General features: G+C 49.3%; 104 protein-coding genes and 3 tRNA genes (1 of these 107 running past the window's edge). 85 read left to right on the forward strand and 22 right to left on the reverse strand.

What is annotated here, in order from left to right; all coding sequences use genetic code 11:
- The first annotated feature begins 100 nt into the window (after positions 1–100).
- The 6 genes from DWX68_RS11285 (at position 101) to DWX68_RS11310 (ending at position 1,973) form a co-directional block, all read left to right on the forward strand.
- A tRNA-Asn gene (locus tag DWX68_RS11285) sits at positions 101–173 on the forward strand.
- Between the two features lie 16 nt (positions 174–189).
- Positions 190–261 (forward strand) — tRNA-Glu (locus tag DWX68_RS11290).
- A gap of 5 nt (positions 262–266) precedes the next feature.
- Positions 267–337: transfer RNA gene (locus DWX68_RS11295), tRNA-Cys, on the forward strand.
- Positions 338–526: 189 nt separating this feature from the next.
- Positions 527–913 (forward strand): thioesterase family protein, encoded by a 387-nt coding sequence (locus DWX68_RS11300; RefSeq protein WP_022358901.1) that lies wholly within the window; start codon positions 527–529, stop codon positions 911–913.
- Positions 914–1,000: 87 nt separating this feature from the next.
- The gene (locus tag DWX68_RS11305) at positions 1,001–1,678 is read left to right on the forward strand and encodes a hypothetical protein (protein WP_118629528.1); all 678 of its coding nucleotides are present in this window, start codon (positions 1,001–1,003) and stop codon (positions 1,676–1,678) included.
- Between the two features lie 91 nt (positions 1,679–1,769).
- Positions 1,770–1,973, forward strand: coding sequence for a hypothetical protein (locus tag DWX68_RS11310; protein ID WP_118629530.1), 204 nt, complete (start codon positions 1,770–1,772; stop codon positions 1,971–1,973).
- On the opposite strand, the gene DWX68_RS11315 is transcribed toward DWX68_RS11310, so the two are convergent.
- A complete protein-coding gene (locus tag DWX68_RS11315; protein WP_118472505.1) occupies positions 1,950–3,314 on the reverse strand; it encodes an MATE family efflux transporter in 1,365 nt (454 codons plus the stop codon). The two genes, DWX68_RS11310 and DWX68_RS11315, sit on opposite strands and share 24 nt — an antisense overlap.
- Positions 3,315–3,642: 328 nt before the next feature.
- Between DWX68_RS11315 and DWX68_RS15135 the strand changes: the two genes are divergently transcribed.
- The 21 genes from DWX68_RS15135 to DWX68_RS11420 all read left to right on the forward strand — a co-directional run bounded on the left by DWX68_RS15135 (position 3,643) and on the right by DWX68_RS11420 (position 24,348).
- Positions 3,643–5,697 carry a GNAT family N-acetyltransferase gene (locus DWX68_RS15135; RefSeq protein ID WP_118629532.1) on the forward strand — a complete coding sequence of 685 codons (2,055 nt, stop codon included), beginning with the start codon at positions 3,643–3,645 and terminating at the stop codon, positions 5,695–5,697.
- 102 nt (positions 5,698–5,799) lie between these two features.
- Positions 5,800–6,522: an NAD-dependent protein deacylase gene (locus DWX68_RS11325; protein WP_117796749.1), complete on the forward strand. Its 723-nt coding sequence runs from the start codon at positions 5,800–5,802 to the stop codon at positions 6,520–6,522.
- A 23-nt stretch (positions 6,523–6,545) separates the two neighbouring features.
- Complete coding sequence (locus DWX68_RS11330; protein ID WP_022358896.1) at positions 6,546–6,740, forward strand: DUF951 domain-containing protein; 195 nt, start codon at positions 6,546–6,548, stop codon at positions 6,738–6,740.
- A gap of 240 nt (positions 6,741–6,980) precedes the next feature.
- On the forward strand, positions 6,981–7,268 hold the full coding sequence (gene rpsF, locus DWX68_RS11335; RefSeq protein ID WP_107001800.1) for a 30S ribosomal protein S6: 288 nt from the start codon (positions 6,981–6,983) through the stop codon (positions 7,266–7,268).
- Between the two features lie 25 nt (positions 7,269–7,293).
- Positions 7,294–7,755: a single-stranded DNA-binding protein gene (locus DWX68_RS11340; protein WP_022358894.1), complete on the forward strand. Its 462-nt coding sequence runs from the start codon at positions 7,294–7,296 to the stop codon at positions 7,753–7,755.
- Between the two features lie 77 nt (positions 7,756–7,832).
- Positions 7,833–8,099, forward strand: coding sequence for a 30S ribosomal protein S18 (gene rpsR / locus DWX68_RS11345; RefSeq protein WP_022358893.1), 267 nt, complete (start codon positions 7,833–7,835; stop codon positions 8,097–8,099).
- Positions 8,100–8,389: 290 nt separating this feature from the next.
- A complete protein-coding gene (locus DWX68_RS11350) occupies positions 8,390–9,247 on the forward strand; it encodes an amino acid ABC transporter substrate-binding protein (RefSeq protein ID WP_118293963.1) in 858 nt (285 codons plus the stop codon).
- A 199-nt stretch (positions 9,248–9,446) separates the two neighbouring features.
- Positions 9,447–10,097, forward strand: coding sequence for an amino acid ABC transporter permease (locus DWX68_RS11355; protein ID WP_333489850.1), 651 nt, complete (start codon positions 9,447–9,449; stop codon positions 10,095–10,097).
- A 20-nt stretch (positions 10,098–10,117) separates the two neighbouring features.
- On the forward strand, positions 10,118–10,882 hold the full coding sequence (locus DWX68_RS11360; protein ID WP_022358890.1) for an amino acid ABC transporter ATP-binding protein: 765 nt from the start codon (positions 10,118–10,120) through the stop codon (positions 10,880–10,882).
- A gap of 507 nt (positions 10,883–11,389) precedes the next feature.
- Complete coding sequence (locus DWX68_RS11365) at positions 11,390–11,656, forward strand: TM1266 family iron-only hydrogenase system putative regulator (RefSeq protein ID WP_022358889.1); 267 nt, start codon at positions 11,390–11,392, stop codon at positions 11,654–11,656.
- A 90-nt stretch (positions 11,657–11,746) separates the two neighbouring features.
- The gene (gene hydE / locus DWX68_RS11370) at positions 11,747–12,802 is read left to right on the forward strand and encodes a [FeFe] hydrogenase H-cluster radical SAM maturase HydE (protein WP_243027750.1); all 1,056 of its coding nucleotides are present in this window, start codon (positions 11,747–11,749) and stop codon (positions 12,800–12,802) included.
- Positions 12,803–12,967: 165 nt separating this feature from the next.
- The gene (hydG, locus tag DWX68_RS11375) at positions 12,968–14,395 is read left to right on the forward strand and encodes a [FeFe] hydrogenase H-cluster radical SAM maturase HydG (protein WP_118629536.1); all 1,428 of its coding nucleotides are present in this window, start codon (positions 12,968–12,970) and stop codon (positions 14,393–14,395) included.
- A 19-nt stretch (positions 14,396–14,414) separates the two neighbouring features.
- Positions 14,415–15,614: a [FeFe] hydrogenase H-cluster maturation GTPase HydF gene (gene hydF, locus DWX68_RS11380; RefSeq protein ID WP_118629538.1), complete on the forward strand. Its 1,200-nt coding sequence runs from the start codon at positions 14,415–14,417 to the stop codon at positions 15,612–15,614.
- A gap of 477 nt (positions 15,615–16,091) precedes the next feature.
- Complete coding sequence (gene bioB / locus DWX68_RS11385; protein WP_118629540.1) at positions 16,092–17,045, forward strand: biotin synthase BioB; 954 nt, start codon at positions 16,092–16,094, stop codon at positions 17,043–17,045.
- Between the two features lie 18 nt (positions 17,046–17,063).
- Positions 17,064–17,639 carry a biotin transporter BioY gene (locus tag DWX68_RS11390; RefSeq protein WP_118629542.1) on the forward strand — a complete coding sequence of 192 codons (576 nt, stop codon included), beginning with the start codon at positions 17,064–17,066 and terminating at the stop codon, positions 17,637–17,639.
- A 319-nt stretch (positions 17,640–17,958) separates the two neighbouring features.
- A complete protein-coding gene (locus DWX68_RS11395) occupies positions 17,959–18,573 on the forward strand; it encodes a cytidylate kinase-like family protein (RefSeq protein ID WP_107001807.1) in 615 nt (204 codons plus the stop codon).
- 469 nt (positions 18,574–19,042) lie between these two features.
- Positions 19,043–21,091 carry a DHH family phosphoesterase gene (locus DWX68_RS11400; RefSeq protein ID WP_118469339.1) on the forward strand — a complete coding sequence of 683 codons (2,049 nt, stop codon included), beginning with the start codon at positions 19,043–19,045 and terminating at the stop codon, positions 21,089–21,091.
- Between the two features lie 2 nt (positions 21,092–21,093).
- Positions 21,094–21,540 carry a 50S ribosomal protein L9 gene (gene rplI / locus DWX68_RS11405; protein ID WP_022358874.1) on the forward strand — a complete coding sequence of 149 codons (447 nt, stop codon included), beginning with the start codon at positions 21,094–21,096 and terminating at the stop codon, positions 21,538–21,540.
- A 16-nt stretch (positions 21,541–21,556) separates the two neighbouring features.
- Entirely contained in the window at positions 21,557–22,888 is a 1,332-nt protein-coding gene (gene dnaB, locus DWX68_RS11410; RefSeq protein WP_118629544.1) for a replicative DNA helicase, read from the forward strand.
- Between the two features lie 38 nt (positions 22,889–22,926).
- Positions 22,927–23,418, forward strand: a complete 492-nt coding sequence (locus DWX68_RS11415) for a GNAT family N-acetyltransferase (RefSeq protein WP_118629546.1) — start codon at positions 22,927–22,929, stop codon at positions 23,416–23,418.
- A gap of 207 nt (positions 23,419–23,625) precedes the next feature.
- On the forward strand, positions 23,626–24,348 hold the full coding sequence (locus DWX68_RS11420) for a helix-turn-helix domain-containing protein (RefSeq protein WP_107001810.1): 723 nt from the start codon (positions 23,626–23,628) through the stop codon (positions 24,346–24,348).
- Between the two features lie 83 nt (positions 24,349–24,431).
- Here the strand turns inward: DWX68_RS11420 and DWX68_RS11425 are convergent, their stop codons facing one another.
- Both DWX68_RS11425 and DWX68_RS11430 read right to left on the reverse strand, forming a co-directional pair.
- Positions 24,432–24,602, reverse strand: a complete 171-nt coding sequence (locus DWX68_RS11425) for a 4Fe-4S binding protein (protein WP_107001811.1) — start codon at positions 24,600–24,602, stop codon at positions 24,432–24,434.
- 139 nt (positions 24,603–24,741) lie between these two features.
- Positions 24,742–25,491 (reverse strand): adaptor protein MecA, encoded by a 750-nt coding sequence (locus tag DWX68_RS11430; protein ID WP_118629548.1) that lies wholly within the window; start codon positions 25,489–25,491, stop codon positions 24,742–24,744.
- A gap of 323 nt (positions 25,492–25,814) precedes the next feature.
- Here DWX68_RS11430 and DWX68_RS11435 point away from each other — a divergent pair, with 323 nt between their 5' ends.
- From DWX68_RS11435 to DWX68_RS11450, 4 genes are all read left to right on the forward strand, one after another.
- Positions 25,815–27,236, forward strand: coding sequence for a serine/threonine-protein kinase (locus DWX68_RS11435; RefSeq protein WP_118629550.1), 1,422 nt, complete (start codon positions 25,815–25,817; stop codon positions 27,234–27,236).
- Positions 27,237–27,401: 165 nt separating this feature from the next.
- Positions 27,402–27,926, forward strand: a complete 525-nt coding sequence (locus tag DWX68_RS11440) for a hypothetical protein (protein ID WP_107001814.1) — start codon at positions 27,402–27,404, stop codon at positions 27,924–27,926.
- A 91-nt stretch (positions 27,927–28,017) separates the two neighbouring features.
- Complete coding sequence (locus DWX68_RS11445; RefSeq protein ID WP_022358865.1) at positions 28,018–28,272, forward strand: hypothetical protein; 255 nt, start codon at positions 28,018–28,020, stop codon at positions 28,270–28,272.
- A 261-nt stretch (positions 28,273–28,533) separates the two neighbouring features.
- Entirely contained in the window at positions 28,534–30,219 is a 1,686-nt protein-coding gene (locus DWX68_RS11450; RefSeq protein WP_118629552.1) for a glycosyl hydrolase family 18 protein, read from the forward strand.
- A gap of 322 nt (positions 30,220–30,541) precedes the next feature.
- Here DWX68_RS11450 and DWX68_RS11455 read toward each other — a convergent pair whose 3' ends face one another.
- A complete protein-coding gene (locus tag DWX68_RS11455; RefSeq protein WP_182432183.1) occupies positions 30,542–31,426 on the reverse strand; it encodes a gamma-glutamyl-gamma-aminobutyrate hydrolase family protein in 885 nt (294 codons plus the stop codon).
- Between the two features lie 411 nt (positions 31,427–31,837).
- On the opposite strand from DWX68_RS11455, the gene DWX68_RS11460 reads away from it, so the two are divergent.
- On the forward strand, positions 31,838–33,799 hold the full coding sequence (locus DWX68_RS11460) for an aconitate hydratase (protein WP_118629556.1): 1,962 nt from the start codon (positions 31,838–31,840) through the stop codon (positions 33,797–33,799).
- 230 nt (positions 33,800–34,029) lie between these two features.
- Here DWX68_RS11460 and DWX68_RS11465 read toward each other — a convergent pair whose 3' ends face one another.
- Complete coding sequence (locus tag DWX68_RS11465; RefSeq protein WP_118629558.1) at positions 34,030–35,175, reverse strand: Fic family protein; 1,146 nt, start codon at positions 35,173–35,175, stop codon at positions 34,030–34,032.
- Positions 35,176–35,662: 487 nt separating this feature from the next.
- The gene (locus DWX68_RS11470; protein WP_182432184.1) at positions 35,663–37,195 is read right to left on the reverse strand and encodes a helix-turn-helix domain-containing protein; all 1,533 of its coding nucleotides are present in this window, start codon (positions 37,193–37,195) and stop codon (positions 35,663–35,665) included.
- Between the two features lie 225 nt (positions 37,196–37,420).
- On the opposite strand from DWX68_RS11470, the gene DWX68_RS11475 reads away from it, so the two are divergent.
- From DWX68_RS11475 to trmL, 16 genes are all read left to right on the forward strand, one after another.
- Positions 37,421–38,608 (forward strand): amidohydrolase family protein, encoded by a 1,188-nt coding sequence (locus tag DWX68_RS11475; protein WP_118629562.1) that lies wholly within the window; start codon positions 37,421–37,423, stop codon positions 38,606–38,608.
- 39 nt (positions 38,609–38,647) lie between these two features.
- A complete protein-coding gene (locus tag DWX68_RS11480; RefSeq protein WP_182432185.1) occupies positions 38,648–40,057 on the forward strand; it encodes a sodium:solute symporter family protein in 1,410 nt (469 codons plus the stop codon).
- A 484-nt stretch (positions 40,058–40,541) separates the two neighbouring features.
- Complete coding sequence (locus tag DWX68_RS14735) at positions 40,542–40,703, forward strand: hypothetical protein (RefSeq protein WP_182432186.1); 162 nt, start codon at positions 40,542–40,544, stop codon at positions 40,701–40,703.
- 410 nt (positions 40,704–41,113) lie between these two features.
- On the forward strand, positions 41,114–42,283 hold the full coding sequence (locus tag DWX68_RS11485) for an alanine dehydrogenase (protein WP_107001824.1): 1,170 nt from the start codon (positions 41,114–41,116) through the stop codon (positions 42,281–42,283).
- A gap of 152 nt (positions 42,284–42,435) precedes the next feature.
- Positions 42,436–43,803, forward strand: a complete 1,368-nt coding sequence (locus tag DWX68_RS11490) for a sodium/glutamate symporter (RefSeq protein ID WP_022358860.1) — start codon at positions 42,436–42,438, stop codon at positions 43,801–43,803.
- 149 nt (positions 43,804–43,952) lie between these two features.
- Entirely contained in the window at positions 43,953–45,407 is a 1,455-nt protein-coding gene (locus DWX68_RS11495; protein ID WP_118293786.1) for a sigma 54-interacting transcriptional regulator, read from the forward strand.
- Between the two features lie 110 nt (positions 45,408–45,517).
- Positions 45,518–46,390, forward strand: a complete 873-nt coding sequence (locus DWX68_RS11500) for a YitT family protein (RefSeq protein WP_107001826.1) — start codon at positions 45,518–45,520, stop codon at positions 46,388–46,390.
- Positions 46,391–46,477: 87 nt separating this feature from the next.
- On the forward strand, positions 46,478–47,215 hold the full coding sequence (locus DWX68_RS11505) for an N-acetylmuramoyl-L-alanine amidase (protein ID WP_333489847.1): 738 nt from the start codon (positions 46,478–46,480) through the stop codon (positions 47,213–47,215).
- A gap of 204 nt (positions 47,216–47,419) precedes the next feature.
- Complete coding sequence (locus DWX68_RS11510) at positions 47,420–48,472, forward strand: L-threonylcarbamoyladenylate synthase (protein WP_181357271.1); 1,053 nt, start codon at positions 47,420–47,422, stop codon at positions 48,470–48,472.
- 4 nt (positions 48,473–48,476) lie between these two features.
- Complete coding sequence (locus tag DWX68_RS11515) at positions 48,477–50,282, forward strand: B12-binding domain-containing radical SAM protein (RefSeq protein WP_118629566.1); 1,806 nt, start codon at positions 48,477–48,479, stop codon at positions 50,280–50,282.
- A 188-nt stretch (positions 50,283–50,470) separates the two neighbouring features.
- Positions 50,471–51,196, forward strand: a complete 726-nt coding sequence (locus tag DWX68_RS11520; RefSeq protein ID WP_118570144.1) for a 3'-5' exonuclease — start codon at positions 50,471–50,473, stop codon at positions 51,194–51,196.
- 148 nt (positions 51,197–51,344) lie between these two features.
- On the forward strand, positions 51,345–52,841 hold the full coding sequence (locus DWX68_RS11525; protein WP_243027733.1) for a VanW family protein: 1,497 nt from the start codon (positions 51,345–51,347) through the stop codon (positions 52,839–52,841).
- 115 nt (positions 52,842–52,956) lie between these two features.
- On the forward strand, positions 52,957–53,574 hold the full coding sequence (locus DWX68_RS11530; RefSeq protein ID WP_243015256.1) for an AIR synthase-related protein: 618 nt from the start codon (positions 52,957–52,959) through the stop codon (positions 53,572–53,574).
- Positions 53,575–53,588: 14 nt separating this feature from the next.
- On the forward strand, positions 53,589–54,071 hold the full coding sequence (locus DWX68_RS11535) for an Lrp/AsnC family transcriptional regulator (RefSeq protein ID WP_022358850.1): 483 nt from the start codon (positions 53,589–53,591) through the stop codon (positions 54,069–54,071).
- Positions 54,068–55,243: an aminotransferase class I/II-fold pyridoxal phosphate-dependent enzyme gene (locus DWX68_RS11540; protein ID WP_118472526.1), complete on the forward strand. Its 1,176-nt coding sequence runs from the start codon at positions 54,068–54,070 to the stop codon at positions 55,241–55,243. The genes DWX68_RS11535 and DWX68_RS11540 overlap by 4 nt, the downstream gene beginning before the upstream one ends.
- Entirely contained in the window at positions 55,237–55,731 is a 495-nt protein-coding gene (gene trmL / locus DWX68_RS11545) for a tRNA (uridine(34)/cytosine(34)/5-carboxymethylaminomethyluridine(34)-2'-O)-methyltransferase TrmL (protein ID WP_118629568.1), read from the forward strand. Before DWX68_RS11540 ends, trmL begins: the two co-directional genes overlap by 7 nt.
- A 51-nt stretch (positions 55,732–55,782) precedes the next feature.
- Here trmL and DWX68_RS11550 read toward each other — a convergent pair whose 3' ends face one another.
- On the reverse strand, positions 55,783–56,214 hold the full coding sequence (locus DWX68_RS11550; RefSeq protein WP_118469322.1) for a NifB/NifX family molybdenum-iron cluster-binding protein: 432 nt from the start codon (positions 56,212–56,214) through the stop codon (positions 55,783–55,785).
- A 111-nt stretch (positions 56,215–56,325) separates the two neighbouring features.
- Here DWX68_RS11550 and DWX68_RS14740 point away from each other — a divergent pair, with 111 nt between their 5' ends.
- Positions 56,326–56,466, forward strand: a complete 141-nt coding sequence (locus tag DWX68_RS14740) for a hypothetical protein (protein ID WP_182426675.1) — start codon at positions 56,326–56,328, stop codon at positions 56,464–56,466.
- An 82-nt stretch (positions 56,467–56,548) separates the two neighbouring features.
- Here DWX68_RS14740 and DWX68_RS11560 read toward each other — a convergent pair whose 3' ends face one another.
- Genes DWX68_RS11560 through DWX68_RS11575 form a run of 4 tightly spaced genes read right to left on the reverse strand, consistent with a single transcriptional unit; the run spans position 56,549 to position 60,963 of the window.
- The gene (locus tag DWX68_RS11560) at positions 56,549–58,477 is read right to left on the reverse strand and encodes an extracellular solute-binding protein (RefSeq protein ID WP_118629570.1); all 1,929 of its coding nucleotides are present in this window, start codon (positions 58,475–58,477) and stop codon (positions 56,549–56,551) included.
- A complete protein-coding gene (locus DWX68_RS11565) occupies positions 58,477–59,298 on the reverse strand; it encodes an ABC transporter permease (protein ID WP_022358845.1) in 822 nt (273 codons plus the stop codon). The genes DWX68_RS11560 and DWX68_RS11565 overlap by 1 nt, the downstream gene beginning before the upstream one ends.
- Positions 59,299–59,316: 18 nt before the next feature.
- Positions 59,317–60,393, reverse strand: coding sequence for a spermidine/putrescine ABC transporter ATP-binding protein (gene potA / locus DWX68_RS11570; protein WP_107001835.1), 1,077 nt, complete (start codon positions 60,391–60,393; stop codon positions 59,317–59,319).
- 36 nt (positions 60,394–60,429) lie between these two features.
- Positions 60,430–60,963 carry a helix-turn-helix domain-containing protein gene (locus tag DWX68_RS11575; protein ID WP_107001836.1) on the reverse strand — a complete coding sequence of 178 codons (534 nt, stop codon included), beginning with the start codon at positions 60,961–60,963 and terminating at the stop codon, positions 60,430–60,432.
- A 397-nt stretch (positions 60,964–61,360) separates the two neighbouring features.
- On the opposite strand from DWX68_RS11575, the gene DWX68_RS11580 reads away from it, so the two are divergent.
- The 11 genes from DWX68_RS11580 (at position 61,361) to DWX68_RS11630 (ending at position 72,382) form a co-directional block, all read left to right on the forward strand.
- A complete protein-coding gene (locus tag DWX68_RS11580) occupies positions 61,361–62,437 on the forward strand; it encodes a lactonase family protein (RefSeq protein ID WP_107001837.1) in 1,077 nt (358 codons plus the stop codon).
- 25 nt (positions 62,438–62,462) lie between these two features.
- Positions 62,463–63,566, forward strand: coding sequence for a chorismate synthase (gene aroC, locus DWX68_RS11585; RefSeq protein ID WP_118629572.1), 1,104 nt, complete (start codon positions 62,463–62,465; stop codon positions 63,564–63,566).
- Positions 63,567–63,657: 91 nt separating this feature from the next.
- Positions 63,658–64,248 carry a TIGR01440 family protein gene (locus DWX68_RS11590; RefSeq protein ID WP_022358840.1) on the forward strand — a complete coding sequence of 197 codons (591 nt, stop codon included), beginning with the start codon at positions 63,658–63,660 and terminating at the stop codon, positions 64,246–64,248.
- Between the two features lie 30 nt (positions 64,249–64,278).
- Positions 64,279–65,799, forward strand: coding sequence for a 23S rRNA (uracil(1939)-C(5))-methyltransferase RlmD (gene rlmD, locus DWX68_RS11595; RefSeq protein WP_117796758.1), 1,521 nt, complete (start codon positions 64,279–64,281; stop codon positions 65,797–65,799).
- 396 nt (positions 65,800–66,195) lie between these two features.
- Entirely contained in the window at positions 66,196–67,065 is an 870-nt protein-coding gene (locus tag DWX68_RS11600) for an NYN domain-containing protein (protein WP_118629574.1), read from the forward strand.
- Between the two features lie 156 nt (positions 67,066–67,221).
- Complete coding sequence (gene nth / locus DWX68_RS11605; RefSeq protein ID WP_118492805.1) at positions 67,222–67,860, forward strand: endonuclease III; 639 nt, start codon at positions 67,222–67,224, stop codon at positions 67,858–67,860.
- A gap of 61 nt (positions 67,861–67,921) precedes the next feature.
- The gene (locus DWX68_RS11610) at positions 67,922–68,767 is read left to right on the forward strand and encodes a CPBP family intramembrane glutamic endopeptidase (RefSeq protein WP_182432187.1); all 846 of its coding nucleotides are present in this window, start codon (positions 67,922–67,924) and stop codon (positions 68,765–68,767) included.
- Positions 68,768–68,842: 75 nt separating this feature from the next.
- A complete protein-coding gene (locus DWX68_RS11615; RefSeq protein ID WP_118629578.1) occupies positions 68,843–69,898 on the forward strand; it encodes an aminotransferase class I/II-fold pyridoxal phosphate-dependent enzyme in 1,056 nt (351 codons plus the stop codon).
- 2 nt (positions 69,899–69,900) lie between these two features.
- Positions 69,901–70,644, forward strand: coding sequence for a YkgJ family cysteine cluster protein (locus DWX68_RS11620; protein ID WP_118629580.1), 744 nt, complete (start codon positions 69,901–69,903; stop codon positions 70,642–70,644).
- Positions 70,645–70,739: 95 nt separating this feature from the next.
- Positions 70,740–71,555, forward strand: coding sequence for a histidinol-phosphatase (locus DWX68_RS11625; RefSeq protein ID WP_118629582.1), 816 nt, complete (start codon positions 70,740–70,742; stop codon positions 71,553–71,555).
- 236 nt (positions 71,556–71,791) lie between these two features.
- Positions 71,792–72,382 carry a 50S ribosomal protein L25 gene (locus DWX68_RS11630; protein WP_118492815.1) on the forward strand — a complete coding sequence of 197 codons (591 nt, stop codon included), beginning with the start codon at positions 71,792–71,794 and terminating at the stop codon, positions 72,380–72,382.
- Positions 72,383–72,554: 172 nt separating this feature from the next.
- On the opposite strand, the gene DWX68_RS11635 is transcribed toward DWX68_RS11630, so the two are convergent.
- The 5 genes from DWX68_RS11635 to DWX68_RS11660 form a co-directional block, all read right to left on the reverse strand.
- Complete coding sequence (locus tag DWX68_RS11635; RefSeq protein WP_118629584.1) at positions 72,555–73,601, reverse strand: TRAP transporter substrate-binding protein; 1,047 nt, start codon at positions 73,599–73,601, stop codon at positions 72,555–72,557.
- Positions 73,602–73,733: 132 nt separating this feature from the next.
- A complete protein-coding gene (locus tag DWX68_RS11640) occupies positions 73,734–75,023 on the reverse strand; it encodes a TRAP transporter large permease (RefSeq protein WP_118629586.1) in 1,290 nt (429 codons plus the stop codon).
- Positions 75,023–75,643 carry a TRAP transporter small permease gene (locus DWX68_RS11645; RefSeq protein ID WP_117796717.1) on the reverse strand — a complete coding sequence of 207 codons (621 nt, stop codon included), beginning with the start codon at positions 75,641–75,643 and terminating at the stop codon, positions 75,023–75,025. Before DWX68_RS11645 ends, DWX68_RS11640 begins: the two co-directional genes overlap by 1 nt.
- Before the next feature lie 335 nt (positions 75,644–75,978).
- On the reverse strand, positions 75,979–76,743 hold the full coding sequence (gene aroD, locus DWX68_RS11655) for a type I 3-dehydroquinate dehydratase (protein WP_347475195.1): 765 nt from the start codon (positions 76,741–76,743) through the stop codon (positions 75,979–75,981).
- A gap of 31 nt (positions 76,744–76,774) precedes the next feature.
- Positions 76,775–77,989 (reverse strand): MFS transporter, encoded by a 1,215-nt coding sequence (locus tag DWX68_RS11660; RefSeq protein WP_118629590.1) that lies wholly within the window; start codon positions 77,987–77,989, stop codon positions 76,775–76,777.
- Between the two features lie 458 nt (positions 77,990–78,447).
- Here DWX68_RS11660 and DWX68_RS11665 point away from each other — a divergent pair, with 458 nt between their 5' ends.
- From DWX68_RS11665 to aroE, 5 genes are all read left to right on the forward strand, one after another.
- Entirely contained in the window at positions 78,448–79,404 is a 957-nt protein-coding gene (locus DWX68_RS11665) for a LysR family transcriptional regulator (protein WP_118523634.1), read from the forward strand.
- Positions 79,405–79,476: 72 nt separating this feature from the next.
- Positions 79,477–81,498 carry an FAD-dependent oxidoreductase gene (locus DWX68_RS11670; protein ID WP_118629592.1) on the forward strand — a complete coding sequence of 674 codons (2,022 nt, stop codon included), beginning with the start codon at positions 79,477–79,479 and terminating at the stop codon, positions 81,496–81,498.
- Between the two features lie 98 nt (positions 81,499–81,596).
- Positions 81,597–82,484 carry a shikimate dehydrogenase gene (locus DWX68_RS11675; RefSeq protein WP_022358823.1) on the forward strand — a complete coding sequence of 296 codons (888 nt, stop codon included), beginning with the start codon at positions 81,597–81,599 and terminating at the stop codon, positions 82,482–82,484.
- 155 nt (positions 82,485–82,639) lie between these two features.
- Complete coding sequence (locus DWX68_RS11680) at positions 82,640–83,428, forward strand: shikimate kinase (protein WP_347475193.1); 789 nt, start codon at positions 82,640–82,642, stop codon at positions 83,426–83,428.
- Positions 83,429–83,475: 47 nt separating this feature from the next.
- Complete coding sequence (aroE, locus tag DWX68_RS11685) at positions 83,476–84,345, forward strand: shikimate dehydrogenase (RefSeq protein ID WP_107001852.1); 870 nt, start codon at positions 83,476–83,478, stop codon at positions 84,343–84,345.
- 69 nt (positions 84,346–84,414) lie between these two features.
- Here aroE and DWX68_RS11690 read toward each other — a convergent pair whose 3' ends face one another.
- Entirely contained in the window at positions 84,415–86,334 is a 1,920-nt protein-coding gene (locus tag DWX68_RS11690) for an ATP-binding protein (RefSeq protein ID WP_107001853.1), read from the reverse strand.
- Between the two features lie 260 nt (positions 86,335–86,594).
- On the opposite strand from DWX68_RS11690, the gene clpB reads away from it, so the two are divergent.
- From clpB to glyA, 4 genes are all read left to right on the forward strand, one after another.
- Positions 86,595–89,186, forward strand: coding sequence for an ATP-dependent chaperone ClpB (gene clpB, locus DWX68_RS11695; RefSeq protein ID WP_107001854.1), 2,592 nt, complete (start codon positions 86,595–86,597; stop codon positions 89,184–89,186).
- 210 nt (positions 89,187–89,396) lie between these two features.
- The gene (gene rpiB / locus DWX68_RS11700) at positions 89,397–89,840 is read left to right on the forward strand and encodes a ribose 5-phosphate isomerase B (RefSeq protein ID WP_022358818.1); all 444 of its coding nucleotides are present in this window, start codon (positions 89,397–89,399) and stop codon (positions 89,838–89,840) included.
- 129 nt (positions 89,841–89,969) lie between these two features.
- A complete protein-coding gene (locus DWX68_RS11705; protein WP_118629594.1) occupies positions 89,970–91,118 on the forward strand; it encodes an FprA family A-type flavoprotein in 1,149 nt (382 codons plus the stop codon).
- A 150-nt stretch (positions 91,119–91,268) separates the two neighbouring features.
- On the forward strand, positions 91,269–92,516 hold the full coding sequence (gene glyA, locus DWX68_RS11710) for a serine hydroxymethyltransferase (protein ID WP_022358816.1): 1,248 nt from the start codon (positions 91,269–91,271) through the stop codon (positions 92,514–92,516).
- Positions 92,517–92,672: 156 nt separating this feature from the next.
- On the opposite strand, the gene DWX68_RS11715 is transcribed toward glyA, so the two are convergent.
- The gene (locus tag DWX68_RS11715; RefSeq protein WP_182431310.1) at positions 92,673–93,659 is read right to left on the reverse strand and encodes an ornithine cyclodeaminase family protein; all 987 of its coding nucleotides are present in this window, start codon (positions 93,657–93,659) and stop codon (positions 92,673–92,675) included.
- Between the two features lie 277 nt (positions 93,660–93,936).
- Between DWX68_RS11715 and DWX68_RS11720 the strand changes: the two genes are divergently transcribed.
- Positions 93,937–94,296 carry a DUF1622 domain-containing protein gene (locus DWX68_RS11720; RefSeq protein ID WP_118472544.1) on the forward strand — a complete coding sequence of 120 codons (360 nt, stop codon included), beginning with the start codon at positions 93,937–93,939 and terminating at the stop codon, positions 94,294–94,296.
- A 64-nt stretch (positions 94,297–94,360) separates the two neighbouring features.
- Here the strand turns inward: DWX68_RS11720 and DWX68_RS11725 are convergent, their stop codons facing one another.
- Complete coding sequence (locus DWX68_RS11725; protein ID WP_118629596.1) at positions 94,361–95,470, reverse strand: helix-turn-helix transcriptional regulator; 1,110 nt, start codon at positions 95,468–95,470, stop codon at positions 94,361–94,363.
- A gap of 365 nt (positions 95,471–95,835) precedes the next feature.
- On the opposite strand from DWX68_RS11725, the gene DWX68_RS11730 reads away from it, so the two are divergent.
- From DWX68_RS11730 to DWX68_RS11760, 7 genes are all read left to right on the forward strand, one after another.
- On the forward strand, positions 95,836–96,876 hold the full coding sequence (locus DWX68_RS11730; RefSeq protein ID WP_207663959.1) for a proline racemase family protein: 1,041 nt from the start codon (positions 95,836–95,838) through the stop codon (positions 96,874–96,876).
- Between the two features lie 103 nt (positions 96,877–96,979).
- Positions 96,980–98,044, forward strand: coding sequence for a TRAP transporter substrate-binding protein (locus DWX68_RS11735; RefSeq protein ID WP_022358811.1), 1,065 nt, complete (start codon positions 96,980–96,982; stop codon positions 98,042–98,044).
- A 75-nt stretch (positions 98,045–98,119) separates the two neighbouring features.
- Positions 98,120–98,638, forward strand: a complete 519-nt coding sequence (locus DWX68_RS11740; protein WP_118469284.1) for a TRAP transporter small permease — start codon at positions 98,120–98,122, stop codon at positions 98,636–98,638.
- 9 nt (positions 98,639–98,647) lie between these two features.
- On the forward strand, positions 98,648–99,934 hold the full coding sequence (locus tag DWX68_RS11745; protein ID WP_118629598.1) for a TRAP transporter large permease: 1,287 nt from the start codon (positions 98,648–98,650) through the stop codon (positions 99,932–99,934).
- A 110-nt stretch (positions 99,935–100,044) separates the two neighbouring features.
- On the forward strand, positions 100,045–100,587 hold the full coding sequence (locus DWX68_RS11750) for an L-serine ammonia-lyase, iron-sulfur-dependent, subunit alpha (protein ID WP_118469280.1): 543 nt from the start codon (positions 100,045–100,047) through the stop codon (positions 100,585–100,587).
- A gap of 226 nt (positions 100,588–100,813) precedes the next feature.
- Positions 100,814–101,491: a DUF3990 domain-containing protein gene (locus DWX68_RS11755; RefSeq protein ID WP_107001858.1), complete on the forward strand. Its 678-nt coding sequence runs from the start codon at positions 100,814–100,816 to the stop codon at positions 101,489–101,491.
- Positions 101,472–102,104, forward strand: a complete 633-nt coding sequence (locus tag DWX68_RS11760) for a helix-turn-helix domain-containing protein (protein ID WP_022358806.1) — start codon at positions 101,472–101,474, stop codon at positions 102,102–102,104. The genes DWX68_RS11755 and DWX68_RS11760 overlap by 20 nt, the downstream gene beginning before the upstream one ends.
- 29 nt (positions 102,105–102,133) lie before the next feature.
- Here the strand turns inward: DWX68_RS11760 and DWX68_RS11765 are convergent, their stop codons facing one another.
- The 3 genes from DWX68_RS11765 to DWX68_RS11775 all read right to left on the reverse strand — a co-directional run bounded on the left by DWX68_RS11765 (position 102,134) and on the right by DWX68_RS11775 (position 106,788).
- Positions 102,134–103,552: a HAMP domain-containing sensor histidine kinase gene (locus tag DWX68_RS11765; protein ID WP_118522499.1), complete on the reverse strand. Its 1,419-nt coding sequence runs from the start codon at positions 103,550–103,552 to the stop codon at positions 102,134–102,136.
- Between the two features lie 52 nt (positions 103,553–103,604).
- A complete protein-coding gene (locus DWX68_RS11770) occupies positions 103,605–104,318 on the reverse strand; it encodes a response regulator transcription factor (RefSeq protein ID WP_107001860.1) in 714 nt (237 codons plus the stop codon).
- A 64-nt stretch (positions 104,319–104,382) separates the two neighbouring features.
- Complete coding sequence (locus tag DWX68_RS11775; protein ID WP_118629600.1) at positions 104,383–106,788, reverse strand: endonuclease MutS2; 2,406 nt, start codon at positions 106,786–106,788, stop codon at positions 104,383–104,385.
- A 279-nt stretch (positions 106,789–107,067) separates the two neighbouring features.
- Here DWX68_RS11775 and DWX68_RS11780 point away from each other — a divergent pair, with 279 nt between their 5' ends.
- The 8 genes from DWX68_RS11780 to larB form a co-directional block, all read left to right on the forward strand.
- Entirely contained in the window at positions 107,068–108,342 is a 1,275-nt protein-coding gene (locus DWX68_RS11780; protein ID WP_243027735.1) for a S1C family serine protease, read from the forward strand.
- A gap of 23 nt (positions 108,343–108,365) precedes the next feature.
- Positions 108,366–109,316, forward strand: a complete 951-nt coding sequence (locus tag DWX68_RS11785) for an HD domain-containing protein (RefSeq protein ID WP_118570131.1) — start codon at positions 108,366–108,368, stop codon at positions 109,314–109,316.
- Between the two features lie 392 nt (positions 109,317–109,708).
- Positions 109,709–111,373, forward strand: a complete 1,665-nt coding sequence (locus DWX68_RS11790) for an ABC transporter substrate-binding protein (RefSeq protein ID WP_118629604.1) — start codon at positions 109,709–109,711, stop codon at positions 111,371–111,373.
- Positions 111,366–112,352, forward strand: a complete 987-nt coding sequence (locus tag DWX68_RS11795) for an ABC transporter permease (RefSeq protein WP_347475194.1) — start codon at positions 111,366–111,368, stop codon at positions 112,350–112,352. Before DWX68_RS11790 ends, DWX68_RS11795 begins: the two co-directional genes overlap by 8 nt.
- On the forward strand, positions 112,349–113,158 hold the full coding sequence (locus DWX68_RS11800; protein WP_118629606.1) for an ABC transporter permease: 810 nt from the start codon (positions 112,349–112,351) through the stop codon (positions 113,156–113,158). The genes DWX68_RS11795 and DWX68_RS11800 overlap by 4 nt, the downstream gene beginning before the upstream one ends.
- A 144-nt stretch (positions 113,159–113,302) precedes the next feature.
- Positions 113,303–114,088: an ABC transporter ATP-binding protein gene (locus DWX68_RS11805; protein ID WP_118523659.1), complete on the forward strand. Its 786-nt coding sequence runs from the start codon at positions 113,303–113,305 to the stop codon at positions 114,086–114,088.
- Position 114,089: 1 nt separating this feature from the next.
- The gene (locus tag DWX68_RS11810; RefSeq protein WP_118629608.1) at positions 114,090–114,719 is read left to right on the forward strand and encodes an ATP-binding cassette domain-containing protein; all 630 of its coding nucleotides are present in this window, start codon (positions 114,090–114,092) and stop codon (positions 114,717–114,719) included.
- A gap of 79 nt (positions 114,720–114,798) precedes the next feature.
- A protein-coding gene (gene larB / locus DWX68_RS11815; protein WP_117796697.1) for a nickel pincer cofactor biosynthesis protein LarB crosses the window boundary here: on the forward strand, positions 114,799–115,343 show its 5' portion. It continues 229 nt past the right edge of the window; the window shows 545 of its 774 coding nt (coding positions 1–545); the start codon lies at positions 114,799–114,801; its stop codon lies off the right edge, out of view.

The raw sequence follows: 115,343 nt of genomic DNA on the forward strand, positions 1-115,343 counted from the left end.
TTATGGTTAAGGATAGGTAAGAGGAAGTTATTTCCTGAAGGATGAAAGATAGAAAGTAGAAGAAATTCAGTGTGCAGTTTTGAAGGTATATACCTTTTATTCCTCGATAGCTCAGTCGGTAGAGCACGCGGCTGTTAACCGCGCTGTCGTAGGTTCGAGTCCTACTCGGGGAGTTTTAATTTAATATCTGGCCCCATGGTCAAGCGGTTAAGACATCGCCCTTTCACGGCGGTAACACGAGTTCGAATCTCGTTGGGGTCATTTATGGCGACATAGCCAAGTGGTAAGGCGTGGGTCTGCAACACCCTGATCACCAGTTCAAATCTGGTTGTCGCCTCTGAGGAATCATCGAAAGATGGTTCCTTTTTTTGTTTTACAAGAATTTTCGGAATTTTAACTGTTTGATTAGCTGTGAAGTAAGATGGCGCTATCCGATTTTCACATCTTCTGCTATAATAGAATCATTCACGAAACGGCATTTTAAATAGCCGCGACAAAATCATTTTATAATATGGAGGAAGCGAAAATGGCAGAAAAATTACAGGAATACAGCCTGACCTGGGAAGTAACGGATGAGATGACGGCAAAGCGAATCGGAAGCGCAGGTTCCCAAATTTTGTCTACTCCGAATATGGTGGCCCTGATGGAGGCGGCAGCGCTGGAACTGGCGAAATCGTATCTGGAGGAAGGACAGACGACGGTCGGAGCGGAGATTCACTGCCGCCATCTGGCGCCGACGCCGGTGGGAATGAAGGTAACAGCGACTGCAAAACTCCGCAGCATTGAGCGCCGGAAAATGTGGTTTGATATTGAAGTAAACGATGAGAAGGGCAAATGCGGCGAAGGGTCCCATCTGCGGATCATGGTAAATTCAAAGGCGATGAGCGACAAGGCTGCGAGCAAGGCGGAATAAGGAGTATCAGGTTTAAGTATCATGCACGGAGATAAAGAAAAGTGACTGGCCACGTGTGTGTGCAGCAACATAGAAAGAGAGGCAGCGGTGCGGACAGAAACGATAGGTTGGATCATTGGCATTTTGATTGCGGCAGCGCTTGTCTGGTGGATTTACCGCAAAATAAAGAGGAAAATGCGGCAGCTGGCGAGTACGCCGGAGGTACAGGTGCTTCGGTATGTGGCAAAGCATTTATCGGAAGGTGATTTGACGCAGCCAGACGCATCCAAACCGCGTTCGCTGGCGGGAATGGACCGGCTGTGCCTGCCGCAGATTGCAAAAGATTTCCCGGAGTTTAACTGGAGCGAGTGGAAGGCTCAGATCGAGACAGAATTGAGAAAAAAACTGGAAAAAGAGTATCAGAAGGTACATATCCACCGGACGGTCATCAGCCGCTATCAGAAGGAAAAAGGACTCTGCCGGATTTTGTGTGAGTCGGCGGTCGAGTATGAGAAAATGACTGAATATGAGAAAATGACTGAATATGAGAAAACGCCTGAGATGCAGTCAGAACTGCATTCGAATCTGATTCAGACAGTTTATGAGACGGAACTGGTGTATGTCTATGAGGATGCGAAAACAGCAGGGGCAGCGGTTTCGCTTATCTGTCCAAACTGCGGTGCACCGATTCAGAAGCTGGGGTTGAAAAAGTGTGAATATTGTGGTTCCGTGCTGGAAGTCCAGAATAAGAAGGCGTGGAGACTGCTGGAGATGCGGGAAAAGTAAGCGGGTGATCTCACGGTAGAATCCGGTGATGGGGAGAGAATGCTCCCAGATAAATTGCAGAAGAGTTTTATATGGGGGCAGGAGCTTCCTGATGGCTGCCGCGAAAGCGGACAACCATGCAGGTAGTTTCCTGCCATTTGTCTGTGCCCGGAACGGAGGGAGCTTCCAGCGAAATGCCGACACCAACCGTTCCAAGCCAGACCGCTGTTTCCGTCAGAGGCTTGTTGAACTGGCGGATGGAAGTTTTAAGATCCAGATGGGAATGCAGCATTTATTCAGTTTCAACTGGATGTAAATTCATAACCAGCTTTTCCGGATGCCGTCTAATCCACCGCAATGCAATCAGGCAGATGGCAACGGAGATGAGAGATCCGATCGGCGCTGCGAGTCCCATCGGATACAGTGTTTCCGGGAAATAGCGGCATGCGAGCCATGCGAGCGGGATGCGCGCTACCACGATCGAGATGCAGTTGTGCAGGAACGACAGCCCGGACAGTCCGCAGGCGCAGAAGAAACCGCTGCAGCAGAAATGGATACCGGCGATCATGCAGTCCAGCACATAGCTCTTCATATACTGGGTTCCGAGCCGGACAACCTCTGCCTCATCAGTAAAGAGGGAGACGGCGGCACCGGCAGCAAACTGCATGGCGATTGCGATGATCAGCCCGAAAGAAAATGTGATGCAGATCGCGTAGCGCAGCGTCTGACGGGCACGCTCAGGTTTTCCAGCACCCAGGTTTTGAGCGGAGAGGGCGGAAACCGTGGAGAGAAGCGAGGATGGAACCAGAAACAGGATTCCGATCAGCTTTTCAACGATTCCGACCGCCGCCGCATCATTTAATCCGCGCTGGTTGGCAAACATGGTAATAACCAGAAAAGAAACCTGTATAAAGCCGTCCTGAACTGCAACTGGGATTCCGACCTGCAGGATGGAGGCTATGGTAGTCTTATGTGGATGGAGGTCACGGAGACGAAAACCCGGAAACATCCGTTTTTTAATGATTACGACCAGGGCGATCAGGACACTGCACATCTGTGACAGGGTCGTGCCGAGCGCCGCGCCGGACGGACCGAGCGAAAACACGCCCATTAAAAGGTAATCAAGCGCAATATTGATAATACAGGCGATTGCAACGAAATACATCGGACTTTTGGAGTCTCCCATGCCGCGGAAAATAGAGCTGATGATATTGTAGGCGGTGATGAACGGGATGCCGGCAAAGCAGATCATCAGATATGCCGCGGTGCCGTTTACTGCTTCCTCCGGGACAGACAGCAGCCTGATAATGCCGTGAACCGCCGTCAGCAGAAGTCCGGTCAGAAGAATGGACAGACCTGCAAATAAGGAAATCGTGTTACCGATGCCGCGTGCCGCAAGCTTCCGGTCACCCGCGCCGACCGCGCGTCCGATGAGAACCGTTGCGCCCATCGCCAGACCAACGATCATAACCGTCAGCATATGCATGACCTGACTGCCGACCGAGACCGCCGTCGTCCCATCCACACCGCCAAACTGCCCGATAATAAACAGATCCGCCATGCCGTAGAGTGTCTGCAAAAAATAAGATAACAAGTATGGTAGGGAAAAATAGATAACTGTTTTCAGCACACTGCCGGAGGTGAGATTCTTTTCCATGAATAAATCCTCGTCTTTCTGGTAAAAATAGATGACTCCGCCGTCGGCCGTCAGAAAGAAAACGCCGTAGAAATCATCTTCTGAGTATAGTTTATCAGAAATAACTATAATGTCTACAATAATTATAGAGTCAAGGGAAGAAAATCCTTGTTTTTAAGTAGGAAATTTGTGGTATAATATGAGCACTTAGCGAGGTGTTTTCGAGCTTAGTGCGAGTCATACCTAAATACTTAATGAAGCAGAGCCAAAGGCGATAGCTGAATTTAGTATTTATGGTATAATATGAGAAGGCAAATAAAACCCACTTTGATTTTACACAGGAGGTTTCATGAGTTTAGAGTTTAAAAAAATTGAAGTTAACAGTATCCAGGAGATGCTTCCGTTTTACGCGATGCGCCACAATATGACGTGCGACAGCGTATTTCTGGAGAGCTATGTCTGGAAAGATTATTATAATGTCCGCTATGCAATCTGGGAAAATAAGGCGCTTTTATGGCTGATGGAGAATGAAGGACGTTGCTTTTCCGCGATGCCGCTGTGCCGGGAGGAAGACCTGCCGGGGGCGTTTGCGGCGATTGAGGAGTATTTTAATGAAGAACTGGGATATCCGCTGGTTATCAATCTGGCGGATGAGTATGCAGTGAAATATTTAAATCTGCCGGAGGACAAATATCTGGTGGAAGAGCAGGTCGATTCGAGGGATTATCTCTACAACGGCGATGCGATGCGTTCCCTGGCGGGAAAGAAACTGCATAAGAAGAAAAACCGCGTCAACGCATTTAAGCGCGAATATGAGGGGCGCTATGAGTACCGCCGTCTGTGTTGTTCGGACAGCCACGATGTCTGGGTTTTTCTGGACCGCTGGAGACAGCAGAAGGGCGAGGAGGTCGAGGAACATCTCGATTATGAGGTAAAGGGCATTCACGATATTCTGAAAAATTGTTCAGAATTCAGCATCCACATGGGCGGCGTGTATATCGACGGTCAGATGGAGGCATTTACGATCGGAAGCTACAATCCGGTGGAACATATGACGGTTATCCATATTGAGAAGGCAAACCCGGAGATCAACGGTCTGTACCAGTTTATCAACCAACAGTTCCTGATAGAGGAATTTCCTGAGGCTGAGTGGGTCAACCGCGAGGACGATATGGGATTAGAGGGACTCCGGAAGGCGAAAATGACGTATTATCCGGCGGATTATGCACGCAAATATCTGGTAGAACAGCTGTTAAACGGCAGCAAGGGCTATCACTGGGCGGAGCAGATCGCCAATACGACGGCGGGAAGTGTGCTGACGTATCTGGACGCGGAGGATAAGGACGAGACGAAGCGTCTCTGGCATATGTGTTTCCCGGAAGATTCGGAGAGTTTTATCGAGTATTATTATAAGGAAAAGACGAAGGATAACGAGATTCTGGTGAAAAAGGATAATGGACTTCTGATTTCGATGGTGCAGTACAATCCGTATTCGGTGAAGCTGCGTGGACGCCTCTGGAAGCTCGATTATCTGGTCGGGGTGGCGACCGAGGAGAGCCGCCGCCGCGAGGGACATTTCCGGGATGTGTTTGTGAAAATGCTTCACGACGAGGAGGCAGCCGGAAAGCCGATCACGTATCTGGTCCCGGTCAACCCGGCTGTGTATGCGCCGATGGGATTTACCTTCATCGGAAATGTGGCATTCTATGAGCTGACCGAGGAGGCGAAACAGACGCTGACGCGCACGGTGTGCCAGGATACGCCGGAGGACTGCGGGCGGGCTGCTGTCTATATGGAACAGTGGCTGGGCGCACGGTATGAGATGTATACGCGCCGGGATGCGGCGTATGTGAGCCGTCTCATCAAGGAGCTGGCTTCTGAAAATGGCACGTTGGAATTCCTGGAACAGGACGGCAGGCTGGTTGGCCTGGATGCCTACTGGGGCTGGGAAGTCCGTGAACACCGGCTTTTGTATGCGGAGGACGCATACACGGTCAAGATGGGCGAGAAGCCGTGGAATATGGCGCGCCTGACGAATATCGGGGCGCTGCTGGCGGCATTTGGCTTAAAACAGGCAGAGCAGCAGGGAGAAGAAAAACGTATGCTCACACTGGGCATCCGTATGAATGATCCGATTCTGGAAATGAACAACGGTGAGTTTGTCTGGACGATTGGGGAGACAGGTTCCAGCCTGAAGGCGCGGAAACCGGAGCCGGATACCTGCGGCTGCACGGAAAATGTTTCCATATGGCTGGAGACGAAGCCGGAAGAGCTGGTGAGCTGGCTGTTTGGCTGCCGGAAAGCGGAAGAAATCTGGGGCGGACAGCTTGAAAATAAGGGGCTGGCAGAGATTCTGGCACAGGTGGATACGGTGAACGGCGTGTATCTGGATGAGATCGTGTAGAGTGCGTGCTGTAATTGTATAGGATAGAGAATGTGTTGATTTTATGTAAACTAATAGCAACCGCTTTTATGTTTTCAGAAAAAGGAGAGGAGAGTGCGTCAGATGGGAGAGACAGACACATTAAAAAAATGGATTAATGAGTCAAATTATATTGTATTTTTTGGCGGGGCGGGTGTTTCGACCGAGAGCAATATCCCGGATTTTAGAAGCACGGACGGGCTGTACCATCAGGAGTATGACTATCCGCCGGAAACGATTTTAAGCCACAGCTTTTATATGAGAAAGCCAGAGGAATTTTACCGGTTTTACCGCAATAAGATGCTGTTCCCGAATGCAAAGCCGAACCGGGCGCATCTGGCGCTGGCGAAGCTGGAGCAGGAAGGAAAGCTGAAAGCGGTTATTACCCAGAATATCGACGGGCTGCACCAGGCAGCAGGCAGCAAAGAGGTGCTGGAGCTGCACGGATCGGTGCTCCGCAACCATTGTACGCGCTGCGGCAGGTTTTACGGATTGGATGATATTTTGAAGATGAAGGGCGTGCCGAAGTGCGGCTGCGGCGGCGTGATCAAGCCGGATGTCGTGCTGTATGAGGAAGGACTGGACAATGAGGTAATTGAGCGGTCAATTGCCCATATCCGCAAGGCAGATATGCTGATCATCGGCGGCACCTCGCTGGTGGTGTACCCGGCAGCGGGGCTGATTGATTATTATCATGGAAATAAACTGGTTCTGATCAATAAATCAGCGACCTCGCGCGATGGTCAGGCGGATCTGGTTATCAGCGACAGCATCGGGAAGGTGCTGGGGGACGCGGTCGGAGTATAAGGTAGTAACAGGGGAGAGAGGAAATGGTATACGAGGTTGGAGATATTGTAAAACTCAAAAAGCCGCACCCGTGCGGCAGCCATGAGTGGGAGATCCTGCGGGTCGGCGCGGATTTCCGTTTGAAATGTGCCGGCTGCGGGCATCAGGTGATGATGGCACGACCATTGGTAGAAAAGAGTACCAGAGGACTGAAAAAAGCGGGAGAGAAGTCCGAATAAGAGCGGCGGGTGGGCGTACAGATGCAGGCAGCTTCATGATCTGGCAGTCAGTAAAAGAATGCAGTAAGAAGGGGCAGAAAGCCCGGAAAAAACGAGAAAATTTACATAGAAAATCTCGAAAAAGTGCTTGCCAAGCCGTTCCTTTTTTGGTATCATAGATATTCGGTAATATATAACACAAAAATCCTTACTCCCTGCTGGAGTCAGGGGGTCAGTGACCACAAGGAGGTAAGAAAGAGCATGAACAAATATGAATTAGCAGTTGTTCTTAGCGCAAAACTCGAGGACGAAGAGAGAGCCGCAGCGATGGAGAAAGTAACAGGTTACATCACACGTTTCGGCGGTACAGTAACTGACATTGATGAATGGGGCAAGAAGAGACTTGCTTACGAGATTCAGAAAATGAAAGAAGGATTCTACTACTTCGTACATTTCGAGTCTGATTCCGTATGCCCGAATGAGGTGGAGAACCACATCCGCATCATGGAGCCGGTTATCAGATACTTATGCGTAAGACAGGATGCGTAAGAGTAGATAAAGAAAGAGTGATCGTATGAATAAAGTAATTCTGATGGGCAGATTAACGAGAGATCCGGAAGTGAGATACTCTCAGGGCGAGAGAGCTATGGCAATCGCCAGATACACGCTGGCAGTAGACCGCAGAGGCCGCAGAGGCGGAAACGGAGACGACAGCGCACAGACAGCGGATTTCATTCCGTGTGTTGCATTTGACAGAGCAGGCGAATTCGCTGAGAAGTATTTTCATCAGGGAACCAAGCTCGTAGTAACCGGAAGAATTCAGACTGGCAGCTATACCAATCGTGACGGCCAGAAAGTATATACGACAGAAGTGATTGTAGAGGATCAGGAATTTGCAGAGAGCAAGAATGCGGCATCTGGCAACAGCGACGGCGGTTACCGTCCGGCAGAGCGCCCGGCTCCGTCCAGCGCAATCGGCGATGGATTCATGAATATTCCTGATGGAGTAGAAGACGAAGGCCTTCCGTTCAACTAGGTTCGGGAATCGGTCCCCCGGCGGACGGAGTGCGCGAGAGCGCCATCAGGCTGATGTGTGTGAAGGAGGAAAGACCAATGGCATTCAATAAAGGCGATAAAACAGACGCTTCCAAGATCAGAAGAGGCGGTATGCGTAGAAGAAAAAAAGTTTGTGTATTCTGCGGCGAGAAGAACGGCGAAATCGATTACAAAGATACAAATAAATTAAAGAGATACGTATCTGAGAGAGGAAAAATCCTTCCGAGACGTATCACTGGCAACTGTGCTAAACATCAGAGAGCGCTGACTGTAGCTATCAAGAGAGCAAGACATCTGTCCCTGATGCCGTATGTTTGCGAGTAATCCTTGTAAAATAAGAGTTTTTTAAGGGTAAAGGAAGATTTTTACTCAAAGTTCACTCAATTATTGAGGATAAAAATGATTGGGATTCCATGTGAGAGATCATATGGGATCCCTTTTTGTATAATAGGAAATTCCATGGAATTCCCTATTACACAAAAAAACAGATTTCGAAAATAAGTGCTTTACAAAAACACTTTAGTATGCTAATATGGTAGCATATTAAAAAGCGAGACGGAAACCGGCAAAGGGAGAACGGCTTCCACTGTCTGAAAATGAGGAGGACACTAATTATGAAAAAGAGATTTGTGAGCGCAGCGCTGGCTGCAGTAATGGCACTTTCCATGACCGCATGTGGCAGCAGCAACAGCGCAGCAGAGACAACCGCAGCAGACACAGAGGCGGCTGAGAGCCAGGCAGAGGAAACCACCGCAGAAGAGGCGAAGACAACCGACGGCGGCACTCTGATTGTTGGTTTTGATCAGGATTTCCCGCCGATGGGATTTGTAGGCGATGACGGCGAGTACACCGGATTTGACCTGGAGCTGGCACAGGAAGTTGCAAAACGTCTGGGTCTGGAATATAAGGCACAGCCGATTGCCTGGGATTCTAAAGATATGGAGCTTGAGTCCGGCAATATCGACTGCATCTGGAATGGATTTACGATGACGGGTCGTGAGGATGATTACACCTGGACTGAGCCGTACATGGCAAACCAGCAGGTATTTGTCGTAGCCAATGATTCGGATATCAACAGCCAGGCGGATCTGGCAGGCAAGATCGTAGAGGTTCAGGCAGATTCTTCCGCAGAGGCAGCTTTAAAAGAGGCACCGGAACTGACCGCTACTTTCAAGGAGCTTCTGACAACCGCTGATTACAACACCGCATTCATGGATCTGGAGCAGGGCGCCGTTGATGCCATTGCGATGGACGTAATCGTAGCTGGCTATCAGATTCAGCAGAGAAACGCTGATTTCAAGATTCTGGACGATTCCCTTTCTGAGGAAGAATACGGCGTAGGCTTCAAGAAGGGCAACACCGAGTTAAGAGATAAAGTTCAGAGCACTCTGGAAGAGATGGCAGAGGATGGAACCTTACAGGAAGTTTCTGAGAAATGGTTTAGCAAGGACGTAACTACCGTCGGCAAATAGTAATTAATCGTTGATTGTAAAAACGAAACATTATTAAATAATAGGAATAGGGACGGCTGTGAACGATTTCATGGCAGTCCCCATTCGCGGTTTATGTGTTTAACTGTGAAGTCACAGCACATTCCGTTACCGGGCACGTATGCGTGAACAGTAACGAATCTACATTTTAGAAAGCAGGTATGGAATAATTATGGGTAAGATGACACTCCAGCAGATGATTACACAGCTTGCGGGTGGTATGGCAGTCAGCACACAGATTTTTGTGATCACACTGCTATTTTCACTTCCGTTAGGACTCGTGATCGCGTTCGGGCGTATGTCGAAGAACAAGCTGATCCAGACGATTGTAAAAGTATATATTTCGATTATGCGAGGCACGCCGCTGATGCTACAGCTCATGGTGGTGTATTTTGGACCGTATTATCTGTTCCGCATCAAAGTCGGCAGCAGTTACCGTCTGTGGGCTACCTTCATCGGTTTTGTCATTAACTATGCGGCATATTTTGCCGAGATTTACCGCAGCGGCATCCAGTCGATGCCGGTCGGACAGTATGAGGCAGCGGAGATTCTGGGTTATGGAAAGGCACAGACCTTCTTCAAGATCATCCTGCCGCAGGTAATCAAGCGGATTCTTCCGTCGGTGACGAATGAGGTCATCACGCTGGTAAAAGATACGTCTCTGGCGTTTACGTTGAGCGTGGCGGAGATGTTCTCAATCGCCAAGGCGCTGGCGGCATCCCAGACGAATATGATGCCGTTTGTGGCAGCAGCCGTCTTTTACTATATTTTCAATCTGGTTGTGGCAGTTGCAATGGAATGGATTGAGAAAAAGCTGGATTATTACCGATAGAAGCGGGAGGAATGTGGAAAATGAACTTGTTAGAATTAAATCATGTGGAAAAATCATTCGGCGATCTGTCGGTTTTAAAGGATATTTCACTGAGTGTGAGCGAGGGCGAGATCGTGTCCATCATCGGACCGTCCGGTTCGGGTAAATCGACGCTTCTGCGCTGCGCGACGATGCTGGAGACGATGGACCACGGCGAGATCGTATATTTAGGAAAGAGAGCAGCCTGGACGGGCGCGGATGGCAAGGTCAGCTATGCGGACAAGAAGGACATGAAGGAGATCCGCAGCCAGTACGGTCTGGTATTCCAGAATTTTAACCTGTTTCCGCACTATTCTGTGCTGAAAAATATCACAGACGCGCCGATCCATGTGCAGAAGCGCGACAAGGAGACGGTTTATAAAGAGGCGCGCGAGCTTCTGAAAAAAATGGGTCTGGAGGATAAGGAGGACTATTATCCGTACCAGCTCTCCGGCGGTCAGTGCCAGCGTGTGGCGATCGCCCGTGCATTGGCACTGAATCCGAAGATTCTGTTTTTCGACGAGCCGACCTCCGCACTGGATCCGGAGCTGACGGGAGAAGTATTGAAGGTTATTAAGTCGTTAGCGGATCTGCACATCGCGATGGTGATTGTTACCCATGAGATGGCGTTTGCGAAAGATATCTCCCACCGCGTGATCTTCATGGCAGACGGACTCATCGTCGAGGAGGGCGCGCCGGAGAAGGTGTTTGCTTCGGATAATGAGAGAACGAAGAGCTTTTTGGGACGGTATGGGAAGATTCTGTAAGAAATAATTAGGAAAATGGAAGATGGGCGTTGCTGGTTTTGGAGTGGAAAATCGGCGACGCCCGTTTTTTATGGGGAAGCATTTTATGGGGAAGCATATAAGTCTTATTTGCAATTTTACAGTAAATGTGATACGCTTTTATCAAGTATTCCGATTTGCGAGGCAGTAGATACCTTTCAAAAAGGAATGGAACAGAAATAATCGAGTGTTCCGGTGATGCTGGAAGTGGTGAAAAGCGATGCTGACGTTTGAGACGGGTCTTGAAGGAAAGGGGAGCGGTTCATGGAGATTCGTATACCCTTTTTGAGATGGATGGAGTCCGCGTCTGCGCGGGCTCTTTTTGATCCATTTGCTCTATAGAAAGGGCGGGGCTGGAAAAAGTGGTGCTTGTGGATGGAAGATTTTGCAGGACAGGATCGCAGCATGGTTTTTAGCGGAGATATTTGAAATGGTATCTGTTGTAGAGAAAAATTTGGACAGATAAACAGGAAGATATGAGGGAAAAACATGGAGACAGAATCAAGAGTTGCCGTGATCGGTATTGTGGTCGATCAGACGGGAGATACGGAAGAGTTGAATAAGGTGCTGCATCAGTACGGGCAGTATATCGTAGGGCGGATGGGGATTCCTTACCACAAACGGAACGTGAATATTATCAGCGTCGTGATTGACGCGCCGGGTGATGTGATCAGTGCGCTGTCCGGGAAGCTGGGGATGCTGCGGGGGATTTCTTCGAAGGCGCTGTATTCGAAGGCGCCGGAAGCACAGGAATGAAAACGAGGTGACGGAATGGCAGATTTTACACGCGCGGGGCTTCGACCGTCTGACTGGTGGCGGGAGGCGGTCCGTCCAGGCGCTGAACAGATAGAAACGATTACAGAATTAAAGAGATTGATTGACCGTCTGGAAGCGGGGGAGTCCCTGACGGAGGATGAGTGGGTCAGTCTGATCGAGGGACGTTCACCGGAGCTGGCGGACTACCTCTTTGAAAAAGCGCGCTGCATCCGGGAAAGAGAGTACGGAAAAGCGGTGTATGTGCGGGGACTCATTGAGTGCAGCAATTATTGCAAAAACGACTGTCTTTATTGCGGCATCCGAAGGAGCAACCGAAATGCAAGCCGGTACCGCCTGAGTCGGGAGGAGATTCTTTCCTGCTGTGAGAATGGTTATCAGCTGGGATTCCGCACCTTTGTTTTGCAGGGCGGTGAGGATCCGGCGATGACGGACGACTGGGTGATGGAGATGGTGCAGGCGATCCGGGCAGGATTTCCAGATTGTGCGATTACTTTGTCGCTCGGAGAAAAGAAGTATGATACGTTGAAACACTGGAAAGAGGCAGGGGCGGACCGGTATCTGCTGCGCCATGAGACGGCGGACGCGTGCCATTACGCGAGCCTGCATCCGGCAGAGATGTCATTTGAACACCGGATGCAGTGCCTGCGTGATTTAAAGGCTCTTGGTTATCAGACCGGATGCGGTTTTATGGTCGGTTCGCCGCACCAGACGGCGCGCTGTCTGGCGAGAGATATGCGTTTTATCGAAGAACTGGATCCGGAAATGGTGGGAATCGGTCCGTTTATTCCGCAGCACGACACTCCGTTTGGCGGGGAGGCGGCAGGAACGTTGGAAGAGACACTGTTTCTTTTAGGGCTGCTTCGCCTGCTGAAGCCGAAAGTGCTGCTTCCGGCGACGACAGCGCTCGGAACGATTCATCCGATGGGACGCGAACTGGGGATTCTGGCAGGCGGAAACGTCGTGATGCCGAACCTGTCTCCGGTCGGGGTGCGCGCCAAATATATGCTCTATGACAATAAAATCTGCACGGGAGACGAGGCGGCGGAGTGCATCAACTGCATGAAGAGGCGCATGGAAAGCATCGGGTACGAGGTAGTCATCGACCGGGGAGATTATAAGGGGTAAAAGCCTGCGATTTGGTTTGTTGGCATCGAAAGGTGCTTACAGATAAATAAACTGACGGGGAAGGACGCGATGGACGGCTGATCATGCTGGCATTTTTGAAATTGATAATTCCGGAGGAAAACATGACGGCTATCATCCTGACCTGTAAGAAAAGGAGAAGAAACTATGAGTTACAATTACAACCCATCATCCCAAAAGGCAGAGGAATTTATCAACCATGAGGAAATTTTAGAGACTCTTTCCTATGCCGAGAAGAACAAAAACAACGTGGAACTGATTGACCAGATTCTGGCGAAGGCGCGGCTTCGAAAAGGGCTGAGCCACCGCGAGGCGGCAGTGCTTCTTGACTGCGAGATCCCGGAAAAGGTGGAGGAGATCTTTGAGCTGGCGCGCCAGATCAAGCAGGATTTCTACGGAAACCGGATCGTCATGTTTGCGCCGCTGTATCTGTCGAATTACTGCGTGAATGGCTGCGTGTACTGTCCATACCACATGAAAAACAAGCACATTGCCAGAAAGAAGCTGACGCAGGAGGAAATCCGGCAGGAGGTAATTGCGCTTCAGGATATGGGACATAAACGTCTGGCGCTGGAGACGGGCGAGGATCCGGTTAACAATCCGATTGAATATGTGCTGGACAGTATCAGGACAATTTACAGTATCAAGCATAAAAACGGGGCGATCCGCCGGGTCAATGTCAATATTGCGGCGACGACGGTGGAGAATTACCGGAAGCTGAAAGAGGCGGGAATCGGAACGTACATCCTGTTCCAGGAGACGTACCATAAGGAGAGCTATGAGCGCCTGCACCCGACGGGACCAAAGCACAATTACTGTTATCACACGGAGGCGATGGACCGCGCGATGGAGGGCGGTATCGACGATGTAGGAATCGGCGTTTTATTTGGTCTGGAGTTGTACCGGTATGAATTTGCAGGACTTTTGATGCACGCGGAACATCTGGAGGCAGTTTTTGGTGTTGGTCCGCACACCATCAGTGTGCCGCGCATCCGCCGGGCGGACGATATCGACCCATCGACCTTTGACAACGGCATCAGCGACGATATTTTTGAGAAGATCGTAGCCTGCATCCGGGTGGCAGTTCCGTACACGGGCATGATTATCTCAACAAGAGAGAGCAAAGCCTGTCGGGAGCGGGTGCTGCGGCTGGGCGTATCGCAGATCAGCGGCGGTTCCCGCACCAGTGTCGGCGGATATGCAGAGGAAGAGCCGGAGGAGGAAAATTCGGCGCAGTTCGATGTGAGCGACAACCGGACACTCGACCAGGTGGTCCGCTGGCTGATGGAATTAGGCTATATCCCAAGCTTCTGTACGGCGTGCTACCGGGAAGGACGGACGGGCGACCGCTTTATGAGCCTGTGCAAGAGCGGGCAGATTCAGAACTGTTGTCATCCGAATGCGCTGATGACGCTCAAGGAGTATCTGGAAGATTATGCGGCGCCGGGGACGAAAGAGATTGGAGAGAAGCTGATTCAGGCGGAGATCGGTTCGATTCCGAAAGAAAAAGTGCAGGAGATCGTGAGGAAAAATCTGGTTGAAATTGAAAAGGGGCAGCGGGATTTCAGGTTTTAGCTAAATCAGGAGGATCAAAATGGGAATGAATGAGACGCCGTCCGGCGAGCGGGTACATATCGCGTTTTTTGGACGGAGAAATGCGGGAAAATCGAGTCTGGTCAATGCGGTGACCGGGCAGGAGCTGGCGATCGTGTCGGACATCCGGGGAACGACGACCGATCCGGTCTATAAATCGATGGAGCTTTTGCCGCTCGGTCCGGTGGTTATCATCGACACGCCTGGAATCGACGATGAGGGCGAGCTGGGCTTAAAGAGAGTTGGCAAGACTCGTCAAGTCTTAAATAAGGCGGATCTGGCAGTCCTGGTGGTGGATGCGGTGGAAGGAATCAGCAGCTGGGAAGAAGAGATGATCCGGCTGTTTGAGAAGAAGGAAATCCCGTATCTGGTGGTTTACAATAAGATGGATTTGCTGACGGGAAAATCGGAACAGGAACCGGTTGTGGAACATAGCGCCTATGTGAGTGCTCGGACGAGAGAAGGAATCCAGCAGTTAAAAGAGCAAATGGCACGTCTTACGTCACAGGAGACGGATGAAAAACGGCTGGCTGCGGATCTAGTAAAACCGTTTGATACGGTAATTCTGGTTGTTCCGATTGACAAGGCGGCGCCGAAGGGGCGGCTGATTCTGCCGCAGCAGCAGGTCATCCGGGATCTGCTGGACATCGGTGCGATGCCGTTTGTCTGCCGGGAAAGTGAACTTTCGGAGACGTTTGCAAAATTGAAAGAAGCTCCGGCATTGGTAATCACGGACAGCCAGGTATTTCCGCTGGTAGACCGGCTGACGCCGCCGCAGGTGCGTCTGACTTCCTTTTCCATTTTGTTTGCGCGGTATAAGGGGGATCTGAAACAGGCAGCGGAGGGCGCCAAAGCGCTGGAAATGATACAGGACGGAGATCCGATTCTTATTTCTGAGTGCTGTACGCATCATCGCCAGTGCGGTGACATCGGCACGGAGAAGCTGCCGGACTGGATCCGCCAGTACACGGGAAAAGCGCCGGAGTTTCATTTTACATCGGGGACGGAATTTCCAGAGGATGTGTCCGGTTATAAGCTGATCGTTCATTGCGGCGGCTGTATGCTGAATGCGCGGGAGATGAAGAGCCGTCTTCGCAGCGCTGCCGATCAGGAGATCCCGATGACCAATTATGGGATTTTGATTGCCTATATGAAGGGAATTTTGAAACGGAGCATGGGGGCACTGGAGCCGGTCAGGTAGGAAATTTTTAATGGATTTTTGCGCGTGACGGTGAAGATACCGAACAGTTACGAAACTTAGAAATAAAGGCTGACAAAGCTGCTGGACGATGGGAATGCCTGTCGGATGGCAGCTTTGTTTTATAGGAAATTCCTTGGAATTCCCTATTATGCAAAAAGGAACTAACGTGCCAATGATGCGCACTCGTGCGAAGATGTAGGTTGTCGCAAGCGACCGCGCGAGATGCCCGAATGTGCCAAGGCACATTTTTTTTGCTGCCATGAGTCTGGAAAATGGCTGGAGAATATCTGGAAGGATGCGCGATTTTTGGATTTAGCAGATGCTGGAATGTAAACTATATTAATCTGGTATGTTGACATTTAAAAATCAACGGTTTATAATAGCGAAAGTTAGCTAAATGAGAAAAATAGGATGTTTTTTAAGTTGGACCGAAGGATAACCAAAAAAGTGTTTTGATTTTGATAAGGAGTAGAAGATATGAGTTTACAACTGGCAGAAGATATTATAAAAGGACGCCGTCTGAAACGGGGCGAGGATTTAAGCTTTTTATTGAGTGAGGATCTGGATGAGCTCTGTGCGGGAGCTGATAAAATCCGAAAGGAGCTCTGCGGCAACCATGTGGATCTGTGTTCTATCATTAATGGACGAAGCGGACGCTGCGGCGAGGACTGCAAGTTTTGCGCGCAGTCAGCCTGTCATCATGCGAAGGTGGAAGAATATCCATTTCTGGAGCCAGAGGAGATTCTGGAGGACTGCAAGCGTCATGAGGCGAAGAAGGTACATCGTTACTCCATCGTGACGGCGGGACGTGCGCTGACGGGAGCGGAGATGGAGAAGGCGCTTCAGGCATACCGTGCTATGAAGAAGGAATGTAAGGTAGAGCTCTGCGCCTCCCACGGACTTCTGTCACAGGAAGATTTCAACCGTTTGAAAGAGGCGGGCGTGGGACGGTATCATGCTAATATTGAGACTTCCCGGAGAAATTTCCCGAATATCTGTACCACACATACATTTGAGGACAAGCTGGAGGTCATCCGGCGTGCGCAGGCGGCAGGACTTTCCGTTTGTTCCGGCGGTATCATCGGCATGGGAGAAACCTGGGAAGACCGGATCGACATGGCAATCACGCTGAGTGAGCTTGGAATCAAGTCAATTCCGCTCAATATCCTGCGTCCGATTCCGGGCACGCCGCTGGAACATCAGGCAGTGCTTTCGGAGGATGAGATCCTGCGGACGATTGCTATTTTCCGCTATATCAATCCGACTGCGATGGTCCGTCTGGCAGCAGGACGAAATTCAATGGAACATTCCGGCGAACGGGCATTCCGCTCCGGCGCGAATGCAGCCATCACCGGAGATATGCTGACAACCTCCGGAAACCGCATCAGCGAGGATCAGGAGATGCTGGCAGCGATGGGTTTCACATTATAAAAAAGGAGCATTCATATCATGAGTAAAATACTTTCTGCAGAAGCGGAGCACAGACCTTACTTTACAACCAAACGGATGGCGCTGATTGGCGTGATGACGGCGGTAACCTGTATTTTGGGACCGCTCTCGATTCCGCTTCCATTCAGCCCGGTTCCGATTTCCTTTACAAACCTTGCTATTTATCTGGCGGCATATGTGCTGGGAATGAAAGCTTGCACGATCAGTTACCTGATTTATATGCTGCTTGGCATGGTGGGCGTTCCGGTATTTTCCGGATTTACGGCAGGAGTCGGTAAACTGGCAGGACCGACCGGCGGCTATCTCGTCGGATTTATCCTGATGGCGCTGATTGTTGGATTTTTCGTAGATCATTTTCCGGGCAAAGTAGCCCTGCATATCGTAGGCATGGTATTGGGACTGGCAATTTGCTATATTTTCGGAACGGTATGGCTGGCAGGTCAGCTTAACATGACCTTTGTAGCCGGACTGGGTGTGGGCGTTATCCCGTATCTGCCGGGCGATGCAGTCAAAATCATTTTCACAGCTTTGATCGGACCGAAGCTGCGCCGGGAAATTTACCGGTTAGGAGACTAAAAAGTGTTTGGCTGTAAAAACGACAGTTTAGATAAAATGATAATTTAAAATGAAGACCAGATGGGTGAAAGTGGAATACATAAAACGCTTTCACCCATCTTTTTTGTGAATGAAACGAAGAAGTTAGTTGGAATTTCATAGAAAGTAAGAAGAAAAGAGAAAAATAAAAGCAAGAGAAAACAGAAATAATTACATATATGGAATAAAATACAGAAAAATAAGAAGGGCGTGCGACTAAACTTGAACAATTTTGAGGCATATGTTATACTAAAGACAGAAAAAGAGGGAGTCCACGGAGGAACAGGGAGGAGGCAGTTGTATGGAAAAAAAGATTATCACTATCAGTCGTGAATATGGAAGCGGAGGTCGTCAGATTGGTCTGACAGCGGCAAAAAAACTGGGAATGGAATTTTATGATAAGGAATTGATCGATGCTGCTGCGAAGGAGATCGGTTTTCCGGCGGAAATTATTGCGGATCGTGAGCAGCGCCTGACAAATAGTCTGCTTTATAATTTCGCGATGGGAACTTTGTATGGACTTTCCTATCCGAAGGAGCCGAAGCTCAGTGAACTGCCATTGACAGAGCAGATCTATGTGGCGCAGAAGAAGGCGATCGAGGAGGCGGCAAAGCGCGGAAGCTGCGTATTCATCGGCAGATGTGCCGATTATATTCTGAAAAGCCGTCCGGATGTACTGCGTGTCTTTGTTTATGCGGATCGTGATATCCGGCTTCGCCGCGCGATTGATGAGTACGGGGATCTGGAAGAGCATATTGATGAATTTATGCACCAGACCGACAAACGCCGCCGGATCTACTATGAAAACTATACGAATCAGCGCTGGGGCGACAGAGAAAACTATGATCTGATGCTGAACAGTGGAGATTTGGGAATTGAGAAGTGCGTGGAGTTGATTTGCCAGGCGGTGAAGTAAAAGAAGAGTGGCATTTATAGTTTCATGCAGTCGATATGAGGATATCTAAGATAACAGATGCAAAGAAGATGATTGAAATTTTTTGTAGTTATGTTATCTATATATAAAGGATCTCACCGATAGCGGTTGGACCCTTAAATGATAAGTTAAAAATAACCGCTCAAGTTTGCAGGACCGGGGCGGTTATTTTTGTGTCTTATTACTAGCTCGACCAACTTTATAGCCGAGACTAAAGCATATAAAGCATTTCGTAAAAGATATACGAGCGCAGGTTACTGGGCACGTATGCGTGCACAATAACTAGCACGGCGGCTCTGGTTTGTCAATGGGGGATTGTCTGGACGAATCCCCCTCACTATGCTATAATAAGGGGCATCAAGTCATTTTGGTTGCTTTATCGTTACTGCTCATGGCAGGTATTTTGAAAACCGGCACATGGACAGCAACATTGTATGCACGGGAGAATGAGATGAAAGAAAATATGAAAATACGAGGTCAGCTGCGGACGTATCTGCAGTGGCCGATCATACTGTCGGTATTCCTGTTGGCGGCGAACCTGGCAGTTGGGATTGTGAGCCCGGCTGCCGGTCTTGTGATGTCCGGATTTACGGTTATATATGTGCTGGTGGCACTCTGGCTGTTCATATACCGGAGAAAACGTCTGATGGGCGGACTGGTGGAGTTTTCGGCGGAGTATGCGTGGGTGCAGAAACAGCTCCTCTATGAGATGGCGGTGCCGTATGCCATCGCGGACACAGAGGGACATTTCCTCTGGTTGAACCACTCCTTTTCGGAGATCGTCGGGGAAGATAAAAACTGCCGTAAGAATATCGCGGCGGTCTTTCCGGAACTGACGCGGGAATTTTTGGATGAGATGGACGAAAAAACGAGCGTTCATTCTTCGTTTGACGGCAGATTTTACCGGATCGATATCCAGCAGGTGGCGCTGAGCGAGACGGAAGGTATGAAGCTTGGCGCGGTGGACGAGGACAGCGGTGAGATGCTTTTAGTGCTGTATCTCTGCGATGAGACGGAGATTCTGCGCTGCAAGCAGCAGATCAACAACCAGCGTCTGGTGGCGGGACTTATTTATCTCGACAACTACGACGAGGCGCTGGAGAGTGTCGAGGAGGTACGCCGTTCCCTGCTGGTTGCCCTGATTGACCGGAAAATTACGAAGTATTTTATGGCGATGGAAGGTATCGTCAAGAAGCTGGAAAATGACAAGTATCTGTTTGTGATCAAGCAGCAGTACACGAAAGAGATTCAGGAGAGCCGCTTTTCGATCCTGGAGGATGTCAAGACGGTTAATATCGGAAATGATATGGCTGTCACGCTGAGTATCGGTATGGGTATGAACGGCGACAGCTACATCCGCAACTATGAGTATGCGAGAACGGCGATTGATATGGCGCTGGGACGCGGCGGCGATCAGGCGGTCGTCAAGGATGGCACGAAGATCCGCTATTACGGCGGCAAATCGCAGCAGCTGGAAAAAACGACCCGTGTCAAGGCGCGTGTCAAAGCGCATGCGATGCGCGAGCTGATGGATACGAAGGATAAGATGCTGATCATGGGACACAAGATCGGCGATACGGATTCCTTTGGTGCGGCGATTGGTATCTGGCGGATTGCGACCTCTTTTAATAAAAAGGCGCGGATCGTCATCAATGGGGTCAATTCTTCCGTGAAACCGATGATGGCGCGGTTTGAAAACAGCTCTGATTACCCGGAGGATCTGTTCTTAACCGGCGAGGAAGCGGCAGAGTGGGCGGATTCCAACACGATGTTAGTTGTGGTTGATGTCAACCGCCCGAGTATCACGGAGGCACCGGAACTGCTCAAGCAGATCAAAACGATCGTGGTGCTCGACCATCACCGCCAGAGCAGCGAGATCATCGACAATGCGGTGTTATCTTATGTCGAGCCGTATGCGTCTTCGGCGTGTGAGATGGTAGCCGAGGTATTGCAGTATATCGGCGACGACGGCATCAAGATCAAGCCGGCGGAGGCGGATGCGATGTACGCCGGTATCGTGATTGACACAAACAATTTCATGAACCAGGCAGGTGTCCGCACCTTTGAGGCGGCGGCGTTCCTGCGTAGAAACGGCGCGGATGTCGTGCGTGTGAGAAAGCTGTTCCGCGACCGGCTGGAGGACTACCGGGCGAGAGCTGAGGCGATCCAGAAAGCAGAGATTTATCACGGCGCATTTGCGATTTCCGTGTGTCCGTCCGAAGGACTTGAAAGTCCTACCGTGGTTGGCGCACAGGCGGCAAATGAGCTGCTGGATATTGTAGGCATCAAGGCGTCATTTATCCTGACGCAGATGGGCGACACGATCTATTTCAGCGCGCGTTCGATCGATGAGATCAACGTGCAGATTATCATGGAGCGCTTGGGCGGCGGCGGACACCGCACGATTGCGGGCGCACAGCTTAAGGGTGCGACGATCGATGAAGCCAGAGAGAAATTAAAAGATCTCATTACGGATATGATGGAGAAAGGAGAAATATAACGATGGAAGTTGTATTATTAGAGGATGTAAAGGCACTTGGCAAAAAAGGTCAGATTGTAAAGGTAAGCGACGGCTATGGACGCAACTTTATTCTGACAAAGAAACTGGGAATCGAGGCAACACCGAAGAACTTAAATGATCTGAAGCTGCAGAAGGCAAATGAGGCGAAGATCGCGGCAGAGCACCTGGCAGCAGCGAAGGATCTGGCAAAACATCTGGAGGATAAGTCCATCACCCTGTCCATCAAGGCAGGCGAGGGCGGAAAAGCATTCGGCTCTGTTTCTTCCAAGGAGATTGCAAAGGCGATCAAAGATCAGTTAAATCTGGATATTGACAAGAAGAAACTGGTTCTGCCGGAGCCGATTAAGACCTTTGGCACACACGAAGTTCCGATCAAGCTTCACAAAGAAGTAACCGGAAAACTGGCAGTAAAGGTTGTAGAAGCTTAATATGGAGGACTGAATCATGGATGAAGCCCTGATAAAGCGGGTTCTCCCGCACAGTGTAGAGGCGGAACAGTCAGTCATCGGATCCATGCTTATGGATCGGGAAGCAATTATCGCGGCGTCTGAGATTATCACAGGCGCCGATTTTTACCAGCACCAGTACGGCGTCATGTTTGAGTCGATGGTCGAGCTTTTCAATGAAGGAAAGCCGGTCGATCTGGTGACGCTTCAAAATCGGCTGCGCGAAAAAGATGTTCCGCCGGAGGTCAGCAGCCTGGACTTTGTCCGGGATATCATGACATCTGTGCCGACCTCGGTCAATGTCAAATCGTATGCCAATATCGTGCGGGAAAAGGCAGTCCTGCGCCGTTTGATAAAAGTGAATGAGGAGATTGAAAACCTCTGTTACGGCGGAAGGGACAAGCTGGAGGATATTCTGGCGCACACGGAGAAATCGGTGTTTGACCTGCTTCAGAGCCGCGGAGGCGGAGAGTTTGTGCCGATCCGCCAGGTGGCGTTGAATGTTCTGGAAAAGATTGAGGCGGCGTCGAAGAGCAACAGCACCGTCACGGGTATTCCGACCGGATTTATCGATCTGGATTACCGGACGTCGGGATTCCAGCCGTCCGATTTTATTTTGATTGCGGCGCGTCCTTCGATGGGTAAGACGGCGTTTGTTCTGAATGTCGTCGAGCATGTGGCGGTCAAAAAAGGGCTTCCGTGCATGGTATTCAGCCTGGAAATGTCGAAGGAACAGCTGGTCAACCGTATGCTGTCGATGGAGTCGAATGTCGATTCCCAGAAGCTGCGTACCGGTACGCTGACGGATTCCGACTGGGATGCCGTCGTGGAAGGCATCGGTACGATCGGAAGTTCCAAGCTGATCATCGATGATACGCCAGGTATCTCGATCTCGGAGCTGCGCTCGAAATGCCGCAAGGTGAAGCTGGAGTACGGTTTAAGCCTTGTCATTATCGACTATTTACAGCTGATGAGCGGCAGAGGAAAGAGCGGAGAGAACCGCCAGCAGGAGATCTCGGAGATTTCCCGTTCACTAAAGGCGCTGGCGCGAGAGCTGAATGCGCCGGTTATCTCCCTGTCGCAGCTTTCCCGTGCCTGCGAGACACGTCCGGACCACCGCCCGATGCTTTCGGATCTGCGTGAGTCTGGTGCGATTGAGCAGGATGCCGATGTGGTTATGTTTTTGTACCGTGATGATTATTACAACAAGGATACGGATACGCCGAATATCGCGGAGGTAATCATTGCCAAACAGCGTAATGGCCCGATAGGAACGGTGCAGCTGATGTGGAGACCGGAGCTGACGAAGTTTGCGAATTTGGCGAAATAGGGTCGCTGGGGGACGGGACTGGAGAAAAGGAATGGAAGATGCTTGAATTAATACAGAAATCAGATGTGGCGGATTTAGATACAGTTCGCCATTTTTATCGCGCGCTAGCGGGAACGGAGTTCTGCGCGTGGACGGATGCCTATCCGGGGGAGCCGGAGCTGCAGTCGGATGTTTCAAGAAATTCGCTGTTCTGCATCCGGGATGATGCGTCAGGAGAGATCGCGGGGATGGTTTCGATCGATGATGATCCGGAGGTGGAATCGATTCCGTGCTGGTCGGAAGAGCTGCAGCCGTCGGCAGAAATTTCCAGACTGGGTGTGGCGGAGAAGTACCAGAACCGAGGCATCGCACGCGAGCTTCTGGCAGGCGCGATGGAGGAACTTAGAAGACGCGGCTGCAAGAGTGCCCATATGCTGGTGGCGAAGGATAATGTGAAAGCGCTGCGGTCATACGCGAAGCTGGCCTTTGAGAAGGTCGGTGAGTATGTGCTGCAGGGGCATGATTACTGGTGCTTTGAGAAGAAGCTGTAGAATGGAGAGGGGAAATTTAATCCCCTCTTTTTATTTATGTCATTCATTCGCCTTCTACCGTCAGCGAGCTGGCATTTAGCTACGATATGGTAATCGTTCCGATCGATGGTGAAGGAGTTCCGGAACTTGTTTTTTATGTAAATGCTATTCATATTTAGTTTGAACCCCGCATATAGTAGTAGTAAGGTACCGGGGAGGACAAGCAGAATGAATAAGAACAAGCATTACCTGATTTCGGATGCTTCCAGACAGGTGCAGGTGGAGGCTCACGTGCTCCGGTACTGGGAGGACGAGCTGGGGCTTCCGATTCCGAGAAATGAACTGGGGCATCGGTACTATACGGAGTTTCATATCCAGCTGTTCCGTCAGATCAAGCAGTTGAAGGAACAGGGGTACCAGTTGAAAGCCATACGGGGAATCCTCGGAAAAGTGGAAGAAAATCAGAAAACAGAACCGGAAGCGCTTTTGGAAGCGCAGGCACAGGCGGTTTTCCGGGAAACGGGAACAGGAGAGCGTAACATGAGCAGGCAGGAAAATATGGAAATGAAAAAAAATACAGAGGTAGAAAACAAGGAAACAGAACTGCCGCAGGCAGAGGTTTCCCAGCCTCTGGCGGGGGAGAAAATGCGCCAGTTTCAGGAGATCATGAACCAGGTCATCGGGCGCGCGATCGAGGAAAACAGTGAAAAACTGAGCCAGGATGTTAGCTATCTGGTGCATGATAAATTGATGAAGGAGCTGGAATACCTGATGCGGGTCTCTGATGAGCGGGAGGAAGAGCGCTTCAAGCGCCTCGACGAGGTCATCCGCGCGTATCAGCGGGAAAACCAGGGGCGAGCGGAAGCAGCAGCGGCTGCGCCAGGGCGGTTTCCATTTTTCCGGTCCCGTGTAAAGAAAAAGAAATTTGGACGGAATGGGAATAAGATGTGATAAGTTCTGCAAAAGGGCATAAAAAAACCTGTCGGAAACGACAGGCTTTTTTATGTAGATATTTCGTTTTTGTTTGTGTTTAATTAGCCCTGCTCGATAGCGCCGGTCGGACATACGCCTGCACATGTACCGCAGTCGATGCAGCTGTTAGCGTCGATATCGTATTTGCCATCTCCCTGAGAGATTGCTCCAACTGGACATTCGCCAGCACAGGAACCACAACTTACACAAGAATCAGTAATTACAAATGCCATGATAAAATCCTCCTTTTATATTTATGCGTTTGGCTATATTCTATACTAAAAATGCGAAATATTCAAGGAGAAATTGATGGTTTTCATGTTCTAAAATAAAAGCAATGGAAAAAACCGATTTTTCTGGAAGTCAGTATTCCTACAGGGTCGAGAGCGTTGAGAGCGCGTGCTCCCGGACGATCGTCTCATAATGCTCCTCATAGTATGCCTCAAATGCATTCGGGGCAGCGGCAGTCTTTAATGGTTCGCTGTACTCGGACAGGAGATTGCACAGGCGGTTGAATGCGTCGGTGCTGTCGGCTGTCTGGCGGACAACAAGGTAGTAACGACCATCGGACGGGTGTTTATAAAGCGTGTTCGGTGTTTCGCAGACTGGAGCTGCGATGCGCGCTGCCCGGCAGACCTCGTCGAGGGAGCCGAAAGTAAAAATACGCGCTGCCGGCAGTTTGGAACCTGGCTCTGCCTTTTCAGTGGAAGGCGCGTCCGAACCGGTCAGCGGGCTTGCGGCGGTATTTTTGCCATTGTCAGTAAATAGGCTTAAAAGCCCGTCCGCGCCCTCTAAAAGCTCGTTGGCAAGCGCTGTCAGAGGCTCGTCCTCGTTTCCCGGGGAAAAGCGTGAAAAGCGGGTGTCCAGCTCTTCCGGGTCCTCGATCTTGGTAATGATCAGCATGATGCTCTCACTGGAGAGCGGAATTGCTTCCACCATCAGAGGAATATCGTCCGCCTCGAAGCCGACTTCATTCGATGCCTTCTGGATCATTTCATGGAACAGTTTTTTCGCCTTTTCCGTGCCATAGGCGAGTTCGCCCAGATTTAAGTTGCGGGCGCTCAGATCGCTGCTTGTCAGGGTGCAGCGGATCTGGTTTTCGTTGATGCGTTCTATTTTCATGGATTTTCACTTCCTTGTCTTTTGGGTGGTTAAGATACCGAATGCTTCGTGCTTCGCACTTCCGCAATTTTGCAAGACATTCGTAAGCCGCTCATTTTTCTGCGGAAAAAGGCTGCTTACTCATGTTTTGGACTTTGGAACCTTGGTATTCATCATACTATATAATATAATCACTTGGCAATTTGAATATGAAAAAAAAGCATAAAATCTTTCTAAAAACGGTTGCGGGAACCGAGGGGATCGTATACAATGAATCTTGAGAGGTGGTATAGACCGAAAGGAGGCGCGGTACGGAAGCAGCCGTTCTATTTGGAAAATACCAGCTGGAACGTGTGATCGGACGCGGTCGGAGCGGAACTGTTTTTTTAGCCAGGCATCTGGGGCTTGATGAAGAGAGAGCGATTAAGCGTGTCAGGCGGACAGAGAGCGGTTTCATTCAGGAAGCAGCGCTTTTGAAGCGGCTGCGCCATCCGGGAATCCCGATCATCTACGATCTGGAAATTGACGAAAATTATTATTATCTCATCGAGGAATATCTGTGCGGTGAGTCGTTGTATGCCCGAATTGAGAGAACGGGCAGTCTGCAAACGGGAGAGCTTATCCGTCTGGGAATTGAGCTTTGCCGGATCATGAATTATCTGCATTCATTCAAACCAAATCCAATCTTATATTTAGATCTCCACCCCGGGAATCTTCTAATCTGCCGGGAACAATTAAAATTGATTGATTTTGATCAGGCGGCACTGGCGTCTTTGAGCCAGGAACGATCTGTTTGCTATGGAACAAAAGGCTTTGCAGCCCCCGAACAGTACGAGGGAGGGACTCTGGATGAGAGGACCGACATCTATGCCATTGGCGCCCTCCTGTACTATATGGGGACAGGGCATGCCCCAGAGGGGGAGATAAAAGCAGGACAGGGAAGCTGTCGGGGAGATCTGTACATTCTTATGGGGCGATGTCTCAGAACAGAGAAAAAAGAGCGCTGCCAGAGTGTCCGGGAAGTGTTAGAGGCATTGGAAAAACTGGAGGCGCGCATATTTGCAGAACGTCATATACCACTTCTCAGGATTGCCGCAGCAGGCAGCCGGAGCGGAATCGGGGTTACACATACCGCACTTGGCGCGGTCCGATATCTGCGGCAGAAAGGAGTTTCCTGCCTTTACAGGGAGCAGAATGACACGGGGGCAGTCCGCAGGCTGGCATCCTGGTATGGGCTGGCGCCGGATGAACATGGAATTTATTACATGGACGGTCTGGCGTTGAAACCCAGATACAGCGATGTGGTGCAGCTGGAACAGCCAGTGTTTGAAGTGATTTTAGATGACTGCGGAACCGAGCTCCAGACGGTTCTGGAGGGGGAGTATGATTTGATTCTTTTCGTCTGTGGATTGCAGCCGTGGGAGAAAGAAGATTCTCTGCGGGTGATCCGGTTTCTGGGAGCAGAAGAGGGACTCCAGATTTTATTAAATCACAGAAAATGCGGGCGGGATTATCTTCCGGAGGAGGTCCGGCATCTTAGGTATCTGCGGCTTCCGTTTTTAACCCCGCCGTTCGATGCAGGCGGAAGGCGGGGGCAGGAAAATGAGGCAGCGGAGGAGACAGAATTTTTTGAAAGGATTTTCTGGGAGGCAGCTCTCAAAAAAGGACGGGGGACTAGACAGGCAGCAAAAGAAGGGGGACTCTGGCGGAACATCCGGCGAAGGTGGGAGCGCTTTATGGGTGGATTCCCGTGGCAGTGGAAATAGGAGGAAATACAGATTAGAATCGGAAAACGGGGCGAAGGCTCAAAAGTGGGGCGAAAATTCAGGCAAAAACCAGTGCCAGACACAAAGCAGGCCGGGACAGAACGCTTGGAATGTATCGGGATAGCCGGGAGCGGACCATCGGTTGGGGTGACACACTTTTCGCTTATGACGGCAGCATATCTGTCCGGGGTTCTGTGCCGGCGAACGGCGGTTCTGGAACAAAATGAGAGCGGCTCATTTGCACAGCTTGAAAAGATATTCCGGACGGGAAAAAGAAGGGAAAAACCGGTTATAGACGGGGCAGGACAGCCGTTTGAAATTAGGGGAATTTTTTTCTATCAAAAGGCTGAACGTGCAGAATGGTACGATTGTTCGGAAAGGGGGATGGAGGCGATGGTGATCGACTTCGGAGCCTTGACACAGAAGAATCAGGATGCCTTTTTTCGATGCAGCCGCTGTTTTCTGGTCGGTTCGGTCAGCGGATGGCAGCTGGCAGATTTTGCGGCATTGGCAGCAGAAAAGCAAAAATGGAAAAAATGGTGTGAGTATTTCGTCTCATTTGGAGAAGAGGAAGCTGTAAAAATGGCAGAGCAATATCTGGATATCCGGATCCGGCGAATCCCACTGCAGAAGAACGCATTGATGGTTACGGGAGAGTCCATGACTTTTTTTGGAAAATTCCTACGATAAGCGAGGCAGACCTGGGGTTATAAATTACCGATTATCTCCGAAAGGTCAAAAGTTAGAAGGGGCTGTTTTCGCGGAATGGAGAAGGTGTGGAATGGTAGTGAGAAAAAGTAAAAAAGAAGAGGCAGAGAGGAGGCGTAGGGAACAGCAGAGAATATTTGTCGAGGGATTACAGCGATATAAAAGCAAAGGAATCCAGATTTTAATTGATGGGAGGGAGTGCAGGCCAGAAGAATACAGGAAGCTGTGTGAGTTCCGGGAGGACGGCTCGTTTTATATGGCTGATTACGTCGGAGCGGAGACAGGAGTGCTGACAGAGATACATTTTGACCGGGTTTACAACCGGTGATAAGAGAGGTGCCGTTTTGTCCGTATCTGGACAGTCCGCCGGATTTTTCTTTCGGAGAAAATGGTGAGAACTGTTTAGATGGTGCTATTACAGTTACTGGGCACGTATGCGTAAACAGTAACCTATTACAGGGAAAATGAAAGAGGAGTTAAGAAAAAAGTCAACATTCCATGGAGCTGGTGTGATATAATAAGGGCACTTAGCGAGGTATTTTCGAGCTTAGTGCTTATGGTATTACCTTAACATACACCGGAGGAAAACATGGAAAGAGGAAGATCAAGGAAAGCACGTTCGGGCTGTCTGGGACGGATTTTCGGGTTTGTGCTGTTTTTAATCGTGGCAGCCGTTGGTGTGATTGCAGCGATCAAATATATGCCAAGCCGGGAGAGGGCGGATTTGGATGCTCTGTACGCGGCGGGCGGCAGCGACCGGGTGGCGCTGTATCTGAACTATGAACGTCAGGAGGAGAGCGGGGTCTACGTGGACGGGCAGACATATCTGCCGGCTGCGTGGGTAGATGCGAACTTAAATGAACGTTTTTACTGGGATGCCAATGAGGAAATACTGGTGTACGCCCTGCCGGAGGAGATCGTGAAAAGCGACGAGACGACAGTGGATGAGGACGGAAAAAAGATCCTTTACCGGGATGGCGATGCAGTTTATCTTTCACTGGCTCTGATTCAGAAATACACCGATGTGCGTCTGCAGGCGTATGATGGTGAGGCACAGAAGCGGGTTTTCGTGGAAAATAACTGGGATCCGATCACGGTGGCAGATGCGGCGTGGAGCGCCAAGATCCGCTTAAGAGGCGGCTTGAAAAGCCCGATTGTGACTGAGATAAAGCGCGGCGGGACAGTGACGGTGCTGGAACAGTATGACAACTGGGCGAGAGTCATGACACCGGACGGTCATATTGGATATATGCACAAGTGGAAGATGAAAAATCTGCATGAGGAGACGTTAAAGAGTGATTTTACTGCTCCGGTCTACCAGAATATTTCACTGGATCAGAAGATTGTGATGGTCTGGCATCAGGTAACGATCGCGGCGGCAAACCAGGCGATGGATTCTCTGATTGCAAAGACGAAAGGTGTCAATGTCATCGCGCCGACGTGGTTTACGCTTAGTAGCAACAGCGGCGCGTATGAATCTCTGGCAGATAAGTCCTATGTGGATCGGGCGCATGAAAAAGGTCTGCAGGTCTGGGCGGTACTCGACAATTTCAGCCGCGAATGCAGCAAGAACGTGCAGGCGGAGGTGCTTCTTTCCAGGACGTCTGTGCGCGAAAAACTGATTGAAAATATGATGACAGAGGCGGACCGTTATGGATTTGACGGTATCAATCTGGATTTTGAGAGTTTGAAGACGGCGGCGGGCGTCCATTACATTGAGTTTATCCGCGAGCTGTCGGTTTCCTGCCGAAAGAAAGGGCTGGTGCTGTCGGTCGATAACTATGTTCCGGCGGTATATAACCGTTTCTACAACCAGAAAGAGCAGGGCAACGTCGCAGATTATGTGATTATCATGGGTTATGATGAGCACTATGCAGGCGGCGAAGCCGGTTCTGTTTCTTCGATCGGATATGTCGAAAACGGCATCAAAGATATGCTTTCCCTGGTTCCGAAGGAAAAGGTAATCAACGCAGTCCCGTTCTACACAAGGCTCTGGACGGGAAGCGGCGACAATGCGTCCTCCCGTGCGATGGGAATCTCCGAGGCGACAAAATGGGTGTCGGAGAGCGGCATGGATCTGACCTGGGATGATTCGGCTGGTCAGTATTACGGCAGGCTGGACAGCCAGAACGGCGAACAGCAGCTCTGGATGGAGGAGACAAAGTCTCTGGGACTCAAGATGGATTTAATCAAGAAATACGACCTGGCAGGCGTAGCCGGATGGCGGCTGGGGCTGGAAACCAGCGACGTCTGGGATGTGATTGGCTGGGAGTAGAGACAATTTAATTAAGATTCAATGATTCAAAGTAGGGTGGAAGTCTCATGCGGGAGCGTGGGGCTTCTGCTTTTTTATGTAATAGGAAATTCCTTGGAATCCCCTATTACACAAAAAGGCACTAACGTGCCAATGATGCGCACTCGCGCGAAGATGTAGTTTGTCGCAAGCGACCGCGCTCGGCGCGAGAATGTGCCAAGGCACATTCTTCTTTATAAAAAAAGAGCGTCTTGGACAAAAAACCTCCGGGCGGAAAGATTGATTCATCCGCCTGGAGGTTATTAAAACATCAAAAATATTGTTTTGTCTGGGAGAAATGTGATTATTCTGCCTCTTTTGCCTGATCGATCAGGTTGGTGTAGAAAGCAAGAAAACTGTCATCACCTTCAGCGATCATAGCTTCCGGATGGAACTGTAAGCCCATCACGTAGTCTTTATCTTCTCTGACGATTGCTTCGATGATTCCATCTGGAGCAGTAGCAACGACTTTCAGGTTGTCACCTAACTGATCGACTGCCTGATGATGCCAGGAGTTTACAGTGTAGGTGCCTTCTCCGCCAAATGCGGCAGCAACGATGTTATCTTTGTCTACGGTAATCTCATGTTTTGCGAATACCTTACGGTCCGGATCGCGATGTTCGATATCGGACGGATTCTGAGTCGGAAGATCCTGATATAAGGTACCGCCGCTTAATACGTTTAAGAACTGCATGCCACGGCAGGTGCAGAGCATCGGGATATCCTCATCGAGAGCTGCCTTGATTAAAAGAGAATCAGAAGTATCTCTGACTTCGTTTACAGTCTCTAATTTTTCGTTTGGCTCTTCGCCGTAGTAGCTCGGATCAATATCTTCGCCGCCGGTCATAACCAGAGCATCGATTTCTGCCAGAGCATTTTTCGCGTCATCCTCGGTTTTGATCTGAGGAAGATAAATTGCTTCGCCGCCAGCTTTGGTAACGGCATCTATATATAACTGTGCATCTTCGTCGATTTCGTCTGCATTCCATGAAACGCCGACTTTGACTTTCTCTTCTTCGTCATTCGCCGCTTCTTCGGCAGTCTCTGCTTCGCCTTCTGTCTCGGTTACTTCGGCTTCATCCGCTGTTGTATCGGCTGCCGGTTCAGACTTTGTTCCACAAGCTGTTAAAGAAAAAGCCAGGGATAAAGAAAGAAGCACTGCACTGGTCATCATTTTAATTTTTCTCATTCGAATTTCCTCCCTAATACAAATTGTCCTCCCAAACATGGCTGGATTCTAACATAAAACAGTCGGAAAAATACAAAAAGATACATAAAATTACAAAATAAAATAAAATAATTTTTAATGTTACCTAAAAGATATAATATAATTTTGTAGATATACGAAAAATGAGCGAAAATAAGGAGGCGTAAATGGAAGCGAAGAATTGAGTAGGGAGGAGTACGGGGAAAAGCCCTGATAACAGAAAGTTATACCTTCATTCCCTTTCTTAATTGGATTTTCCCCGCAGGCAGGCGTTACAATAAGGACGGAAAAAACAGACGGGCAGCCGGATCAAGGCTGCGGGGCTGATAGAGATGGCGGAGTGCAGGAAAGACTCCGAGAGAATATGACAAACCAAATGGAGGAAATCAAAACATGGGGAAATCACTTACCAGAAAGATTATTGAGTCACATTTCGTATCGGGCGATATGACGCCGGGCAAAGAAATTTTTATCAAGGTGGATCAGACATTGACACACGATATCAATGCCGTTATGACTTATCTGGCATTCGAGGCGATCGGGCTGGACCGTGTCCGCACGGAGTGCAGCGTCAGCTATCTCGATCACAATTTATTATATGTAGATAATAAGACGCCGGACGACCACATTTATTTGCAGTCCGCAGCAAAGAAATTCGGCGTGTATGTGTCCAGACCGGGCAACGGCATCTGCCATACCGTTCATGTATCCCGTTTCGGTGCGCCAGGCAAGGTATCGATGGGCGGAGACAGTCACACACCGCATGGCGGCGCGATCGGTATGCTGTGTATCGGTGTCGGCGGCATGGATGTAGCAACGGCGATGACGGGTGTTCCGATGCGTCTGACGATGCCGAGAGTCGTCCGTGTCAACCTGACCGGTAAATTAAGGCCGGGCTGCAACTCGAAGGAAGTTATCCTGGAAATGCTTCGCCGCGTGACCATCAAGGGCGGTCTGGGAAATGTATATGAGTACGTGGGACCGGCAGTTGCCGAGATGGAGATTCCGGCACGTGCGACCATCGCAAACATGGGTGCGGAAATGGGCGCGACCACGTCCATTTTCCCGGCAGATGCACAGGTAAAGAGATTCCTGGCTGCACAGGGACGCCCGGAAGCATATACAGAGCTTCTTCCGGATGAGGACGCCGAGTACGACGAGACGATCGATATCAATTTAAGCGAGTTAGAGCCGTTGATCGCATGTCCGCACCAGCCGGACAATGTTATGCCGCTGCATCAGGCGGAAAAGAAGAGAGTACAGCAGGTATTTATCGGAAGCTGTACCAATGCAAGCTATGCCGATATTGCAAAAGCAGCACTTGTATTTAAGGGACATCATGTGAATGAGGATGTAAGCTGTACCTGTGCGGTTTCTTCCAAGCAGGTGTACCGTCAGCTGATGCGCGATGGATATGTGGAGATGCTTCTGGATGCAGGTGTCCGTCTTCTGGAGATTGCCTGTGGTCCGTGCTGCGCAATCGGTCAGACTCCGGCGACCGACGGTGTGGCAGTCCGCACCTCCAACCGTAATTTCAAGGGACGTGCCGGGAATCCGACTGCCAAGATCTATCTGGTAAGCCCGGAGAGTGCTGCAGCGACAGCGATTATGGGAACCTTCGCAACAGCAGAAGATATTATGGGTGAAAATGTGAAGATCCTGGATTCAATTCACGAGCCGGATCAGTACGATATTGATGATTCGATGATTCTTCCGCCGCTGTCTCTGGAGGAAGCTGCGAAGGTGGAGATTGTCCGCGGACCGAACATCAAGTTTCTTCCGGTTCCGGAACCGCCGCAGGAGACACTGGATGCTCCTATCAGCTTAAAAGCTCGTGATAATGTATCCACCGATGATATTACACCGGCAAGTGCTGAGTTCAGCAGTATGCGTTCCAATATTCCGTTGATGTCCCAGTATTGCTATCATCGATATGATCCGGAATTTGCAGCTCGCGCAAAAGAAATGGGACAGAGCGTTATCATCGGCGGTGAAAACTATGGACAGGGTTCCTCCCGTGAGCATGCGGCTATTAATCCCATGTATCTGGGTGTAAAAGCGGTCATTGCCAAGAGTATTGCCCGTATCCATAAAGGAAATCTGGTAAATCATGGCGTAATTCCGATGCTGTTTGAGGATGGAGCTGATTATGAACGTCTGGAGCAGACGGATGAACTTCATATCGATAACCTGCGGGAGCAGATTGCAGCACACCGTGTGCAGATTACTGATAAGACAAAAGGATTTTCCTTCTGGGTTAAATTAGAACTGACAGATAAGGAAATCGAAGTTGTCTTAAATGGCGGACAGCTGAGAACACTGAAAAAACAGCTGGAAGCAGAGAAAGAAGCGTAGTCATTTATTAATTATGCCTCCATTATATTTTTTATATACAATAACTACTTATTCACCAACTTATTTATTTTGGGAAAAGGCGCCTGTGCGGATGTGCAGGCGCTTTTTCGTGCGACTTGACGGAAGAAAGACATTTGTAGTAATCTTGTGGTAGAATAAGAGTGAAAATTGTGAAAGAAATTGAGAAAAAGACATTGTTTGGAGCGCTTTTTGCGGTGATAGTCAAGGCGTTAAGTGTCCTTACGGAGAATATCGAGGTATTCGGTATAAGAATATATCTTAGCCTTTCCAGATTTGTCTGTTTGCTTCAAGATTCCATCATTGACCAAAATGGAGACTACCTTTGACACAGTATTATAGGACATTTCAAGAGCTGTAGAGGTTTTCTGAATATCAATAATAGGATTTGATTCCAAATAGGCAAACACTTTAAGAACGCTGGTACGCTGTCTCTTTGTGAGAGCATCAAATAATTTTGTGCTTTTATCGTGTAATGCAGTAAGATAATCAATTGTATGAATCGCATCTTCTGCAGAATCTGCAAAAGCCTGAAGGAAAAAAGAAATCCATTGCTCATAATCACCAGTACGTCGCACCTGAGTCATACGGTCATAGTACTCAATACGGTTCATCTTGAGGTAATAAGAAATATAGAGTGCGGGAGTAGACAGAATGCCTTTTTCCATTAGGAAGAGCGTAATGAGAAGTCGTCCAACACGTCCATTACCATCAAGGAAAGGGTGAGTGGTTTCAAATTGATAGTGGATTAATGCGGCTTGAATCAAAGGGTCAAGAGTATCATCACTATTGATATATTTTTCAAGGTCGGACATGGCTGTTAGCATATCTTCAGGATTTGGCGGAATATATCGAGCGTTTTTGAGAGTACTTCCCTGACCGCCAATCCAGTTTTGTGAATACCGGAATTCGCCAGGATTCTTTTCCTGTCCTCGCGCGCTTTCCAGAAGAACTGCATGAGTTTCTTTAATTAGACGATTGCACAGAGGTAGTGTTTTCAGCCGCTCAAGCGCAAACTCAGTCGCACGGATATAGTTAACAACATCGGAAACATCTCGATTGGTGTTGTCTTCAATCAGAGGATTCAAGATATCCTCAAGGGTGCACTGTGTACCTTCAATCTGTGAGGAAAGAAGGGCTTCTTTACGGACATACATGGAAACAAAAAGTCCCATGTTTGGTATACGGGAGGAAAGCCCTTCAAGTGTTGCTATTTTCTTGTTTGCATCAATAAGTTTCGTGAGAAGCTCACCAGATACCTCAATAGGAGGATTTGGTGGAAGCGGAGCTGGCCGAAAGGATTCATACGCCATTTCGCCTGACAGATTACTCACGAGTGTTCCTGCTCGGTTTGTCATAATTGTTTTTTTCCTCCGAAAAATGGAAATTGAAATTTTTGAGGCTATTTTAGCATAGAAATTTCAAGAAATCAACTTATTGTGAAAATAAAGAACGGAAGAAATTTCAGAAAAACGGCTTTTTGTGAAATTACTCAAGCAAAATTACCTTGGAAATTTCAAGTTTAGAATTTTATATTTTGATTTTGCCTTGACCCGGACGGATTGCCGCTGGAGCTGCACGAATAATTATGGGAGAGAAAAGAGCATATAAAGTCAGAAAGCCCGGTGGAGACCGGAAGAAGCTGAAGCCGGAGCAGGAAGGTCTGAAAGTCGGGATACGGCTTATGGTGGAAGTGTATAGTTTATGACGGAAATAAAATGAACTCCTGGAGTGCAAAAAAAGCCCTCGCTGTGTGTGATACACAGTGGGGGCGTTGGTCAGATTCTTTGCATGGTATTTCATTCTTTAAGAAACGCTGCATGGTAAAGAAAAAGTGATTCAAAGTTAATGGGGGCAGAACCCATTAACACCAAGAATGAGGCAGCTAAGCCATATTTTATACAAATCCTCGCCTTCGGTAAGCTTTAACCCCGTAATTTCAATAATTTTTTGGATTCTGTAATTCATAGTGTTCCTGTGAATGTGAAGATGATTTGCTGCAGTTATTACATTGCGGAAGAAGAGGTAGGTTTGTAATGTATCTAAATAATCGGTTCCGAATTCTTGATCATAGGCCTGTAATCTGAGTATTTCTGGAAGGCAGAAATAGTTCGGCTGACTATATTTTTTCAAAGTGGAAACCAGGTAAGGCATATTGTATTCCTGAAATCGATAGATATTCTGCCTTGGATTCTGTTTCATTCCAATTCGTAGAATCTCTAGGGATTGTTCTACAGATGCACTAAATTCAATGATATTTGAAAAATGGTGACTGCAACCAGCGGCCAGATGATAAGTTTGAAAGAAGTTATCCAAGTTATTGGCAACTGATTCCAGATCTTTGGTTTCAAGAAGCAGATATAAGATATTGCCGATACAGACTGCTTTATAGGTTGGATAAATCATACCAAGATGATTTTTGTAAGCAGTGATGGAACGTTCTTGATTGTCCGATTGGTACGCATCCCGGAAGCCAATAGCCATGGTATAGAAGTGTTCTCCCGGAATCCAGCCAAATCCTTTTGCCCGTAAATTAAATTCTTCCTGATTGCCGATGCGTCCGGAAATAAGTTCAAATAGAAGATTTTCACGATAACTGAGTGCAAAGCCTATTTTATTTCGCTCTAATTCTAACGATAGGACGTTTGCCAAAATATCTAGTATTTGACAATCGCCGTCTTCAAAGGGACGTTTCTGTGGAATCACTACGATCCAGCCAAAATATCGGTGCTCAATAACAATTTTTACAATCAGACGTTCTTTCTTCTTCTGGTAATTAGAATGTTCAATAAAGGCATGTTCGGTTTGTTCGATACTGGGCAGAAGTGTTTTATAGTCGTATTTTTCGAATAGATCGGAGGTTACAAAATTGTGTTTGATGATGCATTGAATTAGTTCGTCATCAACTTTCTTTAGTTCTTTCAGATCAGACCAGTGAAGAACACGGGTGGATGTATCCGATAAAAATAAGGGGTTTTTGAGAAGTTCTGCACCTGTAGATAGGATGGTATTCACATCTTTACGGTTTATCAGGCATTGGCTGAGTTTGTAATGAGCTTCTTCAATTCGTCGCTCTACTTTTAGTATATGCTGCAGCTGGAATGTAAGCTCAGTTTGAACGGTAGGTTCAGCCAGCATAACATAGTTTTCGATCCAATCAGGGATTTCTGTGTCATCTGTGCCGTTCGGCAAAATGATCCAAAGTATATTTTGGTTGTCTTTGGGGATTTGAAGGCAATCATCAGAATGAATAATATATGCGGTAGCTTCTGTAAATGTTTCTCTTACAGGGAGGTTGTTTTGAACGTGAAAAATTGGGGAATCTGGATAGAGGATGCTTTCTTTTTTTAAAGCGTGATAAGCAGAAAGCTTTTGCATGAATGATAGGAATGATAGCATAAGGGACTCCTTTCTACTTGTGCATTCTGCACAAGATGTTTTTTTGATATTGTATCAGATATACGAAGTAATCAGTTTATATTTTTTTTATAATCTGTTCATCAAAATAATTATTCTTAATCCTCATTTTATTACATTATTTTGATTTTAGCTACGGATATTTATATTCAACATTGATTGAAAAATCAGGAAGGAGTTGGAAGTATGAAAGAATTCTATTTGGTTAATGGTAAAATTCTGGATGTAAGAACAGGAAAATTTATCAAGGCAGATTTAAAAATTACTGGTAAGCAAATTGCATCAGTTCAGGAAAAGGCGCCGACTGAAGCAAAGAAGGTGGACTGCAGTGGAAAATATCTGATTCCAGGTATTATGGATGCTCATGTGCATCTTGTATGGGAAGGAACAGCCAAGGACCCCATGTATGAGACTGTACGGGACGGAAACTATTTAAATTTTGCCAAAGGTGTTTCTTCGGCGGAAAAATCCTTAAAGAACGGGGTAACGACTGTACGCGATTTGGGCTGTAATGATGATTGCTCGATTCCTCTGGCAAGAGCTGTGAATATTGGACTGATTAAAGGAAGTCATATTGTTCCGGCGGGAAGTGCAATTCAAGGTTCCTATGGACATTGTCCGATGATTGGCTATATTGCGAATACAAAGGAGCAGTTGATTGATAAAATTAAACGTTTGAAAGGTTATAATATCGAGATGAGCATTCCACCACTTCATTGGATTAAGATCATGGCGAGTGGAGGCGCAGCTGGATTGGAAGATGTAGGTCCATGTATGTATTCACCGGATGAGTTGAAGGCGATTACATATGAAGCACACCGTCTAAATATGAAGGTCGCAGCACATGCGCTTTCACGAGATGCTATTTCAAAATGTATTGATGCCGGAATTGATACAATTGAGCACGGAGGTGCATTAGATGAAGAACTTCTTCATAAGATGAAAGAAAATGGGCAGGTGTGGGTTCCGACTCTGCAGGTATATAAAGAACTGGCTCGAGGAAAAGGAATGATCGCAGATGTTATCGTAGAGAAGGCATCAGCTGTTGAGGAAAATCAAAAAAAGGCTTTTTCAGCAGCCATGAAAATCGGTACGAAGATTGTTGCGGGAAGTGATGCAGGTTCTCCGAATTTCGGCCCGCACCCATCCATATTTAAAGAATTAGTTGCAATGCAGGAAAATGGAATGTCAGCTGCTCAGGTGATTCGCTGTGCAACTTTGGCTGCTGCGGAGGAACTTGGGGTGAAAGACAGAGGTGTTTTAGAAGAAGGAAAAATTGCAGACATTGTAGTTCTGGATGCCAATCCATTGGTAGATTTACATGCGTTTACAGAACATTTATCGGCGGTATATAAAGAAGGTCTTTTAGTATAGAATATGGAAAATGATATTGACATTAAAGGAGGATACATTATGCATGAATTAATTGCTCAGCCTAAAATGCTTCTGGTTGTTATTGTTTATTTACTTGCTCTGGTTGGAACGGGAGTTTATTTCGCAAAGAAAGCAGCTGTAAAAAAAGAAGGAAAAGAAGATTTTTTCTTAGCAGGAAGAGGCCTTGGAAAGATTGTAGCAGTTGGTACGATTTTGGCTACATATACAGGTGGTGGTACAGTAACCGGTGGTGGAAATAGCCTAGCTTTTAATTATGGATTGTGGAGTGGTTTGTTTTTTACGATTTGTCCGGTTATCAGTATGAGTGTTTTATGTTATCTGACCCCTAAAATCCGGGAAAGCAACTGCTACACGGTATCACAGCTTCTTGAAACGAAATATGGTTCTAAAGCTAGAACAATATCAGCGGTTATCATAGCACTTGCGATGGTTTCTATCGTTTCTTATCAGTATCGAGGTCTTGGATTTATTTTAAATGCTACAACTGGTATTCCAACTACTTATTGTACAATAATCTGTTGTGCACTTGTTATTGTACTAGCCCTTTCTGGTGGATTGAAGACAGTTGCTACGACAGATGCAATGTCCGCATTTTTGATGGTAGGTGGCCTTGCAATTGGCTTGCCTGTTTTAATTAGTACAGTAGGTGGCTGGGATTGGGTTATTTCTTCTGCACAGGCCAACGATCCGGAAAGCCTTACGTTCTTCGGCGGTCAGACGCTTCTTAAATGGGTTGGCGGATATCTTCCGCTGATTCTTCTGACTTGTTCCGATCAGAACTATTATCAGAGAATTGTTGCAGCGAAGGATGTAAAAACAGCTCGTGTTGGTCTGATGGGCACTATGCTTGCTTGTTTTGTTATCATGCCGGTTGTTGCATGCTATGCATTCATTTCCCGTCAGTATTTTGGAACCAGTATTGCAGCAGGACAGGCATTGATCGGTGCAGCAACGCTTCTTCCTACGATTATAGGTGGTATTGTACTTTCTGCAGCAGCAGCATTTACTATTACCACAGGTGATTCATACCTATTGTCTGCAGCAGCTAACTTCTGTATTGATTTATATAGCAAAATCAATCCGAATGCAACTGAAAAAGAAGAACTTAAAGTCAGCCGTGCGTTTATTTTGATTGCGGGTATTGTCGCTTATGTTATTCTGACTTTCTTCCCATCGATTCTGGCAATTCAGTACTGGTCCTATACAATATATGGAGCGGGAATTACACCAGCAGTTGTTGGAGCGCTTATATGGAAAAAAGCTACAAAAGCTGGAGGTATTTCATCCATGATTGTTGGATGTGGATTAAGTATTATCTGGGAGGCAACCGGTTCTCCATTTGGATTACAGACAATTTTTGTCGCATTCCCGATTGCATTGATTATATTAATTGCGGTATCCTTAGCTACACAGCCAAAAAGTGAATGAAGTTAATGGGGTCAGACCCCATTAAGCGTTCAAGATTTCTTGGGAGAAATACTTCAAAGACAACATCAAGGTATAAGAAAAGCAGGTGAGGGGATCTTAAATGGTTTGCTCATCTGCTTCCTTTTTTGCGGATGCAATGACCGAATCCGGCAAATCCATCTTTTGAACGGATGGACAATTTAGAACCATATACCTTGCATCATGGGTTCGGATATGTTACATTTATCATATCAAGCATATATTTTTCTTTGTAAACATTTCAAGTATATCTTACATTCCAATCTAATTATGAATCTGAGAAAATCATATGCTTATCCAATTAAGAAACAATTGAAAAGCAGGAGATTTTCGATGGATTTTGCTCTGACTGTGAGGTGACGGGAGTGTTACAAAGCAGAAGAAATTCTCCTGACAGAAAGGAGGATTTATAAAAAAAGGAACTTACGCAAGAGCAAGGCGGGATCACAAGGACACGTTATTTCGGATGATATTCAGTACGAGGGAAAGTCTGCGGAGTTTGTACAATGCAGTGAACCATTCGAATTATGCAGATCCGGCGGAACTGGAGCGCGTGGCGGTTCATCTGCGCGAGGGAAAGACGCTGACGGAGTCGCGAAAGCTGGCAGCGGCGGAAGTTGGGCAGTAGGACTCAAACTGGGTGAAAAAAATAAAAAGTTTATCAGCGAAAGCGCAGAAACCAAAATGAGCACCCTGGAAATGAAAGACTCAAAAATCGGCATATGACTTAAAAATAAAATTTGAATGACCCATTTATGAGCACATAAAAGCTCATAAATGGGTCATTTTTTTACATTATGAAAAAATGAGACAAGAACGAGTCATTCCTGGAAGGTTATCAAAAAAATAAATAAAAATTTTAATTCGACAAAAACCTTGTATTTACAAGGAAAACCTCGAATTTTTTGGAAAATAAAAAAGAAAAATATTAAATAAAATCGAAAAACGTAAAAGTTGGCACGGAACTTGCTGTATATATGAGTATCAAGCAAAAGTATCAAGCAAAAAGAAAAATATATTACATGGAGGGAACACATTATGAAAGTTGGCGTATTGAAGGACATCAAAGTAGGCGAGTACCGTGTCATCGCAACCCCGGCAGAGGTAAGCATGCTGGTAGGTGACGGCAATGAGGTTTACGTTCAGAAGGGCGCGGGCGAAGGTTCTGGATTCCCGGATGAGGCATATGTGAAAGAGGGCGCGAAGCTGGTTGATACAAAGGAAGAAATTTATGCAACCTGCGATTTCGTCGCAAAGGTAAAAGAGTTTGAACCGTGCGAGTACAAGCTGCTCCGTGAAAACCAGATCGTATTTACCTGCATCCATCCGGCAGCACATCCGGAGGAGGTACAGGCACTTCTCGACAGCAAGTGTATTGCATTTACCGCAGAAGATTCCCACCGTTACGGTTCACCGAACTGCGAGGCAGCTGGTAAGGCGGGCGCACTTTTTGGTCTGGAATCCCTGCTCTCCATCAACGGCGGCAAGGGCAAATTCGTCAACGGTCTCGGCGGTGCTCCGGGCGTTAAGGCGCTGGTCATTGGAGGCGGCGTGGTAGGACGCGCAGCAATCTCTGTTCTTCATGCGCTGGGCGCGTGGGTAACGGTTATGGATATTAATATCGGAACCCTGCGTGATATCGGAAAACAGTTCAATGAGGAAGTCAATACCCAGATTTCCAACCGTTATAATCTGAAAAAGATTTTACCGGAGATCGATGTCGTGTATAATTGTGTTAGATGGCCGAAGGATGCCAAAGAATACATGATCGACCGCGAGATGGTCCGCTCGATGGAGAAAGGTTCCGTTATCGTAGATATCAGCAACGATTATGGTGCAATCGAGACGTTCCATGAGACCACCCATGAAAATCCGCGCTACATCGAAGAGGGCGTCGTACATTATTGCGTAAGCAACATTCCGGGTGCAATTTCCCAGTCTACCTCGATCGCATACGCAGCATCCGTACTGCCGCACTTCAGAAGCATCATCAACAATGGCGTGGCGCAGGCATGTGCAAAGGATGGTTTCCTGCGCCGCAGCTTAACCACCTACAAGGGATACTTAACCCATGAGGAGACAAGTGCCATCCAGGGCAGACCGTGGGTTCGTCCGGAAGACATCTTAGAGATCGCAGATCAGAAACTGGATCTGGCTCCGTCGGCAACCAAGAGCCATTCGGATAACTTTATCAAATTAGAAAAGTGATTTTCAGATAAAGGATACCGGCAGAACGCTTTTCGTGAAACGTATGGGGATACGGATGAAAAGCGCTCTGCCATTTGAGGGGAGAATAGAAGCGCTTCCGGATGGGAAATAGCTGGAGGCGCATTTGATACAGAAGAATAGGAGGGGTATCTGTGAGTGTTACAGACATTTTAGTGGACTTTGCGATCGCATCGTTTTTTATCGCGGTTGGTCAGCTTTTACGTGCAAAAGTGCCGTTGGTACAGAAATTTTTCATTCCGCCAAGCATGATTGCCGGATTTATCGCGCTGGCACTCGGGGCGCAGGGACTGGGAATCCTGCCGTTTTCTGAAAATATTGGTTCTTATGCAAGTGTTCTGATTATCCTGATTTTCGCAGGTGTCGGAATTAATGGATTTTCTTTCAATAAGAAAGATTTTAAAGCGGAAATTGACCGGATTGGTTCTTATTTTTCCTATAAAGTGCTGGCACAGGCGATTCAGTTCTCACTGGCACCGTTGTTTAGTATTTTAGTAATTTCGAAATTATTCCCGAACATTAACTATGGCTTCGGTCTGCTGCTGGCAGCTGGTTTCTCCGGCGGACACGGAACGGCAGCGGCTGTTGGTACCGCGTTTGAGAGACTGGGTGATCTGGATGCAATGGATATCGCGATGACCTGTGCAACTGTTGGTATTTTATCGGGTATCTTTGGCGGTCTGTTCTTCATCAAGCTGGGAACGAAAAAGGGCTGGACCAAATATATGAAAGGCTTCAATCAGATCTCCGATGATCTGCGCTGTGGTCTGGTGCCCAAAAATGAGCGCAAGTCGATGGGCGAGGAAACTATTTCATCCAACGTCCTGGATCCGCTGGCATGGCATCTGGCAGTGATGCTGATCGCATCCGGTATCGGTGTGGGACTCAGTAAGGGAATCTATGCAGCGATCGGTCTGGATCTGCCGAATTACCTGATGGCATTTTTGACCGCGATCGTGATGTTCCTCGTTTTCCGAAAAGTCGGCGTCGGTGATTATATTGATGAAAATGTAGTGGGACGTATCTCCGGTACTGCGACGGATTATCTGGTGTTTTTCGGAATCGCTTCCATCAAACTGGCAGTTATCGTTAAATATGCAGCTCCGCTGGCACTTCTTCTGCTCTGCGGTATTGTAATCGTAGTGGCAACTCTGATGTTCTTTGGTCCGGCGATGAACCGCGGCAGCTGGTTTGAGCGCGCGATCTTCGTATTTGGCTATTCAACGGGCGTTTTTGCGATCGGCTTCATCCTTCTTCGAATCGTTGATCCGGAAAACCGCTCCAAGACGCTGAACGATACTGCATTTGCAGCGCCGTTTACAACTCCGGCAGAGATGTTTGCGTGGTCGATGGGACCGATGATGCTCTTAAATGGCAGCCATTGGAAGTTTATCGGCATCTATTTGGTAATCATGGCAGCATGCATCATCGCAAATATCGTATTTAAATGGTGGTGGCTGAAACTTCCGTTGGATCGCCCAGGTGTGGAGGAGATCGGATAAACTTGTCTTTGCCTGTTTCCTCTGATACACTTGGAACAGGTGTAAACATAACACCGTTGTCAGGCCGGATGAACGCAGATTCAAGTCGAACGTCCGTGAGACTTGGCGCGTGATTCCGGTCAGCGGTGTTTCAGACAGGGGAGAAATGCATGGAGTTTTTAAGACAGTTATTTCATGGAAAAGGATATATTGACGGAATCACGATCATCAACCTGGATGGCGAGATTCTGTTTTCAGCAAAGTTAAATAGTAAATTTTCAAACCGGAAAGAGAGAGAAGCTTACCAGGCGCTGGTGGGACAAAATTTTTTCGATGTATTTGAAAACCTGAACGCTAAGAACAGCAGCATGATCCGGGCGATGGAGGTCGGACTGCCGGTTTACGTGGAAAATCAACTGCTTCAGACCAAGGGGCAGGAGGGCATCCATATCAGCTCTCTTTCGATTCCGATCAAGAGCGGGCGCGCCGTGGTGGGCGCGATCGATCTGTCGATGGAGGAGATGACAGACGGCGAGGAAGAGCCGGAGAGTGTGGAACTGACTTCGGAACAGATCCCGGTCGGCGGCGCTGGAAAGCTGAAAAAACACAGCGGCGCATCTTTTACGATGGAAGATATCATCGCGGTGGATGAAAAAATGAAAAATGCCAGAGACTATATACCGGTGGTGGCGGCGTGCGATCTGCCGGTTATGATCTATGGGGAAACGGGAACCGGAAAAGAGGTGTTTGCACAGTCGATCCACAATGCCAGTGAACGGAGGGATAAACCGTTTATCGCGCAGAACTGTGCGGCGTTGCCGGATACCTTGCTCGAAAGTATCTTATTTGGAACGTCCAAGGGCGCGTTTACCGGGGCAATGGAAAATAAGGGACTCTTTGAGCTGGCGGACGGCGGAACACTGTTTCTCGACGAGATCAATTCGATGCCTCTGTTTTTGCAGTCAAAGCTTCTGCGGGTTCTGCAGGATGGCAGTTTCCGCAGCCTGGGCGGCAGTGAGACGAAACGCACGAATGTGAAGATCATTGCGGCGACCAATGTGGAACCGCTTGAGGCGATCGAGAAAGGACAGCTTCGGCGCGATATTTATTATCGTCTGAGCATGATGTCGATCCGGATTCCGCCGCTGCGGGAACGGAAGGCGGATATTGGACATTTTGTCAAGTTTTATGTAAACAAACACAATGGCACGTTCCACAAGCAGGTTCAGTATGTGTCAAAGGATCTGCTAAAAAAACTGGAAGAATATGACTGGCCGGGCAATGTCCGGGAGCTGGAACACGTGATCGTTTACGGCATGAGCATGGTGGACGAGACGAGCGCCCTGCTCCAGTATAAAGACATCAAGGGAAAGCTTCTGCTGGAAAAGCAGGCGGACAGGAAAAAGACGCCGGAAAGCCTGGAAGAAGTTCCAAAACTCTGCTCGTCGCTTCGTGAGGCGGTGGCTGCCTATGAGGAAAAACTGATTTGGCAGGCGTTGGAGGCGGCGCACGGAAATATATCTGAGGCAGCGCGGATTCTGGATGTGCCGAGGCAGACGCTGCAGAGAAAGGCGAGCCAGCTGCGGGGCGAAAAGGCGAAGGAAAAACAGGAAAAAGAAATCTGAGCGATGGAGGATAGATACGGAAAATTGAGGACGATGCGGGAAGCAGAACCAGCAGAATCAGCCCGGAAAGGATGGAACGCTCAGACAGAATAACAGGAGGAAATGCAGAAATGGAGAAATACATTGGAAAATATTCTGTAAAAGATTTTTTATATCTGATTCTGGGCGCATTTATCTACAGTATCGGCACGCACAGCTTTATTGAGACGGCGAATATTGCGCCGGGCGGTGCGGTCGGCGTGGCACTGATGTTAAACCATGTGACGAACCTGCCGGTCGGACGGCTGACACTGATGGTCAATGTGCCGCTTTTAATATTGGCGTGGTTTCATTTGAGCCGTGCCTTTGCGCTGCGGACGGCGTTTGCGTGCGGAATCTGTTCGGTGGTGCTTGACTACGTGATCGCCCCGGTCTTTCCGGTTTATATGGGCGACCAGCTTATGGGAAGTCTCTACGGCGGCATTCTGGTCGGCGTCGGCATGGCGTTCATCTTTCTGTCCGGTTCGACGACGGGCGGCAGCGATGTGGTCGGCTACCTGCTCCAGAAGAAATATCCGCATGTCTCGATCGGGCGCGCCCTGATGATGATCGATGGAATCATCCTCTCCACCTCGATCTTCGTCTTTGGAAATGTCGATGCGGCTCTGTTCGGACTGATTTCCCTGTACGCGCAGACGAAGGTCATCGACATGATCATCTACGGAAATGATGCCGGAAGCGAGGCGTCGATCGTGACGAAATACCCGCAGAAAATCGCAGAACGTGTCATTAAGGAAATTGACCGTACGGTAACGCTGCTTCCGGGCAAGGGCGGCTACAGCGGCGAGGACACGACGGTGGTTTTATGTACCGTCCGCAAAACGGAGTTCAATCGTTTAAAACGCATTATTGCGGAGACGGATGAGAATGCGTTTGTGATTGTGAAGGAAACCTCGGGCATTTTTGGACTTGGGTTTAAGGATGTAGCGGAGGCACAGCAGTAGGAGCCGGGATTGGAATTAGAAAATAGCGGGATATGCCGCGAACAAGGCGAATATAGATATTATAAGAATGCATCAGGAGCTGTGCACTTGAACGAATGGTTTGAAACACACCCGTTTCTAAAACAAATGCGAAGGCGGCTGTCAGTGGAATTGGCAGTCTGCCTTCTTTTATTTTGCGGCGTCTTTCTGGCGGCACGGTATGCGGGGCTGGCGTCAGCGGGGGCGGACGCCGTGCTTGGGAAGAAAAAGCCGGTGGTGTTCCTGGACGCCGGACATGGGGATTTTGATCCGGGAAAGGTGAGTGTGGACGGAAGCCTGGAAAAGGACATCAATCTGGCGATCGCGAAGCGCCTGAAATGGTATCTGGAGCAGTCGGATGTGGAGGTCGTGATGAGCCGGGAGGATGACCGGGGACTTTACGATACGTCAGCCGGAAGCCGGAAAATGTCCGACATGAAAAACCGCTGCGCCCGCGTCGAGGAATCCGGCGCGGATCTGGTCGTCAGCATCCACCAGAACAGCTACCACCAGGAGGATGTATCCGGTGCGCAGGTATTTTATTACCGGAAGTCAGAGAAGGGGAAACGGCTGGCGGAAATACTGCAGAAGCGCTTCGACTATGCACTGGGAGACCAGAACCGCAGAAAAGCCAAACCGAATGACAGCTATTATCTCCTGCTCCACGTCAAATGTCCGATTGTCATCGTCGAGTGCGGATTTTTGTCTAACTGGAAAGAGGCGGCACTGCTGAAAACAGAAGAATACCAGGACCGCGTGGCGTATACGCTGCATATGGGGATTATGGAGTATCTGAATGGGCGCTGAAACCTTGAACTGGCGAGGAATCTTGTGTATACTAGGAGTACTTAGCGAGGTATTTTCGAGCTTAGTACGAGTCATGCCGCGCATACTAGGAGTACTTAGCGAGGTATTTTCGAGCTTAGTACGGAAGATAGATTTATTCATTGTGAGATAGTAGAAAGAAGAGTCAATATGCAAAACGAAACGAAAAAAGAACTTCATACCCAGATGTGGAAGATAGAAAATCCAAAGGACTTTACGGCGCATGACCGGGAGGTGCTTGAGAAGGCGGCAGCGATCATCCGCGCGGGCGGTCTGGTGGCATTTCCGACGGAAACGGTGTACGGCCTGGGGGCGAATGCGCTGGATGAGGCGGCAGCGAAGAAGATTTATGCGGCGAAGGGACGCCCGTCTGACAACCCGCTGATCGCGCATGTGTCCTGTCTGGAGGAGATCGCGCCACTGGTATCGAATATGCCGGAAAATGGCAAAAAGCTTGCAAAGGCATACTGGCCGGGACCGATGACGATGGTATTTCCTAAGAGCGCGATCGTGCCGTATGGAACGACCGGCGGGCTTGACACGGTGGCAATCCGGATGCCGTCTGATCCGATCGCGGCAGAGTTAATCCGTCTGTCCGGCGTGCCGATCGCGGCTCCGAGTGCGAATACATCGGGACGCCCAAGCCCGACGCGCGCTGATCACGTGCTTCAGGATATGGACGGAAAGATCGATGCGATCATCGACGGCGGTCCGGTTGGAATTGGTCTGGAATCGACGATCGTGGATGTTACGGAGGAAATGCCGATGGTTTTAAGACCGGGTGCGATCACCGTGGAGATGCTGCGTGAAACGGTCGGGGAAGTCGGCATTGATCCGGCGATTTTAGGACCGGTCAGCGCGGATGTGCGCCCGAAAGCACCGGGAATGAAATACCGCCATTATGCACCGAAAGCCGATCTGACACTGGTCGAGGGCGAGACGGAGGCAGTTGTGGAGACGATCAACCGCCTGGCAGGCGAAAAGCTGGCAGAAGGGCGCAAGGTTGGAATTATCTGTACGGACGAGACGAAAGACCGTTACCCGGCGGGGATGCTGGAAAGCATCGGTGCGCGGGCGCGTCAGGAGACTGTTGCACACAACCTGTATGCAGTTCTGCGGGATTTCGACGATCGCGGCGCGGAATATATCTTTTCGGAAGGATTTTCGGAAGACAATTTAGGACGGGCGATTATGAACCGGCTCAATAAGGCGGCTGGCTATCATATTTTGAAGGTGTGAGACGATGCGGTACTTATTGGCGGCGATTAATGCCAAATATATACATTCAAATCTGGGAATTTACAGCCTGAGACGGTATGCGATGGAGCGGCTGGGGCTGGGACAGAAGGATGAGCAGGGTGCGGCTGTTGGAATGGAAATGGTTTCGGAGGCAGCAAAAGGCGCGAATCGAACGAAAACCGTGTCGGAAATCCAGATCGATCTCGGCGAGTACACCATCAACCACCAGATGGATCAGATTCTGCAGGATATTTACCGGAGAAAACCGGATGTGGTGGGATTTTCCTGTTATATCTGGAATATCGTTTACGTGAAGGAACTGATCCACGATTTGAAAAAGGTTCTTCCGCAGGTCCGCATCTGGATGGGAGGTCCGGAGGCTTCGTATGACGCGGTTCACCTGATGGATGAGCTGCCGGAGGTCGAGCTGATCATGCAGGGCGAAGGCGAGGAGACATTTACGCGGCTGGTGGAGGCGTGTGAGCGCGGGACGGAAGTTTGTTTTTCAGAGATCCCCGGCATTGTCCTACGCTGTTCGGACGACACCGTCGAGGTTCATCGCCCGGCGCCGCTCATGAATCTGGACGACATTCCATTTTCCTACGGAGATTTAAGCGGGCTGGAACACCGCATTATCTACTATGAGAGCAGCCGTGGATGTCCATTTTCCTGTAGTTACTGTCTGTCTTCGATTGACAAAAAAGTGCGGTTCCGCAGCCTTTCGCTGGTAACCAGGGAGCTGCAGTTTTTCCTTGACCGGAAGGTGCCGCAGGTAAAGTTCGTAGACCGGACGTTTAACTGCAAAAAGAGCCATTCGATGGCGATCTGGCAGTATTTGCTGGATCACGATAATGGAATTACCAACTTCCATTTTGAAATTTCATCGGACCTTCTGGATGATGACGAGCTGGCGCTGATGAAACAGATGCGTCCGGGGCTGATTCAGTTGGAAATCGGTGTGCAGACGACGAACCTGGTGGTTGTGAAGGAGATCCGGAGGACGATGGATCTGGACAAGGTGGCGCGCCGTGTGGCGCAGGTCAACACCTTTGGCAACATCCATCAGCATCTCGACCTGATTGCGGGGCTTCCGTATGAGGATATCGAGAGCTTTCATCGTTCCTTCAATGATGTATACAAAATGGAGCCGGAACAGCTTCAGCTTGGCTTTCTGAAGGTGCTGAAAGGTTCCTATATGGAAGAAATGAAGCAGAAATACGGTCTGCTCAGCCAGAGCAAGCCGCCGTATGAGGTGCTTAGAACCAACTGGCTTTCCTATGAAGAGGTGATCCGTCTCAAGGGTGTGGAAGAGATGGTCGAGGTCTATTACAACAGCGGGCAGTTCCGCCGCACGATGAAATGCCTGTCGCAGGAATGGGGCGATGCGTTTGATTTGTATGACCGCCTGGCGGCATTTTATGAGGAAGAGGGACTGAATGGAGTGAGCCATAACCGGCTGGCACGGTATGAGATTTTGTATCTGTTTATTCAGAAATGGGGGAACAAAGAAATTTCCTATCAGGATCTTCTCATTTATGACCTCTACCTCCGTGAAAACGTCAAGAGCCGTCCATCCTTTGCCCCGGATCCGTCGGAGTGGAAGAAGGAGACGAAACAGTTTTTCATGCGCGAGGCGAAGGAACGCCGTTATTTGAAGGGCTACGAGGCATACGATTCCAGGCAGATGGCGAAAATGGCGCATTTAGAGCGGATGGAAGACGGAAGCTTTGTGCTGTTTGATTACAAAAACCGGGATGCTCTGTTTGGCAATGCGGCGGCATTTTCCATTTCCCAGGATGAAATACAGTGAGAAATGGGATTTTCCCGAGAAAGACAGGAAAAAGAAATTGCGGATGGCGGCAGTCTCAACATCTGCGAACGAGAAGAAATGTAGGACAGCCATATTTTAAATTAGATGGATAGTAAACTGTTCAGTAGGTCTGTGCATTTACTGCGCGTGACTGTGAAGGTACTGAACAGTTACGATGGATAAATAAAATGGAAAAAACAAACAATTCTTATATAGCGATTGACCTGGAGACAACAGGGTTAAATCCCAAAACCGAGCGGATCATCGAGATTGGCGCGGCGCGGGTGGAAGATGGAATCGTGGTGCAGACGTATTCGACGTTTGTCAACCCGGAGCGGGAACTGGATGCGCGCATCCGGGAGCTGACGGGAATCTGTGATGATGATTTGAAGGATGCACCGGTGCTGGACGCGGTTTTGCCGGATCTTCTGGCATTCTGCGGGGAGCTGCCGCTTCTGGGGCATCATGTTATCTTTGATTTCAGCTTTCTCAAGCGGGCGGCGGTCAACCGGAAGTATACATTTGAGCACGCGGGGCTTGATACCTTGAAAATCTGCCGCCATTTCATGCCGGAGGAGGAAAAGAAGAATCTGGCAGCTGCGTGCCGGTATTTTGCGGTGGATCCGGGCGAGAGCCATCGGGCGCTTTCGGATGCGCTGGCGGCGCACCATCTGTATCAGGAGCTTAAAAACAGGTATTTTCTGGAAGTGCCGGAGGTGTTTGCACCGCAGCCTTTGATTTACAAGGTAAAACGCGAACAGCCCGCGTCAAAAAAGCAAAAAGAAGTCTTGCGGGAATTACTAAAATATCATAGAATAAATTTATCTGCGCAGATTGATTCGCTTTCGAAAAATGAGATTTCGAGACTTACGGATCAGATTATCGCGCAGCATGGCAGAATGCAGAAGAGGTGAGAGATATGTTTAAATTTTCAAATCAGAAAACACGCCAGATCGTATCAGCGGTTGTTATTATAATCGTAGTAGTAGCGATGGTAGCGGGAACCATTTTGGCAGGTCTTATGATGTAAAGGTTCGGTAGATGATGAAAAAAAGAAATTGGATGGCAGGCGTATGCGGTGCGGCAGTGATGGGACTGCTTATAGCCGGTACGGGCACCGCGTCAGCGGGGACGATTCCCACGGGCTTTCAGGTCGGTGGGTTTGATCTTTCCGGGATGACACGGGAAGAGGCGGATCAGACGATTGAGAAATCGATCGGGGAGATGGAAAATCAGACCATTTCGATCCGGGTAGAAGGTCATGAGGTTCAGACGACGGCGGCGGAGCTGGGATTTTCCTGGGTCAACCAGAACGAGATTGATGAGGAAGTGGAGAAACTTTCCGGCGGAAATCTTCTGCGCCGGTATCTGAATCAGAAGGAATTAGAGCAGTCCGGCGTGGATCTGCAGATTGAGACAGCGGTCGATGAAGCGAAGGTTGCCGAGTTTGTGCAGACCCGGTGCGCGGAATTTACGACAGCGCCGCAGGACGCTGTGATCACGCATGAAAATGGAGTCTTTCAGGTCAGCCAGTCTTCGGCGGGACAGGAAGTGGACATAGATGCGACGACAAAAGCACTGAATGAGGCGCTCGCGGGCGGTCTTTCGGAACCGGTTTCGGTGGATGCAACAGTCAAAAATGCAGAGCCGACCCGCACGACAGAGGCATTATCTACGATTCAGGATGCACTTGGAACATTCAGTACCGGATTCAACCCGGGAAATGTGTCGCGTTCCAAGAATCTGCGGAACGGTGCGGCGAAGATCAACGGCACGGTTCTGATGCCGGGAGAAGAATTTTCGGCTTATACATGGCTGACCCCATTTACGGTGGAAAATGGCTATGCATCGGCAGGTTCCTATGCGAACGGTCAGGTAGTCGATACGGTCGGCGGTGGCGCCTGCCAGATCTGCACGACGCTCTACAATGCAGCGCTTCTGGCGGAGATGGATATCACCCAGCGCCAGAATCATTCGATGATTGTTACTTACGTTCCGGCATCGCAGGATTCGGCGATCGCGGGTACTTATAAGGATCTGAAATTTAAAAATCCATACGATACCCCGATCTATATGGAAGGGGCAGTGAACGGCGGGACTATTTCATTTACGATATATGGAAAAGAGACACGGCCGGCAAACCGGACGATCAAATACGTTTCGGAGACACTGTCGAAGAAGGATCCGGGCGAGCCGATCACAAAGGTGGACGCATCTTTGAAGCCGGGTGCGAGGGTGAAGGAACAGTCGGCGCACTATGGGCTGCAGTCACGGCTCTGGAAATACGTCTACGTGGACGGCGTGGAGACGGAGAAAACCTTGCTGCAGACGGATACCTATATGGCATCGAAGGCAATCTACCGTGTAGGTCCGGCCGTTGCAGCTGCGGCACCGGCGGTTCCGGCTGGACCGCAGCCTGAGACACCGCAGCCTGAGACGCCACAGCCGGAAAATCCAGTTCCGGCACCGACGGAAGCACCGGCAGCACAGGAGCCGACCCCGGCACAGCCGCAGGGACCAGCCGGTCCGGCGCAGGAAGCAGCGCCGCCGATGGAGTGATAGCTTATATCGGAGCATATATAGTGATGGTATGAGAGCAGAGATTTGTGGTAACATGGCGTGGTAAACGCAGAAAATTACTGTACTTGAATGTGAAGCTGGGAAAGGAATCAGAATGAACATAAAAGATGAAATTTTCGAGGCATACGGGGAGATGAAAGCCGAGCAGGATCTTCTGGCGGTCGGTTACACTGCGCTTCTTGGTACCTCGATGGCGGCAAAAAGCGGCGAGGCGGCGCTTTTGAACCGATTTTCTGCACGGTATGTGAGAGAATGCCAGAATCTCTATGAGAAATGGAATCCGTCTCCGCTTCTGGAGGCATTTGCTGCACATAAAGAGCGGAAAGTGCTGACCCGTCTCGGCGCATCTGCGTGGTATCCGGCGGGCGGGGGCGGCGTCATGGCAGCGCTGTGGCATTTTTTTGATGGATTCGGACTCGGATTTGAGATGGATCTTAGGAAACTTCCGATCCGCCAGGAGACGGTGGAGGTCTGCGAGGTATTTGACCTCAATCCATACCGTTTACAGTCCCAGGGCTGCATTCTGCTGACGGCGTCTAGCGGTCCGAAACTGCTAAAGAATCTGGAGAGAGAGGGCATTCCGGCGGCGCTCATCGGTCGGACGCGCACAGCGATCGGACGCGAGATTTACAGCGGCGAAGTACATAGCTTTCTTGACCGGCCAAAACCGGATGAGATAGATAAAATGAAAGACTTACCAAAATCCCATTAACAGGAGGTAGTAAAGTGAGAGAGAGAATTTTAGCGGTCATTGAAAAAAACAGCCGCATCAGCGTCAAAGAGCTGGCGGATTTACTCGGGGAAAATGAAGCTGCGGTCGCGGCGGAGATCGCCGAAATGGAAAATGAACATATCATCTGCGGTTACCATACCCTGATTAACTGGGATAATACAGATGAGGAGAAGGTCATTGCACTGATCGAAGTAAAGGTAACGCCGCAGCGCGAGATGGGCTTTGACAAGATTGCCGAGAGAATCTATCAGTACAGCGAGGTGACCTCGGTATACCTGATGTCCGGCGGCTATGATTTTACCGTTATGATCGAGGCGAAAACCATGCGTGCAGTTGCACAGTTTGTGGCAGAAAAGCTTTCCACGATCGATTCTGTGCTGAGTACCGCGACCCATTTTATTCTTAAAAAATACAAAGACCATGGTACCGTTCTCTGCGACGGTCCTCAGGATGAAAGGATGTTGATTGTTCCGTGAGAAACCCATTATCAGATACGATTGTAAATATTCCGCCGTCCGGAATCCGGAAGTTTTTTGACGTTGTCAGCGAGATGAAGGGCGCGATCTCCCTGGGCGTGGGCGAACCGGATTTTGATACACCGTGGCATATCCGCGAGGAGGGCATTTATTCGCTGGAAAAAGGACGTACCTTCTATACGTCGAACTCTGGCTTAAAGGAACTGCGCCAGGAGATCTGCCATTATCTGAAACGTCGTCAGCGTCTTGAGTATGATCCGAATACAGAAGTGATGGTAACGGTCGGCGGCAGCGAGGCGATTGATATCGCCCTGCGCGCGATGCTCAATCCGGGCGATGAGGTTCTGATTCCGCAGCCGAGTTACGTTTCCTATGTGCCGTGTACGGTGCTGGCGGGCGGTACGCCGGTCATTATCGAGCTGGAGGAGAAGGATGAGTTCCGTCTGACGCCGGAGAAGCTGCTGGAGAAAATCACACCGAAAACAAAGGTGCTGATTCTTCCATTCCCGAACAATCCAACGGGCGCGATCATGAACCGCACCGATCTGGAGGCGATCGCGAAGGTGATTGAGGAGAAGGATCTGTTTGTGCTGAGTGATGAAATTTATTCCGAGCTGACCTACAGTGGCAAGCACGTTTCCATCGCGGAGATTTCCGGGATGCGTGACCGCACGGTGTTGATCAACGGATTTTCCAAGGCATATGCGATGACCGGGTGGCGTCTCGGCTATGCGGCGGCTCCAGCGCTTATCTTAAAACAGATGCTGAAAATCCATCAGTTTGCGATTATGTGTGCGCCGACCACCAGCCAGTATGCAGCGGTTGACGCCCTGCGGAATGGCGATGAGGACATTGCCCGCATGAAGAAAGCCTACGATGAGCGCCGCCGCTATCTTTTGAGAGAGTTCCGGGGGCTCGGCATGGACTGTTTCGAGCCGTATGGAGCATTTTATATGTTCCCGTGCATCAAACGGTTTGGCATGACCTCGGATGAATTCGCAAACCGCCTGTTACAGGAAGAGAAGCTGGCGCTTGTGCCGGGCACCGCGTTTGGAAACTGCGGCGAGGGCTATCTGCGTGTTTCCTATGCGTATTCGCTGGAGGATCTGCAGAAGGCGATCGAGCGCATCAAGCGGTTTGTGGCACGGCTGGATGGAGAGAAGAAATGTTAAATATTGTACTCTATGAACCGGAGATGCCGATGAATACAGGAAATATAGGACGAAGCTGCGTGGCAACGAACACGCGGCTTCATCTGATCGAGCCTCTCGGTTTTAAATTGAATGATAAAATGGTAAAAAGAGCGGGTCTTGATTACTGGCCGCATCTGGACGTGACAGTTTACAGCGATTTTAAAGATTTTCTGGAGAAGAATCCGGGCGCGCGCCCGTATATGGCGACCACGAAGACGACGCAGGTGTATACGGACGTTCACTACGATCCGGACTGCTATATCATGTTCGGACCGGAAAGCCGCGGCATCCCGGAAGAACTCCTGATCGAAGACCCGGAGCGCTGCGTCCGCATCCCGATGTGGGGTGAGACGCGCTCTCTGAATCTGTCAAACTCGGTGGCGATCATTCTGTATGAGGCGCTGCGGCAGAATGGGTTTGAGAAGATGAATACGGAGGGGCATCTGCATCGCCTCCAGTGGAAATAAGGTGGATTCTCTCCCACACGTGCGTCATCAACGTCTCAGATGAAACAGGAATTAGTGGCACCAAGTCCCACAGGCACTGATATTTCCGTCGCATTCGGCGTCGGAGTCAGTGCCATTTTTATTGTTGTCCGGCAGGTGGACGCCGCAGGATGGTCCGTTATTTCCGCTCCGGTCAAAGTGAAGCATTCCGTTTAAGAAGTCTTCGACGCGGTCTTTAGGAGCGCCTTTGGCGCCGCCGAGAACCTGGATGCTGGTTTCGCGCAGGGCGATCATCATCGGGATCGGAAGGGCGTCGCAGAGGAGGACGGCAGTATTTTCTTTTTTCAGAAACTCGACCAGCGCGCCGGGATCGTTTGCATAGGTCTGTTTCACGGTTTTGGTGGAAATAATCTCATCGTCAACTACATCAAAAATTAAAAATTCTTTCACCTGAGCCAGGTGGGAGCAGATTTCTCCGTTTTCATAAGGGACTGCAATTTTCATGAGTGACCTCCTTTTTTAGAGATAGTATAGCGCTTAGAATTGAAAAATCAATATAAATGTATATGCTATTTATGAAAAAATATATAATAGACATATATGGAGGTGGCTTGTATGGATGGAGTAAATATTGAGAAGAATGAAAAGAAGGATGCGTTACTGATAGCAATCGAAGAAGGAAGAACGATTGTAAAAGATCCAAATGCACCGAGATATTCCAGTATGGAAGACTTAAAAGCGGCATTGGAAGTATAATATCTTTGATAGAAAAAGAGAGCCAGCAGAATGCACTTCTGTTGACTCTTTTTTACAATTATGATTTGAAGCAGCAAGCCCCTTAATCCGACTTAACTTCTTTCCACAAACTATTATAAAGCTCGTCCGCTTCATCCCCAAGATACCGGTAAACCTCGCAGTTTTTCAGCTGCTTTGCATCTGGGAAGACGGCTTTGTTGTTCTGGATTTCTTCGTCCAGCATTTCCTTGGCTGCCTTGTTTGGCGTCGCGTAGGTAATGTACTCAAAGTTTTTGACTGCGACATCCGGGCGGCAGAGAAAATTGATCCATTTTTCTGCGTTTTCCTTATTTTTCGCATTTTTCGGAACTACCCAGGAATCGAGCCAGACGTTGGTTCCCTCTTCCGGGATTACATATTCCAGGGAGAATGGGAGGTTCTGTGCGGCTACCTCATCCTGGATGTACATGATCTCGCCGGAGTAGATGACGCCGATGGCTGCCTCGCCGCCGATCATCTTGTCACGCACCTGATCGATGACGTAAGCCTGTATGAGCGGTTTCTGGTCAATCAGATCCTGCTTTGCCTGCTGGAGTTCGGTTTCGTCGGTCGAGTTGGCAGAGAAGCCGTCTTTTTTGAGCGCTACCATGAAGGCATCGCGGACGCTGTCCTGCATCAGGATCTCGCCTTTATAAGCCGGATTCCAGAGATCGGACCATTTGGCCGGAACTGGAAGTCCTTTTTCTTCGATGAGCTTCGTATTATAAAGAATACCGACGGTTCCCCAGGTGTATGGCACGGAATATTTGTTTTCCGGGTCGAACTGCTTGGACATTTCCATGTACTGCGGGTCAATGTTTTTGACATTTGGAATATTGTCAAAGTTGAGTTCGGCAAGCAGGTCATTTTCCTTCATTTTCTGAATCATGTAGTCGGATGGGCAGACTACATCGTAGTTGACGCCGCCGGCTTCGATGACCGGATACATTTCTTCCAGTGTCTCAAATACGTCGTAGGTAACCTTGATTCCGGTTTCCTGTTCAAATTCCTCAATCAGGTCTGGATCAATATATTCGCCTGCATTGTAGACGTACAGTTCGTTTGAATGAGTTGTGGTGTAGCGGCTGTAGGTGCTGACACCAACGACAAGCAGAATCAGCGTGCAGGCAAGTCCCAGAACGCCGTTCTTGATCTGGTTGTTGCGTTTGCGGCGCTTGATGGTCTCTGTGTCAATCACAGTCGCATTGCCGGTGGATTTTTTCTCCGGGGCAAAGTTGGTAATTACCAGGAGCACCAGGACTGCCACGAAAATCAGCGTGGACAGGGCGTACATCGTCGGCTGGATGCCTCGGCGCACCTGGCTGTAGATCAGGGTGGATAAGGTATCCATACCGGCACCTCTTGTAAAGTGCGTAATGATAAAATCATCGAGGGACATCGTAAATGCCATCAAAAAGCCGGAGAGGATACCTGGGACGATGTCTGGAAATACGACCTTGAAGAAGGCATATAGTGGGCTGGCACCGAGATCCAGAGCGGCTTCGTAGGTGTACCGGTTCGTCTGCTTGAGTTTCGGCATGACACTTAATATCACATATGGAATGTTAAATGTGATATGCGCGATCAGCACGGTTTTAAATCCGAGAGAGATACCGAACGCGATAAATGCCAGCATCAGGGAGATACCGGTTACGATATCGGAGTTCAGCATCGGGATGTTGTTGATTCCCATGACGATGGTGCGCGGAATCCGTTTCATGCTGTTGATGCCGATGGCGGCGATCGTGCCGATGACGGTCGCGATCAGAGCCGACGCAAACGCGATGAGCAGCGTATTGTTTAAGGCATTCATGATGGCGGAATCCTGGAACATCTGCGTATACCAGCGGGTGGTAAAACCGCCCCAGACGGTTCTCGATTTTGTGTTGTTAAAGGACAAAACGATCATGGTCACGATCGGGATGTATAAAAAGAGCAGGATGAGCGCCAGGTAAAAGTCCTGGAAAAACTGTTTTAAGCGGTTATGTTTCATCAGAACGCATTGCCCTCCCCTTCTTTATCGTATTTGGCGATGAGCGCCATACTCAGTAAAATGAAAATCATCAGAACCAGCGAGAGACCGGAACCTAAGTGCCAGTTGCTTCCCTTGGTGAACTCCTGCTCGATGACATTTCCGATGAGCAGGATCTTGCTGCCGCCTAAGAGACTGGAAATAACGAAGGTCGTCAGCGCCGGGACAAATACCATGGTAATGCCGCTGATGATGCCCGGGATGCTGAGCGGAATCCAGATGTGAATGAGTGTCTGGAAATTGTTTGCCCCCAGGTCTTTGGCGGCGTTGATGGTATTATCGTCGATTTTTGCCAGCACATTATAAATTGGTAGAATCATGAAAGGCAGGAAGTTGTATACCATACCCAGAATGATCGCCCACGGTGTATTGATGATGGCGATATTTGGCAGATGGAGAAAGGAAAGAATGCCATTGATGACGCCATTTTTCTCCAGAAGCGTCTGCCACGCGAGGGTGCGGAGCAGGAAATTCATCCACATCGGAAGGATGAAGACGAATACCATGAAGCTGCCTGCCCCAATGCCGCGGCGGCGCAGCACCAAAGCCAGCGGATAGGACAAAAGCAGGCAGATGGCGGTCGCAGCCAGAGACAGACCCAGGGATAAGAGCAGCGCCTTCATATGCTCCGGTGTCGTGATGGAACAGACATTTGCCAGTGTAAATGCCCCGCTTTTGGTTGTCAGACCGTAGTATACGATCAGCAGGAGCGGGATGATGGTAAAACCGATCATCCAGAGAATATAAGGACCGGCGAAGAGCCGTTTCACGTTTGATTTCATGCTAAGTCCGACTCCTTTCTATTCATTGACGCCCACAGCTTCCTCGTCCTCTGACGCCGGCTTGTTCATGATCTGGATGTCAAACGGGTCTACATGGATGCCGACCTTCTCGCCGACCGGGAACATATCCGTGCTGTGAACCAGCCATTCATAGCCGTCCGGTGTGGTGACTTCCATCTCATAGTGGACGCCCTTGAAAATCAGGTGGGTGACAATGCCCTGCAGCGTGCCTTCCTCCGGTTTTACGAGGTCGATGTCCTCCGGGCGGATGACAACGTCTACCGGTTGGTTTGTTCCGAATCCCTTATCGACGCAGGCAAATTTCGCACCGAAGATTTCAACCAGCTCGTCGTGGATCATCAGACCGTCCACAATGTTGCTCTCGCCGATGAAGTCGGCAACGAATGCGTTTTCCGGCTCGTTGTAGATCTGTTCCGGGGAACCCATCTGCTGGATATAACCCTGGTTCATGACAACGATGGTATCGGACATCGTCAATGCCTCTTCCTGATCGTGGGTAACATAGATAAAAGTGATGCCTAACTCATTTTTCAGACGGATCAGCTCATACTGCATGTCCTGTCGCAGTTTTAAATCTAGGGCACCGAGCGGCTCATCGAGAAGCAGGACCTTTGGCTCGTTGACAATCGCACGCGCAATGGCGATACGCTGCTGCTGACCGCCGCTCAAAGAGTCAATGCTGCGATGCTCAAAGCCGTTTAGGTTTACAAGCTTTAAAGCGTACTTAATTTTGTCATCAATATATGCTTTTGATTTATTCTTAATTTTTAGCCCAAATGCGATATTATCTGCGATGCTCATATGCGGAAACAGTGCGTATTTCTGGAATACGGTGTTTAGCTGGCGCTTGTTTGGCGGAAGTTTGGTGATGTCTTCGCCGCCGAAAATTACTTTTCCTGTATTTGGGGATTCAAATCCGCCGATGATGCGGAGCGTGGTCGTCTTGCCGCAGCCGCTGGGACCTAAGAGCGTTACAAAGGAATTTTCCTTTACTGAAAGGCTCAAGTCATCCAGGACCAGGGTGTCGTCAAAGCGTTTCGAGATATGCTGTAAATCGATTAATGGCTGGCTCATGCGTTTCCTCCGTAAATAGTAAAATAATGTGTAGTATTAGAAACTTGGCGGCGAGCTGACCCAGAGGATCGTCGCGCCGGAGCGGCTTTCAAGGTAATGCGTCTTGTCGCTCGTATAGTAAAAAGATTCGCCCTTTTTGGCTTTGTACGTCCGGTTCCCCAGATGAATCAGGATGCTGCCGGAAAGAACGTAGCCAAATTCCTCACCCTCATGCGGGCTGTCCGGATAGGTGGAGCCGCCGACACCGAGTGTCAGGCGGATCGGTTCCATCGTGTTCTTCTGGGCGTTCGGGATGATCCACTGAATCTCATTTTTCAGTTCCGGATCTTCCTTGATAAAATAGTCGTTTTTTTCAAATACAATCTGCTCTTCCGGAGCCTCGTTGAAAAACTCCCCTATGGTTGTGCCGAGACACTGGAGAATATCCATCAAAGTAGCGATGGACGGGGAGGTCAGATCGCGCTCTACCTGGGAGATAAATCCCTTCGAAAGCTCTGCGCGGTCAGCCAGCTCTTCCTGCGTCAGACCCTTTAAAATTCGCAGTTCCTTTAATTTTCCTCCTATACTCAACAGAGGGAACCTCCTTTCCTGGTTTCATAGGAAATTGCGTCCTATGAAACAAAAAACGCTCCACGAGGATGCGCTAGGGCACATTCTTTTTTATAAAAACCGGGTGGGAAAACCATCCGTCCGGCGTTTTTTAGAAACATGCAAAAGTAAGATGAAAGTTTAGAAATTCTAAAATGAATGTAAAATTAATCTTTTTGTTTAGAAATAATAAACTTGCTTCCGAGTATCTATTATACAGAATGTGGGGAAGGTGTCAAGGAAAAAAACGGGAAAATCCGGGGGTTCTCAAATTGTGTGAAAAAAGAGTGCAAAAATGGCGGTATGATGATAAAATAGGGGCAGATAATTTGATAGAAACCGTTATAACGGTTCTGGGGGATCAAAGGAGGAACATTTCATGCAGGATAAGTATATGGCATATGTGGGTTCTTACTCATACAACGGTCAGGCAAAGGGAATTACCGTGTATGATGTGGATGTAAAAAAGGGAAAATTTATCTACCGGTGCGAGGTGGAAGTGGACAACTCTTCCTATTTAACTGTTTCACATGACGGGCGGATGCTCTATTCCATCGCGGATGAGGGCGTTGTGGCGTTCCGGATTCTGGAAAACGGCGCACTCAGCCGTGTGAACAGCGCAAATATCAAGGCGATGCGCGGCTGCCATATTGCGACCGATGCGGAGGACAAGTTTATCTTCGTATCCGGCTATCATGACGGCAAGGAGACGGTGGTCCGCCTGAAACCGGACGGTTCTATCGGGGAAGTGACCGACGGCGTTTACCACAAGGGACTTGGAAGCGTGGCAGAGCGCACGTTCCGCCCGCATGTGAGCTGTGCGGAGCGCACGCCGGATGGCAGATTCCTGCTGGTAGCCGATCTGGGAATTGACCAGGTCAAGATTTACAGGTTTGATGGCGAGAAGGGAACCCTTTCATTGGTGGACGCGATCCGCTGTGATTTGGAATCTGGTCCGAGACATTTCATGTTCAGCAAGGATGGAAAATTCTTGTATTTGATGTATGAAATCAAAAATGTGATTGATGTATACACGTATGAAACGGGCGATCGTGTGCCGAAGATCGAGAAGATCCAGACGATCCCATCGACCGCACCGGAGCGCACCAGCCAGCTGACTGCAGCGTGCACGATCCGGATGTCCGAGGACGAGACACATCTGTTCTGCAGCAATGCGGGCGATAATTCAGTCAGTGTCTACGAGCGCGATGCACAGACGGGGCTTTTGAAGCTGCTCTGCTGTCTTCCGATCAGTGGAGATTACCCGAAGGATATCGCGATTTTTCCGGATGGAAACCATCTGGCGTCGATCAACCACGGCAGTAACAGCATTTCTTTCTTCCAGGTGGAATATAAGGAGAAACTGCTGGTGATGAGCGGACGCAGTATTTCGGTGAATGAGCCAAACTGCTGTGTGATTACAAAGGTACCTACGAGAGGAAAGAAAGCAGACTAAATGGCAGAAGGAGTTAATAGCGAGAATGGCAGGATCAACATACGGAAAAATACTGACAATGACAACGTGGGGCGAATCCCACGGCGCAGGCGTGGGCGTGGTCGTAGATGGCTGTCCGGCGGGGCTTGCGCTTTGTGAGGAAGACGTTCAACGTTATCTGGACCGCCGCAAACCGGGGCAGAGCCGTTTTACGACGAAGCGCAGCGAGAGCGATACGGTGGAGATCCTGTCAGGCGTTTTTGAAGGGCGGACGACGGGCACGCCGATCTCGATGTTGGTGCGGAACCAGGATCAGCATTCGAAGGATTACAGTGAGATCGCCAGTTATTACCGTCCCGGACATGCGGATTATACCTTCGATGAAAAATACGGTTTCCGGGATTATCGGGGCGGCGGACGTTCTTCGGGACGCGAGACGATCGGACGCGTGGCAGCAGGCGCTATCGCGGCAAAGCTGCTGGAATCCTTGAACATTCAGGTAAAAGCATACACGAAAGCGATCGGACCGGTGGAAGTGGCGCCGGATCGGTTTGATCTGGCGGAATGTGAAAAGAATAAGCTGTATATGCCGGATGCTGCCGCAGCCGCAGAGGCAGAGCAGTATCTGGAAAGGAAGATGGCGGAGAAAGATTCTGCTGGCGGTATCGTGGAATGCGTGATTGCCGGTCTTCCGGCAGGGCTTGGTGAACCGGTTTTTGATAAATTTAATGCGAACCTGGCAAAGGCAATCTGCTCGATCGGTGCTGTTAAAGGCTTCGAGATCGGAGAGGGTTTCCATGCGGCGCAGATGGCAGGAAGCGAGAACAACGACGCATTTGTCATGGATCCGGATGGAAGCATCGGCAAGGCGACGAACCATGCAGGTGGCATTTTAGGCGGTATGACGGATGGAAGCGAAGTTGTGTTCCGTGCGGCATTTAAACCGACCCCGTCAATTGCCGCAGAGCAGAGAACCGTCAATAAGAGCGGCGAGGAGATCGGTATCAGCATCAAGGGACGCCATGATCCGATCATTGTGCCGAGAGCGGTTGTCGTGGTTGAGACGATGGCGGCATTTGCGGCGGCGGATATGCTGCTGGGCGGCATGACGGCGAGGCTGGATCGGATTCAGGAGTTTTACCGGAAGTAAGGGAATGTAAATAAAAATTTTGGAAAAGCTGCGGCGGGCTCAGCCTGTTTGGTCCGCGGCTTTTTCTGGCATTAAATCAGGAGGCAGCAGGATGAGTGCAACAGGAATTTCAAAAGAAATAGAGACAGCAGGACAGTTAGAGGAGCTGCGCCAGGAGGTACGGATTGCCGCAGAGGAACTTCTCAGTGCGGCAAATATGAAGCCGGGACAGATTTTGGTGGTCGGATGCTCGTCCAGCGAGATTGCATCGCATAAGATCGGTTCCTATTCCAGTGCCGAGATCGGAAAAGCGGTGTTTGAGGAGCTGTATGCAGTTACCAAGTCGCAAGGGCTTTATCTGGCGGCACAGTGCTGTGAACATCTGAACCGGGCGCTGATTGTGGAAGAAGAAGCGGCGGAAAAATATGGTCTGGAGATGGTAAACGTCGTGCCGCAGCTAAAAGCAGGCGGTTCCTTTGCAACGGCAGCCTATGCGGGATTTGAACATCCGACAGCCGTAGAGCGGATTCAGGCACACGCGGGCATCGATATCGGAGACACTTTCATCGGTATGCACCTGCGCCCGGTTGCAGTTCCGGTGCGGACCTCGATCCGTGCGATCGGCGGCGCCCATGTGACGTGTGCGAGAACGAGGCTGAAATATATTGGCGGAGAGCGGGCGCATTATCTGGATGCGAAATAAAGAAAATGAGGAGTACAAAAAAACGTGGAAATCAGGAAAAATGATGAATTTGAACTGACAATCGAAGATATGAGCGAAGATGGAGCCGGGATCGGAAAGCAGGACGGTTATATCTGGTTTGTAAAAGATGCCGTGATCGGGGATCGGATCCGGGCGCGGGCGATGAAAATGAAGAAAAATTACGGCTTTGCCCGTCTGATGGAGGTGCTGGAAGCATCCAAAGACCGTGTGATGCCGGAATGCCCGGTCGCAAGACAGTGCGGCGGCTGCCAGCTTCAGATGATGAGTTATGAGGCGCAGCTTCATTTTAAGGAGCGCAAGGTCTACAATAACCTGCGCCGGATCGGCGGGATGGAGAACCTGCGGCTGCCGGAGCGGGCGGATGAAGTGAGTGTGCCTGAGAATGTATCTGAAAGAAATACATCCGAAAGGATGGAGACAACCGATGCGGGGGTGAAAGCAGAGAACGTGTCGGGGAAAAGTGCCGGGGAAGGTGTGGATAAAACTATCACCATGGAGCCGATCCTGGGGATGGAGCACCCGTGGCGCTACCGCAACAAGGCACAGTTTCCGTTTGGACGCGATAAGGATGGAAGAATCATTGCCGGATTTTACGCGGGACGCACCCACCATATTGTGGAAGCGGAGGATTGCCTGCTGGGTGTCGAAGAAAATGCGGTAATTCTGGATATTATCAAGAAAATCATGGAAGAATACCAGATTGCGCCATATGACGAGGAAACGCATAAGGGTCTGATTCGCCATGCATTGATTCGGAAGGGATTTTCAAACGGCGAGCTGATGGTCTGTCTCGTCATCAATGGAAAGAAGCTGCCGCACGCGGATATTTTTGTGGAACGCTTAAAAGAAGTCCCTGGCATGACCAGTATTTCCTACAACATCAATCAGGAAAAAACAAACGTGATTCTTGGTGCGGAGCTTGTAAACTTATACGGACCGGGCTATATCACAGATAAAATCGGAAATGTATCGTACCAGATTTCGCCGCTTTCTTTCTATCAGGTCAATCCGGTGCAGACGGAAAAACTCTATGGAACGGCGCTGGAATACGCGGGGCTGACCGGTGGGGAGACTGTATGGGATCTGTACTGCGGAATCGGAACCATTTCCCTGTTTCTGGCGCAGAAAGCGAAGAAAGTGTACGGTGTAGAGATCGTCCCTCCGGCGATCGAGGATGCCCGCCGGAACGCGGCATTAAATGGCATGGAAAATGTCGAGTTTTTCGTCGGAAAAGCTGAAGAGGTACTTCCAAGGGAGTATGAAAAAAATCAGGTCTATGCCGATGTCATCGTCGTCGATCCGCCGCGCAAAGGCTGTGACAGCGTCTGCCTCGACACGATCGTCCGGATGCAGCCAAAGCGGGTAGTCTATGTCAGCTGCGATTCCGCCACATTGGCGCGCGATGTGAAGTATCTGGATGAAAGAGGATACGCGGTGGAGCGCGTGAGATGCTGTGATATGTTCGGGATGAGCGGGCATGTGGAGACGGTAGCTTTATTAACTAAAAAGATAGCGACAAGAGAAGTGTAAAATTCAGGGTATCCTGCGTGCGTATATCGCACAGGGCGAGGTGCTTCCGGTCGCGACGCATTCCTTTGGTTCCATCGGTATTTTTGCCATCCCGGAGATTGGCTTTAACCAGCCGAAGGGAATGCTTTATAAGACGGAGAATCCATTTGCCTGAACAATAAAAAGAATATTTGCTGATTTCTCATGAACGTGATACACTTATAGATAAGCTGTATCGGCTGTCGATCACGACCGTTTCGGCGGTGTGAAAATGAGAAATTCCGGCACCGGAGGCTTTCAGAGTCACGATCATGCGACCGTGCGAAAGTTCCGATGCCTTTTTATTTCAAAGGAAAGTGCGCCCTGATGAAAGCGGCAGAGAATATTTTGAGCGGTATTTGAGAAAGGAAACAGGAGATGGATGACAAAAAAATAGCCGTACTGATCGATGCGGAAAATGTGTCCGGCAAGTATATCAAGCTGATTTTAGATGAGGTCAGCAATTATGGAAGTGCGACATACAAGCGCCTTTACGGCGATTTTCAGACGCCGAGCGTGCGGGCGTGGATGAAGAACCTGCGCGACTATGCGATCACGCCGGTTTTCCAGTACAATTATACGCAGGGGAAAAATGCCTCCGATTCGGCGCTGATCATCGATGCGATGGATATTTTATATTCGGGCAATGTGGATGGCTTCTGTATCGTCACCTCGGACAGTGATTTTACGAAGCTGGTGCTGCGCCTGCGTGAGTCAGGCATGACGGTGATCGGCATGGGAGAGCGCAAGACGCCGAATGCATTTGTCTCGGCGTGTGAGACATTTAAATTCCTGGATATTTTATTAAACGATGAAAATCCGTCGCAGAATCCGTCCCTGCCGCAGACGCGCAAGGAGAGTGATGTGGATGGTTCCAGAAAAGAAGCAGAGAAAGAAAGCGATCCGAATGCAGTCAGCAATATTCCGAACATGCAGGAGATGGAGAAAGAGATCATCTCAATCATCAACACGCATGCGGACGACGATGGCTGGGTGGATTTATCGGAGCTGGGAGACAATCTTCCAAAGCGTGTGCCGGGATTTGACCCGCGAAATTATAAATGCACGAAGTTAAAGCAGTTTATCGAGCGGTTTGATTCCGTTGAGGTTCGGTCAGCGCGCAATCCGCACAATAAGATTCTGTCGATCATCTATGTGCGCGTGAAGCAGAAAGAAGAAAAGCCGGTACTTTCCAAGGTACGGCGCGGCGGAAAACGGAAGAAGGATGCGGACGCGAAAGAAGAGTAAGCATATACGGTTCGTATGAGAATAAAAAGTTGCAGAAGCGGCGGTGATTCGTATGAGGCTGGAAGAATGCAGCAGTGGTTGTAGTGTTGTGTCAGGTGTTACAAAGACAGACTGTAAATTGAAAAGTGAAGGATAGCAGATAGGAGAGACAGGAATATGACAAAGGAAGAGCTTGCATTAGAGGTAATTGACCGCCTGAAAAAAGAATATCCGGATGCGGGTTGTACGCTGGACTACAATCAGGCGTGGAAGCTGCTGGTCAGTGTCCGTCTGGCGGCGCAGTGTACCGATGCGCGTGTCAATGTGGTAGTTAAGGGATTGTTTGAGAAATATCCAAATGTGGCGGCATTGGCGGATGCCCCGGTGGAAGACATCGAGGCGATTGTGAAGCCGTGCGGTCTGGGACACAGCAAGGCGCGGGACATCAGCGCCTGTATGAAGATGCTGCGCGACGAGTACGGCGGGCATGTGCCGGATGATTTTAACGCTCTGTTAAAGCTTCCGGGAGTCGGCAGAAAGAGCGCCAACCTCATTATGGGGGATGTGTTTGGAAAACCGGCGATTGTCACGGATACGCACTGCATCCGCCTGGTAAACCGGATAGGGCTGGTGGAAGGAATCAAGGACCCGAAGCGCGTGGAAATGGCACTCTGGAAGCTGATTCCACCGGAGGAAGGCAGCGATTTCTGCCACCGCCTGGTGTATCACGGGCGTGAAGTCTGTACGGCGCGGACGAAGCCGTACTGTGACAAGTGCTGTCTGCAGGATATCTGCGCGAAGGCAGACGTGGAGTAGAAAGTCTGAAAAAGTCATGGAAACAGATGCAGATAGGAAAAGGATGACAGGAGGCAGAAAAATGGACGAAGAACGGCAGGAGACAGCGGATTGGCGTATCGTCTGGCAGATGTTTTTTCCGTGCGTCATCAGCGATTTAATCGGCGGATGTGTGGAGGTGCTGGGACATCTGGAGGGAAATGTGGGAAGAACCGTGTCGTCGTTTCTTACATTTGCCGTGATTTATCCATTTTACTGGCGGAGGATCCAGAAAAAGAAAGAAAACAGGCGCATAGCAGAGGCAGACGGGATGAAAGAGCAGGTCTCTCCACAGATAAAGACGACAAAGGAAGAGAAATGTGGATATTTCTGGGAAAAAGTGCCGGATGTGTGGAAAATCCTGCTGGGGGCAGCTGCGTTCAGTGCTGTGTTTAACATGATTTTCTGGGCATTAGAAAAAAAGGAGATTTTCCTGGGAGTGCTGCATATTGCAGTGCAAAAGGTTCGGATGACTGGGCAGGCAGCTGAAGCGGTGTCTCTGTGTTTGAAAATGCCTCAGGGGGATATGCTTGCGGCAGCTCTGGGAAAAGGTGCGTCGGAGGGCACCGCCGCTTTATTTTCCGGCGCCCTGTGGCAGCAGTTCTTTCTCATGGGCATTGCCGCCCCACTTTCCGAAGAACTGCTGTTTCGCGGCATTATATTTGAGCGCCTGCGTATGGCGCTCCCATTTTTCTGGGCGGCACTTGGGTCGGCGGCATTTTTCGGGTTGGTGCATGGAAACTGGGCGCAGGGGATTTATGCGGCGCTCATGGGACTTATACTGGCGTGGTTGTATGAAAAAAAGAACCGTCTGTGGGAACCTGTGTTATTTCACAGTGCAGCAAATTTGACGGCGATGCTGATGCGGGGGCTTCTCTGGCACTGGTGAGGACATAAAAATACAAACAATTTCGAGAACGCAGGATTGTGTTTGCTCGAAGAAAGAACAGGAGGAGATACTACGATGCTTTCATTTGCAAGCGATTATACAGAGGGCGCCTGCGAGGAGATACTTCAGAAGCTGGCGGAGACGAACCGGGAGAGTCTGCCGGGATATGGCATGGACCGCTACTGCCAGAGTGCCGCCAGAAAAATACAGGAGGCGACCGGATGCCCGGAGGCGGAGGTTTATTTTCTGGTGGGCGGTACCCAGACGAATGCGGCCGTGATCAGTAGCATGCTTGCACCGTATGAGGGCGTAGTGGCAGCGCAGACAGGGCACGTGAGTATTCATGAAGCCGGGGCGATCGAGTACACCGGGCATAAGGTGTTGCAGCTTCCGGAAAAAGATGGGAAGATTGATCCGGCGGATCTGCAGGAATATCTGCAAAATTTCGAGGCGGACGCAAACCATGATCATATGGTATTTCCGGGAATGGTGTATCTTTCCCATCCGACGGAATACGGAACCTTATACAGCCGGAAGGAGCTGCAGGCGATCTCGGAGATCTGCCGTTCGTATGAAATCCCGCTCTATCTGGACGGGGCGCGTCTTGGATATGGTCTGGCGGGAGAGAAAAATGACCTGAGTCTTTCGGAGATTGCGCATCTGTGTGATGTATTTTATATCGGCGGCACGAAGGTGGGCGCATTCTGCGGAGAGGCAGTTGTATTTGGTGAGAAGAAGAATGTTCCGGCGCATTTTATTACCCGGATCAAGCAGCAGGGCGCGCTGCTGGCAAAGGGACGCCTGCTGGGAATCCAGTTTGATGTGCTGTTTACAGACGGGCTGTACGAGCGCCTGGGACGCCATGCGGTAGAGATGGCGGCAGCTTTAAAGAAAGGGTTAAAACAGCGCGGTTATACGTTTTTCCGTGAGTCCCCGACCAACCAGCAGTTTGTGATCTTGGAAAATGACCGGATGGAGCAGATTGAAAAAGAGGTTTCCGTGAGCTTCTGGGAGCGGTATGACGAGGATCACACCGTTGTCCGTTTTGCGACGAGCTGGGCGACCAGAGAGGCGGATCTGGGACATTTGTGGGAGATTTTAGATCGGATTGAGGCAGAAAGAGAGAAGTAGAGATGGAACGTAATGTAACGATGGCGGAGATTTCAGATGGAAAGCTGTACATCCGGGACGATATGGTAAAAGCCGGATGCGATGATTGCCGGGGCTGTTCGGCGTGCTGCCACGGAATGGGTAATTCGATCGTGCTGGATCCATATGATGTGTACCGTCTGACCACCTTGCGCGGGGACACGCTGGAACATCTGCTGGAGGAGAAAAAGGTGGAGTGGAACGTCGTGGACGGACAGATTCTGCCGAATCTGGCTCTCCGGAGCGGGGCGGATGAAGCCTGTGGGTTTCTCGATGAAGCAGGGCGCTGCCGGATCCATGCATACCGGCCGGGTATCTGCCGCCTGTTTCCACTGGGGCGCTTTTATGAAAATGGAAGTTTCCAGTATTTTCTCCAGATTCATGAGTGCAAAAAGGAAAACCGGACGAAAGTCAAAGTGAAAAAATGGATTGATACGCCAGATTTAAAGCGGTATGAGGCGTATATCAGCCGGTGGCATTATTTCTTAAAAGATATAAGAATGGCGGAAACGGAGGCGGCGCAGAAACTTTTGGCAGAACCATGCATCGGAACGTCGGAGGAACAGGAGATACAGAAGAAAAACCGTGCCGCTGCGGCAGCCGGGCGCGAAAAACGGCGCAATCTGTTGATTATGAAACTGTTCTATCTGCTTCCGTATGATGGAGAGAAGGACTTTTACGAGCAGTTTGAAAAGCGGATGCAGATGGCGGAGCGGAGTTTGCGATAAATCCTTTGTTGAAGACAAATCCGCAAGGATGTTTGCCCCCAGCTGTGAAGAGGCAGAAACGTTTTGACAGAGTGAAATAAGAAAGGAGATTACCGATGCTTCATACGGATTTTCACACCCACACCACGTTCTGCGACGGAAAGAGTACGCCGCGGGAGATGGTGGAGGCGGCATACCGGATGGGAATGACCGATTTGGGCGTTTCAGGACATGCTGATTTTTCGATGTTTGAGCCGGGATTCGGGATGGACGACGAGAAGCTTCGCCAGTATACCGAAGAACTTCAAGAACTCCGGGAGGAATACCGGGGAAAGATGAATCTCTATATCGGGATTGAGCTGGATGGACTGGGACCGGTGCAGAAAGCAGAGTACGCGATCGGCTCGACCCATGCGCTCATCAAGGATGGCGAGTATGTTTGTGTGGATGATACGGAAGAGAAACTGGTAAAAGCAGTCGAGACGCTGTGGCATGGTGACTGGTACGCGTTTGCACGGGAGTATTTCGAGGCAGAGGCGCAGATTTATGACCGGACAAAATGCGATTTCATCGGACATTTTGACCTGTTGACAAAATTTAACGAGGGATATAAACATTTTGACGAGACGAAAGACGCCTATCTGGAACCGGCGATCACGGCGATGCACAAACTGGCGGCTCTGGGAATTCCGTTTGAGATCAACACAGGCGCCATGTCCCGCGGCTATCGGAGTGCGCCGTACCCGTCCGCAGCTCTGTTAAAAGAGCTGTGTGCCTGCGGCGGACGTATCCTCATCAACTCCGACAGCCACAGTACCGACACGATCGGATATGGGTTTAAGCAGGCGCAGGAGCTGGCGGTGGCGTGTGGATTTAAAAGTGTGTGTGCCCTGAAACCGGGTGGCGGATTTAGGGAGATACTTCTTGTATAAAAAAGACAGAAAGAAAAATATACAAATTCTAAATTTCAAGCATAAAAAATGCTGAAAATAAAGCCGAAATGATTTTATTTTTGGTGAATCGTTTTCAGAGAACCCTGCTATAATATGAGCCGTAACAAGGAGATAGATACTTAACAAAACCCCATGGCTGAGGGCTGCTAAGCACAATGTGTTTTCCACACAGGGTGTGCGGAAGGCGCAGATCAGATTTTTGGAGGAAAAGACAAATGACTACTTTAAAAGCTGAAAAAAGAAGCATGGATGTTAAGGCAAAGAGACTCAGAAGAGAAGGCTATGTAACAGGCAACGTATTTGGCAAGAAGATTCAGGGCTCCATTCCTGTTAAGATGGAAAAGAAAGACGTGGATCGTCTGCTGAAGACCGAGACCAAGGGCGGACAGATTATGCTGGATGTAGAAGGTGAAGTCTACGATGTCCTGATCAAGGAAGTTGACTATGATGCAATGGCAAATCAGGTTGTAGAGATAGATTTCCAGGCGCTGGTAAGCAATGAGAAGGTTCATTCCGTTGCTGAGATTATCTTCGAGAACCACGACAAGGTAGAAACTGGCGTTCTGCAGGAGGTACTGAAAGAAGTATCGTACCGCGCATTACCGGCTGCACTGGTTGAGAAAGTCAAAGTTGATGTTGGTGAGATGGAGATTGGTGATACGATTCGTGTCAAAGACCTTTCGATCGCAAAAGATAAAGACGTTGATATTCTGACCGATCTGGAGGCAGTAGTTGCTACCGTCACAGCGGTTCACAACAATGTACCGGAGACTGATGAAGAGGCTGACGCAGAAGAAGCTAAATAATTGAAGCGCAGTGCCAGGATGAAGTGAAACGGGATGCTGTCCGCAAGGCAGATAAAAAGTTTCGCGGAATGATTGAAACATGAGAAAAGGCGGATGTACTGACCAGATGGCCGATATATCCGCTTTTGAATTTTGTATGAACTTTTTTTGCAGACGGTAAAAGAAGATGAGATTATGGCTCCATATATGCGTCATAAATTTCCGGATCAATATTCTCGCGGATACTCTCATATACGCTTCCAGCCGCCTCCCGGATGGCATCGCGCGTTTCATCCGAGAGAGTTAAAATCGCGGTGCCGCTCGCTTCGATCGTAGCGATACGGTTGGAGATGCGCGCGTCGGACTGTTCTCTGGCATACTCGGTCGCGGTTTTGGCTGCCTGCGTCATGATTTCCTGTTCTTCCGGAGTCAGGTTCTGGAAGAAATCGTCATTGACAATCAGGGAGATCAGATGCGGCAGGTGGTTCGTCTCGACCACATAATCCTGCTGTTCGTAGAGACGGTTGGAGACGATGACCTCATACGGGTTCTCCTGCGCGTCGATCGTGTGCTGTTGGAGACCGATATACACCTCGCTGAAGGTCATCGGCGTCGGATTGGCGCCGATTGCTTTCCAGAATGCGAGATGATAGCTGTTTTCCATGGTACGGATTTTCTGCCCTTTGAAATCTGCCAGGGAGTAAACTGGTTTATTTGTGCTCATGATGCGGAATCCTTGATCTGCCATGCCGAGCAGGTGGTAACCGCCGTCGGTGTACACCTGGCTGATGAGATTGTAAAAATCCGGATCATCCAGCTTTTTGCGGCAGTCATCCAGCGAATCAAAGACGCATGGAAGGTCAAAAACGGCGAGATCCTTCATGAAAGAAACCTGAGGGGCGGTGTTCTGCACGACAAACGGGATATCGCCGTCCGCGCACGTTTCGAGCAGGTCGCGGTCACCGCCGAGTGTGGAGTTGGCGTAAACCTGAATCCGCATTGCGCCGTTGCTTAAGTCATGTACTTCCTCCGCAAATTTTTCGGCAAACAGCTGCGTTACCGTGTCCTCTGGGCTGGCGGTCGCCAGTGGCCAGGAATAGCGCTGTTCTTCCTTGCTGGAGGCGCAGCTGCTCAGCGCAAGCGAGGCGCCGAATAAAAGAACCGACGAAGAAATGAGCGCCGTAGCGAATCGGGAAGAAGTCCGGCATCGGCGGGACACTAGGTTTGAAATATAAATCATAATGGGAGATCCTTTCAAATTTAAAAACATCCATTTCATATGTGAAATATTCCATTCACAGCCTGAAAGCGTGAAGCAAGTCGTTATATGAAATCTTTCAGAACTTCAACATTTCCAAGCGTCCATTCAGCATTATAACAATCCCAGCGACAAAGCCGGTATAAACGTAATCAGCAGCAGCGCCACCAGGAACAATCCAATCATCGGCATCGCTTTTTTTGCGATCGCCATGATCGGGACGTCGGTCAGGGAGCTGGCGACAAAGAGGTTGACGCCGATCGGCGGGGGTACGAAGCCGATTGCCAGATTGACAACCATGATCACACCGAACTGGACCGGATCCATGTTGATCGCTGTCACGATCGGGAGCAGGATCGGGGTCAGAATCAGGATCGCCGGGGTTGTATCCATGACCATTCCCACGATAAGCAGGAACAGGTTGATGACAAGCAGGATCATGATCGGGCTGTTGAAATGTTCCAGGATAAAGCTGCTGACCGCCTGCGGCACCTGCATCAGGGTCAGGACTCTGGAAAATGCCGTGGAAGCTGCCAGAATAAAGAGGATCGGTGTGAATGTGCGGATCGCTTCCACAAAAATCGGCGGGATATCCCGGAATTTCATGGTCCGGTAGAGGAACAGGCTGACAAACAAGGCATAGAAAACGGAGATAACTGCTGCTTCCGTGGGGGAGGCGATGCCGCTGTAGATACAGCCAAGGATGATGACCGGGCTTAAGAGAGCGAAAAAGCTTTCGCGCAGCACCCGGAACAGTCCTTTTTCGTGCAGCAGATGGATTTCAGCGTGGATTTTTTCTCTATCTTCACCGTAACGTCGGCAGTGATAGATGGCATACAGCATCAGGAGCAGACCAATCATCAGACCCGGAATGACGCCGGCTAAGAACAGACTGCTGACAGAGGCACCGGACGCCATGCCGTACATGATAAACGGGATACTCGGCGGAATGATAACGCCCAGACCGCCTGCGACTGCCACGATCGCGGTAGAGAAAGTCCGGTCATAGCCGAGGGCGCTTAAAATCGGGATCGTCATGCTTCCGACGGCTGCGACGGTTGCCGGGGCAGAGCCGGAGATAGCGCCGTAGAAGAGGCAGGTCACGATGACCGCGCATGGCATACCGGCGGTAAAATTGCCAAGAAAGAAGGCGAATACGTCAAACAGCTTCTTGGAAATACCGCCCTTTGCCATGATGATGCCGGATAAGACGAACATCGGCACGGCGAGCAGGGGAAAAGAATCCAGTCCGCCGAACATGGCGCGGATCAGATACTTAGCGCCGACCGTGAAGGACGGGTCAAAAACGGAAGGGAGAACCGAGGCGATACCGAGCGTGATCGATACCGGGATTGCGATGACAAGCAGCACGACAAAGATAACAAATAAGAGAGCAGCAGGCATCAGTGTTCCTCCTTTCCAGATGGTGTATTTGCCTCGATGAGAGATTCGATTTCATTGGATTCCTTTTCCGGCATATCTGCATTTGCATGGATAAAGGATTCCGGTGTATTGCGCTCCGGGTGGGCCGGATCGTAGACATCTTCGCCGCGGGCAACCTTAAATTCGATGATCCAGCGCTGCAGAATGCGGAATGTTACCAGAAGAAAGGAAACAAACGGCGCTGCCTGAATATAGTACATCGGAATCCCGCAGGCTGGGGATAACTGTCCGCTGTGAATGGCGGACATCATGTAAGAGTATGCAAATGGGATCATATAAAGGAAAAAAATCAGCTCAAAGGTGTGGTTGACAACCTTAAAAAGAGCCTTACCTCTGCGTGGAAAGGCAGCGACGAACTGTTCGATCTTGATAGACAGGCACTTTTTGCTGCAATAGCTGACGCTTAAAAAACCGCTCCAGATAAAGAGAAAACGGGTAACCTCCTCGGACCAGGACAGAGACTGCCCAAGCGCGTAGCGGGAAAATATCTGGATTCCCATAATGAGTGTCATCGCAGCCAGCATGACAACCAGCAGAAATTCTTCCAGGTTTTCATCCAGCCAGTGAAGTGTTTTTTTCATGAATAATCCCCTTGTAAATACGGATAATAGGTTGCTGTTTATGCAGGCACGTTTGAAAACGGATGTGCCGCTTGATAACAATAATAGACCTGCGATGGAGGTAGCAGGTCTTGAGTGTCTCGCGGAAAATCCCTCCGTACCCGCAGGTACAGGGATTTCCGGGAGTAAAAAAATAGGTGGCTAAAAGTATAATATAGGCACTTTTGGAACCGAAAGTGCCGTAAGATAGCGTGGTGGCAGCTGGAATTTGCCGTATTTAAATGCGAAGCCACGGCAAATTCAGTTACTGGGCACGTTAGCGTGAACAGTAACCGAATAACTGGATAAGCCAGATATTACATCGCACTGTGAAGCAGTCCCAGTACAGTCTCCAGATCCTTTACGCCCATCTGACCCGGTGCGGATGCTTTCTTGGCAGCGCCGAAGGTCATGGAAGAACCAAATACCTCGCCGCAGAGACGGCTGATAACGCCGGTGCCAGCCATCGACATGGTAATGATTGGACGGTCCGCATAGAGGGAAGTCATTTCCTCAGTGGCAGAGAGAAGTGTTAAAACATCTTTCTTGTTCTGCGGCATAACTGCGATCTTCGGGATATCTGCATTCATATCCTGCATCTTACGCAGGCGGTAGATGATGTCGGATTTCTCCGGCGTCTTGTGGAAGTCATGGTTGGAAGCGATGACTTTCACGCCAGCCGCATGTGCGCCGTCGATGATCTTGGTTACAATCGCGTCGCCGGTAAAGATCTCTACGTCAATGAAATCAACATAGCCGGTCTGAGCTACCTTGATGTTCAGCTTTGCGTAATCTTCCGGCTCGATGGATTTCTCGCCGCCCTCTTTGGAGGTACGGAAGGTCATCAGAATCGGAGTCTCGCCGAGAACAGCACGCAGTTCCTTTAAGACGTCTTCTACCTTCTCAAAATCAAAGACATCTTCGAACCAGTCTACACGCCATTCTACCACATCAACCGGAATAGAATCAAACGTTTTGGCCTCGTCGATGATTTCCTGTTTGGTAACGCCTACGATCGGAACGATGATCTTCGGTGTGCCGGAGCCGATTTCGATATTTCTAACTTTGATAGTATTCATAATCAGAGAATCCTTTCATTTTATCAATAAATATTTATTCGTCGCTTTCTGCCAGAGACATCATTTTCGCGTAGCGGGCATTGACAAAGAGTCCCAAGAGAACGCCGATGGCAGTCAGTACGATATTCATTATCATAACATGGGATGGTGCCATTTTGGAAGCGGCAGTCAAAATTGTGTAATTACATAAGGAAGAAGCAATCATAACCAGTGCGGTTACGGTTCCCTTGATCTTCGGGAACAGCATGTTGCAGACGGAGGTTACAATCTGTAACAGACCGCCCGCGCCTGCCCAGCCGATGATGAAAGCGCCTGCAATCATAAGGGTCTGGCTGTGACCGATGAGTACGGCAACCAAAGTAACGAGGCAGATAACCGGGTAAACGAGGATGAAACGTACATCCTTGATTTTACGGGTCAGCAGGGAGGTGACAACGAGCGCCATCAGGGTACCTGCGGAATAGTAGGTCTGCATGATGGACGGGTTCGCCCAGCCTGCATTTTCTTTTGCGAAGTTCTGCGCGCAGTTTAACCATAACTGGAAGGTACCGGTGCAGGTGAAACCAATCACGATCATGGCGATGGACTCAAACGAAAAATTTGTGTGTTTTAAGCTGGCGATGAGTCCCTCGGATTTGCCCTCTGCCTTCTGCTCAGAATCTGGCAGCGGGAACAGGAAAATAAGTACAAATAAAACAGCGTAAATAATACCGCATCCGATAAATAACGGATTGTAAGATACCATGCCGGTGGCGGTGGTTGTCACAGCAACACCGAGTACGAACGGCAGAAGCATCTGCGCGATCGCAATGAAAAATTTGATTCCCATGGTAGCGACACCCGGAGCGCTGCTGATAATCTCGGCAACCGCCGGATAGATACCGGTATCAAGGAACGAATTGGAGATACCTCCGATGATTGCACATACATAAGCGATTTGATAGCCGCCGTTTTGTCCGGCGCTGAAAGCGAAAGCAAGTCCAATCAGGTAAACCGCGTAGGAGGCGCTGCCGATCGCGGTTGAGATGCGGCGTCCCAGTTTGTCGGAAAGTGGTCCGGCAAATGGAAGTGCAATCAGACGTCCGAGTCCTAAAGCAGCGGAAATCGCGGTGATCGCCATTGCCTCAACGCCCCAGGCTGCGGCAAGCGCTTCCTTGATGACTGCCTGTCCGAGAATCGAACAGCCGACGCCATGGATAAAGTAGTTTAAGTACATGATAAGTGCACTTGGCAGATATTTCTTGTTCATGATTTTCTCCTTAATTCAAGATCCGCCTGTCGTGCTGCCGTTTCGGAAACCGGGCGGATGATGGCTGATGTTCTGTCACAAACACAAAGGAGATGCCGATATAAAAAGTTCTGTTTTAGTGTTAGAAAAATAACACGTTTGATGCCTTTATTCTAATAATTATTATAGCCGAAGTCTAATACTTTTATAGCAAAAAAACAATGCATTTTAAGCATTAATGTGTTATAAATATGATTATGGGTTACTGTTCACGGGTAGGCACTTTTGGAACCGAAAGTGCCGTAAGAAAACGTGGTGGCAGCAGGAATTTGCCGTATTTAAATGCGAAGCCACGGCAAATTCCGTTACTGGGCACGTATGCGTGAACAGTAACGATTATGGAAGTTTGGTGTGATGCATTTACGGCTGATATTGCGAAGAGTTAATACGAAGATACATAAAGACGGGGGACGTTAGGAATGACATTGAATCAGATTTTATATTTTCAGAAGATAGCGAATCTGGAAAATTATCATCAGGCGGCGGAAGAATTATATATATCACAGCCATCCCTGAGCCGGTCGATGGCGTCACTGGAAAATGAGCTGGGCGTGACGCTCTTTGAAAAAGAAGGACGCGGGGTGACCCTGACGAAGGCGGGGAAGATGTTTTTGGAGTACGCGGACCGGATTCTCACAGACTGCCACATAGCGGTCGGGAAAATGCGGGAAATTTCGATGGATGGGGGAAAGATCGACATCGGTTACGTGTTTCCGCTGGCAGGTCACTATATCCCGCACCGGGTCAAGCTCTTTTTAGAACAGCCGGAAAATCAAAAGGTTGTGTTTAATTTCTGGCAGAATCACACACCGGCGATTGCAAAAAAGGTAAAAACGGGTGAATTAGATGTAGGCTTTGGCGGCTGTCTGGAAAAGGATGACATGGAATTTTTCCCGGTGGCGAACCAGAAGCTTGTCATCATCACGCCGAAGGATCACCCGCTGGCAGAGCGGGAGAGTATTCCATTTGCGGAGCTGAACCGGTATCCGGTAATTGGATACGATAAGGACTCCTGGATGGGGACGCGCACCCGCGCGCTCTATGCGAAATACAACATTCAGCCGGACATCATTGTGGAGTGTCCGGACGAATATTCGATCGTCGCACTGGTGCGGGAGAGTTTTGGTATCGCACTGATGCCGCGCACGGACATTCTGGAGCTTTCTCAGGGAGTCTGCATTCACCCGATTGAAAATCTGGACATTTATCACCAGATTTTTATGTTCTGGATGAAAGAACGCTACCGGCTTCCGGCGGTGGAACGCTTTATTGAATATATGAAACAGCAGGCGCGTCAGGACGGTCTGCAGGCGGAACGGGAAACCGATAGCAAAAACGTATTGAAAATTTACTTGAAAGATATTGTTAATTTTTAAGCAAAACGGTTAAGATAAAAGTGTCACAAACACAGGGATGCCTCTCATGCAATGGAGAAGGAGAATTTCATCATGAAGAGCAAATACCCCAAAATTTTTGAACCGATTACCATTAAGCGCATGACGATCAAAAACCGTGTTGCCATGACGCCGATGGGTACTAACTATGGCGAGACGAGCGGTGAGATGAGCAACCGCCATATGAATTATTATTCCCTGCGTGCCAAGGGAGGAACTGGTCTGATTATTCTGGAGAATGCCAATATCGAATATCCGGTTGGTTCCAATGGCACAAGCCAGATCCGCATCGATCACGACAGCTTTATGCCGCGTTACTATCAGTTAGTCGAGAATCTTCACAAGAATGGCGCGATGGTAGCGATTCAGGTTAACCATGCGGGCGCTTCTGCATCCTCTGCCAGAACAGGTATGGAGACGGTGTCTTCCTCCAATATCCCGACCAAGGCAGGCGGCGAGATTCCGCGTCCGATGACAAGGGAAGAGATCCTGACGACCGTAAAAAAATACGGCGAGGCGGCGAAACGTGTACAGGCGATCGGATTTGATGCGATTGAGATCCACTGTGGTCATTCTTATCTGATGAGTCAGTTTATTTCCCCGTATTACAACAAAAGAACCGATGAATTCGGCGGCTCCGTCGAGAATCGTCTCCGTTTCCCGAAGATGGTTCTGGAAGAGGTGCGGAAAAATGTAGGTCCGTGGTTCCCGATCATCGTCCGTATCTCTGCGGAAGAGCGCGTGCCGGGCGGCAACACGCTGGAAGACACACTGGAATACCTCGAATATCTGGATGAGTACGTAGATATGTACGATGTATCCTGCGGTCTGAACCCGTCCTTACAGTATCAGATTGACTCGAACTTTCTGCCGGATGGCTGGCGTTCCTACATGGCAAGAGCCGTGAAGGATAAATTTGGTAAACCGGTTATCAATGCGGGCAACTACCGCGATCCGGAGGTCGTTGAGAAAGTATTGGAGAGCGGCGATGTCGATATTGTCGGCATGGGACGCGGACTCATTGCAGAGCCGAACTGGGTCAGCAAGGTGCAGAACGGCGAGGAGGAGATTCTCCGTAAATGTATCTCCTGTAACGTCGGCTGTGCGGGAAACCGAATCGGCGTCAACCGTCCGATCCGCTGTACCGTCAACCCGGCTGTTCCGGAGGGCGATATCTACAAGAAGCTGAAAGTCAATAAAAACTGCAACGTAGTTGTAGTCGGCGGCGGTACAGCCGGTCTGGAAGCAGCCTGCACGGCAGCCGAGGTTGGATGCAACGTATTCTTATTAGAAAAGAGTGGTAAATTAGGCGGACTTTCCACCTTCATTTCCGACCTGCCAAGCAAGAACCGTATGAAAGACTTCCCGAAATATCTGGAAGCACGTGCGAAGAGACTGAAAAATCTGTATGTATTTCTGAACTGCGAGGCAACCGTGGACAAGATCAAACAGTTCAAGCCGGATATCATTGTCAACGCAACCGGTTCCGTTCCAGTCGTTCCGCCGATCAAGGGACTCAAGGAAAACATCGCAGCCGGTCATGTCGATACCATTTTCGAGATGATTCAGAAAGTAAAAGCCGGAGAATACCCGGATGATTTCTGCAAGGGCAAAAAAGTGGTTGTAGTCGGCGGCGGCTCCGTTGGCCTGGATGTTGTGGAGTATTTCGCACCGCGCGGCGCGGAGTGTACCATCGTGGATATGCTCCCGCAGATTGGTATGCTGGCAGATCCGATCACAAAATGTTCCATGCGTGAGACACACGACAAATATGGTGTGAAAGAGTATGTGAATACTGCGCTGCAGGAAGTCAAAGAAAACGCATTTACCGTGAAGCTGCCGGATGGCACGATCGAGGATCTGAACTTTGACCTCGGTTTCAACTGTCTGGGAATGCGCGCCAACAATCCGATTCTGGCACAGCTTGAAGAGGCATTTGACAACACAGATACATTCATTTACCCGATCGGAGATTCCGTCCGCGCCCGCCGTATCATGGAGGGAACGATGGAAGGACGTGCGATTCTGAACGTGCTGGAAGCGAGAGGATTTTTAGAGCTGGCACCGTTGGAGTAAGAAATTGAATATTGCATTTGAAAGATTCTGACTGTTCGCTGAACGAATGATATCGTTTTATTTGATTATAAAAATAGAGAAGAAAAGAGGAAATTATCATGCCAAACATTACAGGACATACCGAATTAGTAGGATTAATGGCTTACCCGATCCGTCATACACAGTCTCCGACCACCCACAACCTTGCCTATGACAAGAATGGCGACGATGTTATCCAGCTTGCGTTCGAGGTAGACAACGATACCCTGGAAGCAGCGGTTGAGAGTATCCGTGCGCTGAAGATGCTGGGTTCCAACATCTCCATGCCGAACAAGACCGTCGTTCACAAATATCTGGATGAGGTAGACGAGGCTGCAAAGCTGTGCGGCGCGATCAACACTGTAGTCAACACCCGTGACAAAGACGGCAATGTAACCGGATACCTGAAGGGTTACAACACTGACGGTATGGGTTACTGGCAGGGAATCAAGGAAGAAGGCATTGATTTCAAGGGAATGAAGATGGTTCTCATCGGTACCGGCGGTGCAGCGACCGCTATCGCAGTACGCGGCGCACTGGACGGCATTGCAGAGCTGCATATCTTCAATATTAAAGATAAGTTCTATGCACGCGGAGAGGAGATCGTTGACATCATCAACAAGAACTCTAACTGCAAGGCCGAGATGCATGACCTGGGCGATCTGGCACTCTTAAAAGAGAAAATGCACGAAGCAGACATTTTCTGTGATGCAACCGGCGTTGGTATGCACCCGCTGGAGGATCTGTCCAATATCCCGGATCCGTCCTATTTCCGCAAGGATCTGATCGTAACTGATACGGTATATGCACCGCGTGAGACCGTGATGATGAAGCAGGCCAAAGAAGCTGGCTGCACCCGTGTATACAACGGTATGAGCATGATGCTGTTCCAGGCGCTGATCGCGATTGAACTGTATACAGGAAAATCAACACCGGTGGATTACATGAAGGAGAAGCTGGGAATCTAATAAAAATATAGCTCGAACAGCAACACCTATCCCCCACAGTTATACCTGCTATTCCGCATTAGCACTTGCGTTCATATCCTGATTCGGGTATAATAATAAAACACACTTTCAATGTAAAGTGCAAAAGTGATCTGAATGAATACAAGTGGAGAAGGATGAGACAGATGGATGAATTAAAGAAGCTGCGAAATGATCTGGACATGTGCGACGAGATTCTGATCGACGCCCTGCGGATGCGTTGCCAGATTATCCAGGAGATTACAAATTATAAACAGAAAAACGGACTTCCGATTTACCAGGCAGAGGAAGAAGAGCGCAAGAAGAGCAAGATGCTTGCGAAGCTGGATGATTATGAATACAAAAAATCAATCATGGCAGTTTACGACAGCGTCCTCTACCGGAGCAAACGGATTCAGTCCCATGAGCTGTTTGGGTTCAATATTTTCCTGATCGGATTTATGGGAGTCGGAAAGAGCACCGTTTCGAATGCACTGCAGAATACCTTTGCGATGGATGTATTGGAAATGGATGAAATGATCGCGAAAAAGAACAACATGAGCATTTCCGAGATCTTCGATCTGCACGGCGAGGCATATTTCCGCAACGAGGAGACAAACCTGCTCAAGGAGGTAGGAAACGAGAAGAACAAGATTGTATCCTGCGGCGGCGGCGTAGCGATGCGCGAGATCAATGTACAGGAGATGCGAAAGAGCGGCAAGATTATACTTCTGACCGCGAAGCCGGAGACGATTCTGGAGCGTGTCAAAGAGAACCATGACCGTCCTCTTCTGGAAAATAATAAGACAGTGGAATATGTTTCCGAGCTGATGGAGAAGCGCAGACCGGCGTATGAAGCGGCAGCGGATATTGTGATCGCGACCGATGGAAAATCAGCGAATGAGATCTGCGAGGAGATCATTGCACAGGTGAAGAAGTTTAAATAATGTGACTGCTCAGAAAGTTCTGACAGAGAAAACGAAAGGGGAAAAAGATGTCGAATCATATCACAGGACACACAGGTTTACTTTGTTTACTGGGAAGCCCGGTCGCACACAGTGTTTCGCCGGAGATGCACAACGAGGCGTGCAGCCAGTTGGGTCTGGATTATACATATCTGGCGTTTGATGTGCCGGAAGAGAAGATGCCGCAGGCGGTTGAGGGACTGCGGACGATGGGCGCGCGCGGCTGGAATATCACGATGCCGGGCAAAAATATCATGTGCAAGCTGGCAGACAAGGTTTCACCGGCTTCCGAGATTTCCGGCGCCTGCAATACGATTGTCAACGACGACGGTGTTCTGACTGCTTATACGACCGATGGCGTCGGATTTATGCGTGCAGTTGCAGAAAATGGTGTAGACATCATTGGCAAGAAAATGACGCTTTTAGGCGCTGGCGGCGCCGCAACCGCGATTCTTGTACAGGCAGCTTTAGACGGCGTGGCAGAAATTAACGTATTTAACGTCAAGGACGCGTTCTATCCGAGAGCCGAGGAGATTGTAAAGAAACTGAACGAGCGCACAGGATGCAAGGTAACCCTGCATGATTACTCCGATCCGGAGATCCTGCGCCAGTCCATCGCAGACAGCGCGATTCTGGTAAATGGTACTTCCGTCGGCATGGCTCCGAAGACGGACAATACGATCATTACTGATACAACGATGTTCCATAAAGACCTGTTCGTATTCGATGTCATCTACAACCCGCAGGAGACAAGACTTCTCCGGGAGGCAAAAGAAGCAGGCTGTAAGACAGGCAACGGCATGTACATGCTGCTCTATCAGGGAGCTGCCTCCTTTAAACTCTGGACCGGAGAAGATATGCCGGTGGAGATTATTAAAGAGAAATATTTTACAAAATAGGATTTGAAGAACGGCGCACCGCATTCTCGTTATTTAGTGATGAGAATGCGGTGTGCCGTTTTTCATCATTTATAAACCTTTATGCCCACAAATCTGCTCCTCCAGCACACTCATCAGCACCTTCATATCAATCGGCTTCGCCACATGATCATTCATTCCGGATTCCAGCGCCCGCTCTTTATCCTCTGTAAATGCATTCGCTGTCATCGCAACGATCGGAATGCCAGCCTTCTTCTTATCCGAAAACCGCCGGATCGCCCGCGTTGCCTTGTAGCCGTCCATGATCGGCATCTGGATATCCATCAGAATCAAATCATAATAATCTTCCGGCGCTTTTTGCAGCATTTCCAGGCAGGCAACCCCGTCATTTGCCCGTTCGACCAAAAGCCCCTCGCGGGTCAAAAGTTCGATGGAAATTTCGGCGTTCAGATCATTATCCTCCGCAAGAAGAATCCGGCAGCCGGATAGAGTCTGGGCAGCTGTTTCATCGAATGCGGTAGGCTCTGTTTCCTCCCGCGAGGAAATCCGGCATGGGATCCGGACGGTAAACGTTGAACCTTCTCCGAGCTTGCTCTTTACCTCGATCGTTCCATGCATCAGATCCACCAGATTTTTCACGATTCCCATGCCAAGCCCGGTGCCTTCAATGCCGCTGACGGTGGAAGAACGCTCCCGTGAAAATGATTCAAAAATATGCGACTGGAATTCCTCGGAAATGCCGATGCCGGTATCGGTGATTGCGATTTCTGTGATACACCAGCCGTCCGTTTCACCAGGCTCCTGGCGGAGGGCACAGGAGATCGTCCCGCCCTTGGCGGTATATTTGATCGCATTGCTCAAAATATTCAATACAATTTCGGACATATACGTCGTGTCAATGTAGATATATGGGTACGAAATGTCCTTAGTCACATGAAAATGCTGCTGTTTTTCTTCCAGGGCAGTCTGAACCATGACGATACAGGAATCAAAACTTTTCTCAGTCTGGATGGAGGTTTCTTCAATGTGTATCTGGTTATTCTCAATCTGTGAAAACTGAAGAATATTGTTGATGATAGAGAGCATCTTTTCACCGGAAATATGGATCTTGTCCATATATTCACCGATTTTTTCCGGTTCCTGCAGATGGTTTCTGGCAAGTTCTGCGTAACCGAGGATCGCATTCATCGGTGTCCGGATATCATGCGACATATTGAACAGGAAGGTCGATTTCGCCTTGTTGGCTGCCTCTGCTGCTTTTGCGGTCTGTTCCAGAAGCTGCTGCTGGGTGAGTTCTCTGGACTTCTGTTTTTTTGTATAAAAATAGGAAATAACAATTAGCAGAAGTGCTATCATGCTCGCGGCAGCGGCGATTCCAAAGGAGGAACGGTTGATCGCCTCAATCGATCGGTAAGTGTCTTCCATATCAATCTCGATACAGAGGGCACCGAGAATGTCATTGGTTCCGTCGGAGGCAATGACCGGATAGCAGGCGGTAAAAATATGCCCCCATGTGGTATCAATGATCTTTTGTGAGTGGATCGTTTTGCCGGAGAGGGCAGCTTCCAGATATGGAGCCATTTCCTCTTCCAGGTAGGTGCCCGGATAAGCAAAATCAGGTGCTTCCAGATCCAGGCCATCGATCAGGTAGATGGGTTTTCCGCCCGGTCCACGCTTGGCGGTGTATAAGTAGCGCGTCGAATTGAGGCTGCGAAGCTCATTTAAATAAGACTGCAGGCTTCGATACTGCGCAGAGTTCATATCGGATTTTGTGTTGATCTGTTCAAAATCTGCCCGCGTCAGCCGGCTCGATATCGCCCGGTGAACCGCGTCCGAACAGGAAATATTCCGTTCTACGGCGGCGCTCAGGGTGATGCGGCTGTTGCTTTTCAGCAGTGCAACGGTGTATAAGGAAATGAAAAATACTGCCAGAAGAAGCAAAAAGGTAAAGTTAAAGGCATGATAAGAAAAGCTTCTTGATGGGATATTTTCGTTGGATGGATGATTCATAAGTTAGATTCAACTTTCATGTAAATGCAGGGTTTATAGTTAAAAAACAGATCGAGTTGTTGATAATAAATGTAACATAAAACAGGTAAATCAGCAAGAAAGATATGCTTACATGAAAATTTAAAAAAAAATTTTTCACAAATTCTTCATAAAAAAATTAGCACTCTACTCTTGACAGTGCTAACAACAAGTGTTATATTACTGCTAGAACAAAAGAAGACCAAAAGGTTTTCACAGATTGTTCGAAAGGAGGCAGGTTTATGAATATCAGTAAATTTACCCAGAAGTCTCTGGAAGCCGTTCAAAATACGGAAAAGCTGGCGTATGAATATGGAAACCAGCAGATTGATCAGGAACATTTGCTGTACAGTCTTTTGACTGTGGAAGACAGCTTGATTTTTAAATTAATAACAAAGATGGGAATCTCGGGCGACCAGTTCCGTGATGAGGTGCAGCAGGCGATTGGAAAGCTGCCGAAGGTATCCGGCGGTCAGGTGTATTTCTCCAACGATGCCAACAAGGTGCTGGTGAACGCGGAGGACGAAGCCAAGGCGATGGGGGACGAGTATGTTTCCGTCGAGCACTTATTTCTGGCGATGTTAAAACAGCCGAATAAGGCGGTCAAGGAACTGTTCCGTCTCTACGGCATTACGAAAGAGAGCTTTTTGCAGGCGCTTTCGACAGTGCGCGGCAACCAGCGTGTTGTCAGCGATAATCCGGAGGCAACGTATGACACTTTAAATAAATACGGTTACGATCTGGTGGAACGTGCGAGAGATCAGAAGCTCGATCCGGTCATCGGCCGTGACGGTGAGATCCGTAATGTGGTTATGATTCTCTCCAGAAAGACGAAAAACAACCCAGTTCTGATTGGTGAACCTGGCGTCGGTAAGACAGCCGTTGTCGAAGGACTGGCACAGCGTATCGTGCGCGGCGATGTCCCGGAGGGCTTGAAGGACAAGAAATTGTTTGCTCTGGATATGGGAGCTCTGATGGCGGGCGCGAAGTACCGCGGCGAGTTCGAAGAGAGACTGAAAGCGGTGCTTGACGAGGTCAAGAAGAGCGAGGGACAGATTATTCTGTTTATCGATGAGCTGCATACGATCGTCGGCGCGGGCAAATCCGAGGGCGCGATGGACGCCGGGAATATGCTGAAGCCTATGCTGGCGAGAGGTGAACTGCACTGTATCGGTGCGACGACCCTGGATGAGTACCGTAAATACATCGAAAAAGACGCAGCTCTGGAACGTCGTTTCCAGCCGGTTCACGTTGATGAGCCGACCGTGGAAGATACGATTTCCATTCTGCGTGGTCTGAAAGAGAGATATGAGGTTTACCACGGGGTCAAGATTACCGACTCTGCGCTTGTATCGGCGGCAATTCTCTCGGATCGTTATATCACGGATCGTTTCCTTCCGGATAAGGCGATCGATCTGGTTGATGAAGCGTGCGCGATGATCAAGACAGAGATGGATTCAATGCCGGCGGAGCTGGATGAACTGTCGAGACGTATCATGCAGCTGCAGATTGAAGAGGCTGCGCTTAAGAAAGAGACTGACCGCTTAAGTCAGGATCGCCTGGCAGAACTGCAGAAAGAACTGGCAGAGCTCAAGAGCAGCTTTTCGACCCAGAAAGCCCAGTGGGAGAATGAAAAATCTTCCGTTGATAAGCTGTCCAAACTGCGTGAAGAGATTGAGCATGTAAATGGCGAGATTCAGGCAGCGCAGCAGGCATATGACCTAAACAAAGCGGCTGAACTCCAGTACGGCAAGCTGCCGGAACTGCAGAAACAGTTGGCGGAAGAGGAAGAGAAAGTGAAAAATCAGGATCTCAGTCTGGTACATGAGAGTGTCACCGAGGATGAGATTGCCCGGATTATTTCGAAGTGGACCGGTATTCCGGTTGCCAAACTGACCGAGAGCGAGCGTAGCAAGACCCTGCATATGGACGAACTGCTGCATAAACGTGTCATCGGACAGGATGAGGGCGTTACCAAGGTAACGGAGGCGATTATCCGTTCCAAAGCGGGCATCAAGGATCCGACGAAACCAATCGGTTCGTTCCTGTTCCTAGGTCCGACCGGTGTCGGCAAGACAGAGCTTGCAAAAGCGCTGGCGGAGGCATTGTTTGATGATGAGAACAACATGGTTCGTATCGATATGAGTGAATACATGGAGAAACATTCCGTTTCCCGTCTGATCGGAGCGCCGCCAGGATATGTCGGATATGACGAGGGCGGTCAGCTGACCGAGGCAGTACGGCGCAAACCGTATTCTGTTGTCCTCTTCGATGAGGTTGAGAAAGCGCACCCGGATGTATTTAACGTCCTGCTGCAGGTTCTGGATGATGGACGTATCACGGATTCGACCGGCAAAACTGTCGATTTCAAGAATACGATCCTGATTATGACCTCCAACATCGGTTCCCAGTATCTGCTGGACGGCATCGATGAAAAGGGACAGATCAAGCCGGAGGCGGAAAGCTCCGTTATGCATGACTTGAGAGCTCACTTCCGTCCTGAGTTCCTGAACCGTCTGGATGAGATTATTCTCTTTAAGCCGCTGACGAAAGGCAACATCGGAGGCATCATTGAGCTTCTGATTGCAGATGTCAACAAACGTCTGGCGGATAAGGAGTTAAAGATTGCCCTGACGGACGAGGCAAAGGATTTCATCATTGAAAATGGCTACGATCCGGTTTACGGTGCAAGACCGCTGAAACGGTACCTGCAGAAGAACGTTGAGACACTGGCAGCGAAGCTGATTCTGGCGGACGGCGTCCGTGCGGGCGATACGATAGAGATCGGGCTTTCGGATGGCAAGCTGACGGCTTCGGCTGTCCATAGCGCGTAAGCGGAAAACGTCTTACGGCGGATTTATAACTATTATATAGAAGAAACAATAGGGCGCGGAGAAGTGCGAAAGAGCTTCCTCTGCGCTCTTTTTATGTATTTCTGAGATTTTCACAGTCTTGACATTGCCCGGCAACTTTACTAAAATGATTCCATAATGACCGGACTATATCATTTGTTCCGGAAGTCAGTCAGATGAGGAGAAGATGAGATGAAAATTGCGATTGGAAATGACCATTCGGCGGTAGAACTGAAGAACATTATTGTGGATTTCCTGAAAGAAAAAGGAATCGAAGTGTTAAATCTGGGTACAGACAGCAGCGAGAGCTGTGATTATCCAGTTTACGGAGAGAAGGTAGGTCGTGCAGTTGTTTCCGGCGAAGCCGATCTGGGTATCGCAATCTGCGGTACCGGTCTTGGTATTTCACTGGCAGCTAACAAGGTAAAAGGCGTGCGCGCCTGCGTATGCAGCGAGCCGTACACAGCGGTGATGTCCCGCCGCCACAACGATGCCAATGTACTCTGCTTCGGCGCCCGCGTGGTGGGAAGTGAGCTTGCGAAGATGATCGTTGACGAGTGGATCAACGCAGAATTTGAGGGCGGACGCCATCAGAGACGCGTGGATATGATTATGGCGATTGAGGAGAAAGACTGATTCAGAGTCAGAGGTAACGGATGAAATCATAAGGCAGGCTGACAGCAGGATGCGGGATGCCTGTGAGAACAAAAAGAGGCAGCTGTAAAGAGATGGAGCAGCTGCGAAAAGAACAGGAGGAAGCAGGAAATGATCACAGAAGATATTCGCTACATCGGTGTAAACGACCATGACATTGACTTGTTTGAGGGGCAGCATCAGGTGCCAAATGGTATTTCATATAACTCATACGTGATTATGGATGAAAAGATCGCGATCATGGATACGGTAGACAAGCGCAAACAGACGGAATTTCTGGGAAATCTGGAAACCGCACTGGCTGGAAGAACCCCGGATTATCTGGTAATCAGCCACATGGAGCCGGATCATGCATCAAGTATCCAGGCAGTCGTAGAACGGTACCCGGAAATCACACTGGTAGGCAATGCGAAGACATTTCCGATGCTGAAACTGTACTTTGATCTTGATACCAGCCGTGCGCTGACGGTCAAGGAGGGCGATACCCTGAAACTGGGGCGCCATGAGCTGACGTTCATCATGGCACCGATGGTACACTGGCCGGAAGTTATGGTAAGCTATGATTCCTTCGACAAGGTGCTGTTCAGCGCCGACGGTTTCGGCAAGTTCGGTGCGCTTGATGTGGATGAGGACTGGGACTGCGAGGCGAGACGGTATTATTTCAATATTGTAGGAAAATATGGAATGCAGGTGCAGGCACTTCTTAAGAAAGCAGCCGGTCTTGAGATCCAGATTATCTGCCCGCTGCATGGACCGGTTCTGAAAGAAACGATCGGTCATGTGCTTGAAAAATACCAGATTTGGAGCAGCTACGGCGTTGAGTCTGAGGGTGTATTTATCGCATATGCGTCCCTGCATGGCAACACCGAGGATGCGGCGAAGAAATGCAAGGAAATTCTTGAGAAAAAAGGATGCCCGAAGGTGGCAATCGCGGATCTGGCGCGCGGTGATATGGCGGAGGCGCTGGAAGATGCATTCCGGTATGGAAAAATTGTATTGGCAGCACCGTCCTATGACGCGGGTGTGATGCCGGTTATGGCAGATTTCCTGCACCACTTACAGAGCAAGAATTACCAGAAACGCACCGTTGCCCTGATTGAAAACGGTTCCTGGGCGCCGAGTGCAGCGCGCACGATGAAGGGAATGCTGGATGCGATGAAGGAGATCACGGTGGTTGAACCGGTCGTTACGGTTCGCGGGGCGCTCAAGGAGAGCGATATTCCGTCGCTGGAGCAGATGGCGGAAGCGCTGCTGGCATAAGAAGCGTCTGGTGACAGTATTTAATGAGACCTGAAAAAGGCTTTTTTAAATAAAAAATCCGGAGAGACAAAAGTGTGGTTTTATATTTATATATGAAAAATCCACTTGATGATTTTGTATGGATGACAGAAAAGAATAGGAGAAACAGACATGGTAGATGAGGTAATGAAGTTCATTACAGAGGCAGACCCGGAAGTGGGAGAAGCCATTGAAGCAGAGGCAGCCCGTCAGAGAAGAAACCTGGAGCTGATCGCGTCGGAGAATATTGTATCGGAGCCGGTTATGATGGCGATGGGATCGGTATTAACCAACAAATATGCGGAGGGATATCCGGGAAAACGTTACTACGGCGGATGCCAGTGTGTCGATGTTGTAGAGTCCATCGCGATCGAGAGAGCGAAAAAACTGTTTGGCTGTGATTATGCAAACGTACAGCCGCATTCCGGCGCGCAGGCAAACATGGCGGTATTTATCGCAATGCTGAAACCGGGTGATACTGTTATGGGCATGAACCTGGATCACGGCGGACATCTGACACACGGAAGCCCTGTCAATTTCTCCGGTTTATATTTCAACATTGTGCCGTATGGTGTCGATGACAATGGCGTGATTGATTACGAAGAGGTAGAGCGCATTGCACTGGAAGCAAAACCGAAGCTGATCATTGCAGGTGCAAGTGCCTATGCAAGAGAGATTGATTTCAAACGTTTCCGTGAAATTGCAGACAAAGTAGGCGCATACCTGATGGTCGATATGGCTCATATCGCTGGTCTGGTAGCAGCCGGTCTTCACCAGAGCCCGATTCCGTATGCAGATGTTGTTACGACAACCACACATAAGACACTGCGCGGACCGAGAGGCGGTCTGATTCTGGCAAATAAGGAAGCAGCTGAGAAGTTCAACTTCAACAAGGCGATCTTCCCGGGAACCCAGGGCGGTCCGTTAGAGCACATCATCGCTGGCAAGGCAGTCTGCTTCGGCGAGGCGCTGAAGCCAGAATTTAAAGAGTATCAGCTTCAGGTAAAGAAGAATGCAGCAGCGCTGGCAGCCGCACTTCAGAAGCAGGGATTCAAGATTCTGACCGGCGGAACCGATAACCACCTGATGTTAGTTGATCTGCGCGGCATGGATATTTCCGGTAAAGAGCTGCAGAACCGCTGCGATGAAGTATACATTACCCTGAATAAAAATACCGTTCCAAACGACCCGAGAAGCCCGTTTGTTACTTCTGGCGTCCGCATCGGTACTCCGGCTGTTACCACCCGTGGACTTAAAGAAGAAGACATGGAAGTCATCGCAGAGTGCATCTGGCTGGCAGCTACCGACTTCGAGAACAAGGCAGATTACATCCGTGCGGAAGTGACGAAACTGTGTGAGAAGTATCCGTTATATAAATAAGTAGAGAAGAATATGGAGCGAAAAATTTGCCAGTCTATAGATTCAGAAAAATGCTGGAAAATTAATGCACATATAACAATAAGAAAAAGGCTGTATTGCCTGCCGCATGGAAGCGCGCGGTAGGTGATACAGCCTTTTCTATTCCAACCATTTTTCCTAGAAATTAAGTTTTTGTCCAATTCCTTTTTCCAATGCTTTTTCATAGATAAGCTGTGCCGTCCGCACATCAAAGAGTCCCATGCCGACTGATTTAAAGCAGCGGGTCTCGTTCTGCTCATGCGGATGTCCCTGCTTGGTATCTTCGATCAGATCCTCGATAAAGTGGACGCGCTTCTGTGTCAGAACGCCCTTTTCCAGCGGAATTTTCAGATCGCCGCTCTCCTCGCAGGCATACGGAAGCTCGGTGTACGCGTTCTTGACGAGTTTCCACACCGCATCCGGCAGTTCGCGCCGTTCCGGACGCCAGGAGCCGATGGCAACAAAGCATTTGCCGCGAAGCAGCTCTTCATCATCCGGGTAGACCGGATCGACCGCCTGGGTGGCGGAGATCAGGACGCGGCTGTGCTCAGCCAGTTCACGGGTATCCGCGCAGGTATGAATCTGGATGTCGTTTTTTCCAAACGATGCCAGACGCGCCGATAAGCGCTCGATAAAGCCGGAAAGATCCTTAGCGTATGCGTCATACAGATAAATATCTGTGATCGGGCGCACCTCGCAGGCATAGAGAAGCTGGTGTAGTCCCTGCATACCGCAGCCAACCAAACCAACTGAGGCAGCATCCTCTGGAGCCAGATAGCGCAGTGCGACACCGCCGACCGCACCGGTCCGCATTGCGGTCAGGACACTTCCGTTCATAATCGCCTTCGGCAGACCGGTCTTTGCGTTATTTAAAATCATAAGTCCGTTCAGATACGGAATTCCCAGAGAGGAATTGTCCGGAAATTCGGATAACATCTTTGTACCGATGACGGAATCCAGAAAACACGGCATATAGAGCATCATATTTTTATCACGCTGTGCGATAAAACGATCCGGCATCTTATAATTGCCGCTTTTGTGAATCGCATACGCATCTTCGATCGCGTCCATGACATCCTCTAAGGTGACGGACTGCCACATTTCTTGTTCGCTGAGAAATAACATATCAAAACCTCCTGAATATTTATGAATGAAATAAAACATATATACTAAAAATAGATTTATCACAAATCAAATGTGGTTTGCATAGCTGGATTGTAGCAGTTTCACGTTTCATTGTCAAGATGAAAACAGAATAAAAATCAAGTTGCATATTTGAAATGGGGCGTGTATAGTAAAGAAAATTGTAGCGGTTCAGTAGGTTTACGCATTTACTGAGCTACAGGAAATGGATAAAATTAGCACAAGCGAGAAGGGAAGAATACCTGGAAAGGAAGGGGTAATGGGAGAAGTAATTAAAGTATTAGACTGGTTGTTAGAGAATTTGGTACAGATATGCACGGTCGTGCTAGAATTGTTTGGAATCATTGTGCTGGTTTCGACAGCGGTATCCTGCTTTGTTCAGTGGATACGAAACAAGCGTCAGCTGATCCGCCTGAATCTGGCACAGGGAATTGCGCTGGCGTTGGAATTTAAGATGGGCGGCGAGGTACTCAGGACGGTTGTGGTACGGGAATGGTCGGAACTTGGAATTTTGGGAGCCATCATTGTCCTTCGGGCAATGCTTACATTTTTGATTCATTGGGAGATCAAGAACGAAAAAAGAGAAACCCAGGAAGAGCAAGGAGGAAAGCTAGAGTAAAAAGGGGCACGAAAAAGGGAGTCTGCAGGATGAGCGGACTCCCTTTTTTCGTGGTTAAACAAGATTAATGCGAAAAATATTTGTCGTAGAAATGAAGGCGTTCCAGAATTTGCTTCTGGCTTTTGATTTCCATTTTGGAATAAATGGAAGCCAGATGCTTTTTGACAGTAGGGATGCTGACGAAGAGGGTGGAAGATATCTGATCGTTGGAATAGCCGCGCAGTAAAAGGCTTAAAACATTTACTTCTCGGTTCGTCAGGGAAAAATCCCGGCTGATCTGGGAAAGAGTACGATCCATCACATAGGATAAATCGAAGAACAGACATACAAAGCAGTCGTTGTCTGGTCCCTCCTTAAGATGGGAGCGGCTTACCTCCAGAAACAAAGGGCTGTTTTCCATCTTGTATTCGATATTTTGTCCGGTAATGCTTCCAGAACGGAGCAGCTGACGGCAAAGAGAGCGAAAACAATTGGAAATGGGGTTGTTGGATAAATCTGCAAATCCATGATTCTCCATGTATGTATGGTAGGTTGTGTTGCACCCGATAAAATTCAGTTTATCGTCAAAACAGCCGATTCCGATGCAGTTGTAATTTTCCAGTACATGAAATGCCCGTCCGATGTTGAGCTCCCGCCCGTAATTTTTAAATACGTTGCAGAAATGCGGCTGGAATAACCGGACAAGGCTTAATTCATCTGGCAGGAAATTTTTTTTATCGTTGGATCGGTGGATGGAAAACACACCCCGCAGATCCCGGTTCCGAATCGAAAAATTCGTTTCAATGGAATCATGCAGCCCCATGGGAAGTAGAAATTCCTGAAAATAAAGAGAATTTTTTCGAACCTCCTGATTGAACAGCTGGTTAGTCAGGAAAGTTACATTGCTGTCGGAGTCCAGAATCGACAGAACATCATCCATATGGCAGTATTCTTCCTGATACCGCCGTTTCTGTTCATCATTCCAGTTGATGGTGTAGATGGAATGGGTTTTGTAATTCTGTCCCTGCTTTTGGTAAAACAAAAAATTTGCTTTTTCAAAGAAAACAATATTGTTCAGGTTCAGGAAAAAACTCTCCATCCGTTTTTCAAGAAGAATTGAATCGTCGTAAAGTTCAGCAATGATCTGATTGACGTTTTCAATTCGTGATGTTGTAAAAAGATTTTCAGCACTCATGAAGATGCCTCCTTTCCCGTGAGTATTCAATTAGTGAAAACAAAATGGAATCAATACTAGACTATAGTCCAACTATTGTTTTAAACTATTTTTAATAGACTGATAATATATAAAGCATAATAAAATGTTGTTATGATTATTGCAAGTGGAAAAACTTTGAAAATAGAAAAAGTATCCAAAAGTATACTATGATAGAACCGAAAGTATCTACCGTTAACTGACGTCATGCATCATAATAACCAAAACACAAAAAACTTTGTATTAAAAATGATGTTTTTTGAAAGTTTTCATCATGATATGATTTTAACAACGAGATTTCAGAAAACTGAAAGAGAACGGACAAAATTTTTAATACGGAGGAGCCTATGGAAAAAAAGAATGAATTTTGTTTGCAGGAGATTAAGGGGAGAAAGGCAGTAACCTGTATCGAGACACATACAGAGGGAGAGCCAACCCGAACCATTTTATCGGGATTTCCGGAAATTCCGGGGAACACGATGGAAGAAAAGATGCTCTATATGATGCAGGAACAGGACTGGATGAGAAAAGCAATTTGTTTTGAACCGCGTGGAAATGACGTAATGTCCGGAACGATTGTTACCAAGCCGTGCAATCCGGAGGCAGATTTTGGTGTTTTATATTACGAGGTTGGAAACTGGATGCCGATGTGCGGACATGATACGATCGGAGTTTCAACGGCACTGATTGAAAGCGGACTCTTAAAAGCGGAGGAACCGTATACATATGCGACCTTAGATACACCATCTGGACTGGTAAAAGTGAAAATTGAGGTGAAAGATGGCAAGGCGGTGCGGGTATCCTTTAAAAATGCCCCGGCATTTGTGATGAATCGGGATGTAAAGGTACAGGTTCCTGGATATGGTGAGATTCCGTTAGACATCGCATACGGCGGAAATGTATTTGCGTTAGTACCGGCATCGGCAATGGGCTTAAAGCTGGATAAAGAAAATGCAAAAGAGATTGTCGAAAAAGGAAATTATCTTAAAAAGTTTATCAATGAGCAGGTAACAGTCAAGCATCCGTATCTGGAAATCATGAACCAGGTAACGCATGTGGAATTTTTCGAACCGGGTACAGAAGGGGTTTCGGATGTAAAAAATGCAGTTGTCATTCCCCCGGCAGCGATTGACCGAAGCCCTTGCGGAACCGGTACATCAGCGAAGATGGCACTTCTTCATGCGGAAGGAAAGCTGGCAGTCGGACAGCCGTTTGTGCATGAGAGCCTGATTGGAAGTTTATTCCACTGCCATATCGTTGAAGAGACAGAGGTGGCAGGAATTCCGGCAGTAGTACCGGAGATCAGCGGACGGGCGTTTGTGATGGGAGAGAGTACATGGTTATTCGATCCGGACGATCCATTCCCGGAAGGTTTCTTATTAGGCTAAATTGATAGAAACAAAATAAGAGTTTAAAGGTACAGGGAGGTACTTCTGAGGGAAAGAAGTACCTCGGGAGTTCACATAAAAACAGTATAAAGGAGGATACTTTATGAAAAAGAGATGGCTTTGCGGTACGATGGCATTGGTAATCGGAGCGATGGCAATGGCGGGGTGTTCAGGCGGAAATTCTTCTTCATCCGCATCTGCAGCCGGAACCGAAGCAGCAGATAGTGGTTCCAGCGTAGATACTTCCGGAGCGGAGATGACGATCCGTGTAGCACATGTATGTGGAACCGGTTCTCCGTATGATTACGGTGCGAATGCTTTTAAAAAGCTGGTCGAGGAGGGCAGCAACGGACGGATTAAAGTAGAGGTTTATGCAGGCGATATGACAACCGACGAGGTTGAGTGTGTTGAGATGGTTCAGAATAATAACCTGGAAATCGGCTGGGTAGGAACTGGTGCCCTGGGCGGATTTGTACCAGATTTAGGCATTTTTGAGCTTCCATTCCTGTTTGAGGATGAGGATAATGTCAATAAAGCGCTGGAGGGAGAATTTGGCAATTCCCTTCTGGAACAGTTAAGCGCGGTTGATGGAATTACAGGACTTGGTTTCCATGAGGATGGCTGGAGAAATATCCTGACTAAAGATAAGACAATTAATACCGTAGATGATATGAAGGGCGTTCGTATGAGAACCATGCAGAATGAAGTTTGCGTGGCAACCTACGAAGCACTTGGTGCTACACCGGTTGCATTGGCATCTGGCGAGCAGTTCACAGGACTTCAGAATGGCGTTGTAGATGGAACAGACAATAGTGCATTATATGCAGTAGCAGATGGTTATATTGAGGTTGTTAATAATATCTGCGATATTCATCATTACTATTCCAGCGGTATCATTGTTGCTTCTTCAAAATGGTATGAGGGTTTAAGCGAAGAAGACCAGAAACTCGTGAAAGAGTCAGCTATAAAAGCAGGCGAAGAGCAGAGAGCTTGGTTCCTGGAAAATGACGAGGCAAAGATTGCTGAGTATGAAGAAAAAGGTTATACCGTAACACGTCCGACTGATATTGATGCATGGAAAGAAAAAGTTGCTCCGGTATATGATAAAATGTACGCGGCACATCCGACCTGGGAAGGTCTGGTTGAGATGGTTCGCGCAGCGAAATAAAGTACAATAATTTTTGAACTATCATGTACTCCCGGAGCCTGTTTTCGGGAGTACATTTACAAAGAGGGGAGAAAAATGGCAGGATTGATTGAAAAACTTCACAAGATTGGCGACGTGATCAATACGGTTGCCAGAGTTGCATTAGGGGTTACGTCAATTGCTTTATGTATCGCGGTAATCGGTCAGTTTATTTTGCGATGGTTTGGAGCTACGATGCCATGGGCAACGGAGTTCTCCTGTTATATCTTCGTTTGGACCACGATGCTTGGCAGTGCCGTAGCAAGCCGTCATCTGCTTCATATCGGTGTTGACATGGTAATTAACTTGTGCCATGGAAAAACACGTCAGTTTATGCTGGTTCTGGCGGATGTGATTTTATTATTTGCACTTGTTTTATTTACAATTTCAGGTTGGAACTATACAGTTGCACAGATTCCACATCTGGGAACGACGATCAAGGTTTCGCTGGCGCTCTTTTATGCAGCCCTTCCGGTCAGCGGTCTCATTATGATTTATTATACATTTGTGCAGCTTCTTGAAAATATATGTTACGGGGAAGCGAAAAAGATTCCTCTTCCGGGGGATGAAGAGTAGGAGGTCAATATGTTCAGCAGTATAATTTTATTTGGAAGCTTTTTCTTGTTTCTTGCATTAGGCGTTCCGATTGCTTTTGTATTGATCGTAGCGACGGTCTCCTATGCGCTTTTAAGTACCGGTGATGCCAATCTGGCGTTGGTTCCGCAGCGAATTATCTATGGTATTAATAGTTTTACCATGCTTTGTCTTCCATTCTTCGCTCTGGCAGGAAATATTATGAATCACGGCGGTATTACCATGCGTCTGGTTCGTTTCGCACAGGCATTCGTTGGACATATCAAGGGTGGTCTGGCGATGGTAGACATCCTGGTATGTATGATGTTTGGTACAGTTTCAGGCTCGGCGGTAGCTGGTACGGCGGCAGTTGGATGCCTGATGATTCCGGCAATGAAGGATGAAAAGTATGATCCGGCGTTTACAGCAGGTCTGACCGCGTGTGCATCCTGCTGCTGCCCGATTATCCCACCGAGTCTGGCATTCGTTATTTACGGTGCGGCAGCGAAGGTATCCGTTGGCGATATGTTTATCGCCGGAGTAGTACCGGGTATCCTGATGGGTATTATCATGATGCTGGTTGTTTATGTATTTGCAGTGAAACGTGATTTTTCAGCAGGTCCTAAGACAAGCTGGAAGGAAAAATGGGAAGCAACCAGACAGGCACTTCCATGTATCGGACTTCCGATCATCGTTGTTGGCGGTATCATGGGTGGTTTCTTTACTCCGACCGAGGCAGCGGCGGCAGCGGTTCTTTATTCCCTGATTTTGTCGGTATTTGTATACCGGACCGTTGGTTGGAAAGAGCTCTGGAAATCGATTATCGACAGCGCGATCGACAGTGGTACGGTTATGCTGATTGTCGGCGGCTGCTATCTGTTTGGATGGGTTATCTCCAATGAGAGATGGGCAGTTTCTGTAACGAATATGCTGGTTGGTCTTCATACTTCTTTAGCAGTGAAACTGTTACTGGTCAATCTGGTTCTTCTGGTTGTTGGTATGTTTATGGATAGTGCTCCGGCAATCATGCTGGTAGCGCCGATTCTGGCACCGGCGATGGCAAGCCTGGGCGTTGACCCAATTCAGACTGGTATGATTGTCTGCCTGAACCTGACCATCGGTCTGGCAACTCCGCCGGTAGGTGTCTGCTTATACACGGCAACCAATATTGCAAGATGTAAATTTGGAGATACGGTTCGAAATGCAATCCCATTCCTGGTAGCGATGCTGGCAGCATTAGCGATTATTACGAATGTTCCGGTAGTATCCAGAATTCCATTTATTTTAATGGGACGATAGAAACGAGAGGGGACGTTGAAGTTGGACGTTCCCTTTTCCTTTACAAAAACACGAATCAAAAATGATGAATAAAAAACATGGAATGATTGATACAAAAAGGAGGACAAACCATGGAAAAACTACCCTGCAGTATCTTCAATGATGTACTCGGTCCGGTGATGCGCGGACCTTCCAGTTCCCATGTGGCGGGGGCGGCGCGGATCGCCTCCATGATCCGGCAATCTCTGGATGCACCGGTGAAAAAAGCGATTGTTGATTTTGATGTCAATGGTGCGCTGGCGGCATCGCACACGGGACACGGAACGGATATGGGATTTGCCAGCGGGCTTTTGAATATGGAGCTGGATGCGGCGTCTGTAGGGCTTCAGAATATCACAGGGCTTGCCTGCGATCCGGTTGGAAACCGTGTTGAATGGCCATGTCTCGGCAAAAATATCATGGGAGGAAGCAATGCGCTCGCCAGCGCCAATATGATACTGGCAGGTTATGACAAGGTGATCCCGCTGGATGAGACAATAGGCGCAATCTATGAGATCGGTCTGTCGCTGCCGCTGGAACTGCGTTGTACCTTTGGCGGTCTGGGTAAGACAAAGACTGCTCGGGAGATTCTGAAGCGGTCCGACGCGCATTTTCCGGGGGAAGAGGCGCGGTAGGTGTAATTCGAAACATCGTGAAAGGACAGTTACAGTTTGTGTAAGGTGCGTACTGTAAGGTGGCATATCTTTTTAAGATCTGAAATAAAAATTGATTAAATAACTCTATAGAGATATAATATTAATAAAAATATCTCTATAGAGTTATTTTTATTAAAACGAATCTATTTTTTATATACCACATGTTTCTACTTGCTCCCATAATAGATAAGGAGGTTGCCTCAGAATGAGAAAAATTTTATATCACGGTTCCTTGGAAATTATTTCTACTCCTATGTATGGTCAGGGAAAGGTCTATAATGACTACGGACAGGGCTTTTATTGTACGGAGAGTCTGGAGCTGGCGAAGGAGTGGTCGTGCGCCGAGCGGGAGGACGGCTATGTGAATCAGTATGAAATGGATGAAACCGGTCTTTTGATTTTAAATTTGATGGAGAAGCACTACAGCGTTCTTCATTGGCTGGCGATTTTGATGAAATACCGGAAAATCCGCCTTTCTTCGGCGGTCATGAAACGGGGAAGAGAGTGGCTGCTGGAACATTTCCTCCCGGATGTGGACGGATATGATGTGGTGATTGGGTACCGGGCGGATGATTCGTATTTTTCATTTGCAAGGGCGTTTGTAAATAATGAAATATCGTTAGAGCAGCTTTCGTATGCGATGCGGCTGGGAAAATTGGGAGAGCAGTATGTATTAAAGAGTCAGAAGGCATTTCAGGCGATACACTTTCTTTCTTATGAAGGAGTAGATTCAGTGGAATATTATGTAAAACGAAGAGCCAGAGATGAGCAAGCTAGAAATGCATACCGGAAAAAGGTGGAAGAGGATGATATCGACGGTATTTATATGCGGGATTTGATTCGAGGGGAGGTGTCGGCTGAGGATGAGCGCTTATGGGATTGAATATCTGGATGATGCGATGAGAAATCTGGGGGAAATGACAGATTATGCGGTCAATGCCTGTGGGATGGATCTGGAAGATTTTTGGAAATTGTTTCTTACAACCGGGTATGCAGAAAAATTTGGGGAAGGTGTACCAAGAGTAGTGAGCGGCTTTTCTGGAACGGAGCTTGCGGAGGAAGTGCTTCGAAAAGCGGGAAAAAAGGACGAACTGCCGGAACCGCAGGTAGAATTTACCTGTTCCAGAGAGTATTGGAGTGGCTGGATACTGGCGTATTATCAGTGGTACAGTGAGAAGAAATTTAAGGAAATTGAAGCAGGGCTTCCGGTCCGGGAGGTTGTGGAAATGTATCCGGCACTTCATGAAGCTCCGGAGGATAAATTTGTTGAGGCGGCAGACAGAATCATTCGAAGAAAAGAGCAGGGGAAAAACGCGTTGCGGCGGATCCGGAAGATGGCGGGATATACCCAAAAGGATCTTTCAGAGCAATCGGGGGTTACGCTGCGGAGTATTCAGCAGTATGAACAGGGAAAAAAGAAGATTCAAAAAGCATCCGCAGAAACCGTGCGTGCGCTTGCACGGTCACTGGGATGCCAGATGGAAGATTTGCTGTAATTGCGAAGGAATTGGACAGTTTCAATTTGCTATAGCGCAGTCGCCTTCGGCAGACTAAAAATAAATTCCGTCCCCACGCCCTCGGTGCTGACAACGTCGATATTTTCCCCATGTGCCTGAATAATCTCTTTGACAATCGCAAGCCCCAGCCCGGTGCCCTTTTTATCTTTTCCGCGCGATAAGTCGGTCTTGTAGAAACGTTCAAAGATTTTCTTCTGGCTGTCCTTCGGGATGCCGATGCCGGTGTCTTTGACGGAAATGAAGATTTTTTCATACCGGATGGAGGTCTGGATGTAAATGATCGAATCCTCGTGGCTGAATTTGATCGCGTTGTCGATCAGGTTGTAGAGAACCTGCTGGATTTTTCCGAGATCGGCGTAGACCATCTGGATGCTATCCGCAAAGGTCAGGTCAAACGTGATGCCTTTTGCGCTGCACGTGCCCTCGAAGGTTGCGGCGGTATCCTTGATCGTTCGGTTGATATCGAAATTGGTTCGGGTTAAATAGCCCTTGCTGTCCAGAGAGTTGAGCGTCAGCATGCCCTGTGTCAGCTTGTTAAGGCGCTCGGTCTCGGAAATGACGATGTGCAGGTATTTGTGATAGAGTTCCTGCGGGATTGTGCCATCGAGAATTGCCTCGAGATAGCCTTTGATGGAAGTCAGAGGCGAGCGGAAATCGTGCGATACATTCGCGATGAAATTGTGCTGGTACTGTTCCATTTCATTTAACTCGCTGGACATATAGTTTAATGTGCTGGCGAGATAGCCGATCTCGTCGTGGGTGGTAATCGGGATATTGTGTGCCAGGTTTCCGGCTGCATATTCATTGGCTGCGACCGTAATCTTTTTGAGTGGGAAATAGACCACTTTTGTAAAAACAAGAAGCACCACCAGGGATAGGAAGAACAGGATGATCGATGTTATGTAAATAATATTCAGAAATCCGTTCTGTTCCGCCTCAATGTTCTGGATTGGCATATGAATCACGATGTAGCCGTAGGTCTTCATATTGCCTGTGATCGGGGCGGAAACGGAGAGTACCTTGCTGTCAAACAGGTTGTAATACTGTCCGATGGAATAGAGCCGGTTGCCCTGTGCGGTCGGGTCGAAATCGTCGATTGCGATGCCGGTACGACTGTCGCTGCTGTCCGCAACGATGGTGCCCTCATGGTTCAGGATCCAGATATCCGACTGCAGATAGGCGGAAACCGCCTCGATCTGTGGATATGCCGAGTCGAGATTGATGGTTTTTCCCTCGTAGGCTTTGCTGCACCGATCGGCAATCATGGTCGCCTCGTCATACAGAACCTCCGATTCGCGTTCCACCAGATGGTGGTAGGTCATCTCAGATGAGATGGTCGCGATCGTGATGAATCCAAGCAGACCGAAGATGAGATAGCCGATCAGCAGTTTATAATAAAGAGAGTGTGTGTAGTGGTTTGATTTCATGGTAAACCTCCGGTTACCTCTTCGCGCAACAGTTCAGTTCCTTTACTAACAGTTATCGTTTTACCTCAAATTTATATCCAATCCCCCAGACGGTCGTCAGCGCCCACTTATCGTTACCCTTGATTTTTTCACGGAGGCGCTTGATATGGACATCTACCGTCCGCGTGTCGCCGATGTATTCATATCCCCAGATATGGTCGAGAAGCTGCTCCCTTGTGAATACCTGGTTTGGTGAGGACGCGAGGAAATAGAGCAGTTCCAGTTCCTTCGGCGGCAGCTCGATCGAGTGTCCGTTGTAAATGACGGAGTAGTTCGTCAGGTTGACGATGAGATCCGGATATTCGACAAAATTGCCATGCTGTTCGGTCACGGACGATGCAGGCATCTGCACCGGTAGCTGGTAGCGCCGCAGAACGGCTTTGACTCTGGCAACCAGCTCTTTCGAATCGAATGGTTTGATCATGTAGTCATCGGCGCCCAGCTCCAGCCCAAGCACCTTATCAAAGATTTCGCCCTTGGCGGAGAGCATGATGATTGGCACCTGGGAGGTACTTCGCAGTTCTCGGCAGACCTGATAGCCGTCGATGCCCGGAAGCATCAGATCAAGGAGAATCAGGTTGGGCTGAAATTCGGGAAATACCCGGAGAGCTTCTTCCCCGTCTCCGACAATTTTCGTTTCAAAACATTCTTTCGTCAGGTAAAGTGAGATTAGTTCAGCAATGTTGTAGTCGTCATCTACGATGAGAATGCGCTGCTTTTCAGCCATGTTGATTCCTCCTGTTTTTTGGATATTTGTAACTGTTCAGTACCTTCACAGTTATGGATATTTCTTATTTAAATGTCACGATTGTAACGCCTGTATCGCCTTCGCCAAATTCGCCAAGCCGGAATTCCTTGACATAGCTTAATTTTTTTAAATGGCGGTGTACGCCCGCTTTCAAAGCGCCGGTTCCCCGACCATGTACGACTCGGACCTGCGGAAGATGCGCCAGATAGGCATCATCCAGATATTTATCGAGTACCGGGATCGCCTCGTCGACGGTCATGCCAATCAGGTTGACCTCCGGCGATACGCTGAAGGACTTGGACATCTTGATCTTGCTGCTTCCGCTTCCGGATCCGCGGGAACCACCCGTATGTGTGCCGGAAAGTCCCGGTCCGGTGATGGATGCTTCCTCGACCATTTCCAGATCGCGGATATTGACGAGGGAGCGCAGAATTCCCATCTGTACATACAGATCGCCCTTGGCGTTCGGCAGGGAGCTGACGGTTCCCTTTAAATTCATCGAGAGAACGCGCACGGTATCGCCGAGGCGCAGCTTTTTCGCGGAAACGGCTTTTTTCGGTGCGGCGGTTTTCTTAACAGCCAGTTTCTTGTCCACATCCTGGATCTTGCCGCGCAGCTTGGTCCGCTCAGCTTCCAGTTCTTTATTGACGCCGGAAGACTTGGCAAGCTTGTTGATGTTGCGGATCGTCTGATCGGCGGTGTCCTTTGCATCCTGAAGGATCTTCTGAGCTTCCTCGCGGGCTTTGGAAAGCATTTTTTCCTTCTGCTCGGAGAAACGTTCTTCCTTCTGCTGGAGGCGGTTCTTCAGCGTTTCAATCTCCTGTTTATAGGAGGCGATCTCTTCGCGCTCTTTTTCAATGGTCACGCGGCTGTTTTCCAGATTGGCAAGCAGATCCTCGAAGGATTCGTCCTTCTGCTCCATCTGGTTTTTCGCCTCGTCGATGATATAATCCGGCAGCCCCAGCTTGCGGGAAATGGCAAATGCATTACTTTTTCCTGGAATACCGATGAGCAGGCGGTAGGTCGGGCGGAGAGTCTCGACGTTGAACTCGCAGCAGGCATTTTCAACGCCTGGCGCGGTCAGCGCAAAGACTTTTAATTCGCTGTAATGCGTGGTTGCGATCGTCCGGCAGGTCATGTTGTGCAGGAAATTTAAAACCGCAATCGCCAGCGCCGCGCCCTCGGTCGGGTCGGTACCGGAACAGAGCTCATCGAAGAGACAGAGCGAATTGGCGTCCGCCTCATTTAAAATCGAAACGATATTCGTCATATGGGCGGAGAATGTACTCAGATTCTGCTCGATGCTCTGCTCATCGCCAATGTCGGCAAATACATTGTCAAAAACAGCCAGCTCGGATCCTTCAAATGCCGGGATATGGAGTCCTGACTGCCCCATCAGGGTAAAGAGTCCGACGGTTTTTAAAGAAACGGTTTTACCACCCGTGTTTGGACCCGTCACAATCAGAAGGTCAAACGAATCGCCAACCCAGATGTTGATCGGAACGACCTGTTTCGGATTTAAGAGCGGATGGCGTCCGTCCTTGATATTGATATACCGTTTGTTGTTAAATTTCGGTTCCACGCAGTTATAGTGGCGGGAAAGAGCTGACTTTGCGAAAATGAAATCGAGCTCTGCCAGAATCGAAAGATCCGAGAGGATCGCGTCGGTGTAAGGCATAAGCTGGCTGGAAAGAGCTGCCAGAACGAACTCAATTTCCCGTTTTTCCTGGATTTCCAGCTCGCGCAGTTCGTTGTTCAGCTTGACGATCGCGAGCGGCTCGATAAATACAGTCGAACCGGTCGAGGACTGGTCGTGCACCATGCCTGGAACCTGGGATTTATACTCAGCCTTGACCGGCAGGCAATAGCGCCCGTCGCGCATTGTGATGACGGCATCCTGTAAATAGGTCCGGCTGGAATTTAAAATAGAATTTAACTGGGTATGGACGCGTCCGCCCACGATCTTCATGGAGCGGCGCACTTTGGCAAGTCCCGGACTTGCGTCATCGCTGACCTCATCCTCGGATGGCAGGCAGCGCTTGATCTCATTGTTGACCGGCGTCAGCGGATCCAGGGCGCGGAAGCGCTCATCAAGGGAATCATCTGGAAATTCTTCGGATTTCTCATGGCGTCCGTAGCTCTGCGCGCGGGCAGCGACTGTCAGCAGGGAGCTGACAGAGAGAAGCTCCGGGATCCCCAGGGAACTTCCGATTTCCAGACGTTTCATGGAACCACGCACATCCTTCACGCCGCCGAAGGAGAGACTTCCCTTCATGCGGACGCGCGTCAGGGCATCGGTCGTCTCCGTCTGGCTTTGCCGGATCGTCCACAGATCACAGGACGGCTGCAGTTCCCGGCACATCTGTTTTCCCATCTCCGTGGAGGCGTACTCCGTGAGCTGGTCGATGATCTTTGTATATTCGAGAGTTTTTAATGCTTTTTCATTCATGTTGTGGTAATCCTCTTAATTTAAATGGTGTTCACATGATACCGTGACCACTAAATTCGTGAAAGACCTCATTAAGTGGTCAGGTATAAGTTCTCACTAGACTCGAAAAGACCTCGTCAAGTGTTCACATTATATCACATTCCCCGCCGTCTAGCCAAGCATTCGCACTTTTTTCTTGCATAACCTTAAGAAGGAAAGTATAATTAGGATATGTTATGCAAAGGGGAAAGTGAAATGCCGGATTCAGAAGAACTTGAAAAAAAGGAAAAACGGGAATTCATGAGAGAAACGATAGTGAAGCCGCCGCTGACCAGAAAACAGATTGCGAAGCGGGTGGCTCTCTTTGTATGCGCGTCAGCCGCATTTGGAGGAGTCGCGGCGGTTTCGTTTGCGGCGATAAAGCCGTTTGCGGATCGGTGTTTTCAGGAAAATGGGATGCAGGAGACATCCTCAGTCGAGTTTTCCAAGGACGATCCGGACTCTGTTTCGCCGTCGGACGGTGCAGATGCGGATATGACAGCGCAGCCGGAACAAATGGAGCAGGAGATTGATGAGGCGGTCAGCGAGGCGCTTTCCAGCTATCAGTTTTCCGCAGACAATTTCAATTCGATGACGTCGGTATTGCGTGGAATCGGGGAACAGGGTGATAAGTCGATCGTGACGGTCAGCTCCGGCAAACAGGATACGGATATATTTGGAAATCCGGTGGAAAATACGGGTGATTATGCAGGTGCAGTCATCGCGGAGAGTGATGGAGAATTTCTGATCTTTACTTACGCCGATGCGGTGCGGGCGGCAGATTCGATCAATGTGAGATTTTCGGATGGAACGAAGATCGCTGGTACAGTGCGCCAGATTGACGAAGTGCTCGGAATGGCAGTTGTGGCGGTGCCGTCCGGCAATCTGCCGGAAGAAGAGCGGAAAAAGGTGCAGGTGCTTTCACTTGCCAATTCATATACGGTCAAGGCAGGCGATGTCCTCGTAGGTATCGGCGGTCCGTCCGGACAGGTGCATTCGCTTTCGTTCGGAACGGTATCCTACGTGGCGCGCAATGTGCAGATTACAGATGGACTGACGCGGATCCTGTATGCGGATATCAGCAGCAATTCGCAGACGGGTACCTTTTTGATCAATACAGCCGGAGAGATGGTCGGCTGGACATCGGAGTCCTGCCGCAGCGAGAGCTGTACGGATCGGACGGCGGCGTACACCATTTCCAGCTACAAGCCGATTCTGGAGCGGCTGACGAATGGCGCTTCGGCGGCATATCTGGGCATCCTGGGACAGGATGTGAGCCGTGCGATGCAGGGGAGCGGCATTCCGGCGGGCGTTTACGTGACGGAGGCAGTCTCCGGCAGCCCGGCATATGACGCTGGCATCCAGCCCGGCGATATTATTGTGAAATTTGGCACAAAGGAGATCGGAAGTTTCAAAGATCTCCAGGCGCAGATTGAAAATTCCGCGAGCGGCGTGTCTGTATCGGTAAATGTGATGCGGAAAGGGCGCGACGGATACACGGAAATTCCATTTTTGGTATCTCTGCGCGCCAGATAGAAATTCAGGAGGATATAGGCAGAATGAGATATATTGAACAGTTCCGGGAAGGAATGAGAGTCTCGGACGTATATTTATGTAAGACGAAACAGCACGCGGTGACGAAAAACGGAAAAGAGTACGCTTCCGTGCTGCTTCAGGATAAAACAGGCACGGTAGACTGCAAAATCTGGGATTTAAGTTCCCCGGGCATCAATGATTTTGAGCCGCTGCAGTACGTCTATGTGGACGGCGATGTGACGGTTTTCCAGGGTTCCAACCAGTTAAATATCAAGCGCATACGCAAGGCGGACGAGGGCGAGTATCAGGAAAGCGATTACCTTCCGGTCAGCTCAAAGGATATCAAGATAATGTATCAGGAGCTGACGGCTCTGGTGCAGTCTTTCCAGAATCCGTACCTGAAAAAGCTGGCATCCAGCTATTTCCTGGAAGATAAGGCATTTGTGAAGAAATTTTGCTTCCATTCGGCGGCGAAGAGTGTGCATCATGGTTTTGTGGGCGGACTTTTGGAACATACGTTAAGTGTTATGAAACTCTGTGATTTCTACACGAAGTCATATCCGGCGCTGAACCGCGATCTGCTTCTGACGGCGGCGCTGTTCCACGACATCGGAAAAGTGCAGGAATTATCCTCATTTCCGGAAAATGATTATACGGACGACGGTCAGCTCTTAGGTCATATCGTGATCGGCACGATGATGGTTGCAGACCGTATTAAGGAGATTCCGGGATTCCCGGCAAAGACAGCGGCGGAGTTAAAGCACTGCATCCTTGCGCACCACGGCGAATTAGAGTACGGTTCCCCGAAGAAACCGGCGCTTCTGGAGGCGCTGGCATTGAATTTCGCGGACAATACCGATGCGAAGATGGAGACGATGCTGGAAGTCTTAAAGAGCGGCGGGGAGAATCCGGGCTGGCTCGGATATAACCGTTTCCTGGAGACGAATGTGAGAAAGACGACGCCGACGGAATAATAATAAGATAACAGACATCTAAAATGAGTCTAAATGTATATAAGAAAAAGAAAACAGCGCTGCACAAGCAGATGCTGCCTTGCAGAAGCGGGGGAACGAAAAAATAGGAATCAGGACTCACCACCTAAAGAGGTGGGAGTCTTCTCGTTTCATAGGGAATTGCGTCCTATGAAACAAAAAACGCTCCGCGGGATGCGCACTCGCGCGAAGAAGAAACATGTCGCAAGCGACCGCGCCCGGCACGAGAATGTGCCAAGGCACATTCTTTTTTAACTGAGATAAATAAGAAAAATGGAGAAGGATACCAGGAAGGTACAGCGGTTCAGCAGGGACCGCACTTTTCTGATATCCTTTTGTTTCATAAAGAAAAATATAGGGGTACAACAGAAAATATGAAAAAACGAGAAAATACAGGCAAAATCATTGGAAAGGTGTTCGGAGAAGCCAGGGCACTTGGCGTCACTGCCTTAGCGGCGGCAGTCATGCTTTCCGGATGCGGAAACGCTGGAAATCAGGCGCAGAAAGGCGGTTCCGGCGCAGAACAGACGGAAAATACCCAAACAAGCGTTATTATCGCGATGCCGCCGACTTCAGAGCCGGAGGCGGGCTTTGATCCGGCATATGGCTGGGGCGCGGGCGAGCATATGCATGAACCGCTGATCCAGAGCACCCTGACGGTGACAGAAGCAGATTTGAGTATCGGGTATGATCTGGCGACAGATGTGGAGACCTCCGAGGATGGAATGACATGGACGGTGACGATCCGCGACGATGCGAAATTCACGGATGGCGAGGCGCTGACCGCGGAGGATGTGGCATTCACTTATAACACATTGAAAAAGACGAGTTCCGTCAACGATTTTTCAATGCTGAAACAGGCGGAGGCGATCGATGATGTGACGGTTGTGTTTGAGATGGAACACCCGTTTGCTATCTGGTCATACACGATGGCGGTGACGGGAATTGTGCCGGAGCATGCATATGGAACGGATTACGGCACACATCCGATCGGTTCCGGGCGATATATCCTGAAACAGTGGGACAAGGGGCAGCAGGTGATTCTGGAAGCCAACCCGGATTATTATGGGGATGCGCCGAAGATGCGGCAGGTCACGATTCTCTTTATGGAAGAGGATGCGGCATTTGCGGCGGTGCGCGCCGGGCAGGTGGATGTGGCGTACACGGCGGCGTCCTATGCAGACCAGTCGGTTCCAGAATTCAGTCTTTTGGACTGTGAGACGGTGGACAACCGTGGATTTAACCTCCCGGCGGTGCCGGAGACGGTACGGGAGGATGGCGTAAAAATCGGCAATGATTTTACCGCGGATGTGCAGGTGCGCCGGGCGATCAACCTGGCGATTGACCGGCAGGAAATGATCGATCATGTGTTAAATGGTTACGGCAGCCCGGCATATAGTGTCTGTGACAAGATGCCGTGGTACAACGATGAAATGGAGAACATTTCCTATGATGTGGGGAAGGCGGAAGAGATGCTGGATGCGGCGGGATGGAAGAAAAATGCCGACGGCATCCGCGAAAAGGATGGAGTGAAAGCCATTCTGGAATTTCTCTATCCGACCGGGGATTCGGTGCGTCAGGCGCTGGCAGCCGATACGGCACAGCAGTTAAAAGAGATTGGAATTGACGCATCGATCCGCGGCACCGGCTGGGATACTGCGTATGACGAGGCACAGTCGCAGCCGCTTCTCTGGGGCTGGGGCGCGCACACGCCGATGGAATTTTATAATATTTACCATACAAAGGCAGATACGGGGCTGGCAGAATATTCGCCGTATGCGAATGAGACCGTGGACGCTTATATGGATGAGGCCTTGGCAGCACCGGATCTGGAAAGTTCGTATGAATTGTGGAAAAAGGCGCAGTGGGACGGCGAGACGGGTGTTTCAGCCGAGGGTGATCTTCCGTGGATCTGGCTGGTGAATGTCGATCATCTGTACTGGGTGAGAGACGGGCTTCATGTCGCAGAGCAGAAGGTGCATCCGCACGGTCACGGCTGGTCCATCGTCAACAATGTCGATCGGTGGTACTATGAGTAGGATGAAATGGTTTGGGCGCAGTCTGCTGCACTTGATTCTGCTGCTTTTGGCAGTCAGTCTGGTATCGTTTCTGCTGGTGTCGATGTCTCCGGTCGATCCGCTGCAGACGAATGTCGGGCAGACGGCGCTCGGCTCGATGGCGCCGGAGCAGATCGAGAAGCTGCAGGCGTACTGGGGCGTTGGTGTGCCGGTCTGGAAGCGCTTCTTTAGCTGGATTTCGGGCATCTGCCATGGTGATTTTGGCATTTCTCTTCTGTACCGCAGACCGGTGCTGGAGGTGATCGCGGAAAAGGCGTCTGCGTCAGTGTGGCTCCTTCTGTCTGCGTGGCTGTTTTCGGGAATCGTGGGGATATTTTTAGGAATTGCAGCGGCGGCAAAACGGGGCAAGTGGGCGGATCGCCTGATTACGGGCTATTGCATCGTGATCGCGGGAACGCCGTCCTTCTGGCTGGCGCTGGTGCTGCTGCTTCTCTTTACAGTGCAGCTTCCCGTCTTCCCAATCGGGTTCAGTGTCCCGGTGGGAATGGCGGCGGACGAGGTCAGCCTGGCGGATCGCCTGTATCACGCATTTCTGCCGGCGTGTACGCTGGGACTGACAGGGATTTCTTCGATTGCGATGCACACGCGCGAAAAAGTGATTGAGATTCTGGAAAGTGATTACGTACTCTATGCGCGGGCGCGGGGCGAGAGCGGCTGGCGGCTGATTTTTCGGCATGGACTCCGCAACCTGCTTCTCCCGGTAATTACGCTCCAATTTGGCTCGATCAGCGAGATTTTCGGCGGTTCGGTGCTGGTGGAACAGGTCTTTTCCTATCCGGGACTCGGACAGGCGGCGGTCACGGCGGGGCTGGGAAGCGATATCCCGCTTCTGATGGGAATTACACTCATCAGTGCCGTGCTTGTATTTGCAGGAAATGCAGCGGCGGATGGGCTGTACCGGCTGGTCGATCCGAGACTTAGGAAAGGAGGCAGGGCATGAGAAAGAAAACACTCTGGCTGCTGGGAATTTCCCTCCTTTTCCTGATTCTGGTGACAGTGCTTGGAATCGTCTGGGAGGATGCCGCACAGCAGGTCGATTTTGCGAGAAAAAACCTGCCTCCGGGAACCGGCGGGCTGTTTGGAACCGACTGGATGGGGCGGAATATGCTGAAACGGACGGTTGCAGGGCTTTCTTTAAGCATCCGGCTGGGGCTTCTGACCGCGGCGATCAGCGCCGCGGTGGCATTGGCGCTTGCATTGCTGGCGTCGCTTGGCGGGGGCCTGATGGATTCATTGGTATGCGGGCTGATTAATCTGGTAATGGGAATCCCGCACATGCTTCTCCTGATCCTGATTTCCTACAGTCTGGGAAAGGGATTCCGGGGTGTAGCAGCCGGGATTGCCCTGACGCACTGGGCGTCGCTGGCGAGGCTTTTGCGGGCGGAAATCTTACAGATCCGGGAAAGTCCGTATGTGCGGATCTCCGAAAAACTGGGGAAAAAGCCCTGGTGGATTGCCTGGAACCACATCGTCCCGCAGGTATCGCGGCAATTTGTAACCGGGTTAATTCTTCTCTTTCCCCATGCGATTCTTCATGAGGCGGGCGTGACCTTTCTGGGCTTCGGTCTTTCCTCCGAGCAACCGGCGATCGGTGTTATTTTATCCGAGAGTATGTCGTACCTGATTACCGGAAAATGGTGGCTGGCGCTCTTTCCGGGCGCGGCACTGGTGCTGGTAACGCTGGGATTTCAGGCGATCGGGCAGAGCCTGGGGCGGCTGATGGATCCGGGGAGCGCGCATGAGTAGAGGATGCTGGGAATGAGGCAGAAAAACATATATTTTGATAAAATGATGCGATTAAGACAAAAACAATCAAAAACGATGCGGCTATCAGATTTGGAACAGACAGACGTTCTCAAAGAACGGAGATTGCGTGAAAATCGTGATTCCATGGAAAAGCCGATATTGAAAATTCAAAATCTAAACTTATATTTTACGCAGTACGCGCGTGGGCTTAGACGGCGCGAACTCCATCCGCTCCGCGACCTTTCCTGCAAACTTTTCAGTGGGGAGCTGACGGCGGTGGTCGGGGCGAGTGGTTCGGGAAAAAGCCTGCTGGCGCACGCGATTCTGGGGATCTTGCCGTACAACTGCCGGATGGAAGGAAAAATTTCCTATCAGGGAGAGGTTCTGGATGAGACGCGGCTTGCCGGGCTGCGGGGCAATGGAATTTCCCTGATTCCGCAGGGGGTTTCCTACCTCGATCCGTTGATGCGGGTCGGGGATCAGATCTGCGGCGGCAGAAAAGATGAAGCGACGCGGGCAAAATGCCGCCAGCTTTTGAAGCGGTACGGGCTGGATGAATCAGTGGAAAAATGTTATCCATTTGAGCTGTCGGGCGGCATGGCGCGGCGCGTCCTGATGGCAGCGGCACTGATGCAGGAGCCGAGGCTGATTGTGGCGGATGAACCGACACCGGGGCTGGAGGCGATGACCGCGCGCCATGTAATCCGTCATTTAAAAGAGATGGCACAGGACGGGGCAGCGGTGCTTCTGATTACTCATGATCTGGAACTGGCGATTGAGATGGCGGACCGGATTCTGGTGTTTTATGACGGGACGATTCTGGAGGAAGTAAAGCCGGAGAACTTTCGGGAGGGACGGAATCTGAAAGAGCCATACACGCAGGCGCTCTACCGGGCACTGCCGGAACATGAATTTTTTGGAGGAGAATGAGATGTCACTAAAGGCAGAAAACCTATCTTTTTCATATGAAAATGGAGGGCGCCACGTGCTGACGCGTATTTCCCTGAAAATTGAGCCAGGAGAGCGCGTGGGTCTGGTGGCGCCGAGCGGATATGGAAAAACGACGCTGTGCCGCCTGCTGGCGGGATATGAGAGACCGGAGGCGGGAACGGTAGAGATTGACAGCATACCGATTGAGAATATCCGGGGCTGTATGCCGGTGCAGTTAATCTGGCAGCACCCGGAGCAGGCGATCAACCCGCGCTGGCGGATGCGCCAGGTTCTCAGTGAGGGCGGTCAGGTGGATGAGGAGAGCCGGGGACGGCTTGGCATCCGGGAAGAATGGCTGGATCGTTTTCCATCGGAGCTTTCCGGCGGCGAACTGCAGCGGTTCTGTATTGCCAGAGCGCTGGCGGCAAATCCGCGGTATTTGCTGGCGGATGAGATCACCGCGATGTTTGACGCAGTGACCCAGAGCCAGATCTGGCAGGCGCTTTTGCATGAGGCAAAGGAGCGGGAGCTGGGAATGGTGATTGTGAGCCATTCGGAATCTCTTTTGAAGCGGATTTGCACGCGGCGGATTGATTTGAAGGCATTGCAGGAAAAGATGGCAGCAGTTTAGCCAGTGCACATATTGACAGAGAAAATCGGGATTGACCGGGCGGAATAGAACAATCGGGATTTGGTAAGGAGGTCGAGAAATGGATGTTCGGAAGCTGTTGGAAGAGGTAAAACGGGGGGATACGAGTATTGAGGAAGCGGAGAATGCGTTCAAGAATCTTCCTTACGAAGATTTAGGGTATGCGAAGCTGGATCTGCACCGGAAATTGCGTTCGGGATTCCCAGAGACGGTGTTCTGCCAAGGAAAGCCGGATGCCTATCTGGCGGATATTTTCGAGACGCTGTACCGGGAAAATGGGGAAGTACTCGGAACGCGGGCGACGCCAGAGCAGTGGAATCTAGTGCGGGCGCGCATCCCGGAGATAGAATACGATCCGGTTTCAAAAATTTTGCAGGCGAGAAAATCATCGGAGACACCGTGGAAGCTGGAAGGGCTGGTGGCAGTCTGCACAGGCGGAACCGCGGATATCCCGGTTGCGGAGGAAGCTGCCAAAACGGCAGAATTTTTCGGCTGCCGCGTGGAGCGCTACTATGATATAGGGGTGGCGGGCATCCATCGCCTTTTATCCAAACGCGAGGCGATTGCGCGGGCAAACTGCGTGATTGCGGTGGCGGGAATGGAAGG

The organism is Clostridium sp. AF20-7, from assembly GCF_003479275.1.
GTDB lineage: Bacteria > Bacillota > Clostridia > Lachnospirales > Lachnospiraceae > Otoolea > Otoolea fessa.

Coding starts and splice junctions, on each gene's coding strand:
- DWX68_RS11300 (WP_022358901.1), top strand. CDS start 527: ATGGCAGAAAAATTACAGGAATACAGCCTGACCTGGGAAGTAACGGAT.
- DWX68_RS11310 (WP_118629530.1), top strand. CDS start 1,770: ATGGCTGCCGCGAAAGCGGACAACCATGCAGGTAGTTTCCTGCCATTT.
- DWX68_RS11315 (WP_118472505.1), bottom strand. CDS start 3,314: ATGGAAAAGAATCTCACCTCCGGCAGTGTGCTGAAAACAGTTATCTAT.
- DWX68_RS15135 (WP_118629532.1), top strand. CDS start 3,643: ATGAGTTTAGAGTTTAAAAAAATTGAAGTTAACAGTATCCAGGAGATG.
- DWX68_RS11325 (WP_117796749.1), top strand. CDS start 5,800: ATGGGAGAGACAGACACATTAAAAAAATGGATTAATGAGTCAAATTAT.
- DWX68_RS11330 (WP_022358896.1), top strand. CDS start 6,546: ATGGTATACGAGGTTGGAGATATTGTAAAACTCAAAAAGCCGCACCCG.
- rpsF (WP_107001800.1), top strand. CDS start 6,981: ATGAACAAATATGAATTAGCAGTTGTTCTTAGCGCAAAACTCGAGGAC.
- DWX68_RS11340 (WP_022358894.1), top strand. CDS start 7,294: ATGAATAAAGTAATTCTGATGGGCAGATTAACGAGAGATCCGGAAGTG.
- rpsR (WP_022358893.1), top strand. CDS start 7,833: ATGGCATTCAATAAAGGCGATAAAACAGACGCTTCCAAGATCAGAAGA.
- DWX68_RS11350 (WP_118293963.1), top strand. CDS start 8,390: ATGAAAAAGAGATTTGTGAGCGCAGCGCTGGCTGCAGTAATGGCACTT.
- DWX68_RS11355 (WP_333489850.1), top strand. CDS start 9,447: ATGACACTCCAGCAGATGATTACACAGCTTGCGGGTGGTATGGCAGTC.
- DWX68_RS11360 (WP_022358890.1), top strand. CDS start 10,118: ATGAACTTGTTAGAATTAAATCATGTGGAAAAATCATTCGGCGATCTG.
- DWX68_RS11365 (WP_022358889.1), top strand. CDS start 11,390: ATGGAGACAGAATCAAGAGTTGCCGTGATCGGTATTGTGGTCGATCAG.
- hydG (WP_118629536.1), top strand. CDS start 12,968: ATGAGTTACAATTACAACCCATCATCCCAAAAGGCAGAGGAATTTATC.
- hydF (WP_118629538.1), top strand. CDS start 14,415: ATGGGAATGAATGAGACGCCGTCCGGCGAGCGGGTACATATCGCGTTT.
- bioB (WP_118629540.1), top strand. CDS start 16,092: ATGAGTTTACAACTGGCAGAAGATATTATAAAAGGACGCCGTCTGAAA.
- DWX68_RS11390 (WP_118629542.1), top strand. CDS start 17,064: ATGAGTAAAATACTTTCTGCAGAAGCGGAGCACAGACCTTACTTTACA.
- DWX68_RS11395 (WP_107001807.1), top strand. CDS start 17,959: ATGGAAAAAAAGATTATCACTATCAGTCGTGAATATGGAAGCGGAGGT.
- DWX68_RS11400 (WP_118469339.1), top strand. CDS start 19,043: ATGAAAGAAAATATGAAAATACGAGGTCAGCTGCGGACGTATCTGCAG.
- rplI (WP_022358874.1), top strand. CDS start 21,094: ATGGAAGTTGTATTATTAGAGGATGTAAAGGCACTTGGCAAAAAAGGT.
- dnaB (WP_118629544.1), top strand. CDS start 21,557: ATGGATGAAGCCCTGATAAAGCGGGTTCTCCCGCACAGTGTAGAGGCG.
- DWX68_RS11415 (WP_118629546.1), top strand. CDS start 22,927: ATGCTTGAATTAATACAGAAATCAGATGTGGCGGATTTAGATACAGTT.
- DWX68_RS11420 (WP_107001810.1), top strand. CDS start 23,626: ATGAATAAGAACAAGCATTACCTGATTTCGGATGCTTCCAGACAGGTG.
- DWX68_RS11425 (WP_107001811.1), bottom strand. CDS start 24,602: ATGGCATTTGTAATTACTGATTCTTGTGTAAGTTGTGGTTCCTGTGCT.
- DWX68_RS11430 (WP_118629548.1), bottom strand. CDS start 25,491: ATGAAAATAGAACGCATCAACGAAAACCAGATCCGCTGCACCCTGACA.
- DWX68_RS11440 (WP_107001814.1), top strand. CDS start 27,402: ATGACGGCAGCATATCTGTCCGGGGTTCTGTGCCGGCGAACGGCGGTT.
- DWX68_RS11445 (WP_022358865.1), top strand. CDS start 28,018: ATGGTAGTGAGAAAAAGTAAAAAAGAAGAGGCAGAGAGGAGGCGTAGG.
- DWX68_RS11450 (WP_118629552.1), top strand. CDS start 28,534: ATGGAAAGAGGAAGATCAAGGAAAGCACGTTCGGGCTGTCTGGGACGG.
- DWX68_RS11455 (WP_182432183.1), bottom strand. CDS start 31,426: ATGAGAAAAATTAAAATGATGACCAGTGCAGTGCTTCTTTCTTTATCC.
- DWX68_RS11460 (WP_118629556.1), top strand. CDS start 31,838: ATGGGGAAATCACTTACCAGAAAGATTATTGAGTCACATTTCGTATCG.
- DWX68_RS11465 (WP_118629558.1), bottom strand. CDS start 35,175: ATGACAAACCGAGCAGGAACACTCGTGAGTAATCTGTCAGGCGAAATG.
- DWX68_RS11470 (WP_182432184.1), bottom strand. CDS start 37,195: ATGCAAAAGCTTTCTGCTTATCACGCTTTAAAAAAAGAAAGCATCCTC.
- DWX68_RS11475 (WP_118629562.1), top strand. CDS start 37,421: ATGAAAGAATTCTATTTGGTTAATGGTAAAATTCTGGATGTAAGAACA.
- DWX68_RS11480 (WP_182432185.1), top strand. CDS start 38,648: ATGCATGAATTAATTGCTCAGCCTAAAATGCTTCTGGTTGTTATTGTT.
- DWX68_RS14735 (WP_182432186.1), top strand. CDS start 40,542: ATGATATTCAGTACGAGGGAAAGTCTGCGGAGTTTGTACAATGCAGTG.
- DWX68_RS11485 (WP_107001824.1), top strand. CDS start 41,114: ATGAAAGTTGGCGTATTGAAGGACATCAAAGTAGGCGAGTACCGTGTC.
- DWX68_RS11495 (WP_118293786.1), top strand. CDS start 43,953: ATGGAGTTTTTAAGACAGTTATTTCATGGAAAAGGATATATTGACGGA.
- DWX68_RS11500 (WP_107001826.1), top strand. CDS start 45,518: ATGGAGAAATACATTGGAAAATATTCTGTAAAAGATTTTTTATATCTG.
- DWX68_RS11510 (WP_181357271.1), top strand. CDS start 47,420: ATGTGGAAGATAGAAAATCCAAAGGACTTTACGGCGCATGACCGGGAG.
- DWX68_RS11515 (WP_118629566.1), top strand. CDS start 48,477: ATGCGGTACTTATTGGCGGCGATTAATGCCAAATATATACATTCAAAT.
- DWX68_RS11520 (WP_118570144.1), top strand. CDS start 50,471: ATGGAAAAAACAAACAATTCTTATATAGCGATTGACCTGGAGACAACA.
- DWX68_RS11525 (WP_243027733.1), top strand. CDS start 51,345: ATGGCAGGCGTATGCGGTGCGGCAGTGATGGGACTGCTTATAGCCGGT.
- DWX68_RS11530 (WP_243015256.1), top strand. CDS start 52,957: ATGAACATAAAAGATGAAATTTTCGAGGCATACGGGGAGATGAAAGCC.
- trmL (WP_118629568.1), top strand. CDS start 55,237: ATGTTAAATATTGTACTCTATGAACCGGAGATGCCGATGAATACAGGA.
- DWX68_RS11550 (WP_118469322.1), bottom strand. CDS start 56,214: ATGAAAATTGCAGTCCCTTATGAAAACGGAGAAATCTGCTCCCACCTG.
- DWX68_RS14740 (WP_182426675.1), top strand. CDS start 56,326: ATGGATGGAGTAAATATTGAGAAGAATGAAAAGAAGGATGCGTTACTG.
- DWX68_RS11560 (WP_118629570.1), bottom strand. CDS start 58,477: ATGAAACATAACCGCTTAAAACAGTTTTTCCAGGACTTTTACCTGGCG.
- DWX68_RS11565 (WP_022358845.1), bottom strand. CDS start 59,298: ATGAAATCAAACGTGAAACGGCTCTTCGCCGGTCCTTATATTCTCTGG.
- potA (WP_107001835.1), bottom strand. CDS start 60,393: ATGAGCCAGCCATTAATCGATTTACAGCATATCTCGAAACGCTTTGAC.
- DWX68_RS11580 (WP_107001837.1), top strand. CDS start 61,361: ATGCAGGATAAGTATATGGCATATGTGGGTTCTTACTCATACAACGGT.
- aroC (WP_118629572.1), top strand. CDS start 62,463: ATGGCAGGATCAACATACGGAAAAATACTGACAATGACAACGTGGGGC.
- DWX68_RS11590 (WP_022358840.1), top strand. CDS start 63,658: ATGAGTGCAACAGGAATTTCAAAAGAAATAGAGACAGCAGGACAGTTA.
- DWX68_RS11600 (WP_118629574.1), top strand. CDS start 66,196: ATGGATGACAAAAAAATAGCCGTACTGATCGATGCGGAAAATGTGTCC.
- nth (WP_118492805.1), top strand. CDS start 67,222: ATGACAAAGGAAGAGCTTGCATTAGAGGTAATTGACCGCCTGAAAAAA.
- DWX68_RS11610 (WP_182432187.1), top strand. CDS start 67,922: ATGGACGAAGAACGGCAGGAGACAGCGGATTGGCGTATCGTCTGGCAG.
- DWX68_RS11615 (WP_118629578.1), top strand. CDS start 68,843: ATGCTTTCATTTGCAAGCGATTATACAGAGGGCGCCTGCGAGGAGATA.
- DWX68_RS11620 (WP_118629580.1), top strand. CDS start 69,901: ATGGAACGTAATGTAACGATGGCGGAGATTTCAGATGGAAAGCTGTAC.
- DWX68_RS11625 (WP_118629582.1), top strand. CDS start 70,740: ATGCTTCATACGGATTTTCACACCCACACCACGTTCTGCGACGGAAAG.
- DWX68_RS11630 (WP_118492815.1), top strand. CDS start 71,792: ATGACTACTTTAAAAGCTGAAAAAAGAAGCATGGATGTTAAGGCAAAG.
- DWX68_RS11635 (WP_118629584.1), bottom strand. CDS start 73,601: ATGATTTATATTTCAAACCTAGTGTCCCGCCGATGCCGGACTTCTTCC.
- DWX68_RS11640 (WP_118629586.1), bottom strand. CDS start 75,023: ATGCCTGCTGCTCTCTTATTTGTTATCTTTGTCGTGCTGCTTGTCATC.
- DWX68_RS11645 (WP_117796717.1), bottom strand. CDS start 75,643: ATGAAAAAAACACTTCACTGGCTGGATGAAAACCTGGAAGAATTTCTG.
- DWX68_RS11660 (WP_118629590.1), bottom strand. CDS start 77,989: ATGAACAAGAAATATCTGCCAAGTGCACTTATCATGTACTTAAACTAC.
- DWX68_RS11665 (WP_118523634.1), top strand. CDS start 78,448: ATGACATTGAATCAGATTTTATATTTTCAGAAGATAGCGAATCTGGAA.
- DWX68_RS11670 (WP_118629592.1), top strand. CDS start 79,477: ATGAAGAGCAAATACCCCAAAATTTTTGAACCGATTACCATTAAGCGC.
- DWX68_RS11675 (WP_022358823.1), top strand. CDS start 81,597: ATGCCAAACATTACAGGACATACCGAATTAGTAGGATTAATGGCTTAC.
- DWX68_RS11680 (WP_347475193.1), top strand. CDS start 82,640: ATGAGACAGATGGATGAATTAAAGAAGCTGCGAAATGATCTGGACATG.
- aroE (WP_107001852.1), top strand. CDS start 83,476: ATGTCGAATCATATCACAGGACACACAGGTTTACTTTGTTTACTGGGA.
- DWX68_RS11690 (WP_107001853.1), bottom strand. CDS start 86,334: ATGAATCATCCATCCAACGAAAATATCCCATCAAGAAGCTTTTCTTAT.
- clpB (WP_107001854.1), top strand. CDS start 86,595: ATGAATATCAGTAAATTTACCCAGAAGTCTCTGGAAGCCGTTCAAAAT.
- rpiB (WP_022358818.1), top strand. CDS start 89,397: ATGAAAATTGCGATTGGAAATGACCATTCGGCGGTAGAACTGAAGAAC.
- DWX68_RS11705 (WP_118629594.1), top strand. CDS start 89,970: ATGATCACAGAAGATATTCGCTACATCGGTGTAAACGACCATGACATT.
- glyA (WP_022358816.1), top strand. CDS start 91,269: ATGGTAGATGAGGTAATGAAGTTCATTACAGAGGCAGACCCGGAAGTG.
- DWX68_RS11715 (WP_182431310.1), bottom strand. CDS start 93,659: ATGTTATTTCTCAGCGAACAAGAAATGTGGCAGTCCGTCACCTTAGAG.
- DWX68_RS11720 (WP_118472544.1), top strand. CDS start 93,937: ATGGGAGAAGTAATTAAAGTATTAGACTGGTTGTTAGAGAATTTGGTA.
- DWX68_RS11725 (WP_118629596.1), bottom strand. CDS start 95,470: ATGAGTGCTGAAAATCTTTTTACAACATCACGAATTGAAAACGTCAAT.
- DWX68_RS11730 (WP_207663959.1), top strand. CDS start 95,836: ATGGAAAAAAAGAATGAATTTTGTTTGCAGGAGATTAAGGGGAGAAAG.
- DWX68_RS11735 (WP_022358811.1), top strand. CDS start 96,980: ATGAAAAAGAGATGGCTTTGCGGTACGATGGCATTGGTAATCGGAGCG.
- DWX68_RS11740 (WP_118469284.1), top strand. CDS start 98,120: ATGGCAGGATTGATTGAAAAACTTCACAAGATTGGCGACGTGATCAAT.
- DWX68_RS11745 (WP_118629598.1), top strand. CDS start 98,648: ATGTTCAGCAGTATAATTTTATTTGGAAGCTTTTTCTTGTTTCTTGCA.
- DWX68_RS11750 (WP_118469280.1), top strand. CDS start 100,045: ATGGAAAAACTACCCTGCAGTATCTTCAATGATGTACTCGGTCCGGTG.
- DWX68_RS11755 (WP_107001858.1), top strand. CDS start 100,814: ATGAGAAAAATTTTATATCACGGTTCCTTGGAAATTATTTCTACTCCT.
- DWX68_RS11760 (WP_022358806.1), top strand. CDS start 101,472: ATGAGCGCTTATGGGATTGAATATCTGGATGATGCGATGAGAAATCTG.
- DWX68_RS11765 (WP_118522499.1), bottom strand. CDS start 103,552: ATGAAATCAAACCACTACACACACTCTCTTTATTATAAACTGCTGATC.
- DWX68_RS11770 (WP_107001860.1), bottom strand. CDS start 104,318: ATGGCTGAAAAGCAGCGCATTCTCATCGTAGATGACGACTACAACATT.
- DWX68_RS11775 (WP_118629600.1), bottom strand. CDS start 106,788: ATGAATGAAAAAGCATTAAAAACTCTCGAATATACAAAGATCATCGAC.
- DWX68_RS11780 (WP_243027735.1), top strand. CDS start 107,068: ATGAGAGAAACGATAGTGAAGCCGCCGCTGACCAGAAAACAGATTGCG.
- DWX68_RS11785 (WP_118570131.1), top strand. CDS start 108,366: ATGAGATATATTGAACAGTTCCGGGAAGGAATGAGAGTCTCGGACGTA.
- DWX68_RS11790 (WP_118629604.1), top strand. CDS start 109,709: ATGAAAAAACGAGAAAATACAGGCAAAATCATTGGAAAGGTGTTCGGA.
- DWX68_RS11795 (WP_347475194.1), top strand. CDS start 111,366: ATGAGTAGGATGAAATGGTTTGGGCGCAGTCTGCTGCACTTGATTCTG.
- DWX68_RS11800 (WP_118629606.1), top strand. CDS start 112,349: ATGAGAAAGAAAACACTCTGGCTGCTGGGAATTTCCCTCCTTTTCCTG.
- DWX68_RS11805 (WP_118523659.1), top strand. CDS start 113,303: ATGGAAAAGCCGATATTGAAAATTCAAAATCTAAACTTATATTTTACG.
- DWX68_RS11810 (WP_118629608.1), top strand. CDS start 114,090: ATGTCACTAAAGGCAGAAAACCTATCTTTTTCATATGAAAATGGAGGG.